General features: G+C 72.7%; 111 protein-coding genes and 1 riboswitch (1 of these 112 running past the window's edge). Of the genes, 62 read left to right on the top strand and 49 right to left on the bottom strand.

Features of this window, described 5'->3' with window-relative positions; genetic code table 11:
* Positions 1 to 188 precede the first annotated feature (188 nt).
* From ACFYZS_RS26210 to ACFYZS_RS26255, 10 genes are all read left to right on the top strand, one after another.
* The gene (locus ACFYZS_RS26210) at positions 189 to 779 is read left to right on the top strand and encodes a CDP-alcohol phosphatidyltransferase family protein (RefSeq protein ID WP_099893875.1); all 591 of its coding nucleotides are present in this window, start codon (positions 189 to 191) and stop codon (positions 777 to 779) included.
* A gap of 100 nt (positions 780 to 879) precedes the next feature.
* The gene (locus ACFYZS_RS26215) at positions 880 to 3,375 is read left to right on the top strand and encodes a mannose-1-phosphate guanyltransferase (protein ID WP_229342012.1); all 2,496 of its coding nucleotides are present in this window, start codon (positions 880 to 882) and stop codon (positions 3,373 to 3,375) included.
* Between the two features lie 108 nt (positions 3,376 to 3,483).
* On the top strand, positions 3,484 to 4,392 hold the full coding sequence (locus tag ACFYZS_RS26220; protein ID WP_389017281.1) for a DUF881 domain-containing protein: 909 nt from the start codon (positions 3,484 to 3,486) through the stop codon (positions 4,390 to 4,392).
* A complete protein-coding gene (locus ACFYZS_RS26225) occupies positions 4,389 to 4,721 on the top strand; it encodes a small basic family protein (RefSeq protein WP_030158423.1) in 333 nt (110 codons plus the stop codon). Before ACFYZS_RS26220 ends, ACFYZS_RS26225 begins: the two co-directional genes overlap by 4 nt.
* Before the next feature lie 38 nt (positions 4,722 to 4,759).
* Entirely contained in the window at positions 4,760 to 5,638 is an 879-nt protein-coding gene (locus tag ACFYZS_RS26230) for a DUF881 domain-containing protein (protein ID WP_389017284.1), read from the top strand.
* A 130-nt stretch (positions 5,639 to 5,768) separates the two neighbouring features.
* Positions 5,769 to 6,665 carry an FHA domain-containing protein gene (locus ACFYZS_RS26235; RefSeq protein WP_389017287.1) on the top strand — a complete coding sequence of 299 codons (897 nt, stop codon included), beginning with the start codon at positions 5,769 to 5,771 and terminating at the stop codon, positions 6,663 to 6,665.
* 101 nt (positions 6,666 to 6,766) lie between these two features.
* On the top strand, positions 6,767 to 7,540 hold the full coding sequence (locus tag ACFYZS_RS26240; RefSeq protein ID WP_389017290.1) for a MerR family transcriptional regulator: 774 nt from the start codon (positions 6,767 to 6,769) through the stop codon (positions 7,538 to 7,540).
* Positions 7,541 to 7,604: 64 nt separating this feature from the next.
* Positions 7,605 to 8,078 carry a bifunctional nuclease family protein gene (locus tag ACFYZS_RS26245; RefSeq protein ID WP_319732222.1) on the top strand — a complete coding sequence of 158 codons (474 nt, stop codon included), beginning with the start codon at positions 7,605 to 7,607 and terminating at the stop codon, positions 8,076 to 8,078.
* A gap of 191 nt (positions 8,079 to 8,269) precedes the next feature.
* Complete coding sequence (locus ACFYZS_RS26250) at positions 8,270 to 8,908, top strand: MerR family transcriptional regulator (protein WP_389017293.1); 639 nt, start codon at positions 8,270 to 8,272, stop codon at positions 8,906 to 8,908.
* 78 nt (positions 8,909 to 8,986) lie between these two features.
* Positions 8,987 to 10,408 carry a DNA polymerase IV gene (locus tag ACFYZS_RS26255; RefSeq protein WP_389017296.1) on the top strand — a complete coding sequence of 474 codons (1,422 nt, stop codon included), beginning with the start codon at positions 8,987 to 8,989 and terminating at the stop codon, positions 10,406 to 10,408.
* Here the strand turns inward: ACFYZS_RS26255 and ACFYZS_RS26260 are convergent.
* A complete protein-coding gene (locus tag ACFYZS_RS26260) occupies positions 10,405 to 10,782 on the bottom strand; it encodes a PRC-barrel domain-containing protein (protein WP_389017299.1) in 378 nt (125 codons plus the stop codon). The two genes, ACFYZS_RS26255 and ACFYZS_RS26260, sit on opposite strands and share 4 nt — an antisense overlap.
* 113 nt (positions 10,783 to 10,895) lie before the next feature.
* Positions 10,896 to 10,994, top strand: a riboswitch (glycine riboswitch).
* Between the two features lie 198 nt (positions 10,995 to 11,192).
* Between ACFYZS_RS26260 and gcvP the strand changes: the two genes are divergently transcribed.
* On the top strand, positions 11,193 to 14,078 hold the full coding sequence (gene gcvP / locus ACFYZS_RS26265) for an aminomethyl-transferring glycine dehydrogenase (protein WP_389017302.1): 2,886 nt from the start codon (positions 11,193 to 11,195) through the stop codon (positions 14,076 to 14,078).
* Positions 14,079 to 14,189: 111 nt separating this feature from the next.
* Here the strand turns inward: gcvP and ACFYZS_RS26270 are convergent, their stop codons facing one another.
* Together ACFYZS_RS26270 and ACFYZS_RS26275 are read right to left on the bottom strand one after the other, a co-directional pair.
* The gene (locus ACFYZS_RS26270) at positions 14,190 to 14,396 is read right to left on the bottom strand and encodes a DUF5999 family protein (protein WP_389017305.1); all 207 of its coding nucleotides are present in this window, start codon (positions 14,394 to 14,396) and stop codon (positions 14,190 to 14,192) included.
* Positions 14,397 to 14,707: 311 nt separating this feature from the next.
* The gene (locus tag ACFYZS_RS26275; RefSeq protein WP_389017308.1) at positions 14,708 to 15,328 is read right to left on the bottom strand and encodes a hypothetical protein; all 621 of its coding nucleotides are present in this window, start codon (positions 15,326 to 15,328) and stop codon (positions 14,708 to 14,710) included.
* Positions 15,329 to 15,823: 495 nt separating this feature from the next.
* Here ACFYZS_RS26275 and ACFYZS_RS26280 point away from each other — a divergent pair, with 495 nt between their 5' ends.
* On the top strand, positions 15,824 to 17,359 hold the full coding sequence (locus ACFYZS_RS26280; protein WP_389017310.1) for a glutamate-cysteine ligase family protein: 1,536 nt from the start codon (positions 15,824 to 15,826) through the stop codon (positions 17,357 to 17,359).
* 126 nt (positions 17,360 to 17,485) lie between these two features.
* A complete protein-coding gene (locus ACFYZS_RS26285; protein ID WP_389017313.1) occupies positions 17,486 to 18,286 on the top strand; it encodes a CPBP family intramembrane glutamic endopeptidase in 801 nt (266 codons plus the stop codon).
* A 170-nt stretch (positions 18,287 to 18,456) separates the two neighbouring features.
* Here ACFYZS_RS26285 and ACFYZS_RS26290 read toward each other — a convergent pair whose 3' ends face one another.
* A complete protein-coding gene (locus ACFYZS_RS26290) occupies positions 18,457 to 19,281 on the bottom strand; it encodes a PhzF family phenazine biosynthesis protein (protein WP_389017316.1) in 825 nt (274 codons plus the stop codon).
* A 180-nt stretch (positions 19,282 to 19,461) separates the two neighbouring features.
* Here ACFYZS_RS26290 and ACFYZS_RS26295 point away from each other — a divergent pair, with 180 nt between their 5' ends.
* Positions 19,462 to 20,070, top strand: coding sequence for a PadR family transcriptional regulator (locus ACFYZS_RS26295; RefSeq protein ID WP_386172892.1), 609 nt, complete (start codon positions 19,462 to 19,464; stop codon positions 20,068 to 20,070).
* An 85-nt stretch (positions 20,071 to 20,155) separates the two neighbouring features.
* On the opposite strand, the gene ACFYZS_RS26300 is transcribed toward ACFYZS_RS26295, so the two are convergent.
* On the bottom strand, positions 20,156 to 20,584 hold the full coding sequence (locus ACFYZS_RS26300; RefSeq protein WP_389017319.1) for an SRPBCC family protein: 429 nt from the start codon (positions 20,582 to 20,584) through the stop codon (positions 20,156 to 20,158).
* A 171-nt stretch (positions 20,585 to 20,755) separates the two neighbouring features.
* Here ACFYZS_RS26300 and ACFYZS_RS26305 point away from each other — a divergent pair, with 171 nt between their 5' ends.
* Together ACFYZS_RS26305 and ACFYZS_RS26310 are read left to right on the top strand one after the other, a co-directional pair.
* On the top strand, positions 20,756 to 21,727 hold the full coding sequence (locus ACFYZS_RS26305; protein ID WP_389017323.1) for a DMT family transporter: 972 nt from the start codon (positions 20,756 to 20,758) through the stop codon (positions 21,725 to 21,727).
* A gap of 163 nt (positions 21,728 to 21,890) precedes the next feature.
* Complete coding sequence (locus ACFYZS_RS26310) at positions 21,891 to 22,931, top strand: DMT family transporter (protein ID WP_389017326.1); 1,041 nt, start codon at positions 21,891 to 21,893, stop codon at positions 22,929 to 22,931.
* Here ACFYZS_RS26310 and ACFYZS_RS26315 read toward each other — a convergent pair.
* Positions 22,913 to 23,626: a pyridoxamine 5'-phosphate oxidase family protein gene (locus tag ACFYZS_RS26315; RefSeq protein ID WP_389017329.1), complete on the bottom strand. Its 714-nt coding sequence runs from the start codon at positions 23,624 to 23,626 to the stop codon at positions 22,913 to 22,915. The genes ACFYZS_RS26310 and ACFYZS_RS26315 overlap by 19 nt on opposite strands.
* Before the next feature lie 37 nt (positions 23,627 to 23,663).
* Between ACFYZS_RS26315 and ACFYZS_RS26320 the strand changes: the two genes are divergently transcribed.
* The 4 genes from ACFYZS_RS26320 (at position 23,664) to ACFYZS_RS26335 (ending at position 27,180) form a co-directional block, all read left to right on the top strand.
* Positions 23,664 to 24,995 (top strand): aminotransferase class I/II-fold pyridoxal phosphate-dependent enzyme, encoded by a 1,332-nt coding sequence (locus ACFYZS_RS26320; protein ID WP_389017332.1) that lies wholly within the window; start codon positions 23,664 to 23,666, stop codon positions 24,993 to 24,995.
* Positions 24,996 to 25,126: 131 nt separating this feature from the next.
* Positions 25,127 to 25,444, top strand: coding sequence for a type VII secretion target (locus tag ACFYZS_RS26325; RefSeq protein ID WP_389017871.1), 318 nt, complete (start codon positions 25,127 to 25,129; stop codon positions 25,442 to 25,444).
* Between the two features lie 3 nt (positions 25,445 to 25,447).
* Positions 25,448 to 26,743, top strand: a complete 1,296-nt coding sequence (locus tag ACFYZS_RS26330; protein ID WP_389017335.1) for an amidase domain-containing protein — start codon at positions 25,448 to 25,450, stop codon at positions 26,741 to 26,743.
* Entirely contained in the window at positions 26,743 to 27,180 is a 438-nt protein-coding gene (locus ACFYZS_RS26335; RefSeq protein WP_389017338.1) for a hypothetical protein, read from the top strand. The genes ACFYZS_RS26330 and ACFYZS_RS26335 overlap by 1 nt, the downstream gene beginning before the upstream one ends.
* A gap of 11 nt (positions 27,181 to 27,191) precedes the next feature.
* Here the strand turns inward: ACFYZS_RS26335 and ACFYZS_RS26340 are convergent, their stop codons facing one another.
* Positions 27,192 to 28,136: a DMT family transporter gene (locus tag ACFYZS_RS26340; RefSeq protein WP_389017341.1), complete on the bottom strand. Its 945-nt coding sequence runs from the start codon at positions 28,134 to 28,136 to the stop codon at positions 27,192 to 27,194.
* Between the two features lie 74 nt (positions 28,137 to 28,210).
* Between ACFYZS_RS26340 and ACFYZS_RS26345 the strand changes: the two genes are divergently transcribed.
* Positions 28,211 to 29,113 carry a LysR substrate-binding domain-containing protein gene (locus tag ACFYZS_RS26345; RefSeq protein WP_389017344.1) on the top strand — a complete coding sequence of 301 codons (903 nt, stop codon included), beginning with the start codon at positions 28,211 to 28,213 and terminating at the stop codon, positions 29,111 to 29,113.
* 12 nt (positions 29,114 to 29,125) lie between these two features.
* On the opposite strand, the gene ACFYZS_RS26350 is transcribed toward ACFYZS_RS26345, so the two are convergent.
* Positions 29,126 to 29,584, bottom strand: a complete 459-nt coding sequence (locus tag ACFYZS_RS26350) for a pyridoxamine 5'-phosphate oxidase family protein (RefSeq protein WP_389017347.1) — start codon at positions 29,582 to 29,584, stop codon at positions 29,126 to 29,128.
* Positions 29,585 to 29,660: 76 nt separating this feature from the next.
* Here ACFYZS_RS26350 and ACFYZS_RS26355 point away from each other — a divergent pair, with 76 nt between their 5' ends.
* From ACFYZS_RS26355 to ACFYZS_RS26390, 8 genes are all read left to right on the top strand, one after another.
* The gene (locus ACFYZS_RS26355) at positions 29,661 to 30,272 is read left to right on the top strand and encodes a cysteine hydrolase (RefSeq protein ID WP_389017349.1); all 612 of its coding nucleotides are present in this window, start codon (positions 29,661 to 29,663) and stop codon (positions 30,270 to 30,272) included.
* A 40-nt stretch (positions 30,273 to 30,312) separates the two neighbouring features.
* On the top strand, positions 30,313 to 31,152 hold the full coding sequence (locus ACFYZS_RS26360) for a HipA family kinase (RefSeq protein ID WP_389017351.1): 840 nt from the start codon (positions 30,313 to 30,315) through the stop codon (positions 31,150 to 31,152).
* A complete protein-coding gene (locus ACFYZS_RS26365) occupies positions 31,149 to 31,532 on the top strand; it encodes a DUF3037 domain-containing protein (protein ID WP_030158369.1) in 384 nt (127 codons plus the stop codon). The genes ACFYZS_RS26360 and ACFYZS_RS26365 overlap by 4 nt, the downstream gene beginning before the upstream one ends.
* Before the next feature lie 179 nt (positions 31,533 to 31,711).
* On the top strand, positions 31,712 to 32,473 hold the full coding sequence (gene fabG, locus ACFYZS_RS26370; RefSeq protein ID WP_389017354.1) for a 3-oxoacyl-ACP reductase FabG: 762 nt from the start codon (positions 31,712 to 31,714) through the stop codon (positions 32,471 to 32,473).
* A gap of 19 nt (positions 32,474 to 32,492) precedes the next feature.
* Positions 32,493 to 33,266 carry an SDR family oxidoreductase gene (locus ACFYZS_RS26375; protein ID WP_389017357.1) on the top strand — a complete coding sequence of 258 codons (774 nt, stop codon included), beginning with the start codon at positions 32,493 to 32,495 and terminating at the stop codon, positions 33,264 to 33,266.
* A gap of 152 nt (positions 33,267 to 33,418) precedes the next feature.
* Positions 33,419 to 35,002, top strand: a complete 1,584-nt coding sequence (locus ACFYZS_RS26380) for an ABC transporter substrate-binding protein (RefSeq protein ID WP_389017360.1) — start codon at positions 33,419 to 33,421, stop codon at positions 35,000 to 35,002.
* A 160-nt stretch (positions 35,003 to 35,162) separates the two neighbouring features.
* The gene (locus ACFYZS_RS26385) at positions 35,163 to 35,831 is read left to right on the top strand and encodes a uracil-DNA glycosylase (protein ID WP_389017874.1); all 669 of its coding nucleotides are present in this window, start codon (positions 35,163 to 35,165) and stop codon (positions 35,829 to 35,831) included.
* A 95-nt stretch (positions 35,832 to 35,926) separates the two neighbouring features.
* Positions 35,927 to 36,451 carry a hypothetical protein gene (locus ACFYZS_RS26390; RefSeq protein WP_389017878.1) on the top strand — a complete coding sequence of 175 codons (525 nt, stop codon included), beginning with the start codon at positions 35,927 to 35,929 and terminating at the stop codon, positions 36,449 to 36,451.
* 63 nt (positions 36,452 to 36,514) lie between these two features.
* Here ACFYZS_RS26390 and ACFYZS_RS26395 read toward each other — a convergent pair whose 3' ends face one another.
* Entirely contained in the window at positions 36,515 to 37,084 is a 570-nt protein-coding gene (locus tag ACFYZS_RS26395; protein ID WP_389017363.1) for a hypothetical protein, read from the bottom strand.
* Between the two features lie 170 nt (positions 37,085 to 37,254).
* The gene (locus ACFYZS_RS26400; RefSeq protein WP_389017366.1) at positions 37,255 to 37,779 is read right to left on the bottom strand and encodes a DinB family protein; all 525 of its coding nucleotides are present in this window, start codon (positions 37,777 to 37,779) and stop codon (positions 37,255 to 37,257) included.
* 82 nt (positions 37,780 to 37,861) lie between these two features.
* On the opposite strand from ACFYZS_RS26400, the gene ACFYZS_RS26405 reads away from it, so the two are divergent.
* Positions 37,862 to 38,767 carry a Gfo/Idh/MocA family protein gene (locus ACFYZS_RS26405; RefSeq protein ID WP_389017369.1) on the top strand — a complete coding sequence of 302 codons (906 nt, stop codon included), beginning with the start codon at positions 37,862 to 37,864 and terminating at the stop codon, positions 38,765 to 38,767.
* Here the strand turns inward: ACFYZS_RS26405 and lnt are convergent.
* The 5 genes from lnt to ACFYZS_RS26430 form a co-directional block, all read right to left on the bottom strand.
* Entirely contained in the window at positions 38,712 to 40,319 is a 1,608-nt protein-coding gene (gene lnt / locus ACFYZS_RS26410; RefSeq protein ID WP_389017372.1) for an apolipoprotein N-acyltransferase, read from the bottom strand. The genes ACFYZS_RS26405 and lnt overlap by 56 nt on opposite strands.
* A gap of 169 nt (positions 40,320 to 40,488) precedes the next feature.
* Positions 40,489 to 40,959: a nuclear transport factor 2 family protein gene (locus ACFYZS_RS26415; RefSeq protein ID WP_389017375.1), complete on the bottom strand. Its 471-nt coding sequence runs from the start codon at positions 40,957 to 40,959 to the stop codon at positions 40,489 to 40,491.
* 69 nt (positions 40,960 to 41,028) lie between these two features.
* Positions 41,029 to 41,205 carry a hypothetical protein gene (locus ACFYZS_RS26420; protein ID WP_099893904.1) on the bottom strand — a complete coding sequence of 59 codons (177 nt, stop codon included), beginning with the start codon at positions 41,203 to 41,205 and terminating at the stop codon, positions 41,029 to 41,031.
* 124 nt (positions 41,206 to 41,329) lie between these two features.
* Complete coding sequence (locus tag ACFYZS_RS26425) at positions 41,330 to 42,208, bottom strand: undecaprenyl-diphosphate phosphatase (RefSeq protein ID WP_389017378.1); 879 nt, start codon at positions 42,206 to 42,208, stop codon at positions 41,330 to 41,332.
* 48 nt (positions 42,209 to 42,256) lie between these two features.
* Entirely contained in the window at positions 42,257 to 42,982 is a 726-nt protein-coding gene (locus ACFYZS_RS26430) for a TVP38/TMEM64 family protein (protein ID WP_389017382.1), read from the bottom strand.
* 49 nt (positions 42,983 to 43,031) lie between these two features.
* Between ACFYZS_RS26430 and ACFYZS_RS26435 the strand changes: the two genes are divergently transcribed.
* The 5 genes from ACFYZS_RS26435 (at position 43,032) to ACFYZS_RS26455 (ending at position 47,085) form a co-directional block, all read left to right on the top strand.
* Complete coding sequence (locus tag ACFYZS_RS26435) at positions 43,032 to 43,748, top strand: DNA alkylation repair protein (protein WP_389017385.1); 717 nt, start codon at positions 43,032 to 43,034, stop codon at positions 43,746 to 43,748.
* 52 nt (positions 43,749 to 43,800) lie between these two features.
* A complete protein-coding gene (locus tag ACFYZS_RS26440; RefSeq protein WP_389017388.1) occupies positions 43,801 to 43,932 on the top strand; it encodes a hypothetical protein in 132 nt (43 codons plus the stop codon).
* Positions 43,933 to 44,025: 93 nt separating this feature from the next.
* Positions 44,026 to 45,207: an elongation factor Tu gene (tuf, locus tag ACFYZS_RS26445; protein WP_389017391.1), complete on the top strand. Its 1,182-nt coding sequence runs from the start codon at positions 44,026 to 44,028 to the stop codon at positions 45,205 to 45,207.
* A gap of 94 nt (positions 45,208 to 45,301) precedes the next feature.
* On the top strand, positions 45,302 to 46,147 hold the full coding sequence (locus ACFYZS_RS26450; protein WP_389017394.1) for a patatin-like phospholipase family protein: 846 nt from the start codon (positions 45,302 to 45,304) through the stop codon (positions 46,145 to 46,147).
* A gap of 146 nt (positions 46,148 to 46,293) precedes the next feature.
* A complete protein-coding gene (locus ACFYZS_RS26455) occupies positions 46,294 to 47,085 on the top strand; it encodes a spermidine synthase (protein ID WP_389017879.1) in 792 nt (263 codons plus the stop codon).
* On the opposite strand, the gene ACFYZS_RS26460 is transcribed toward ACFYZS_RS26455, so the two are convergent.
* Positions 47,072 to 48,397: an MFS transporter gene (locus tag ACFYZS_RS26460; protein ID WP_389017397.1), complete on the bottom strand. Its 1,326-nt coding sequence runs from the start codon at positions 48,395 to 48,397 to the stop codon at positions 47,072 to 47,074. The two genes, ACFYZS_RS26455 and ACFYZS_RS26460, sit on opposite strands and share 14 nt — an antisense overlap.
* Positions 48,398 to 48,491: 94 nt before the next feature.
* The gene (locus ACFYZS_RS26465) at positions 48,492 to 49,526 is read right to left on the bottom strand and encodes a hypothetical protein (protein WP_389017400.1); all 1,035 of its coding nucleotides are present in this window, start codon (positions 49,524 to 49,526) and stop codon (positions 48,492 to 48,494) included.
* Positions 49,527 to 49,622: 96 nt separating this feature from the next.
* On the opposite strand from ACFYZS_RS26465, the gene ACFYZS_RS26470 reads away from it, so the two are divergent.
* The 4 genes from ACFYZS_RS26470 to ACFYZS_RS26485 all read left to right on the top strand — a co-directional run bounded on the left by ACFYZS_RS26470 (position 49,623) and on the right by ACFYZS_RS26485 (position 53,763).
* On the top strand, positions 49,623 to 50,075 hold the full coding sequence (locus ACFYZS_RS26470) for a DUF4442 domain-containing protein (protein WP_181382609.1): 453 nt from the start codon (positions 49,623 to 49,625) through the stop codon (positions 50,073 to 50,075).
* A gap of 137 nt (positions 50,076 to 50,212) precedes the next feature.
* Positions 50,213 to 50,413: a DUF2191 domain-containing protein gene (locus ACFYZS_RS26475; protein WP_389017882.1), complete on the top strand. Its 201-nt coding sequence runs from the start codon at positions 50,213 to 50,215 to the stop codon at positions 50,411 to 50,413.
* 128 nt (positions 50,414 to 50,541) lie between these two features.
* Entirely contained in the window at positions 50,542 to 53,058 is a 2,517-nt protein-coding gene (locus ACFYZS_RS26480) for a beta-glucosidase (RefSeq protein WP_389017404.1), read from the top strand.
* 57 nt (positions 53,059 to 53,115) lie between these two features.
* A complete protein-coding gene (locus ACFYZS_RS26485) occupies positions 53,116 to 53,763 on the top strand; it encodes a DedA family protein (protein ID WP_389017407.1) in 648 nt (215 codons plus the stop codon).
* 67 nt (positions 53,764 to 53,830) lie between these two features.
* Here ACFYZS_RS26485 and ACFYZS_RS26490 read toward each other — a convergent pair whose 3' ends face one another.
* Positions 53,831 to 54,382 (bottom strand): gamma carbonic anhydrase family protein, encoded by a 552-nt coding sequence (locus tag ACFYZS_RS26490; RefSeq protein WP_030158329.1) that lies wholly within the window; start codon positions 54,380 to 54,382, stop codon positions 53,831 to 53,833.
* 137 nt (positions 54,383 to 54,519) lie between these two features.
* Between ACFYZS_RS26490 and ACFYZS_RS26495 the strand changes: the two genes are divergently transcribed.
* On the top strand, positions 54,520 to 55,290 hold the full coding sequence (locus tag ACFYZS_RS26495) for an acyltransferase (RefSeq protein WP_389017410.1): 771 nt from the start codon (positions 54,520 to 54,522) through the stop codon (positions 55,288 to 55,290).
* Positions 55,291 to 55,296: 6 nt separating this feature from the next.
* On the opposite strand, the gene ACFYZS_RS26500 is transcribed toward ACFYZS_RS26495, so the two are convergent.
* Entirely contained in the window at positions 55,297 to 56,163 is an 867-nt protein-coding gene (locus ACFYZS_RS26500) for an EamA family transporter (protein WP_389017413.1), read from the bottom strand.
* Between the two features lie 94 nt (positions 56,164 to 56,257).
* A complete protein-coding gene (locus ACFYZS_RS26505) occupies positions 56,258 to 56,662 on the bottom strand; it encodes a CoA-binding protein (RefSeq protein WP_389017885.1) in 405 nt (134 codons plus the stop codon).
* Positions 56,663 to 56,760: 98 nt separating this feature from the next.
* On the opposite strand from ACFYZS_RS26505, the gene ACFYZS_RS26510 reads away from it, so the two are divergent.
* From ACFYZS_RS26510 to ACFYZS_RS26520, 3 genes are all read left to right on the top strand, one after another.
* Entirely contained in the window at positions 56,761 to 57,387 is a 627-nt protein-coding gene (locus tag ACFYZS_RS26510; RefSeq protein WP_389017416.1) for a YigZ family protein, read from the top strand.
* A gap of 122 nt (positions 57,388 to 57,509) precedes the next feature.
* Positions 57,510 to 58,676, top strand: coding sequence for an exonuclease SbcCD subunit D (locus ACFYZS_RS26515; RefSeq protein WP_389017419.1), 1,167 nt, complete (start codon positions 57,510 to 57,512; stop codon positions 58,674 to 58,676).
* Positions 58,673 to 61,684, top strand: coding sequence for an AAA family ATPase (locus ACFYZS_RS26520; RefSeq protein WP_389017422.1), 3,012 nt, complete (start codon positions 58,673 to 58,675; stop codon positions 61,682 to 61,684). The genes ACFYZS_RS26515 and ACFYZS_RS26520 overlap by 4 nt, the downstream gene beginning before the upstream one ends.
* 19 nt (positions 61,685 to 61,703) lie before the next feature.
* On the opposite strand, the gene ACFYZS_RS26525 is transcribed toward ACFYZS_RS26520, so the two are convergent.
* Complete coding sequence (locus ACFYZS_RS26525) at positions 61,704 to 62,150, bottom strand: Lrp/AsnC family transcriptional regulator (RefSeq protein WP_389017425.1); 447 nt, start codon at positions 62,148 to 62,150, stop codon at positions 61,704 to 61,706.
* 94 nt (positions 62,151 to 62,244) lie between these two features.
* On the opposite strand from ACFYZS_RS26525, the gene ACFYZS_RS26530 reads away from it, so the two are divergent.
* Complete coding sequence (locus ACFYZS_RS26530; protein WP_389017427.1) at positions 62,245 to 62,772, top strand: rhodanese-like domain-containing protein; 528 nt, start codon at positions 62,245 to 62,247, stop codon at positions 62,770 to 62,772.
* A gap of 99 nt (positions 62,773 to 62,871) precedes the next feature.
* On the opposite strand, the gene ACFYZS_RS26535 is transcribed toward ACFYZS_RS26530, so the two are convergent.
* From ACFYZS_RS26535 to ACFYZS_RS26550, 4 genes are all read right to left on the bottom strand, one after another.
* The gene (locus ACFYZS_RS26535; protein ID WP_389017430.1) at positions 62,872 to 64,587 is read right to left on the bottom strand and encodes a DUF885 domain-containing protein; all 1,716 of its coding nucleotides are present in this window, start codon (positions 64,585 to 64,587) and stop codon (positions 62,872 to 62,874) included.
* Between the two features lie 161 nt (positions 64,588 to 64,748).
* Complete coding sequence (locus tag ACFYZS_RS26540; protein WP_389017433.1) at positions 64,749 to 66,197, bottom strand: GNAT family N-acetyltransferase; 1,449 nt, start codon at positions 66,195 to 66,197, stop codon at positions 64,749 to 64,751.
* Between the two features lie 221 nt (positions 66,198 to 66,418).
* Positions 66,419 to 68,014 (bottom strand): alkaline phosphatase D family protein, encoded by a 1,596-nt coding sequence (locus ACFYZS_RS26545; protein ID WP_389017436.1) that lies wholly within the window; start codon positions 68,012 to 68,014, stop codon positions 66,419 to 66,421.
* A 106-nt stretch (positions 68,015 to 68,120) separates the two neighbouring features.
* Positions 68,121 to 68,972, bottom strand: coding sequence for an alpha/beta fold hydrolase (locus ACFYZS_RS26550; RefSeq protein WP_389017439.1), 852 nt, complete (start codon positions 68,970 to 68,972; stop codon positions 68,121 to 68,123).
* A 351-nt stretch (positions 68,973 to 69,323) separates the two neighbouring features.
* Here ACFYZS_RS26550 and ACFYZS_RS26555 point away from each other — a divergent pair, with 351 nt between their 5' ends.
* Positions 69,324 to 70,097 carry a GntR family transcriptional regulator gene (locus ACFYZS_RS26555; RefSeq protein ID WP_389017442.1) on the top strand — a complete coding sequence of 258 codons (774 nt, stop codon included), beginning with the start codon at positions 69,324 to 69,326 and terminating at the stop codon, positions 70,095 to 70,097.
* 102 nt (positions 70,098 to 70,199) lie between these two features.
* On the opposite strand, the gene ACFYZS_RS26560 is transcribed toward ACFYZS_RS26555, so the two are convergent.
* The 3 genes from ACFYZS_RS26560 to ACFYZS_RS26570 all read right to left on the bottom strand — a co-directional run bounded on the left by ACFYZS_RS26560 (position 70,200) and on the right by ACFYZS_RS26570 (position 73,289).
* The gene (locus ACFYZS_RS26560) at positions 70,200 to 71,357 is read right to left on the bottom strand and encodes an ROK family transcriptional regulator (RefSeq protein ID WP_389017445.1); all 1,158 of its coding nucleotides are present in this window, start codon (positions 71,355 to 71,357) and stop codon (positions 70,200 to 70,202) included.
* 101 nt (positions 71,358 to 71,458) lie between these two features.
* On the bottom strand, positions 71,459 to 72,109 hold the full coding sequence (locus tag ACFYZS_RS26565; protein WP_389017448.1) for a response regulator: 651 nt from the start codon (positions 72,107 to 72,109) through the stop codon (positions 71,459 to 71,461).
* Positions 72,110 to 72,113: 4 nt separating this feature from the next.
* Positions 72,114 to 73,289 (bottom strand): sensor histidine kinase, encoded by a 1,176-nt coding sequence (locus ACFYZS_RS26570; protein ID WP_389017451.1) that lies wholly within the window; start codon positions 73,287 to 73,289, stop codon positions 72,114 to 72,116.
* A 108-nt stretch (positions 73,290 to 73,397) separates the two neighbouring features.
* Here ACFYZS_RS26570 and ACFYZS_RS26575 point away from each other — a divergent pair, with 108 nt between their 5' ends.
* The 3 genes from ACFYZS_RS26575 to ACFYZS_RS26585 are packed head-to-tail and all read left to right on the top strand — an operon-like array spanning position 73,398 to position 75,563.
* Positions 73,398 to 74,309, top strand: coding sequence for an ABC transporter ATP-binding protein (locus ACFYZS_RS26575; RefSeq protein WP_389017454.1), 912 nt, complete (start codon positions 73,398 to 73,400; stop codon positions 74,307 to 74,309).
* Positions 74,310 to 74,338: 29 nt separating this feature from the next.
* Positions 74,339 to 75,088 (top strand): ABC transporter permease, encoded by a 750-nt coding sequence (locus ACFYZS_RS26580; protein WP_389017457.1) that lies wholly within the window; start codon positions 74,339 to 74,341, stop codon positions 75,086 to 75,088.
* Positions 75,089 to 75,128: 40 nt separating this feature from the next.
* Positions 75,129 to 75,563 (top strand): hypothetical protein, encoded by a 435-nt coding sequence (locus ACFYZS_RS26585; RefSeq protein WP_389017460.1) that lies wholly within the window; start codon positions 75,129 to 75,131, stop codon positions 75,561 to 75,563.
* Positions 75,564 to 75,623: 60 nt separating this feature from the next.
* Here the strand turns inward: ACFYZS_RS26585 and mug are convergent, their stop codons facing one another.
* The 5 genes from mug to ACFYZS_RS26610 all read right to left on the bottom strand — a co-directional run bounded on the left by mug (position 75,624) and on the right by ACFYZS_RS26610 (position 80,933).
* Complete coding sequence (gene mug / locus ACFYZS_RS26590; RefSeq protein WP_389017888.1) at positions 75,624 to 76,199, bottom strand: G/U mismatch-specific DNA glycosylase; 576 nt, start codon at positions 76,197 to 76,199, stop codon at positions 75,624 to 75,626.
* Positions 76,196 to 77,629: an adenylosuccinate lyase gene (gene purB, locus ACFYZS_RS26595; RefSeq protein ID WP_389017463.1), complete on the bottom strand. Its 1,434-nt coding sequence runs from the start codon at positions 77,627 to 77,629 to the stop codon at positions 76,196 to 76,198. The genes mug and purB overlap by 4 nt, the downstream gene beginning before the upstream one ends.
* A 71-nt stretch (positions 77,630 to 77,700) precedes the next feature.
* A complete protein-coding gene (locus ACFYZS_RS26600; RefSeq protein WP_389017466.1) occupies positions 77,701 to 78,492 on the bottom strand; it encodes an SGNH/GDSL hydrolase family protein in 792 nt (263 codons plus the stop codon).
* A gap of 69 nt (positions 78,493 to 78,561) precedes the next feature.
* A complete protein-coding gene (locus tag ACFYZS_RS26605; RefSeq protein WP_389017469.1) occupies positions 78,562 to 79,587 on the bottom strand; it encodes a hemolysin family protein in 1,026 nt (341 codons plus the stop codon).
* The gene (locus ACFYZS_RS26610) at positions 79,584 to 80,933 is read right to left on the bottom strand and encodes a hemolysin family protein (RefSeq protein WP_389017472.1); all 1,350 of its coding nucleotides are present in this window, start codon (positions 80,931 to 80,933) and stop codon (positions 79,584 to 79,586) included. Before ACFYZS_RS26610 ends, ACFYZS_RS26605 begins: the two co-directional genes overlap by 4 nt.
* A gap of 207 nt (positions 80,934 to 81,140) precedes the next feature.
* On the opposite strand from ACFYZS_RS26610, the gene ACFYZS_RS26615 reads away from it, so the two are divergent.
* Complete coding sequence (locus ACFYZS_RS26615) at positions 81,141 to 81,563, top strand: GNAT family N-acetyltransferase (protein WP_389017475.1); 423 nt, start codon at positions 81,141 to 81,143, stop codon at positions 81,561 to 81,563.
* A gap of 4 nt (positions 81,564 to 81,567) precedes the next feature.
* On the opposite strand, the gene ACFYZS_RS26620 is transcribed toward ACFYZS_RS26615, so the two are convergent.
* The 4 genes from ACFYZS_RS26620 to bioB all read right to left on the bottom strand — a co-directional run bounded on the left by ACFYZS_RS26620 (position 81,568) and on the right by bioB (position 85,704).
* Positions 81,568 to 82,233 carry a class I SAM-dependent methyltransferase gene (locus ACFYZS_RS26620; RefSeq protein ID WP_389017478.1) on the bottom strand — a complete coding sequence of 222 codons (666 nt, stop codon included), beginning with the start codon at positions 82,231 to 82,233 and terminating at the stop codon, positions 81,568 to 81,570.
* Positions 82,234 to 82,426: 193 nt separating this feature from the next.
* Positions 82,427 to 83,146: a dethiobiotin synthase gene (bioD, locus tag ACFYZS_RS26625; protein WP_389017481.1), complete on the bottom strand. Its 720-nt coding sequence runs from the start codon at positions 83,144 to 83,146 to the stop codon at positions 82,427 to 82,429.
* Between the two features lies 1 nt (position 83,147).
* Entirely contained in the window at positions 83,148 to 84,461 is a 1,314-nt protein-coding gene (locus ACFYZS_RS26630) for an adenosylmethionine--8-amino-7-oxononanoate transaminase (RefSeq protein WP_389017484.1), read from the bottom strand.
* On the bottom strand, positions 84,454 to 85,704 hold the full coding sequence (gene bioB, locus ACFYZS_RS26635) for a biotin synthase BioB (RefSeq protein WP_389017487.1): 1,251 nt from the start codon (positions 85,702 to 85,704) through the stop codon (positions 84,454 to 84,456). Before bioB ends, ACFYZS_RS26630 begins: the two co-directional genes overlap by 8 nt.
* 156 nt (positions 85,705 to 85,860) lie before the next feature.
* Here bioB and ACFYZS_RS26640 point away from each other — a divergent pair, with 156 nt between their 5' ends.
* Complete coding sequence (locus ACFYZS_RS26640; RefSeq protein ID WP_389017490.1) at positions 85,861 to 87,033, top strand: 8-amino-7-oxononanoate synthase; 1,173 nt, start codon at positions 85,861 to 85,863, stop codon at positions 87,031 to 87,033.
* A 4-nt stretch (positions 87,034 to 87,037) separates the two neighbouring features.
* On the opposite strand, the gene ACFYZS_RS26645 is transcribed toward ACFYZS_RS26640, so the two are convergent.
* Both ACFYZS_RS26645 and ACFYZS_RS26650 read right to left on the bottom strand, forming a co-directional pair.
* Positions 87,038 to 87,268, bottom strand: a complete 231-nt coding sequence (locus tag ACFYZS_RS26645; protein WP_229342465.1) for a DUF397 domain-containing protein — start codon at positions 87,266 to 87,268, stop codon at positions 87,038 to 87,040.
* 12 nt (positions 87,269 to 87,280) lie between these two features.
* Entirely contained in the window at positions 87,281 to 88,168 is an 888-nt protein-coding gene (locus ACFYZS_RS26650; protein WP_389017493.1) for a helix-turn-helix domain-containing protein, read from the bottom strand.
* A 196-nt stretch (positions 88,169 to 88,364) separates the two neighbouring features.
* Here ACFYZS_RS26650 and ACFYZS_RS26655 point away from each other — a divergent pair, with 196 nt between their 5' ends.
* From ACFYZS_RS26655 to ACFYZS_RS26690, 8 genes are all read left to right on the top strand, one after another.
* Positions 88,365 to 88,814 (top strand): ATP-binding protein, encoded by a 450-nt coding sequence (locus tag ACFYZS_RS26655; RefSeq protein WP_132758724.1) that lies wholly within the window; start codon positions 88,365 to 88,367, stop codon positions 88,812 to 88,814.
* Between the two features lie 310 nt (positions 88,815 to 89,124).
* Positions 89,125 to 89,427: an urease subunit gamma gene (locus ACFYZS_RS26660; RefSeq protein ID WP_389017498.1), complete on the top strand. Its 303-nt coding sequence runs from the start codon at positions 89,125 to 89,127 to the stop codon at positions 89,425 to 89,427.
* A 14-nt stretch (positions 89,428 to 89,441) separates the two neighbouring features.
* Complete coding sequence (locus ACFYZS_RS26665) at positions 89,442 to 89,753, top strand: urease subunit beta (RefSeq protein ID WP_389017501.1); 312 nt, start codon at positions 89,442 to 89,444, stop codon at positions 89,751 to 89,753.
* Positions 89,746 to 91,467, top strand: coding sequence for an urease subunit alpha (locus tag ACFYZS_RS26670; protein ID WP_389017503.1), 1,722 nt, complete (start codon positions 89,746 to 89,748; stop codon positions 91,465 to 91,467). The genes ACFYZS_RS26665 and ACFYZS_RS26670 overlap by 8 nt, the downstream gene beginning before the upstream one ends.
* Before the next feature lie 30 nt (positions 91,468 to 91,497).
* A complete protein-coding gene (locus ACFYZS_RS26675; RefSeq protein ID WP_389017505.1) occupies positions 91,498 to 92,172 on the top strand; it encodes an urease accessory protein UreF in 675 nt (224 codons plus the stop codon).
* 34 nt (positions 92,173 to 92,206) lie between these two features.
* Entirely contained in the window at positions 92,207 to 92,893 is a 687-nt protein-coding gene (gene ureG, locus ACFYZS_RS26680) for an urease accessory protein UreG (protein ID WP_389017507.1), read from the top strand.
* Positions 92,894 to 93,057: 164 nt separating this feature from the next.
* Complete coding sequence (locus ACFYZS_RS26685) at positions 93,058 to 93,786, top strand: urease accessory protein UreD (protein ID WP_389017891.1); 729 nt, start codon at positions 93,058 to 93,060, stop codon at positions 93,784 to 93,786.
* A gap of 194 nt (positions 93,787 to 93,980) precedes the next feature.
* On the top strand, positions 93,981 to 95,645 hold the full coding sequence (locus tag ACFYZS_RS26690; RefSeq protein ID WP_389017509.1) for an alpha/beta hydrolase: 1,665 nt from the start codon (positions 93,981 to 93,983) through the stop codon (positions 95,643 to 95,645).
* Positions 95,646 to 95,694: 49 nt separating this feature from the next.
* Here the strand turns inward: ACFYZS_RS26690 and ACFYZS_RS26695 are convergent, their stop codons facing one another.
* The 6 genes from ACFYZS_RS26695 to ACFYZS_RS26720 all read right to left on the bottom strand — a co-directional run bounded on the left by ACFYZS_RS26695 (position 95,695) and on the right by ACFYZS_RS26720 (position 101,085).
* On the bottom strand, positions 95,695 to 96,405 hold the full coding sequence (locus ACFYZS_RS26695; RefSeq protein ID WP_389017512.1) for a lysophospholipid acyltransferase family protein: 711 nt from the start codon (positions 96,403 to 96,405) through the stop codon (positions 95,695 to 95,697).
* 179 nt (positions 96,406 to 96,584) lie between these two features.
* Positions 96,585 to 96,743, bottom strand: coding sequence for a hypothetical protein (locus tag ACFYZS_RS26700; RefSeq protein ID WP_165937333.1), 159 nt, complete (start codon positions 96,741 to 96,743; stop codon positions 96,585 to 96,587).
* Positions 96,744 to 96,775: 32 nt separating this feature from the next.
* Complete coding sequence (locus tag ACFYZS_RS26705; protein ID WP_389017515.1) at positions 96,776 to 97,738, bottom strand: cytochrome c oxidase assembly protein; 963 nt, start codon at positions 97,736 to 97,738, stop codon at positions 96,776 to 96,778.
* 108 nt (positions 97,739 to 97,846) lie between these two features.
* Entirely contained in the window at positions 97,847 to 98,872 is a 1,026-nt protein-coding gene (locus tag ACFYZS_RS26710) for a 6-phosphofructokinase (RefSeq protein WP_389017518.1), read from the bottom strand.
* A 214-nt stretch (positions 98,873 to 99,086) separates the two neighbouring features.
* Positions 99,087 to 99,815 carry a glutamine amidotransferase gene (locus tag ACFYZS_RS26715; RefSeq protein WP_327131155.1) on the bottom strand — a complete coding sequence of 243 codons (729 nt, stop codon included), beginning with the start codon at positions 99,813 to 99,815 and terminating at the stop codon, positions 99,087 to 99,089.
* A 31-nt stretch (positions 99,816 to 99,846) separates the two neighbouring features.
* The gene (locus ACFYZS_RS26720) at positions 99,847 to 101,085 is read right to left on the bottom strand and encodes a MurT ligase domain-containing protein (RefSeq protein ID WP_030158239.1); all 1,239 of its coding nucleotides are present in this window, start codon (positions 101,083 to 101,085) and stop codon (positions 99,847 to 99,849) included.
* Positions 101,086 to 101,208: 123 nt separating this feature from the next.
* On the opposite strand from ACFYZS_RS26720, the gene def reads away from it, so the two are divergent.
* Positions 101,209 to 101,772, top strand: coding sequence for a peptide deformylase (gene def / locus ACFYZS_RS26725; protein ID WP_389017522.1), 564 nt, complete (start codon positions 101,209 to 101,211; stop codon positions 101,770 to 101,772).
* A 227-nt stretch (positions 101,773 to 101,999) separates the two neighbouring features.
* On the opposite strand, the gene ACFYZS_RS26730 is transcribed toward def, so the two are convergent.
* Positions 102,000 to 102,644 (bottom strand): TetR family transcriptional regulator, encoded by a 645-nt coding sequence (locus ACFYZS_RS26730; RefSeq protein ID WP_389017525.1) that lies wholly within the window; start codon positions 102,642 to 102,644, stop codon positions 102,000 to 102,002.
* 193 nt (positions 102,645 to 102,837) lie between these two features.
* Here ACFYZS_RS26730 and ACFYZS_RS26735 point away from each other — a divergent pair, with 193 nt between their 5' ends.
* Positions 102,838 to 104,070 carry an acyl-CoA dehydrogenase family protein gene (locus tag ACFYZS_RS26735; protein WP_389017894.1) on the top strand — a complete coding sequence of 411 codons (1,233 nt, stop codon included), beginning with the start codon at positions 102,838 to 102,840 and terminating at the stop codon, positions 104,068 to 104,070.
* Between the two features lie 18 nt (positions 104,071 to 104,088).
* Here ACFYZS_RS26735 and ACFYZS_RS26740 read toward each other — a convergent pair whose 3' ends face one another.
* Entirely contained in the window at positions 104,089 to 104,841 is a 753-nt protein-coding gene (locus tag ACFYZS_RS26740; RefSeq protein ID WP_389017528.1) for a hypothetical protein, read from the bottom strand.
* A gap of 370 nt (positions 104,842 to 105,211) precedes the next feature.
* On the opposite strand from ACFYZS_RS26740, the gene ACFYZS_RS26745 reads away from it, so the two are divergent.
* The gene (locus ACFYZS_RS26745; protein WP_030158228.1) at positions 105,212 to 105,397 is read left to right on the top strand and encodes a DUF5999 family protein; all 186 of its coding nucleotides are present in this window, start codon (positions 105,212 to 105,214) and stop codon (positions 105,395 to 105,397) included.
* A 146-nt stretch (positions 105,398 to 105,543) separates the two neighbouring features.
* Here the strand turns inward: ACFYZS_RS26745 and ACFYZS_RS26750 are convergent, their stop codons facing one another.
* Entirely contained in the window at positions 105,544 to 107,646 is a 2,103-nt protein-coding gene (locus ACFYZS_RS26750) for an ATP-binding protein (protein WP_389017531.1), read from the bottom strand.
* Between the two features lie 84 nt (positions 107,647 to 107,730).
* Positions 107,731 to 108,687: a fibronectin type III domain-containing protein gene (locus ACFYZS_RS26755; RefSeq protein ID WP_389017534.1), complete on the bottom strand. Its 957-nt coding sequence runs from the start codon at positions 108,685 to 108,687 to the stop codon at positions 107,731 to 107,733.
* 217 nt (positions 108,688 to 108,904) lie between these two features.
* Between ACFYZS_RS26755 and ACFYZS_RS26760 the strand changes: the two genes are divergently transcribed.
* A protein-coding gene (locus tag ACFYZS_RS26760; RefSeq protein ID WP_389017537.1) for an ABC transporter substrate-binding protein crosses the window boundary here: on the top strand, positions 108,905 to 110,324 show its 5' portion. 176 nt of this gene lie beyond the right edge of the window; only the first 1,420 of its 1,596 coding nucleotides appear in the window; it begins with the start codon at positions 108,905 to 108,907; the stop codon falls past the right edge of the window.

The following is a 110,324-nucleotide window of genomic DNA, read 5'->3' on the forward strand; positions in this document are numbered from 1 at the left end:
GGAAGCTAAGCCTTTCAGCGCCGATGGTACTGCAGGGGGGACCCTGTGGGAGAGTAGGACGCCGCCGAACAATCATTGTGGGAAAGCCCCGCACCTTCTGGTGCGGGGCTTTTCTGCGTTCTGGGCCGCTGCGGGGTCCTGTAGGGTCATGAAGCATCGTTCGTACGTTCAACAGTGGAGGCCCCCGGGTGGAGGTCCAGGAGACTCGGGTTCAGACGGACCGAATTTTCACCATTCCGAACATCCTGAGCATGGCTCGCCTCGCCGGCGTGCCCCTGTTCCTCTGGCTGATTCTGGAGAAGCACGACGGCTGGGCACTGGCCGTGCTCATGCTCAGCGGGGTCAGTGACTACCTCGACGGCAAGCTGGCGCGGCGCTGGAATCAGATCAGCAACCTCGGCAGGCTGCTGGATCCGGCCGCGGACCGGCTGTACATCCTCTCCACGCTCTTCGGCCTGACTTATCGAGACATTCTGCCGCTGTGGCTCACCGGGGCCCTGGTGGCCCGTGAGCTGATGCTGCTGGTGATGGTCTGGATCCTGCGCCGACACGGCTATCCGCCGCCGCAGGTCAACTTCCTCGGCAAGGCCGCGACCTTCAACCTGATGTACGCCTTCCCCCTGCTGTTGCTCAGTGACGGTACGGGTTGGTTGGCCTGGATGGGGTCAGTTTTCGGATGGGCGTTCGCCGGATGGGGTACAACCCTCTATTGGTGGGCAGGAATCCTTTACGTGGTGCAGGTCCGCCGGCTTGTGAAGGCGGACGCCACGGCCGATTGAGCTCGCTCGGCGTGGGACTGACGCGGAGGAGTTGCGGAGTCACCGTCCGGGACGGGTGAGGTCGGCGAGAACGTCGTCTCTCAAGGAGGACTCTTCCGACATGAAGGCCGTCGTGATGGCCGGTGGCGAAGGCACTCGTCTTCGCCCCATGACCTCGAGCATGCCCAAGCCGCTCCTGCCGGTGGCCAACCGGCCGATCATGGAGCACGTGCTCAGGCTGCTCAAGCGGCATGGGCTCAGTGAGACCGTTGTTACCGTCCAGTTCTTGGCGTCGCTCGTCAAGAACTACTTCGGTGACGGCGAGGAGCTCGGTATGGAGCTCACCTATGCCAACGAGGAGAAGCCACTCGGCACTGCCGGCAGCGTGAAGAACGCCGAGGAGGCCTTGAAGGACGATGCTTTCCTCGTCATTTCCGGCGATGCGCTCACCGACTTCGACCTCACCGATCTCATCCGCTTCCACAAGCAGAAGGGGGCACTCGTCACCGTCTGCCTGACCCGGGTGCCGAATCCGCTGGAATTCGGCATCACCATCGTGGACGAGGAAGGCAAGGTCGAGCGCTTCCTCGAAAAGCCGACGTGGGGGCAGGTGTTCTCGGACACCGTCAACACCGGCATCTACGTGATGGAGCCCGAGGTCTTCAATTACGTGGACCCGGATGTTCCGGTCGACTGGTCCGGCGATGTCTTCCCGCAGCTGATGAAGGAAGGCCGGCCGATCTACGGCTACGTGGCCGAGGGCTACTGGGAGGACGTCGGCACGCACGAGAGCTACGTCAAGGCGCAGGCCGACGTGCTCGAAGGCAAGGTCCAGGTCGAGATGGACGGCTTCGAGATCTCGCCCGGCGTCTGGATCGCCGAAGGCGCCGAGGTCAGCCCGGACGCGGTGCTCCGCGGGCCGCTGTACATCGGGGACTACGCCAAGGTCGAGGCCGGCGTGGAGATCCGCGAGCACACGGTCGTCGGGTCGAACGTGGTCGTGAAGAGCGGTGCCTTCCTGCACAAGGCCGTCATCCACGACAACGTCTACATCGGGCCCCACAGCAATCTGCGCGGCTGCGTGATCGGCAAGAACACCGACATCATGCGGGCCGCCCGGATCGAGGACGGGGCGGTCATCGGTGACGAGTGCCTGGTCGGTGAGGAATCGATCATTCAGGGGAACGTGCGCGTCTACCCCTTCAAGACGATCGAGGCCGGCGCCTTCGTCAACACGTCGGTGATCTGGGAGTCGCGAGGTCAGGCGCATCTGTTCGGCGCCCGCGGCGTCACCGGCATTCTGAACGTGGAGATCACCCCCGAGCTGGTGGTCCGGCTCGCCGGCGCGTACGCGACGACCCTGAAGAAGGGCGCCACGGTCACCACGGCCCGCGACCACTCCCGTGGCGCGAGAGCGCTCAAGCGGGCGGTGATCTCGGCGCTGCAGTGCAGCGCGATCAACGTACGCGACCTGGAGAACGTACCGCTGCCGGTGGCACGGCAGCAGACCGCGCGGGGTACCGCGGGCGGGATCGTGGTGCGGACCTCGCCCGGTGTGCCGGACTCGGTCGACATCATGTTCCTGGACGAGCGCGGAGCGGACCTCTCGCTCCAGCAGCAGCGCAAGCTTGACCGGGTGTACGCGCGCCAGGAGTACCGGCGGGCGTTCCCGGGCGAGATCGGCGACCTCCAGTTCCCGGGCAGCGTCTTCGACGCCTATACGGGTTCCCTGCTCAGGCGGGTGGACACGACCGGTGTCGCGGATTCCGGGCTGAAGGTGGTCGTGGACGCCTCCAACGGCAGCGCCGGGCTGGTTCTGCCCAGCCTGCTGGGCCGGCTCGAAGTGGACGCGCTGACGATCAACCCGGGGCTCGACGAGTCCCGGCCGACGGAGACCGCGGAGTCGCGGCGGGCCGGGCTGGTGCGGCTCGGGGAGATCGTGGCCTCGGCGAGGGCCGCCTTCGGGGTCCGGTTCGACCCGGTGGGCGAGCGGATCTCCCTGGTGGACGAGCGCGGGCGGATCATCGAGGACGACCGTGCGCTGCTGGTGCTGCTCGACCTGGTGGCCGCCGAGAAGCGCAGCGGCAAGGTGGCGCTGCCGGTGACCACGACCCGGATCGCCGAACAGGTGGCGGCGTACCACGGCACGCAGGTGGAGTGGACGACGACCTCGCCCGACGACCTGACGCGCGTGGGCCGGGCGGAGAACACGATCTTCGGCGGTGACGGCCGGGGCGGCTACATCGTTCCGGAGTTCAGCAGCGTCTTCGACGGGTCGGCGGCGTTCGTCCAGCTGATCGGGCTGGTGGCGCGGACGCAGCTCACGCTGAGCCAGATCGATGCGCGCATACCGCGAGCCCATGTGCTCAAGCGGGACGTGCCGACCCCGTGGGCGGTGAAGGGGCTCGTCATGCGGCGGGTCGTGGAGGCGGCCGGGGACCGGCAGGTGGACACCACCGACGGTGTACGGGTCGTCGAGGCCGACGGGCGGTGGGCGCTGGTCCTGCCGGACCCGGCGGAGGCGGTCACGCACCTGTGGGCCGAGGGCCCCGACGACGCGTCCGCGCAGGCGCTGCTGGACGAGTGGGCGGGCGTGGTGGACGGCGCCGGGCACTGAGCACCGGCGGCTGAGGAAACGGAGTGGTCCGGTGGGCCGGGTGCGGCGGATGTCGCTCCCTGTCCACCGGACGGGCGCATTCGGTGCGGGCGGCGCCGACATGCGACGATGAGCGGCATGTCGCAGCCGCCCCACAACCGGAGTTCGGCGCCGGCGCCTCCCGCGCGTCCGGACGCATCCATGTCGCTGCTGACGCACGTGATGGACCACAGTCTCGACGAGGGCTACGCGGAAGCGTCGGCCCGGCGCGAGGCGGAGGGCACGGCAGGGCTGCCGCGGACCCTGAAGGCCAAGCTGGCGCTCGCCGCCGGGCTCGTGCTCGCCGCCATGGTCGTCACGCTCGGTGCCGCCCAGGCACGGATAGCGGCTCCGGTGCTGGCCAAGGAGCGGCAGGAGCTGATCGACCGGGTGCAGCGGGCCGACGAGCACGCGGACGGCCTTGAGCGGGACATCGAGCGGCTGCGGGAGAACGTGGCGAGCCGCCAGCGGGAGGCGCTCAAACAGCACGGCGGGGACCAGGGGCAGCTCGTGGCGCTGCTGTCCGGTGCGACGGAGGTCCAGGGGCCCGGTCTGAAGCTGGTCGTGGACGACGCGAAGGGCTCCTCTTCGGGCGGTGGCGGCAAGCCGCGCGAGAACGCCGGGTTCTCCGACACCGGCCGGCTGCGGGACCGGGACATGCAGAAGATCGTCAACGGGCTCTGGCAGTCCGGCGCCGAGGCCATCTCGATCAACGGGCAGCGGCTGACTGCGTTGTCGGCGATCAGGGCCGCGGGTGACGCGATACTGGTCGACAACAGGCCGCTGGTGCCGCCGTACGAGGTGCTGGCGGTGGGGGACAAGAAGCGGCTCGGCACCGCGTTCCAGGACTCCGCGGACGGTCAGTACCTGCACGCCCTGCAGGAGAACTACGGGATCCGCGCCACCTTGTCCCCGGCCGACCAGCTGAGGCTGCCGGCCGCGTCGAGCCTGACCGTACGTACAGCTACAGCAGAAGAGCCGAAGAAGGGTGCATCGTGATCGCGGTACTGGGCCTGGTGGCCGGAGTGGTGGTCGGACTTCTGGTCCGGCCCGAAGTGCCGGCCGTCGTCGAGCCTTATCTGCCGATCGCCGTGGTGGCGGCGCTGGACGCGGTGTTCGGGGGTCTGCGCGCGATGCTGGACGGCATCTTCGTCGACAAGGTCTTCGTGGTGTCGTTCCTGTCGAACGTGGTGGTCGCGGCGCTGATCGTCTTCCTCGGCGACAAGCTGGGCGTCGGCTCGCAGCTGTCCACCGGTGTGGTCGTGGTCCTCGGCATCCGCATCTTCTCCAACGCCGCGGCCATCCGCCGGCACGTGTTCCGGGCGTGAGGCCGATGAGTACGAACGACAACCCGCCCGAGGAGCCGATGGGCTCGGAGCTGCCGCCGCAGGACGAGCCGGCGCGGCCCGCCGGGCCCGGGCCCGCGGCGGCCGCCGAGGGCGCCGCGGCCGCTCAGGGCGATCAGGCCGCTCAAGACGATCAGTCCGCCCAGGACGCTCAGGCCGCGCAGCCCGCAGCGCCCGCGCGGAGCGGTCGGCAGCGGCTGGCGGAGGCGGTGTGGCCGCCGCGCGTGAGCCGGGCCCAACTGATCGTCGCGCTGCTCCTGTTCGTCCTGGGGCTCGGCCTGGCCATCCAGGTGCGCTCGAACAGCGATTCCAGCGCGCTGCGCGGGGCCCGCCAGGAGGACCTGGTGCGGATCCTCGACGAGCTCGACGGGCGGACCAAGCGCCTGGAGGACGAGAAGCAGCGGCTGGAGGACCAGCGCAAGGAGCTGGAGAGCAGCTCGAATCAGGCCGAGGAGGCCCGTCGGCAGACGGTCGAGAAGGAACGCCAACTCGGGATCCTGGCCGGTACGGTGGCGGCGCAGGGACCGGGCATCACGCTGAAGATCACCGATCCCAAGGGCCAGGTGCAGTCGGACCAGCTGCTGGACACCCTCCAGGAGCTGCGGGCGGCCGGGGCCGAGGCGATCCAGGTCAACGGTGTGCGCATCGGGGCGAGCTCGTTCTTCTCGGATGAGGGCGGCGGGATCGGGATCGACGGTAAGAAGATCACACAGCCCTATGAGTTCAAGGTGATCGGCAAGCCGCAGGATCTGGAGCCCGCCCTGAACATTCCCGGCGGTGTCGTGCAGACGCTGGAGAAGGAACAGGCCACCGTCGCCGTCACACGGTCGGCGAAGATCGTTGTGGATGCCTTGCGGGCTGCGAAGCAGCCTGACTACGCTCGGTCGTCATCGTCGTGACGCGGGACGGAGCGCGGACGGGCTCACGCGGGCTGATGCCTGCGGGGGGTCGGCGCACTGAAGTCGTGCCGCGTGGTGGAAACTGTCTGGTGGTTACGGACGTTGTGAGAATGTCCGGGTCGGCAGGTGTGTGCATTCGGAGTTCGTCCTGCCCCACGGGCGGGTCTGTTTCGTTCAAGGGGAATCGCCCGTGAAGTTGTTTGAGAAGTTGTTCGGCAAGAAGAACCGCGAGGAAAGCGGTGCGGCCAGGCACCGTGCGGGGCAGGGAGAGGTGGAAGGGCAGGGCGACCGGCCGCTCTTCCGTGACGAGGTCGCCGGCGCGGGGGATGTTTCGGGCGCGCCGGGCGCGTCGTCTGTTGACCCTGCCGGTTCCGGACGCATAGGTTTCGGTGAACCATCAACCTCAAGTTCGGGTGGAGGGTTTGCCCCCGACCCGTATGCCACCAATGCCTCCGCGGGGCAGCCGCGGCGCGAGGAGCCGTCCATGTCGGCCGAGCAGGTTTGCAGCAGGTGCGGACACCGCAGCGATGCGGCCAGCCGGTTCTGCTCCAACTGCGGCGCGCCGCTGCGGGCGGGTCTGACGCCGGAGCGTGCCTCGGAGACCACGTCCACCATCTCGATCTCGGGCCTCGAGGCCTACGAGGCCGAGGTGTCGGGACAACAGCACGTGTCGTCCTCGCTGTCCCCCGAGGCCCAGGCCGCGGTGGAAGCCCTGCCTCCGGGTTCCGCTCTGCTCATCGTGCGGCGCGGTCCCAACTCCGGCAGCCGCTTCCTCTTGGACGGTGAGCTGACCACGGCGGGCCGGCACCCGCAGAGCGACATCTTCCTGGACGACGTCACGGTCTCCCGGCGGCATGTCGAGTTCCGCAGGAGCCAGGACGGCGGCTTCACCGTCGCCGACGTGGGCAGCCTCAACGGCACGTACGTGAACCGTGAGCCGATCGACTCGGTCGCCCTGCACAACGGCGACGAGGTGCAGATCGGCAAGTACCGGCTGGTCTTCTACGCGAGCCTGCGGGGCGTCTGATCCTCCCCCTGGACTGCGTCCGGGGGGATCCCCGCCTGGGTTCCGCCTGGGGGACCCCACCCCCGGACCCGGTCCGGGGGAAACCCCAGAGGGAAGGTCCCATGCTGCGTATCCCCACCGGCGGTGCCCCGAAGAGCGGCACCGCCGGCAGCGTCGGCTCGGCCGGGCGGCTGGTGAGCATCGGCACGGTGCTCACGCTGCTGCGCGACGAGTTCCCCGAAGTCACGATCTCGAAGATCCGCTTCCTGGAGGCGGAGGGGCTCGTCGAGCCCCGGCGCACACCTTCCGGATACCGCAAGTTCAGCACGGAGGACGTCGAGCGGCTGGCCCGCATCCTGCGGCTGCAGCGGGACCACTACCTGCCGTTGAAGGTCATCCGCGAGCAGCTGGACGCGCTCGCCCGCGGCGAGCAGATCCGCATCCCCGGGCCCACGGCGCACGGGGAGGCCGTCGATCCCTCGAGCCCTGGCGCCGTCTACGGCGAGGTGGGCCGGGAGCGGGCCTCCTCCGCCCGGGTGGGGCGCGCCGAGCTGCTCGCCGCGGCCGAGGTGGAGGAAACGCAGCTCGCCGAGTGGGAGTCGTACGGGCTGATCGGCGAGGTCCCGGGCGGCGGATTCGACGCCGAGACGGTCACCGTGGCCCGGCTGGTGGCGGATCTGGGCCGGTTCGGGCTGGAGCCGAGGCACCTGCGGGCCATGAAGGCCGCCGCGGACCGCGAGGCAGGTCTGGTGGAGCAGGTCGTGGCACCGCTTCGGCGGCACCGCAACCCACAGACCAGGGCGCATGCCGAGGCCACCTTGAAGGAGCTCGCGGGGCTGTCCGTAAGGCTCCACGAGGCCTTGGTGCAGACCGCGCTCGGGGTCCGTCTGCACTGACCTCGGGGATCCCCGAGGGGGGCCCGACTACCCAAACCTGCCGGGCAGGTCCTAGGGTTGCTGTGTGAACGAGCTCGACGTTGTGGGTGTCCGGGTGGAAATGCCCTCCAACCAACCGATCGTGCTCCTGCGTGAAGTGGGAGGCGACCGGTACCTCCCCATCTGGATCGGACCAGGGGAGGCGACCGCCATTGCCTTCGCGCAGCAGGGCATGGCCCCTGCCCGGCCGCTGACGCACGACCTGTTCAAGGACGTGCTGGAGGCGATCGGCGAGGAGCTCACCCAGGTCCGGATCACGGATCTGCGGGAGGGCGTCTTCTACGCGGAGCTTGTCTTCGCCAGCGGGGTCGAGGTGAGCGCGCGGCCTTCCGACGCCATAGCGCTGGCCCTGCGTACCGGAACTCCGATCTACGGGAGCGACGGCGTGCTGGACGACGCCGGAATCGCCATTCCGGACGAGCAGGAGGACGAGGTGGAGAAGTTCCGCGAGTTCCTCGACCAGATCTCTCCGGAGGACTTCGGTACCGGGCCGCAGTGAGCCGCGGCCGCGCCGTCCACGCCGCGTGTCCACGGGGAGAATCAGCCCATTCGGTTAGCCTTTCCCCGGCATAGGACACGGGAAACCACTCTCAGGGTGATTATCACTCGGCGTGCCGAGTGTGGCGATCGTTGACGCACCCCTGGTGACTGCCTACCTTCGAGGGGGCAGGTCAAGGACGGAGGGTCGGCGTGAGAGTCACGGGCGACGGTACGACCGGGGGCATCCCCGTGCGGAGTGACGGTGGGCCGTACCCGCTCCACGGCAGTGCGGCGGGTTCCGCGCGCCGTCAGCCGGACAGCGCACCGGTCGCGCCGGTGGGCGCGGACGCGGCGCCCGAGCAGGTCGGCTACCGCGGACCGACCGCGTGCGCCGCGGCGGGCATCACGTACCGCCAGCTCGACTACTGGGCGCGCACCGGGCTGGTGGAGCCCACGGTGCGCCCCGCGTACGGCTCCGGGACGCAGCGGCTCTACAGCTTCCGGGACGTGGTCGTCCTCAAGATCGTCAAGCGCTTCCTGGACACCGGGGTGGCGTTGCAGAACATCCGGACCGCCGTCCAGCACCTGCGCGACCGCGGATTCTCGGACCTCGAGCGCATGACGCTGATGAGCGACGGCGCCACCGTGTACGAGTGCACCTCGCCGGACCAGGTCGTGAGCCTGCTCCAGGGCGGGCAGGGCATCTTCGGCATCGCCGTGGGCGTGGTCTGGCGCGACGTGGAGAACGCGCTGTCGCAGCTGCACGGCGAACGGGTGGACACCGGCGAGACGGTGGTCGGCCACAACCCGACGGACGAGCTGGCGGCCCGGCGCAACCGGGCCGGCTGAGCACGCGTTCCGGCGCGGACGCAGGGGGCCGGGCCCGGCCCCGGCCGAATGTCAGTGGCATGAGGCAGCATCGGGGCTGTGAGAGCCGCGCCGACCATCCTGCATCTGGACATGGACGCCTTCTACGCCTCCGTGGAGCAGGCGTCGAAGCCGAGCCTGCGCGGGAAGGCCGTGATCGTCGGCGGGCTCGGACCGCGCGGGGTGGTCGCCACCGCTTCGTACGAGGCCCGGCGCTTCGGGGTGCACTCGGCGATGCCGACGGCCCAGGCGCGCCGGCTCTGCCCGAACGGCGCATACCTGATCCCCCGCTTCCGGCTGTACCAGGCGGTCAGCGAGGTGGTCATGGGGCTGCTGCGGGAGCTCTCCCCGCTGGTGGAGCCCCTCAGCCTGGACGAGGCCTTCGTGGACCTGGAGGCGGGCGGCACCGCCTTCGACGCGAAGAGCGCCCGGGAGACGGGGGAGCGGCTGCGGGCGGACATCCGCGCCGCGACGGGCCTCAGCGGCTCCGTGGGGCTGGCGGGATCCAAGATGCTGGCCAAGGTGGCGTCCGAGGAGGCCAAGCCGGCCGGGCTGCTGCTGATCGAGCCGGGTACCGAGCGGGAGCTGCTGGCCCCGATGTCGGTGCGGACCCTGCCCGGGGTGGGGCCCGTCACGGGGGAGCACCTGCGGCGCGCCGGGATCACCACCGTCGGGGAGCTGGCCGAGGCCGGCGAGGACGAGCTGGTCCGGATGGTCGGGCGCTCGCACGGGGTCGGGCTGTACCGGATGGCGCTGGGGCTGGACGACCGGCCGGTGGTCGCCGAGCGCGATGCGAAGTCCGTGTCGGTGGAGGACACCTTCGACGTGGACCTGCACGACCGGGTGCGGATCCGGACCGAGGTGCAGCGCCTCGCCGACCGGTGCGTGCAGCGGCTGCGGGGCTCGGGGCACTCGGGGCGCACGATCGTGCTGAAGGTGCGGCGCTACGACTTCTCGACCCTGACCCGCTCCGAGACGCTGCGGGGGCCCACCGACGACCCCGCGGTGGTGCGGGAGGCCGCGGCGCGGCTGCTGGAGGCGGTGGACACCACGGGCGGGGTCCGGCTGCTGGGGGTGGGCGTGACGGGCCTGGCGGACTACACCCAGGAGGACCTGTTCGCGCAGTCGATGGCGGCGGAGGCGGAGGCCGTCGCGGAGGGCGCGGCCGCCGAGCCCGGTGGTGTCCCGGAGAAAGGCGAGCCTGGAGGGCCTGGAGGGCCCGCCGAGGCCGCGGAGCCCGGGGGCCCGACCGGAGAGCCCGAGCCGGCCCCGGAGCGCCGCTGGGCGGCCGGGAGCGACGTACTGCACGCCGTGTACGGACCCGGGTGGGTACAGGGCAGCGGGGTCGGGAGGGTGACCGTGCGGTTCGAGCAGCCCGGATCTCCACCGGGCCGGGTGCGCACCTTCCGGGTGGACGACCCCGAGCTGGAGCCCTCCGATCCGCTGCCCCTCGTGGGGCAGGCCGGGGCGGACACCCCCTAGGGGGTGGGGTTGTCGTCCCCGTTCGCCAGGCGGCCGAAGTCCCGCTGGATGTCCGACGGCAGGGAGACGTCCAGCCCGTAGTGGTGGTAGAGCTGCAGCTCCTGCTCGGGGGAGAGGTGGCGGCCGACGCCGAAGTCCGGGGCGTCCTTGATGAGGGAGCGCTCGAAGGGGACCCGCAGGGTGTCGCCGACGACCTCGCTCGGCTCCAGCGGGACGAAGGCGTCCCGGCTGAACAGGCCCGTCCGGACGGCGGCCCATTCGGGCGCGCCCGTGGCATCGTCGAGGTAGACCTCGTCGACGGTGCCGATCTTGGTTCCGTTGCGGTCGAACGCCTTGCGGCCGATCAGGCTGCGCGGATCGATGTCGGTCTGCACGGTCCCTCCATATGGTCGCAACTCCTCCGTAATGACTACAGAAGGGCATTTCCGGAGTGCGGGCCACTCGAGGCAGGTGTCGGAACCTCGCTGGTAGGCTGGGTGACGGCTGTTGACCCTGTGCGGGAGAGTCCTCCGAGTGAGTACGACGGAGGCGCCGAAGGAGCAAATCCTCCCCGGAATCTCTCAGGCATACGTACCGCACGTGGTGAGGCCACTCTGGAAAGCAGGGGCGGGTACCGGGCGCGCAGTGCCGGTTCCCCTCCTCACCGACGGTGAAAGCCGGAATCCGCGGGCCATCCCCGCGACTCCGGTGAAGCTCTCAGGTTGAGATGACAGAGGGGGAGGCCGTCCGGGTGCCCGCGCCGTGGTGCCCCTCGCAGGTCGTACGACCCAGGAGGCCTCCGTACATGACCGCCAACCGTATTCCGCTCTCCCAGCTGGAGCGAGGCATCCCCTTCGAGCAGCGCCACATCGGCCCGGATGCCGAGGCGCAGGCGAAGATGCTCGCCCACGTGGGCTACGGCTCGCTGGACGAACTGACCGCCGCCGCGGTACCGGATGTGATCAAGAGCGCCGAGGCGCTGAACCTGCCCGAGGCGCGGACCGAGGCCGAGGTGCTGGCCGAGCTGCGTTCGCTCGCCGACCGCAACCAGGTCCTGACCTCGATGATCGGTCTCGGCTACTACGGGACCTTCACCCCGCCGGTGATCCTGCGCAACGTCATGGAGAACCCGGCCTGGTACACGGCGTACACCCCGTACCAGCCCGAGATCTCGCAGGGCCGCCTCGAGGCGCTCCTCAACTTCCAGACCGTCGTCGCCGACCTCACCGGCCTGCCGACCTCCGGCGCCTCCCTGCTCGACGAGGGCACCGCGGCCGCCGAGGCCATGACGCTGGCCCGCCGCGTCGGCAAGTCGAAGGGCAACATCTTCCTCGTCGACGCCGACGCGCTGCCGCAGACGATCGCCGTGATCGAGACCCGCGCCGAGCCGATCGGCATCGAGGTCGTCGTCGCCGACCTGTCCGAGGGCATCCCGGCCGAGGTCGCCGAGCGCGGCGTCTACGGTGTGCTCGTCCAGTACCCGGGCGCCTCCGGTGCCGTACGCGACATCAAGCCGCTCATCGACCAGGCGCACGGCCTCGGCGCGATCGTCGCCGTCTCCGCCGACCTGCTCGCGCTGACCCTGCTGACCTCCCCGGGCGCGCTCGGCGCGGACATCGCCGTCGGCACCACCCAGCGCTTCGGCGTCCCGATGGGCTTCGGCGGCCCGCACGCCGGCTACATGGCCGTCCAGGACAAGCACGCCCGCTCGCTGCCCGGCCGCCTCGTCGGCGTCTCCGTGGACGCGGACGGCAACAAGGCGTACCGCCTGGCGCTGCAGACCCGTGAGCAGCACATCCGCCGCGAGAAGGCCACCAGCAACATCTGCACCGCGCAGGTGCTGCTCGCCGTCATGGCCGGCATGTACGCCGTCTACCACGGCCCCGACGGCCTGCGGACGATCGCCCGCCGTACGCACCGCTACGCGGCCCTGCTCGCGGCCGGTCTGAAGGCCGGCGGGGTCGAGATCGTGCACGGCTCGTACTTCGACACCGTCACCGCCCGGGTGCCCGGCAAGGCCGCCGAGGTCGTCGCCGCCGCCCGCAAGGGCGGGGTCAACCTGTTCCAGGTCGACGCCGACCGCGTCTCCGTCTCCTGTGACGAGACCACGCTGCGCGCCGGCGTCGAGGCCGTCTGGGTCGCCTTCGGCGTCAGCGCCGACATCGAGGCGCTCGACGAGACCACCGAGGACGCGCTGCCCGAGGGCCTGCTGCGCTCGGACGACTACCTGGCGCACCCGGTCTTCCACCAGCACCGCAGCGAGACCGCGATGCTGCGCTACCTGCGCAAGCTGGCGGACAAGGACTACGCGCTGGACCGCGGCATGATCCCGCTGGGCTCCTGCACCATGAAGCTCAACGCGACCACCGAGATGGAGCCGGTCACCTGGCCCGAATTCGGCCAGCTGCACCCGTTCGCCCCGGTCGAGCAGGCCGAGGGGTACCTCACGCTCATCACCGAGCTGGAGGAACGTCTCTGCGAGGTCACCGGCTACGACAAGGTCTCCATCCAGCCGAACGCCGGATCCCAGGGTGAGCTCGCCGGCCTGCTGGCCGTCCGCGCCTACCACCGGGCGAACGGCGACGAGCAGCGCACCGTCTGCCTCATCCCGTCCTCCGCGCACGGCACCAACGCCGCCAGCGCCGTGATGGCCGGCATGAAGGTCGTCGTCGTCAAGACCGCCGACGACGGCGAGGTGGACGCGGCCGACCTGCGCGCCAAGATCGAGCAGTACCGCGACGAGCTCGCCGTGCTGATGATCACGTACCCCTCGACGCACGGTGTGTTCGAGGAGCACGTCGCCGACATCTGTGCCCAGGTGCACGAGGCCGGCGGCCAGGTCTACGTGGACGGCGCCAACCTCAACGCCCTGGTGGGCCTGGCCAAGCCGGGTCACTTCGGCGGCGACGTCTCGCACCTGAACCTGCACAAGACCTTCTGCATCCCGCACGGCGGCGGCGGCCCGGGCGTCGGCCCGGTCGGTGTCCGGGCGCACCTGGCCCCGTACCTGCCGAACCACCCGCTCCAGCCGACCGCGGGCCCGGAGACGGGCGTCGGCCCGATCTCGGCGGCGCCGTGGGGCTCCGCCGGCATCCTGCCGATCTCGTGGTCGTACGTGCGCCTCATGGGCGGCGAGGGCCTCAAGCGCGCCACCCAGGTGGCGGTGCTGGGCGCGAACTACATCGCCAAGCGCCTGGAGCCGCACTACCCGGTGCTCTACACCGGCCCGGGCAACCTGGTCGCGCACGAGTGCATCATCGACCTGCGTCCGCTGTCGAAGGCGACGGGCGTCAGCGTCGACGACATCGCCAAGCGCCTGATCGACTACGGCTTCCACGCCCCGACGATGTCCTTCCCGGTGGCCGGCACGCTGATGATCGAGCCGACGGAGTCCGAGGACCTCGCCGAGATCGACCGTTTCTGCGACGCCATGATCGCCATCCGCGGCGAGATCGACCGGGTCGTGGGCGGCGAGTGGCCGGTGGACGACAACCCGCTGGCCAACTCCCCGCACACGGCGGCGGCCCTCGGCGGCGAGTGGAACCACCCGTACAGCCGTGACGAGGCGGTCTTCCCCGGCGGGGTCACCGCGGCGGAGAAGTACTGGCCGCCGGTGCGCCGCATCGACGGTGCCTTCGGCGACCGCAACCTGGTCTGCTCCTGCCCGCCGCTGGACGAGTACGACAACTGACACATTCGTATGACGTGACGGTGTGACGAAGGGGCCGGTCCGGGAGAATCATTCCCGGGCCGGCCCCTCGTCGTTCTCTTCTGCTCCGTTCCCGTTCAGTGCTGTCGCCTACTAGGCCGCCTTCATCACCTGCACCGCCGCGAGCGGGCGGTGCGGGGCGATGATCTGGCCGTCCGGCAGCAGCTCACCGGTGTCCTCGAAGAGCAGGACGCCGTTGCACAGCAGGCTCCAGCCCTGTTCCGGGTGGTTGGCCAACGGCTTGGCGGCCTCCCGGTCGGCGGAGTCGGCTGACGGGCACGCTGGCTGGTGCTGGCACATGGATGCGTTCTTTCGCTGCGGTGTGGTCTGTGTGCTGCGGCTCGATGCTTTGTTCATGGCCGCCCCCCGTATCAACGTCTTGGTTTGGTCAGGGTCCCAGTGTTGCCCTCCGGAGTTGCGTCCGCAGGGATTTCCCGGCAGCTGTCCTCATAGATTGATGACGCATCACTCGTGCGGGCGGTTCAGGTCAACTCCCCTGTCATTTCGGGTGGTTCGCGGGTGGCCCGGCTGGGCTAGGCCGAATGGGCAGTACGGACCAGTGGCGTGGAACGCGCCTGCTCAGACGCCTCGCACGGCGGGCCGGACCCCGCTCAGGCGGCCGGCGCGGCCAGGGACGGCGGGACCGGCGGGCTCGGCGGAGTGAGCCGGTGCGTCATCACGGGCAGCAGTTCGGACACCGGGTGCGGCCGGTACGGGGCGATCCCGGGCGGGGCAGGAGCCAGCGGCACCAGCAGATCCGCGGCGGCGGGCAGCCCGGCGGAGGCGTCGGCGCCGACCGCCCCGTGCAGCCACAGCGTCAGCATGTACAGCTCCGGCACGGAGAGCAGCCGCGGCTGGTAGCTCTTGCCGAGCGATTCCGCCTGGCGCAGTGCGCGTTCGGTGGCCGCGACGTAGGGACCCTCGAAGAAATGGGAGAAGACCCAGCCGTCCGGCGTCAGCCGGGTGTCCGCGGCGGCGACGTACCGGTCGCCGCTGCGGATCAGGAACCGCCAGGCGGTCAGCCGGGTGCGGGGCGGGCGGCCCCCCGCTGCCAGCTGGGAGATGTTCAGCCGGTCCAGGACGTGGACGGGCAGTGGCAGTTCGGCGGTCAGCGGGCCCTGCAGCGCGCGCAGGGCCGGAGTGTGCGCCTCGTGGACGGCGGTGGGGGAACCGAGTGCCGCGAGGACGCTGCGCAGGGCGGGCGCGGGAGCCGGAGGGACATGCAGCGGCATGGTGGGTCGCCTCTCACTTGGGAGACCTGTGGAACGGGGCAGGTGCGGACGGCGCTGTCGCATTCTGGGGCCAGAGGGGGGCTGAGGGGCAATGGCCGCGCGCCAACTCTCTGCCTCGTTTGCGGAGTTTATACGACATGTGTTCACGCAGTGTTTCGGCTAGCTGTCCCGCCTATTGCCGACAAGGCGCTTACCGGTCCCGCTGACATGGCTTTCATGCCGGTTGCGCGCGAACATGTCGCGCTGACCTCGGAGGTTACCGGACAAGGGCTCGGCTGGAAAGCGTCCATTATCCGGAACCGGCAAAACCCATGCGGAATTTGCATACGACGTCTTGCCAGGTGAATGTGCCATAGCGCCCTTCGGCCAAACCGGCGCGCGCTCCCCGCCACGCACGCCCCCCAAGGCGTTATCGATCTCGCCTCCGGGGCATCATCGACCGTACACGCGCGCCTGGGTGGCATGGGCCGGGCGCAATCGAGGAGGGACGCTCCGATGGGGGAGAAGGTCGTGGCGGGCGGATTCGACCTGTCCGATCGGCAGAAGTATCGGAGGAAGCTCCACGAGTGCCTGGAGGGGCTGGAGCGGCTTCTGGCGGAGAAGAGGTTCGATCGTCCCAAGAACATGATGGGGCTGGAGATCGAGCTGAATCTGGCGGGTTCCGACGGGTTGCCGAGAATGGTGAATGCGCAGGTTCTGGAGCGGATAGCGAGCCAGGATTTCCAGACCGAACTCGGAATGTTCAACCTGGAGGTGAACGTACTTCCGCACCGGCTCGGCGGGCGGGTATTCGACCAGCTCGCCGAGGAACTGAGTGCGGGGCTCGGTTATGCCCACCGGCAGGCCGCGGAGATCGACGCCGGGGTGGTGATGATCGGCATCCTGCCGACGATCACCCGCTCCGACCTGGTCACGGCCAACCTTTCGGCGGTGGACCGCTACTCGCTGCTGAACGAGCAGATCCTCATGATGCGCGGCGAGGACTTCCTGCTCGACATCGACGGGGTCGAGCGGCTCACCTGGAGCACCGGGTCGATCGTCCCGGAGGCCGCCTGTACTTCCGTACAACTGCACCTGCAGGTGACGCCGGCCCGGTTCGCCGACGTGTGGAACGCGGCGCAGGCGGTGACCGCCGTACAGATAGCCGTCGGCGCCAACTCGCCGTTCCTGTTCGGGCGAGAGCTGTGGCGGGAGTCGCGGCCGCCTCTCTTCACCCAGGCCACCGACACCCGGCCGCCCGAGCTGCAGGCCCAGGGGGTGCGGCCGCGGACCTGGTTCGGGGAGCGCTGGGTGGAGTCGGCGTACGAGCTCTTCGCGGAGAACGTCCGGTACTTCCCGGCGCTGCTGCCGATCTGTGACGAGGAGGAGCCGCTGCGGGTGCTCGCCGAGGGCGGGGTGCCGAGCCTGCAGGAGCTGGTCCTGCACAACGGCACGGTCTACCGGTGGAACCGGCCCGTGTACGGGGTCGCCGACGGGATGCCGCACCTGCGGGTGGAGAACCGGGTGCTGCCGGCCGGGCCGACGGTCGCCGACGTGGTGGCGAACGCCGCCTTCTACTACGGGCTCGTCCGCACGCTCGCCGACGAGCAGCGGCCGGTGTGGACCCGGCTGCCGTTCGCCGAGGCGGAGGCCAACTTCGACGCCGCGTGCCGCTACGGCATCGACGCGCGGCTGCGCTGGCCGCGCCGGGGCCGGGGCGGCGGGCTGGCCAGCGTGTCGGCCGTGCGCCTGGTCCTGGACGAGCTGCTGCCGATGGCGGCGGCCGGGCTGGACGCGTGGGGCATCGAGCCCGCCGACCGCGACCACTACCTCGGCATCATCGAGGAGCGCTGCCAGCGCAGGGTCAACGGGGCGACCTGGCAGGTGGACACCTACCACCGGGCGCTCGCGTCCGGGCTGGGCCGGGAGGAGGCACTGGCCGCCATCACCCGGCGCTACAGCGAGCTGATGCACAAGGGAGATCCGGTCCACACGTGGCCGGTGGGACTGGCGGACGAGGAGGTGAGCGCGGCCGTTCCGATACGGCGCTGAACCCGGGACGGCTCCCGGCCCGCCGAGCCCTCGGCTCCGCCCGCGTTCCGGGTCCGGTGATCCGCTTCCCCGGCCGAAGGGGCAGTATGGGGTGGACGAAGCGGAACGGCGGGACGGGAGTCGGACGTGCGGGCGGATCCGGAGCCGGTGGTCAAGGCGTTGCACGAGGACGGGCGGCGGGGAGTCCTGCGCACCGAGACGCTGCTCGTGCTGGCGCTCTCGCTGGGGGCGAGCGCCGTCTCCTCCCTGATCAGCTTCATCGGCTCGCTGACCAAGCCGGGCGGCCTCAAGGACCAGGCCGCCACCCTCAACGGCTCGTACGCCCCCGGCCGGCCCTGGCTGGACCTGGCCTGGCAGCTGTTCGGCATCGGCACCGCGCTGGTGCCGGTGCTGCTGGTCGCCCACCTGCTGACCCGGGAGGGCGTGCCGGGGCTGCGGGTGCTGGGCTTCGACCGCACCCGGCCCGGCTGGGACCTGGGGCGCGGAGCCCTGGTCGCGGCCGGGATCGGGAGCGCGGGGCTGGCCTTCTACCTGGCGGCGCGGGCGAGCGGCTTCAACCTCACGGTGGTGCCGGAGGCGCTTCCCGACGTGTGGTGGAAGTTCCCCGTGCTGATCCTCTCCGCCCTGCAGAACGCGGTGGTCGAGGAGGTCATCGTGCTGGCCTATCTGCTGCGTCGGCTGGACCAGCTGGGCTGGTCGCCGACGGCCGCGCTGCTGGCCAGCTCGGTGCTGCGCGGCTCGTACCACCTCTACCAGGGCATCGGCGGCTTCCTCGGCAACATGGTGATGGGCGTCGTCTTCGCGCTGGCCTACCGCCGCTGGGGCCGGGTCATGCCGCTCGTCGTCGCGCACGCGCTGCTCGACATCGTGGCCTTCGGCGGGTACGCGCTGCTGGCGGGCAAGGTGGGCTGGCTGCCGACGCCGTAGGACACCTCCTAGGGGGTGTCTTGTCGATCAGGGCGGATCAGGGAGCGGGGTCTGGTGCCGTGGATCGCAAGGCGGACGAGGGAGGCGACACGGAGTGTCGGCGACCGAGGACAACGCGGCGAGGCGCGGCACCAGACCCCGCGAGCCCGGCCTGATCGGCAAGACGCCCCCTAGGCCTCGGGGTGTGCGAGGAGTTCCCCGTCGATCACGGTGACGGCGTTGCCGGTCAGGAGCGTGCGGTCGCTGGCCAGCCGGACCGCGACGCGGCCGGTGCGGGCCCCGCCCTGGAGGCCGACGAGTGAGGTACGGCCCAGCCGGGCGGCCCAGAACGGGGCGAGCGCGGTGTGGGCGCTGCCGGTGACCGGGTCCTCGTCGATCCCGAAGGCGGGAAAGAAGCCGCGGGAGACGAAGTCGTACCCGCGGGAGGGGTCCTCGGCGGCCGCGGTGACGATGACCCCGCGGTGGGCGTGGCCGCGCAGAGCGGCGATGTCGGGGGTGAGCTCCCGTACGGCCCGCTCGTCCGCCAGCTCGACGAGCAGGTCGCCGATGTGCTCGGACGTGTCGTGGACGGACCGGATCTCCGCTCCGAGGGCGCTGCGTACGGCGGGGTCCGCCTCCACCGGGGTCAGCGAGGACGTCGGGAAGTCCATCGTGATCGTGCCGTCCTGCGCGGTCGCGGCGGTGAGGACGCCGCACCGGGCGGAGAACCGGATCAGCCCCGTGGCCAGGCCGCTCGTCGCGATCACGTGCGCCGTGGCGAGCGTGGCGTGGCCGCACATGTCGACCTCGGCGGTCGGGGTGAACCAGCGAAGGGCCCAGTCGGCGTCCCCGCCGGGCGGCAGCGGGTGGGCGAAGGCGGTCTCGGAGAGGTTGACCTCGGCGGCGACCTGCCGGAGCCAGGCGTCCGGGGGGAACCCGCCGTCGAGGAGGAGGACTCCGGCGGGGTTGCCGCGGAAGGGGCGGTCGGTGAAGGCGTCGACGATTCGGAGGCGCATGGACCGACGGTAGGGCCGTTTCTTGATCGTCGACAAAGGCCAATCGCGGATGACTGGCCTGGTCGCGGACGTGTTCGGTACGAGTTTCCGATATATCGTTGACGCATCGCGATGGGTCAACGATAGTTGAGGCATCGCAACAGCGATGACAGGAAACCGAAAGACGAAAGGAGCGCAGTCATGCGTTCACACGGACAGCACGAACACGAGCACGGACGGGGCCACGGCCACTGCGGGCCCGATCGTCGGGAGGAGTTCAAGGGGCGGCGCGCTGCCTTCGGCCCGTTCGGACCGCCCTTCGGCGGCGGCCCCTGGGGCGGGCGCGGCGGGCGCGGCGGACCGCGCGGCCGGGCCCGGCGCGGAGATGTGCGCGCCTCGATCCTGGCGCTGCTCAAGGACCGGCCGATGCACGGCTACGAGATGATCCAGGAGATCGGCGAGCGCAGCGGCGGGGCCTGGAAGCCCAGCCCGGGATCGGTCTACCCGACCCTCCAGCTGCTCGAGGACGAGGGGCTCATCTCCAGCGAGAGCGAGGGCGGCAAGAAGCTGTTCACGCTCACCGACGCCGGCCGCACCGAGGCCGAGTCCGGCTCGGAGGCCCCCTGGGCCGACGCCGGGCGCGGGTTCGACTTCGAGGCGATGCACGAGGTCCGGACGGCCGGGATCGGCCTGTTCGAGGCCTTCGGCCAGGTCTTCAAGACCGGCTCGCCCGAGCAGCGCGAAAAGGCCCTCGCGGTGATCAACGACGCCCGCAAGAAGCTCTACCTGATCCTGGCCGACGAGCACTGAGCCGGCCGGCCGCACGGAAACGGCGCGCCCCGCGAGTCCGCTCGCGGGGCGCGCCGCCGTATCCGGGCACCCGTCGGGGGAGGGGTCAGGCGACCAGGCCGGCGAGCTTGCGGAGCGACTCGTTGAGGGCGGCCGTGGCCGAGTCCTTGAGCTTGCCCGCCATGAGGGAGACGGCGGCCCCGTTGAACTCCCCGTCGATGCGGACCGTGGTGGCCGCGCCGTCGGGTACGAGGGTGTACCGGGTGAGGATGGCCACGCCCATCGGGCCCTTGCCCGTGACGGCGAAGAGGCGCTCCTCCTCCAGCTCCGAGACGGTCCAGGCGACCTCGGCCGGGAAGCCCATCATCTTCATGTTCTCCACGAAGGTCGCCCCGACCGCGAGGGTCTCGGGTCCGCCCTTGGGGAAATTGGTGTGGGTCATGCTCCACTCGCCGTACGCCGCCCAGTCCGTCAGCTGGGCCCAGACCTTCGCGGCGGACGCCTCGATGCGTGATTCCGCGGTCACTTCGGCCATGCGGCCACCCCTTCTCGTCGGGTACGTGCGGCGGAAGGTAGCCCCGGCGGGCGGAACATTCAATACTGACGACCTGTCAGAAACCATCGGTCCGGTCACGCCCGGTCTCGGATCCGTCTCAACAGGCGTCATGGCTGTGACGGTCCTGACCGGCCCTGCCATGATGGCCCGATGCAAGCGTCAGGGAGAAACGCCGGACTGGGCCTCGCGCTCGTCTCGGCCGTTGCGTTCGGTGGTTCCGGTGTGGCGGCGAAGCCGCTGATCGAGGCGGGTCTGGACCCGCTCCACATGGTCTGGCTCAGGGTGGCCGGGGCGGCTTTGGTGCTGTCCCCGCTGGCCTGGCGCCACCGTTACCTCCTGGTGCGCAAACCCCTGCTGCTCGCCGGCTTCGGCATCGTCGCCGTCGCGGGCGTGCAGGCCTTCTACTTCGCCTCCCTGTCGCGGATCCCGGTCGGCGTGGCCCTGCTGCTGGAGTACCTCGGCCCGGCGCTGCTGCTCGGCTGGATCCGCTTCGTGCAGCGCAAGCCCGTGACCCGGGCCGCCGCGGCCGGTGCCGCCGTCGCCGTCGTGGGGCTGGCCTGCGTGGTGGAGATCTGGTCCGGGCTCAGCCTGGACCCCCTCGGCGTGCTGCTCGGCCTCGCCGCGGCCTGCTGCCAGGCCTTCTACTTCGTCTTCGCGGACCACGGCGCCGACGGCGGAGCCGAGGACGACGTGCCCGACCCGATCGGTGTGATCGCGTACGGCATGCTCATCGGCGCGCTGGTGATGACGGTGATCGCCCGGCCGTGGCAGATCGACTGGCAGGTGCTGGGAGGGTTCGCCGCGATGGGGGACCTGAGGGTGCCCGCGTGGGCCCTGCTCGGCTGGGTGGTGCTGATCGCGACGGTCTTCGCGTACCTGACCGGCGTGGTCTCGGTGCGCAAGCTCTCGCCGCAGGTGGCCGGTGTCGTGGCCTGCCTGGAGGCGGTCGTGGCCACCGTGTTCGCCTGGATCCTGCTGGGCGAGCACCTCTCGACGCCGCAGATCGTCGGTGGTGCGCTCGTGCTGGGCGGAGCCTTCATCGCGCAGTCGGCGCGCCCCACCCCGCCGGGTGCGGCGGATCCGGAGTCCGCCGTTCTGGACCGCGAGACGTTGAAAGCCTAGGGTGGTGCTCGTGCATTCGACCGTGCTTCCGCCTCCCGCCGCGTAGCCGCGGGCAGCCGCCCCTGTGACGAGGACCCCGCCCGGGGAGTTCCCGGGCCGGTCCGCGCTGCCCGCGAAGCGATGACCTTCCCTTTCATCCTTCACGCACGCGCGGAGCACACTCGTGTCGAATCATTCGCCCGCTTCAGGGCGCAGTCTGCTGTACCTCGTCGTCGCCGGAGCCGCCTGGGGCACCGCCGGGGCGGCCGCCTCCCTCCTCTTCCTGGCCAGTGACCTCGGCCCGCTCGCCCTGTCGTTCTGGCGGTGCGCCGGCGGGCTGCTGGTGCTGCTCGGGGTCCTCGCCGTACGCCGGCCCCGGGGCGCGGCGGCCGCCGCGCGGGCCTCGGCACGGCCGTCGGTGGCCTCGCTCGTCGGGACCGGCCTGATGTTCACGCTCTTCCAGTCCGCGTACTTCGGCGCCGTGCGCGAGACCGGCCTGGCGGTCGGCACGGTGGTCACCCTCGGCGCCGGTCCCGTGCTGATCGCGGTCGGGGCCCGGTACTGGATGGGGGAGCGGCTCGGCCGGGGCGGCGCGGCCGCCGTCGTCGGGGCGCTCGCCGGGCTCGGCGTGCTCGTCCTGGGCGGCGGGGGAGGCGAGGTGCGGCCGCTCGGCGTCGGCTGGGCCCTGCTGTCGGCGGCCGGGTACGCCGGGATGACCTTGCGGGCCCGCTGGCTTGGGCGGCGCGGGGCGGGCGGGGACCCGCTGGTCACCACCGCCTGGTCGGTCGCGGTGGGCACGGTGTGCCTGCTGCCGCTCGCCGCAGCGGAGGGGCTGGTGCCGCACACCGCCGAGCTCGGGCGGGTGCTGTGGCTGCTGGTGTACGTGGCCACGGTGCCGACGGCGCTGGCGTACGCGCTGTACTTCACCGGAGCCGCCGCGGTGCGGGCCGCGACGGTGTCCGTGATCATGCTGATCGAGCCGGTCAGCGCGGCAGTGATCGCCGTGCTGGTGCTCGGGGAGCGGCTGACCGGCGCCGTGGTGCTGGGCACCGTACTGCTGCTGACGGCGGTGGGCGCGCTGATCGCGGCGGAGGCGGGCAGGGGCCGGGGCGGCCCCGCGGGCGGGCCGGAGGTCCGGCCCGCCCGTGAGCCGCGCAGGCCGCGAGGGGCGGATGAGTCCCGCGAGCCCGGTGAGCCCTGTGGGGCTCAGAGCGCGGCGAGGTAGTCCGGGGTGGCGATCCCGGGGGCCAGGTCGTCGGCCGGGATCGGGGTGCCGTGCACCGGCGTGACCGGCACCACGCCCGACCAGTAGGGCAGGCCCATGTCCTCGGGCTCGTCGTTGGGGCCGCCCGTACGGAGCTTCGCCGACACCTCGTTCAGGTCCAGGCGGATCACCGCGGTGGCGGCGAGCTCCTTGGCGTTGGCGGGCCGGGAGTCGGCCGAGCGGCCCGGGACCACGTGGTCGACGAGGGCGTCGAGGGCCATCCGGCGTTCGGCCTCGTCGGTCACCTGGTAGGCGGTGCCGTGCACGATCACCGAGCGGTAGTTGATCGAGTGGTGGAAGGCGGACCGCGCCAGCACCAGGCCGTCCACGTGCGTCACGGTCAGGCAGACCGGCAGGCCCGGGTCCGTCTGGCCGGCGGCGAGCAGCGGACGCGAGCCCGTCGAGCCGTGGACGTAGAGGGTCTCGCCCACCCGCCCGTACAGGGTCGGCAGGACGACGGGGGCGCCGTCGCGGACGAAGCCGAGGTGGCAGACGTAGGCCTGGTCGAGTATCGAGTGCACCGTCTCGCGGTCGTAGCGCGCCCGCTCGCGGGAGCGGCTCGGGACGGTGCGGTCGGTGGGCTCGTAGCCGCCGCCGGTCGTCCCGGTCGCTCCGTTCGTCTCGGGCATCTCTTGCGTGTCGGTCGTGGCGGTCATGGTGCAATCTCCGTTGTACTAGTGCATAATCGGCTTTGTGCTAGGAGAGTATCGGATCACAGGGCGTCGCGCATCGGATATCGCGGCGAGTGTCGAGGCGGGCGTCGGATCGGGCGCGCTGCCGCCCGGAGCGCTGCTGCCGCCGATGCGGGAGCTCGCGGGCGTGCTCGGGGTGAACCCGAACACCGTGGCCGCCGCCTACCGGACGCTGCGCGAGCGCGGGGTCATCGAGACCGACGGGCGGCGCGGCAGCCGGGTCCGGGGCCGCCCCGCGAGCGCCCCGCGCGACGAGCTGCGGGTGGCGGTGCCGCCCGGGGCGCGGGACGTGGCCTCCGGGAATCCGGACGTACGGCTGCTGCCCGCGCTGGACGCGGCCCTGGCCGGGGCCGCGCGGCGCTACGCGCAGGCGCCGACGCTGTACGGGGACGACCCGGTGGTGCCGGAGCTGGAGCGGCTGGCCAGGGCCGACCTGGACGCCGACGGTGTTCCCGCCGGGCCGGTGGGGGTGACCTCGGGGGCACTGGACGGGATCGAGCGGGTGCTGGCCGCGCACCTGCGGCCGGGGGACGCCGTGGCGATCGAGGACCCGGGCTGGGGATCCGTACTGGACCTGGCGGCGGCGCTGGGGCTGCGGGTGGTCCCGGTGGCGGTGGACGACGACGGGCCGGTCGTCTCCGCGGTGGAGCGGGTGCTGGCGCAGGGGGCGCGGGCGCTGCTGGTGACGGCGCGGGCGCAGAACCCGACCGGGGCGGCCGTCGGCGCCGAGCGTGCGGCGCAGCTGCGCGGCCTGCTGGCGCGGTACCCGGAGGTGTTGGTGGTCGACGACGACCACGGGCACGCCATCGTGGACCTGCCGCTGCACTCGCTCGGCGGGGTGACCCGGCACTGGGCCCTGGTCCGCTCCACGGCGAAGGCCTACGGCCCGGACCTGCGGCTGGCGGTGCTGACCGGCGACGCCGTGACCCTGGACCGGGTGCGGGGGCGGCAGCGGCTGGGCCCGGGGTGGGTGAGCCGGCTGCTCCAGTACGCCGTGGTCGAGCTGTGGAGCTCGGGGGCGGTGGACCGGGCGGCCGTCGCGCGCTCCTACGCGCAGCGGCGGGACGCGCTGGTCGAGGCGCTGCGGGAGCGGGGCGTGCCGGCGCACGGGCGCAGCGGGATGAACGTGTGGGTGCCGGTCGCGGACGAGACGGGCGCGGTGACGCGGCTGCTCGCGGCGGGCTGGGCGGTGGCCCCGGGCAGCCGGTTCCGGGTGGAGTCGGGGCCGGGCGTACGGATCACGGTGTCGGGCGTGCAGCCCGCCGAAGTGCCGGGGCTCGCGGCGGCCGTGGCCGCGTCGGTCCGCCGCACGACGGGCGGCCGCCTCGACTGAACCGCCCACCCGGAACCCGCCCCCAGGGCCTGTCTTCCCCCGCACCCGAAGCCTCGCCGTGTCGCTGGCGAAAACGCACGTATGAGCGAAGTTAGGCTGTTCGGGTACAACTCAGGGGGGACTGCGTGGACATGGACATCAAGACGTACTACGTGCGGCAAGGCGCGGGAGGTGCGGACGCGGCCGCCGAGAAGGCGTTGGAGAACCTCCGCAAGTCCCTCGATTCGAGCGACACGGCAGCCGCCGGCCACCACGGCTGGTCCTCCGCGGGGGCGTTGAAGCGGTGCGCGACCGCGTGGGAGGACCACATGGTCGACCTGGGGAAGCAGATGAACACCATGGCCGACAACCTCCACACCACGGCCAACGCCTACGACACCACCGACGCCCAGGCGCACGACGCCTTCGGCAGGCTCCGGCACGGCCTCGCCGACTTCGGGAGGAACTGACCGGTGGTCGCCTATCACGACCTGTACGACTGCCGGGTGGACCAGTGGCAGAAGGCGGCGGACGACTGGGTCGACCTCGCCCGCCGTTCTTCTTCCGCCTGCGAGGACATCCGCGCGCAGGGCAAGAGGCCACTCGACGACCACTGGGCGGACGCCACCGGCAAGCAGGCCGGCAAGCGCCTGGAGGACCTCGCCAACCGACTGGAGTCCGGCGGCGACATCATGAAGGGCGTGGCCATGGTCCTCGACGCCCTGGCCCATTCGATGGGATTCGCCCAGCGCACGCTCTTCCACGCGGCCGAGCTGGCGCGCGAGCGCGGGCTGAGCATCGAGGACGGCCGCGCCGTGGGCGCGTACACGGGGGCCGCACCCGTCGGCCCGAACGTGCCGCAGAACGTGCGCGACGCCTACACCAAGGAACTGGGCCAGATATCCGAGATCAACGGGCTGATCGACGAAGCCCTGCGCGAGGCTGACCAGGCGGACGCGAAGGCCTCCGCCGAACTGGACAAGCTCGCGACGACCATCAACGTCTCCGACACCTCGCAGGCGCACAACGAGATCCTCGTCGAGGCGTCCCACATCGAATTCGAGATGCTCCGCGCGGACATCCCGGTCGGGAAGGACCCGAACCTCCAGCGCGCCTGGTGGGACGGCCTGACCCCGCAGCAGCAGAAGGACCTCATGCGGGCCGACCCCGTGACCCTCGCCGACCTCAAGGGCCTGCCGCCCGAGGTCGGGCGCGAACTGCGCGGACCCGACGGGAAGATCGACCGGGTCGAGATGGTGCGGTACGCGCTCGACCACTGGGACAAGAAGGACGACCTGAAGTTCGAGAACAACTGCGCGAATTTCACGTCGTCGGCCCTTGAGGCCGGAGGGATGCAGAAGAAGTTCGACTTTTGGCTCGGTCCCCGGGGCGAGAACACCTGGGGTCGGGAGAGCGGCCTGGGGTGGGACTTCGTCGATCAACGGGCCTACCACTCCCGTTCATGGGCGCAAGCCAAGGGCTTGCACGGGTTCCTCCTGCACAACGGTGGTGAGGAGGTCGCGCGATCGGAAGCGCGCCCGGGCGACGTGATCTTCTACGAGCAGGTCGCCGCCGACCCCGCCGAGCCGCAGGGCGAGATCTATCACGCCGCCGTGGTCACTTCGGTAACCCCTGACGGCGACATCAAGCTGACCCAGCACACCAGCTCGTTCCAGAACGTGAGTCTGGAGAGCCGCGAACACGTTGCCACCAGGAACCACGGTGAGCAGCGCATCCACATCGTCCGACCGCATCCGAATTGGTACTGATGGAAACCTCCCCCTCCGCCGCCGCGTTCCACGACGCCGAGCGGAAGAACCCGGTCTCACCCGGCACGGTGATCGTGGCGTTGCTCGTCCCGGTCCTGGCTGCTCTCGGAGTGGTCAGTTCCTACAAGGTGCAGGCCATCCACGGGGACTGGGTCGACCGGCAGCAGGCGGCCTGCCGGCACATGCCCGTCCCTGCGATGGAACACGTCGCCGCGTGGGCGGGGCCGGTCCTCGGGCTGTCGGCCATGGTCGTCTGCATGCTGCTCGCCCGGTGGATCCGGCGTCGTCGTGGGGTCCGGCTCTGGGACACCTGGCCAGGGCTCCTGGCCTTCGTCTTCGCCCTGCTCAACGTCCTGGCGATCCTGCTGGAGCTGTTCACCCTGTGGGCGACTTACACGCCCGACGGTTCGGGGTCGATCCTCGGCGACTGCTGGTAGGCCCCCGCCCCCTAGCGGCGCCGCGTCTGGGTCAGGGCCGCGCCCGCCAGGACGATCGCCGCGCCCACCGGGGTGTTCCAGTGGAGCTGCTCGCCGAGGAGCAGGACGCCCGCCGTGGTGGCGATGACCGGGATGAAGTAGGTGACCATCTGGGCCGTGGTCGGGCCTACCTCCGACACCAGTCCGTACTGCATCTGCAGGGCCATCCCCGTGCCCAGTGCGCCCAGCGCGATCACCGACAGGGTCGGCCAGAGCGGGAACGCGGTGGGGGCCGAGGTGAACGCGGCGCTGAACGCCAGCAGTTGGACCGTGGACAGCATCAGCTGCGCACCGGTCAGCGCCACCGGCGAGCCCGGGACCGAGGCCAGCGTGCGCCGGACGTAGATCCAGCCGATCGGGTAGCAGAGCGAGGCGAGCAGGGCGAGCGCGGTGCCCTTGGCGTCGATCCCCGAGAAGCCCTGCCAGGCGCCGAGGACCGTCAGGACGCCGAGGAAGCCCAGGCCGAGGCCGGCGAAGCGGCGGCGCGTGGGGCGGTCCTCGGACAGGGCCACCAGCGACAGCGCCATGCCCCACAGCGGCGAGGTGGCGTTGCAGATACCGGCCAGGCTCGACGGGATGCTCAGCTCGGCGTACGAGAACAGCGAGAAGGGGAGGGTGTTGAGCAGCAGCGCCGCCACGAACAGGTGGCCCCAGGTGCGGCGGCCCCGGGGGAGCGGCTCGCGGCGCACCAGGAGCACGGCCAGCAGTGCGAGCGCCCCGGACAGCACCCGGCCGAGGGCGACCTGGAACGGCGCGTAGGCCTCCGTGCCCACCTTGATCAGCAGGAAGCTGAAGCCCCAGACCACCGAGAGGACCGCGAAGCGGATCCGCCAGTCCACCCGGGCGGTGCGGGGGGCGGTGACCGGCGGGGAGAGGGTGGGGCCGGGGATGGGGCGAGGGGTGGCGGGTGCGCTCATGAGGAGAACTCTGCTCCGCTCAACTACGTAGGACAAGCGAGATTTCTTCGCAGTCACGGCGTAGCATTGCTTACATGTTGAACCTGGAGCGCCTGCGCACCCTCGATGCCCTCGCCCGCCACGGCTCGGTCAGCGGAGCGGCCGACGGGCTCCACGTCACCACGTCCGCCGTCTCCCAGCAGATGGCCAAGCTGGAGCGGGAGGTCGGCCAGCCGCTGCTGGCCAAGAACGGGCGCGGGGTCCGGCTCACGGACGCCGGACGGCTGCTCGCCGATCACGCGGCCCGGATCATCTCCCAGGTGGAGCTCGCCCAGGCCGACGTGGAGGCCCAGCGGGGCTGCGCGGTCGGCGAGCTGCGGATCGGCGCCTTCCCGACGGCCATGCGCGGGCTGCTGCCCCAGGCGCTGACCGTCCTGCGCGCCGACCACCCCGAACTGCGGACCCGGGTGCGGGAGCAGGAGCCGGAGGACGGCATGGCGGCGGTCGTCCGCGGGGACCTCGACCTGGCGCTGGCCATCGACTGGCACAACAAGCGGATGCCGGTCCCCGCCGAGCTCACCCGGGCGCACCTGCTCGACGACTCCTGCGACATCGCCGTGCCGGCCGGCCACCGGCTGGCCGACCGCGACCGGATCTCGCTCGCCGAGTTCGCCGACGAGGACTGGATCTCCTGGAACGAGGGCCAGTTCTGCCACGAATGGCTCGTGTACACGCTGCGCGGAACCGGCATCGAACCGCGCATCGCGCACATCGCCGAGGAGCACCACACCCAGCTGGCTTTCGTGGAGGCGGGGCTCGGCGTGTGCGTGGCGCCCCGGCTCGGGCGCGGCCCGGTGCCGCCCGGGGTCCGGCTGCTGCCCGTGAGCGATGCCGTCCGGCGCCACGTGTACGTCGTCTGGCGGGCGGACGCGGACCGGCGGCCCTCGATCCGGGCCGCCGTGGCGGCACTCGGGCAGGCCGCCGCCGCGGTGGTGTAGCCGCCGGCCCGGTCAGAGCTTGCGGAAGTCCCAGGAGACGATCGACTCCGGGGTGAGGCGGATCCAGGCGTGGCGGCCGTCGTGCGGCATCTCCTCGATGCCGAAGTTCTTGGCCGGAAAGAGCCGTTCCGCCTCCGCCAGCTCCGGGCAGGGCTCGCCCGTGCGCGGGGCCTCGCCCACGAAGACGGCACTGCCGCAGAGTTCGACCCCGCGCAGCTCGTCGTACGCCTCGCCCGCGTCCACGACCACCGAGATCCGCGGGTCCTTCCGCAGGTCCGACCAGCGGCGGCTGCGGGTGATCGAGTACAGCCACAGCGAGGTGCCGTCCCAGGCGAACCACAGGGCGCCCACGTGCGGACGGCCGTCCGCCGAGACGGTCGCCACCCGGCAGGTGCGCTGCTCGCGCAGGAAGGCGTCCACTTCCGCGTCGGTCATCATGATGCGGCGGCCCCGCCGCTGTGATCCGTCCATCCGTCCCGCACCCCTTCACATCTGACTGAGTGTCAGGAATCATGCGGGATCGACCGCCGTCACGCCAGGGGGAGCCATGCCGGAACTCGATCCCGCCACCACCGCGCTGCTCACCGTCGAGTGCCAGAACGGCGTCGTCGGCGAGGAGAGCGCCCTGCCCGAGCTCGCCAAGGAGGCCCGGGACTCGGGGATGCTGGGGCGGGTGGCCGCGCTGGTGGACGCCGCGCACGCGGCCGGCGTACAGGTCCTGCACGCGATCGCCGAGCGGCGGCCGGACGGGCTGGCGGCCAACGACAACGCCCGGCTGTTCCGGGCCGCCGGGAAACTGCCCGTCAAGCAGCTGTCCGGGAGCCCGGCGGTGGAGGTGGCGGCGCCCATCGAGGTGGCCGAGAACGACCTGGTGGTCCGCCGGCTGCACGGGCTCTCGCCGATCGCCGGCACCGACGTGGACGCCCTCCTGCGCAACCTCGGCATCCGCACCCTCGTCGTCGCCGGGGTCTCCTCGAACATCGCGATCCCGAACACCGTCTTCGACGCGGTCAACCTCGGCTACCGGGTCGTCGTGCCCTGCGACGCCATCGCGGGCGTGCCCGCCGCGTACACCGCCGAGGTGATCCGCAACTCGCTGGCGCTCGTCGCGACGATCACCACCGCCGACGCCCTGCTGGAGCGGTGGGCCCCCGCCTGAGGGGTGGGCTCCCGCGCGCCGGCCCCCGTAACCTGGGCGGATGCTGTCCGAAGTGATCGCGACCCGTTACGTCACGCCCTTGCGTGAGGGCGGCTCGCTCCCGGGGATCGTCGAGGCCGACGATCTCGGGACCTACGTCATGAAATTCACCGGAGCCGGCCAGGGGCGCAAGACCCTGGTCGCCGAGGTCATCTGCGGGCGCCTGGCCCAGCGGCTGGGCCTGCGGGTGCCGCGGCTGGTGCAGATGCAGCTCGACCCCGTGATCGGGCTCGGCGAGCCGGACCAGGAGGTCCAGGAGCTGCTCAAGGCCAGCGGCGGGCTCAACCTCGGCATGGACTACCTGCCCGGCTCGATCGGCTTCGACCCGCTCGCGTACCAGGTGGACCCGGCCGAGGCCGGGCGCGTGGTCTGGTTCGACGCGCTGATCAACAACGTCGACCGGTCCTGGCGCAACCCGAACATGCTGGTCTGGCACGGGGACCTGTGGCTGATCGACCACGGCGCCACCATGATCTGGCACCACAACTGGCCCACCGCCCAGAGCGCCGCGGCCAAGCCGTACAACGCCTCCGACCACGTCCTGGCCCCCTTCGGCCCGGACGTCGCGGCGGCGGCCGCCGCCCTCGCGCCGCTGGTCACGAGGGAACTGCTCGAAGAGGTCGTCGCCGACGTGCCCGACGAGTGGCTGGTCGACGAGCCCGGCTTCGACTCCACCGACGCGCTGCGCCGCGCTTACGTGGACGTGCTGCTGCCGCGCGCGGCCACGATCCACGAGAGGATCTCGACGGAGGCCGAGGTGAAGCCCCGGTCGGGTCCCCCCGGCTGGCTCGCCGACCGCCTCGACCCCCGCCCCCGGAAGAACAAGAGCGACAACGAGTGACCAAGCGGGACGTGTTCGAGTACGCGCTGGTGCGCGTGGTGCCCCGGATGGAGCGCGGCGAGTGCTTCAACGCCGGCGTGATCGTCTACTGCCGGGCCCGCTCGTACGTGGCCGCGCGCACCCATCTGGACGAGGCCAAGCTCCTCGCCCTGGACCCGAAGGCCGACGTGGCGGGCGTACGGGCGGCCCTGCGTGCCGTGGAGGGCGTGTGCAGCGGCGGCGAGCGGGCCGGCCAGGCCGCGGGTGACGACGCGGGACGCCGGTTCCGCTGGCTGATCGCCCCGCGCAGCACGGTGGTGCAGCCCGGGCCCGTGCACACCGGCCTGACGGCCGACCCGGAGGCCGAGGTGGAACGGCTGCTCGACCTGTTGGTCCGCTGATCGTACGGCCATCCGCGCGCTGATCCGCACGGTGGCCGCCACGCCCTGTGGAGCCCTGGCGGCGGCGGCCGTTGACACCGGGTGCCAGGGCTCCTAGCGTCTCCTCAGCTGAAGCTACTAAGCGGTTGCTCACCCATGGGGAGCCGCTGATGAGGATTCCGAGGGCGAGGAGATCCACCATGTCCACCACCGAGCAGCGCGTCGCGATCGTGACCGGGGCGGCCCGGGGCATCGGCGCGGCCACCGCCGTGCGCCTGGCCGCCGAGGGCCGGGCGGTCGCCGTACTCGATCTCGACGAGGCGGCCTGCAAGGACACCGTCGAGGCGATCACGGCGGCCGGCGGGAAGGCCCTGGCGGTCGGCTGCGACGTCAGCGACGCGGCGCAGGTGGAGGCGGCCGTCGAGCGCGTCGCGAGCACCCTGGGCGCGCCGACCGTCCTGGTCAACAACGCGGGCGTGCTGCGCGACAACCTGCTCTTCAAGATGAGCGAGAACGACTGGGACACCGTCATGAACGTGCACCTGCGCGGTGCGTTCCTGATGTCGAAGGCCTGTCAGAAGTACATGGTGGAGGCCAAGTTCGGCCGCATCGTGAACCTCTCCAGCAGCTCGGCGCTGGGCAACCGCGGCCAGGTCAACTACTCCGCGGCCAAGGCCGGCCTGCAGGGCTTCACCAAGACCCTGGCCATCGAGCTCGGCAAGTTCGGCGTCACCGCGAACGCCGTCGCCCCCGGCTTCATCGTCACGGAGATGACCGCGCAGACGGCCGCGCGCGTGGGCATGGGCTTCGAGGACTTCCAGGCCGCCGCGGCCACCCAGATCCCCGTCCAGCGCGTCGGCCGCCCGGAGGACATCGCCAACGCGATCGCCTTCTTCACGGGCGAGGCCGCCGGCTTCGTCTCCGGCCAGGTCATGTACGTGGCCGGCGGCCCGCTCAACTGACGAGAGGCAGGCGCAGGTCATGACGGACAACAGCACGCAGGCGGCGGCGGACAGCGGCAAGGTCGCGCTGATCACCGGAGGGAGCCGGGGCATCGGCTACGGCATCGCCGAGGCGCTCGTCGCCCGCGGCGACCGGGTGTGCATCACGGGTCGCAACGAGGACGCCCTCAAGGAGGCCGTCGAGGCGCTGGGCGCGGACCGGGTGATCGGGGTGGCCGGCAAGGCCCACGACGAGGCCCACCAGGGCGTCGCGGTCGAGCGGACGATGGAGGCCTTCGGGCGCGTCGACTTCCTGATCAACAACGCGGGCACCAACCCGGTCTTCGGCCCGATCGCGGACCTCGACCTCGGCGTCGCGCGCAAGGTCTTCGAGACCAACGTGATCTCGGCCCTCGGGTTCGCCCAGCGGACCTGGCACGCCTGGCAGAAGGACAACGGCGGCGCGATCGTGAACATCGCGTCCATCGCCGGCGTCTCCGCCTCGCCGTTCATCGGCGCGTACGGGATGAGCAAGGCCGCCATGGTCAACCTCACCCTCCAGCTCGCCCACGAGATGGCGCCCCGGGTCCGGGTCAACGCGATCGCCCCCGCGGTGGTCAAGACGAAGTTCGCGCAGGCGCTCTACGAGGGCCGGGAGCAGGAGGCCGCGGCGGCCTATCCGCTCGGCCGGCTGGGACTGCCGGAGGACATCGGCGGAGCGGCCGCTTTTCTTACATCTGCACAAGCGGAATGGATCACCGGCCAAACTCTGGTCGTTGACGGGGGAATGTTCCTCAATGCCGGAGTGCACTGATCGATAATCGGACGCATTTGCCTCCCAGGGGGAGGCAAATGCGTACCTAACGTGCACGAAATCGGTCAAGTGTCACATGAAACCTGCCCATTGGATTTGTGAGGCACTGCGGTAGGGTCTGCCGCACCCCTGGCTGATCGAGGAGCGTGCACGTGTTCATCCGGACCAGATGCCTGCAGATCACTGCAGCCCTTGCGTCCATATCCCTGCTCGCCGGATGCGGTCTGCTTTCGGACGACAGCAGCGACGCCGCGAAGAGAATCGTCGTCGGCACGACGAGCGCCCCGAGCACCCTCGATCCCGCCGCCGCCTGGGACGGTTCCTGGGAGCTGTACCGGAACGTCTACCAGACCCTGCTGGCATTCCCGACGGGCTCCACCAAGCCCCAGCCGGACGCGGCCCAGACCTGCGAGTTCACGGATTCCGCGAACGAGTCGTACCGCTGCACCCTGAAAAAGGGCCTGAAGTTCTCCGACGGCGAGCCGCTCGACGCCAAGGCGGTCAAGCACTCCCTCGACCGGATCCGGACGATCAACTCCCAGACCGGCCCGAAGGACCTCTTCGGCAGCCTGGACAAGATCGAGACCCCGGACGCCCTGACGGTCGTCTTCCACCTGAAGACCCCCGACGCCACGTTCCCCTTCGTGCTCGGCTCGCCGGCCGCCTCCCTGGTCGCGCCCAACGAGTACCCGGCCGACAAGGTCCGCGAGGACGGCAAGATCACCGGCTCCGGCCCGTTCGTGCTCGACTCGTACAAGGAGGGCAGCGAGGCCGTCCTCGGCAAGAACGGGTCCTACAACGGCTTCGCGAACCGGCGCAACGACGGCGTGACCATCCGCTACTTCGCGGACTCCACCAAGATGGTCGCCGCGCTCAAGGCCAAGGAGATCGACGCCACCTACCGCGGTCTGTCGGCCCCCGAGATCAAGGACCTGCAGACCCCCGCCTCGCACAACCAGGGCGTCCAGGTCGTCGAGAACGTCGGCGCGGAGATCCGCTACCTGGTCTTCAACCCGAAGGACCCGCAGGTCGCGAAGCTGCCCGTGCGCCAGGCCATCGCGCAGATCGTCGACCGCGGCGCGATCGTCTCCAAGGTCTACCAGGGCACCGCCGAACCGCTGTACTCCATGGTCCCCAAGGGGGTCGTGGGCCACAAGACGCCCTTCTACGACAAGTACGGCCAGGCGGACGTCAAGAAGGCCCAGAAGCTGCTCAAGGACGCCGGGATCCCCACGCCGGTGGACCTGACCTTCTGGTACACCACCGACCGCTACGGCGCCTCCACGGCCGACGAGTTCACCGAGCTCAAGCGCCAGCTGGACGAGAGCGGCCTCTTCAAGGTCACCCTGCGCGGCCAGCCCTGGAAGGTGTTCCAGGTCGGCTACAAGAACGGCGAGTACCCGGTCTTCGGCCGCGGCTGGTTCCCCGACTTCCCGGACCCGGACAACTTCATCGCGCCGTTCGTCGGCAAGGAGAACGCGGTCGGCACCCCGTACGAGCCGGGCCAGATCCTCACCGACCTGCTGCCCAAGTCCCGCCGCGAGAGCGACCGCTCGGCCGGCGTCCACGAGTTCGAGCAGGCCCAGCAGATCTTCGCCGAGGACGTCCGGCTGCTGCCGCTGTGGCAGGGCAAGCTCTACGTCGCCGCCCGCGAGGACATCGCCGGCGCCGAGCGGGCCCTCGACCCGCAGACCGCCATGCAGATGTGGGAGCTGTACCGCAAGACCAGCTGGTAGCCGGTGCGCCTGCGCGCGCCCGCCGCCCCGACGCCGCGTCCGCGGGTGCCCCAGGGTGCCCGCGGATGCGGCGTTGTCAGTGGCCCCCGGTAGGTTCTGGAGGTGTCGCGCCGCACAGGCACGCGCGAAACTTGTACCGGAGGTTGTAGACGTGACCGAGATGCTGCCCGAGTCCTGGCTCCCCGTCCTCGGCGACGAGCTGGAGAAGCCCTACTTCCGCGAGCTCACCGAGTTCGTCGAGAAGGAGCGGGCGAACGGGCCGGTCTACCCGCCCCACGAGCAGGTCTTCGCCGCCCTGGATGCCACCCCGTTCGACCGGGTGAAGGTCCTGGTCCTCGGCCAGGACCCCTACCACGGCGCCGGCCAGGGTCACGGCCTGTGCTTCTCCGTGCGTCCCGGGGTCAAGACCCCGCCCTCCCTGCGCAACATCTACAAGGAGATGCACGCGGAGCTGGGCACCCCGATCCCGGACAACGGGTACCTGATGCCGTGGGCCGAGCAGGGCGTCCTGCTGCTCAACGCGGTCCTCACCGTCCGCGAGGCCGAGCCCAACTCGCACAAGGGCAAGGGCTGGGAGAAGTTCACCGACGCGGTCATCCGCGCCGTGGCCGACCGCCCCGACCCGGCCGTCTTCGTCCTGTGGGGCGCCTACGCGCAGAAGAAGCTCCCGCTGATCGACGAGGAGCGGCACGCGGTCGTCAAGGGCGCCCACCCCTCCCCGCTGTCGGCCAAGAAGTTCTTCGGCTCCCGGCCCTTCACGCAGATCAACGAGGCCGTCGCGGCCCAGGGGCATGAGCCGATCGACTGGACGATCCCGGACCTGGGCTGACGCCCCACCGCGCCTCGGTGCCAGAACCGGCGCCTCCGGTTAGCGTCGTGACGATCAGACCGGAGCAGGTCTGGCAGAGCAGGCCGGAGGCCGCCGTGACGGAGCAGCAGGAGGCGTCGGAGGACGCCGTCATGACCAGGATCGGCCAGGCCGTCATCCTGCTGCACGCCGGTGACCGCGAGGAGGCCCGCAACCGCCTCGGCGAGATCTGGACCGAGATCGGCGAGGACGGCGACTCCCTCCACCGCTGCACGCTCGCGCACTACCTGGCCGACGCCCAGGACGATCCCGCCGACGAACTGGCCTGGGACCTGCGGGCCCTGACCGCCGCCGACGGGCCGGCGCCGGGGCTGCGGGACGGGCTGCCCGCGCAGCACGAGCCCCATCCGGCCGTGCGCGCGTTCTACCCGTCGCTGCACCTCAACCTGGCCGCCGACTACGTGAAACTCCAGCGGCCCGAGGCGGCGCGGCTGCACCTGGCCCGGGCCCGGGCCGCCACCGGGGTCCTGTCCGACGACGGGTACGGGAACGGCGTACGGGCGGCCATCGCCCGGCTGGAGCGGCGCCTGGCCGCGGAACCGGGCAGGGGGCCCCGTCCGTTCCCCGAGCAGAACCCGTAGCGGATCGGCGGATCGGCAGATCAGCGGCCCGACAGATCGGCGACTCGGCGGATCGGCGGCCGCTCAGCCGTCGTGGACGCCCGCGCAGATCCGGGCCTCCGGGCTGTCCGGGTGCCAGCGCCCGTGCCGGCGGCCCAGCGCGCACACGTCCGCGGGCCGCACCGGCAGCTCCCTCATCAGCTCGCGCGGGACCTCGGCGTCGGGCCCCGGCCGGTCCGCGCGGCCCCCCTTGCCCCCCGCGCCGTGCCGGGAGGGCCGGTGCGGCTCCGGGATGTCCGGCACCGGGGGGACGGCCCGTGAGGCCTCTCCGGCGCCCGCGCCCGTCCCCGGCATGCCCGCCGCTCCCGCCGGAGCCGCCGCCCCGCGCGGCGCGGACGCCCCGCCCCCGGCGGGGGCCGCCGGCTGCGCGGACTGCTCCGGTACCGCCTTCAGGGCCTCCAGGGCCGGTGCCTGTACCTCCACCGGCACGGCCCCCGGTCCGCCGCGCGGCTCGTGCCGTGGCGGGGCCGCCGCCGTCCCGGGGGCGGCCGCCGGCTGCATCGGGGCGGGTGTCACATTCACGCAGCCGGAGACGGCCGAGACGGCACAGGCGACTCCGAGCAGCAGCTTTGTCGTGGTTCGCGTTGGATGCACTCGCGCAACTCTGCTGTGCGAGGACCCCGTTGCGAAATCCGGAGCCGAAATTGACCCCGCACGGGTGACGGACATCCCCCGGACACCCGCCCGTCACCTCCCGCGGCGATGGGCGTGCGGTCGCCGTGCCGCCGGGGTGCGGCCGGCGTGCCGTCGGCCCGTGCCCCGCGTCAGTCGCCCGTGGCACCGTCGATCTGCTCGCGCAGCAGGTCCGCGTGCCCGTTGTGACGCGCGTACTCCTCGATCATGTGCGTGTAGACCCAGCGCAGGCTGAACGTCTCGCCGCGGTGGTGGCTCTCCGCATCCGACAACAGGTCCAGCGAACGGCCCGCCGCGGCCTGCCGCGCCAGCTCGACCTCCGTCTGCCAGGTCTGCTCGGCCTCGGTCCAGGTGGCCCCGGGGCCGAAGTGGAAGTCCCCGTCCGGGTCCTCCTGCGTGCAGTACAGCTCGGGGAGGTCCTCGCCCAGCATGATCTCCCGGAACCAGTACCGCTCCACCTCCGCCATGTGCCGTACGAGGCCCAGCAGGCTCAGCTCGGACGGCGGGAGCGGGGCACGGCCCAGCTGCTCCTCCCCGAGGCCCTCGCACTTCCAGGCGAGGGTGGCGCGGTGGTAGTCGAGCCAGCCGTCCAGCATCTCCCGCTCGTTCGCGGTGGTGGAGGGCTCGGTGCGGTGGGATCCGGTGGTGGTGGTCATGCCGCCATCCTCGGCGAACGCGGGCCCCGCCACCAGGGATTAAGCTGCGGAAGTCCCACAAGGATCTACCTGGAGGTTCCTGGTGAAGGTCGGCGTCATCGGACTCGGCGACATCGCCCAGAAGGCGTACCTGCCCGTCCTCACCTCCCGCCCGGGCGTGGAACTGCACCTGCAGACCCGGACCCCGGCCACGCTGGAGCGGATCGGGGAGATCCACCACGTGCCGGCGGCCCGCCGCCACACCACCCTCGACGCCCTCCTGGCCGAGGGCCTCGACGCGGCATTCGTCCACGCCCCGACGGCCGTTCACCCCGAGATCGCGGCGCGACTGCTCGAAGCGGGCGTGCCGACGTACGTGGACAAGCCGCTCGCCTACGAGCTCGAGGACTCACGACGGCTCGTGGAACTCGCCGAGGAGCGCGGGGTCTCGCTCGCCGTCGGCTTCAACCGCCGCCACGCACCCGGCTACGCGCAGTGCGCCGAGCACCCGCGCGACCTGATCGTCATGCAGAAGAACCGGGTCGGACTGGCCGAGGGCCCGCGGACCTTCGTCCTCGACGACTTCATCCACGTCGTCGACACCCTGCGCTTCCTGCTCCCCGGCGAAGCCGACCACATCGACGTCCGGGCCCAGGTCCGTGAAGGCCTGATGCACCAGGTCGTCCTCCAGATGTCGGGCCCGGGCTTCACCGCGCTCGGGATCATGAACCGGCTGTCCGGCTCCACCGAGGAGATCCTCGAAGTATCGGGGCAGGACACCAAGCGGCAGGTCGTCAACCTCGCCGAGATCATCGACCACCGCGGCCAGCCGACCGTGCGGCGCCGCGGGGACTGGGTCCCGGTCGCCCGCCAGCGCGGCATCGAGCAGGTCGTGGACGCCTTCCTGGAGTCCGTCGCGGCGGGCAGGACGCTGAGCGCGCGCGACGCGCTGCTCACCCACGAGCTGTGCGAGCGGGTGGTGTCGTCGGCTCTGGAGCAGGCTTCCTGAGCCTGAGCGTCCTGAGCCCCTCGACCGCGCAGTACGCCGCCAGCAGCGCGATGCAGGCGCCCACGGGCCAGTCCCCGAAGCGGACGTAGTACGTCGAACCGCCGGCGAGCGGGACCTCGTACACCTGTGCCGCGCGCGCCGAGGTGGACAGGGCCGGGCCGATCCGCTCGCCGGACGGGCCGTACACCGCGCTGATGCCGGTGAGGGTGGCGTGCACCATCGGGCGGCCGTCCTCGGCGGCGCGCAGGGCGGCGAGCGAGGCGTGCTGCGCGGGGGCCCAGCTGTGCTGGAAGCTGGAGGTGGCCGACTGTGCGATCAGCAGGGCCGCCCCGTCGCGGGTGAGGCGCCGGCTCATGTCGGGGAAGGCCGACTCGAAGCAGACCAGCGGGCCGATCCGGACACCGGGCCGCCCCGGCAGGTTCATCAGGACCGGCTCCGCGCCGTGCCTGCGGTCCTCGCCGGCGGCCTTGCCGACCGAGGTGGCCCAGCCGAGCAGCGACCGGGCCGGTATGTACTCGCCGAAGGGGACCAGGCGCATCTTGTCGTACCGGTCGCCGGTCGGCCCGCCGGGGCCGACGAGGACGGAGCTCTTGTAGATGCCGCCCCCGGGGGCCGTCGTGGCCGCCGCGGCGACCGGTGTCGTCACCGGGCCTTCCGCCGGGCCCGCGGGCCGCCGGGCATCGACGTTGACCAGCAGCGGAGCCCCGACCTCGGTGGAGAGCGCGGCCAGCCGTCGGGCCAGGTCCGGACGCTCGGCCAGGTCCGCCCCGACGCTGCTCTCGCCCCACACCACCAGGTCCACGCGCTGCCCGGCCAGCGTCCGCGTCAGCCCTTCCCCGGCGGCGAACCGCTGCTCGGCGCTGTCCGGGCCGTCCGCCACCAGGCCCGGCTGTACGACGGCCACGCGCAGGGTGCCCGACACCTCGGGCCGCGGCACCCACAGCCACACTGCCCCCGTCAGCACCACGCACCCCGTCACTCCCGCCACCGCCGGAACCCGGGCCGCCGGCACGCAGATCAGCAGCACCAGCGCGCAGTTCACCGCCACCACCAGCAGGCTCACCAGCCACACCCCGCCCACCGAGGCCAGCCGCAGCGCGGGGGGCACCTGCCACTGGCTGGCCCCCAGCAGCCCCCACGGCCCGCCCAGCCCCTGCCAGGACCGGGCCAGCTCGGACAGCAGCCAGCCCGCCGGTACGAGGAGCAGCGCGGCCGCCGCCCGCCCCGGATCCGGGACCCCGCCGAGGAACTCCCGCACCAGCAGCGCCCAAGGGATCCAGAGCAGCCCCACCAGGGCCGCCACGGGCAGCAGGAACACGTGCAGGCTGGGCAGCAGCCAGTGGTGGACCGCGATGATGAACCCGGCGCCGCCCAGCCAGCCCTCCAGGGCCGCGCGCCGCCCGGTCGGCGCCGACCTCAGCAGCAGCATCCAGGGCACGAGGGCCACGTACGCGAACCACCAGAGCGCGGGGGCGGGGAAGGCGAGGCACGGCAGCGCTCCGGCGGCGACCGCGGCCGCCGCCCGCCGGTACCGGATCCGCTTCGCGACCATGGAGCGCCTCCGCTTCCAGTGTGGAACAGGGCCTTCCGGACGGCCTTCCGGGCGGCCTTCCGGGCGGCCTTCCGGACGGCCTTCCGGGCGGCCTTCCGGGCGGCCTTCCGGGCGGGCAGGGTGGATCCGCCGGGGCGGAGGCGGATCCGCCTTGGCCGTGTCTTGTGGATCAGGCCGTCATGTGCCGCCATTTCTCGTGGACGGTGACGCCCGTGAGCAGCCAGCCGCCGTCGGGCGTGCGGGCGAGGCCGAAGGTGTAGCGGCCGGCGGCCACGAAGTTCGGCGCGGTCACCGTCCCGTCGAACTCCGGCCCGGCGAGCCGCATCGGATTGAGGAAATCGGCCCGTACCTCGGCCCGGTCGCCGGGCCAGCCGCCCCGGTCCTCCAGCCGGATCAGCCGGTTGACGATGAGGTGCTGGCGCACCGGGAAGAGCGCCATGGTCTGCGCGAGCCAGTCCGCGACCTCGGCGGCCGGGCCCTCGATCCCGCCCGCGGAGCTGTAGTCGGCCCGTCCCGCGGGTGTGAACAGCGCGCGGTACGCCGCCCAGTCGCCGTCGTCCACGGCCACCGCGTACCCCGTGACCACCTCGTCGATCGCCATCCGGTCCATCACCGTGGCGAGGTCCACACGCTGAGTCATCGGGTCAGTGTGGGGGCGCGGGGCGGCGAGGCCAAGGGGCGTGCGCGGTCCGGATCCGCGCGCGGTGGATCAATGACCGGAATGCGCCTCCCGCTGCCGGACCACGACGAGGAACGCGTCGGTGGCCAGGTCCATCACCACCTCGGCGGGCACGCCCTCGCGCATCCGCTCCGCCGCGTACTCCTCGGCGGGCCAGCTTCCCCTCGGACTTCCGGCCGGAAACCGCTCCAGCACCACTCGACCCATGGGACACCCCCTGCTGTTTGCCTTCCGGTCTCTTCAGGTCTCTCCAGGCACAACGACGCGGAGGCCGCCCGGGAACGTTCCCGAGCGGCCTCCGGTTCACGCGAAGCGGTGAGCGGCGGTGGTGTCAGCCCGCCGACTCGGCGGCGAAGGGACTGAGCACGCCCATGCCGATCAGCACGAACAGCGCGATGCCCAGGGCGATCCGGTAGACCACGAAGGGCATGAAGCTCTTGCTGGAGATGAACTTCATGAACCACGCGATGACGGCGTAGCCCACGAAGAACGCGATGACCGTGGCGAAGATCGTCGGCCCCCAGGTGATGTGCCCCGGGCTCTCGATCACGTCCTTGATCTCGAACGCGCCCGATGCCAGCACGGCGGGGATGGCGAGCAGGAACGAGTAGCGGGCGGCCGCCTCGCGCGTGAAGCCCAGCAGCAGACCGCCGGAGATCGTCGCACCGGAGCGGGAGACGCCCGGGATCAGGGCCATCGCCTGGCACAGACCGAAGATCAGGCCGTCCTTGACGCCCAGTTCCTTCAGCGTCTTGCGCTCGCGGATGGCGCGGTGCCGGCCCCCCTCCTCGTCGCGGGCGGCCAGCCGGTCCGCGATGCCGAGGACGACGCCCATCACGATCAGGGTGGTCGCGGTCAGCCGGAGGTCACGGGCCGGGCCCGTGATCTGGTCCTTGAACGCGACGCCGAGGACACCGATCGGGATCGATCCGACGATCACCAGCCAGCCCATCTTGGCGTCCTGCTCCGAACGCAGCGAGGCGTTGAACAGCGAGCGGAACCACATGGAGACGATCCGTGCGATGTCCTTGCGGAAGTAGATCAGCACGGCGGCCTCGGTGCCGATCTGCGTGATCGCGGTGAAGGCCGCGCCCGGGTCCTGCCAGCCGGCGAATGCCGCGGTCAGCCGGAGGTGGGCGCTGGAGGAAATCGGGAGGAACTCCGTAAGCCCCTGGACGAGACCGAGGATTAGGGATTCGAACCAGCTCATGTCGGGGTGCGCTCGTCCTTGTGATCGTCGGGCAGTTCGGGTCCGATGCTAGGGCCCGTGGGGAGCGGCGCTGACCACAGGGGGGTGCACGGGCGCCGGATCGCGCGTTTCGCACGCCGGTTCGGACGTCAGCCGGTGCCGCCCCCGCCATCCGACGACCGCGGCCCCGACCGCGGAGAGGGCGATGAAACCGAAGGAGGCGAGGAAGGCGGGGGAGTCCGGGGAGGACGCGCTCGCGCCCGCGACCACGTACGCGGCGGTGTTCGGGACGACGCCGATCGCCGTCGCGAGGAGGAAGGGCAGCCAGCCGCAGCGGGACACCGCCGCGCAGTAGTTGGCGACCGCGAAGGGCAGGCCGGGGAAGATCCGGACCGCCAGCATCGAGCGGAAGCCGTGCCGGGCCAGCTGGTCGTCGGCCGCCCGGAGCCAGCGGCCGCGCAGCAGCGGCCGTACGGCGTCGCGGCCCATCATCCGGCCCAGCCCGAAGGAGATCCCGGCGCCGAGGACCGAGCCGGCGACCGCCGCGGCCAGGCCGAAGGGGATCCCGAACACGGCGCCCGCCGCGAGGTTGAGCAGCGGGCGCGGCACCAGCGCCGCCGTCGCCACCCCGTACGCGGCCGCGAAGAGCAGGACCGCCGCGCCGACCGGCAGGCCCGGGGGCCAGCCCTCCGAGAGGATGCGCTGGGGCTCGTACAGCACGACGCACACGCCGGCCGCCGCCAGCAGCACGACGAGCAGCGACAGCCGGGTCCACGGCGCGAGGAGGAGGGACATCCGGGGAGACTAGCCGACGAATGCGGCGCCCCGCCGTAATCTGGGCCTCATGCGGCCGAACGACCAGCGACCCCCGAAGGTCCCGCGCAGCGCCCTCGCGGACACCCTCGTGGAGCGCCTGACCGCGGCGTACGCGGCGGCCGCCGACCCGGAGCAGGCCAGGTCGATGGCCGCGTACATGAAGGACGTCGCGCCCTTCCTCGGCATCCGCACCCCGCTGCGGCGCGAGCTGTCGAGAGCGGTGACCGAGCGGACCGCCAAGCCGGCGGAGGCGGACGTCGAGGCGCTCGTGCTGCGATGCTGGGAGCTCCCCGAGCGCGAGTACCACTACTTCGCGGTGGACTACCTGCGCCGCCACGTCCGGGTCTGCTCCTCCGGATTCCTGCCGGTGGTGCGCCGGCTGATCGTCACCGTCCCGTGGTGGGACACCGTCGACCTCCTCGCGGCGCACGCGGTCGGCCCGCTCGTGGCCGCCGATCCGCGGCTCAAGGCCGTGATGGACGCGTGGATCGGGGACGAGGACCTCTGGCTCGCCCGCACCGCCCTCCTCCACCAGCTGCGCCACAAGTCCGCGACGGACACCGGACGCCTCTTCGCCTACTGCCGCAGCCAGAGCGGCCACCCGGACTTCTTCATCCGCAAAGCCATCGGCTGGGCGCTGCGCGAGTACGCGAAGACGGACCCGGACGCGGTCCGCGCCTTCGTCGAGGCGGAACGGGACTCCCTCTCCCCGCTCTCGGTGCGCGAGGCACTCAAGAACCTCTGACGGCGCGGTAATTCGTTCGACGCGGCGGGGGCGGTCCGGCAGGATCGGGGGCATGTCCCGGTACGCCTTCCTCGCCGCACCGTCCGCAGTCGCGGACGCGCCGAAGGCTGCCGCTTTCCTCTTCGAGGCATTCGAGGCATTCGAGGCAACCGCCTTCGCCGCATTCGACGGCGCACGAAGCTGACCCTTCCCGGATCGTCCGGCGGACCCCGCAGGGGGAGGGTCGGTCCGCCTCAGGGGTCCCCTTCGAAGCTTCGGAAGCACTCGGGAAGACATCATGGCCAAGACGGCCTTCGTGCGCACCAAGCCGCACCTCAACATCGGCACCATGGGTCACGTCGACCACGGCAAGACCACCCTCACCGCCGCCATCACCAAGGTCCTCGCCGAGCGCGGCGGCGCCTCCTTCGTGCCGTTCGACCGCATCGACCGGGCCCCCGAGGAGGCCCGGCGCGGCATCACCATCAACCTCACGCACGTCGAGTACGAGACCGACACCCGGCACTACGCCCACGTGGACATGCCCGGGCACGCCGACTACGTCAAGAACATGGTCACCGGCGCCGCCCAGCTCGACGGGGCGATCCTCGTCGTCTCCGCGCTCGACGGGGTCATGCCGCAAACCGCCGAGCACGTGCTCCTCGCCCGGCAGGTCGGCGTCGACCACATCGTCGTCGCGCTCAACAAGGCCGACGCCGGGGACCCCGAGCTCATCGACCTCGTCGAGCTGGAGGTCCGCGAGCTGCTCACCGCCAACGGCTACGGCGGCGACGGCGCTCCCGTCGTACGGGTCTCCGGACTCGGCGCGCTGGAGGGCGACCCGCGCTGGACCGGGGCGATCGAGGCGCTGCTCGACGCCGTGGACACGTACGTGCCGATGCCGGTGCGCTACACGGACGCGCCGTTCCTGCTGCCGGTGGAGAACGTGCTGACCATCACCGGCCGCGGCACGGTGGTGACCGGCGCCGTCGAGCGCGGCGGCGTCCGCACGGGCGACCGCGTCAGCGTCCTCGGCGGCGACGGCGAGCCCGTCGAGACCGTGGTGACCGGCCTGGAGACCTTCGGCAAGCCGATGGAGTCCGCCGAGGCCGGGGACAACGTCGCGCTGCTGCTGCGCGGGGTGCCGCGGGACGGCGTACGCCGCGGGCAGGTGGTCGCCGCGCCCGGCAGCGTCGTGCCGAAGCGCCGCTTCACCGCGCGGGTGTACGTACTCGCCGCGCGGGAGGGCGGCCGGACGACTCCGGTGGCCTCCGGCTACCGGCCGCAGTTCTACATCCGCACCGCCGACGTGGTGGGGGACGTGGACCTCGGCGCGGCCGGGGTGGCCCGGCCGGGGGAGACGGTCGAGATGACCGTCGAGCTCGGACGGGACGTACCGCTGGAGCCGGGGCTCGGGTTCGCGATCCGCGAGGGCGGGCGGACCGTGGGCGCGGGGACGGTCACGGCCGTGCTCGACTGAGGCACTGCCCGCGGTGCGGCCCCCACCGTGGTGGCGGCGGCCCGGTTGCGCCAGACTGCCGTCACCACGGGCGTACGGAGAGGGGCGGACCGGGATGAGCGGCGATACGGCACTGGTGCTGGGCGGCGGGGGACTCACCGGCATCGGCTGGGAGGCGGGGATCCTGTACGGGCTCGCGCAGGCGGGCGCGGACCTGACCGCCGCCGACCTCGTCGTCGGCACCTCCGCCGGCTCGGTGGTGGGCGCCCAGCTCACCTCCGGGCTGCTCACCCCGCGGGAGCTGTACGAGCGCCAGCTCGGCGATCCCGTGGGCGAGGCCGTCGCCCGGCTCGGGAAGGGACTCATCGCCCGGTACGCCGTGGCGATGGTGCGCTCGCGGGACGCGGAGAGCTACCGCAGGAGGGTCGGCTCCCTCGCGCTCGCCGCCGACACCGGCGAGGAGGCGGACCGGCGCAAGGTGCTGGAGGCCCGGCTCGTCTCGCACGCCTGGCCCGAGCGCAGGCTCGTCGTCACCGCCGTCGACGCGCTGACCGGCGAGCTCGCGGCCTTCGACCGGGAGAGCGGGGCCGCCCTGGTCGACGCGGTATCGGCGAGCTGTGCGGTGCCCGGGGTGTGGCCGCCGGTCACGGTCGGCGGGCGCCGGTTCATCGACGGCGGGATCCGGTCGGCGACCAACGCCGACCTCGCCTCGGGCTACCGGCGGGTGGTGATCCTCGCGCCGATGGCGCTCGGATCCGGACTCGTCCCCTCCCCGGCCGCCCAGGCGGCCCGGCTGCGCGAGGCGGGGGCGCGGGTGCTGCTGATCACCCCGTCCGCGCAGGCCCGCAAGGCCTTCGGGCGCAACGTCCTGGACCCGGCGCGGCGGGACCCGGCGGCGCGGGCCGGGCTCGCGCAGGCCGCCGAGCACGCCGCGGAGGCGGCCGAGGTCTGGGCGGACTGACCCGCCGTCTGCCGCCCGCCGCCCGCCGTCTGCCGCCCGCCGTCTGCCGTCTGCCGTCTGCCGTCTGCCGTCTGCCGGACAATGGTGCGGTGAGCGACGAACAGATCCCGGTCGTCCGGGACGTGGGCCAGGGCACCGCCAGACTGATGCCGGACGTGGACCGGGAGCGGGCCTGGCTGCTGACCGTCGACGGTGCGCCTCAGTCGTACGTGGACCTCGACGATCCCGGGCACCTGGAGTTCGAGTACGTACGCCGGCTCGGGCACGTCCTCGACAGCGTGGCCGAGCCCGGGGCCGCGCTGGACCTGCTGCACCTCGGCGGCGGGGGGCTGACGCTGCCCCGCTACGCGGCGGCCACGCGGCCGGGATCCCGGCAGGCGGTCGTGGAGTTCGACGCCGCACTCGTGGAGCTGATCGCGGAGCACCTGCCGCTGCCGGCCGGCTCGGGTGTCACCGTGCACGCCGCCGACGCGCGGGCCTGGCTGGAGGACGCGGCCGCGGACAGCGCGGACGTGCTCGTCGCCGACGTCTTCGGCGGCTCGCGGGTGCCGGCGCAGCTGACCTCCGTGGAGTACGCGCGTCAGGCGGCGCGGGTGCTGCGGCCGGACGGGGTGTACGCGGCGAACCTGGCCGACGGGGCGCCGTTCGGCTTCCTGCGGGCCCAGCTCGCCAACTTCGGCGCGGTGTTCGGGGAGCTAGCACTCGTCGCGGAGCCGGGGGTGCTGCGCGGTCGGCGGTTCGGGAACGCCGTACTGCTCGCCTCGGACGCGGAGCTGCCGGTGGCCGCGCTGTCGCGCCGGTGCGCGGCGGACGCGTTCGCGGCCCGGGTCGAGGCGGGGGCAGCCCTGGCCCGGTTCATGAAGGGGGCCGTGCCGGTGGCCGACGCGGACGCCCAGGCCTCGCCGGAGCCGCCGGAGGGCGCCTTCAGCCTGGGCTGACGCCGGTGGACTCGGCCGCCGGTCCGGGAGCGGCGGCGGTCGGGACCGAGGCGGCCTTCGGGGGCGCGGGCTTGCGGGTCATCCGGCGTACGTCCGGGACGAAGAGGACCGCCGCGGTGCCCAGCACGACCAGCGCGGCGCAGCCCCACAGGGCCGAGGTGCGGCCGAAGGCGGACTCGACGGGACCGGCCACGGCGGTCGCCAGCGGGAGCATCGACACCGAGCCGAACCAGTCGTAGGCGGAGACCCGGGAGAACTTCTCCTCCGGGATCTCCTGGTGCATGGTCGTCATCCAGTTCACGCCGAACACCTCGATGGCCGTCCCGCTGACGAACATCACCGCGCACAGGCCCCACACCGGCAGCGGGACCGCCAGACCTGCCGACGGCAGCGCCAGCGGGAACACGCACAGCGTGCCGACCAGCAGCAGGCGCCGCGGTTTCCACACCATCATCAGGACGGCGCCGGCGATGGTGCCGATGCCGAAGAAGCCCAGTGCCAGGCCCCAGGGGGCCGGTCCGCCCAGCTGGTCCCGGGCGACCAGGGGTCCGTACACCGCCTCCGCGGCGCCGACGACGGCGACGACCACGGAGAACTGGAGCACGATGCTCCACAGCCAGGGCCGGGTCCGGAACTCCACCCAGCCCTCGCGCAGGTCCGCCAGGAGACCGCCGCCGGGAGCCCGGTCGGCGACATGGCCGACGTCGAGGAAGGCGCGCATCGCCCCGGCGACGGCGAAGGCGGCGGCGTCCACGGCGAGGACCCAGCCGGGGCCGATCGCGGCGATCATGGCGCCGCCGAGGGCCGCGCCGCCGATGCCGGCCCCGTTCATGGCCATGCGGAACAGGGCGAAGGCGCGGTTGGCGTGCTCCGCGGAGACGCTGGAGAGCAGCATGCCCTCGGCGGCCGGGTTGAAGAAGGCCTGGCCCGTGCCGCAGAGCGCGGTGAGCAGCATCATCTGCCACAGCTGCGGGTGCCCGGTCAGGACGAGGACGGCGAAGGCGGCCTGCGAGACGCAGTTGAGGGCGTTGGCCGCGACCATCACGCGGTGGCGCGGCAGCCGGTCGGCGAGCGCCCCGCCTATGAGCAGGAAGAGGACGAGCGGGAGCGTACGGGCCGCCGCCACCAGGCCCACGTCGCCACCGGACCCGCCCGCCTCCAGGACGGCGAAGGCCGAGGCGATGAGCGCTCCGTGGCTGCCGAGGTTCGTCACGACCGCGGCGCCCGTGAGCAGGGTGTAATTGCGGCCCGCCCAGGCGGGCCGGCGGCGGTGTGCGGTCGTGCGGGACGGTGCGGTGGGGGGAGAGCTCACCCCCGGACTATCCACGCCCCGGGCCGAGAATCCAAACGGATTACGGTCCGGGGCGCGGAGTGGGGCGAATGGTGCCGAAGGGGTCGGCGGTCGATCAGCCGTTGCTGGCGGTCCCGTTGAGGCGCACCGAGCTGAGGATCTTGTCCATCGTCTCCTGGGGGACCTCGCCCGGAACTCCGGTGACGCTGTAGAGGATCCAGCTGGAGAAGTCGCCGTTGGCGGTCTTGAAGCTGAAGGCGATGGACTTGCCGTCGGTGGTGCACTTGTCCTGCTTGGGCACGCCGGTCGCCGTCGCGGTCGCCATGTGGCCCTTGAGGCCCGAGGAGGTGGTGTACTCCTTCGGCTCCGAGACCTTCACGGTGCCCTTGGGCGCCTTCTGCGCGTACGCGGCGAACGCCCAGTTGCCGGCCTCGTTCTTCACCGCCTCGGCGGTGTCCTTGGCGCCCTGGCCGCCCTTGGTGCCGGTTCCGGCGAGTCCGGTCGACTCCTCACGGCCGTCCTTGTTGGAGTCGACCTTGCACCAGTCCTCCTTGAGGAAGGCCGGCGCGGAGAAGGTGGTGAGCGGCATGCCGTCGTTCTTGCTCGCGTCCTCGAAGCCCGAGATGACGCCGGCGCTCGCTACGTTCCACTCCGGGGGGACGTCGAAGGCGGTGCCGTACTTGGGGTTGAGGACGACCTTCCAGCCCGGGACCACGGGCTTGACCTCGCCGCCGGCGCGCGGGTTGGCGCCGGGGGAGGCCGGGGCCTGGGGCGTGGCCGCGGCCGAGGAGGACGCGGCGGGCTTGTTGTCGGCCACGTCGTTCTTCTTGTCGTCCCGGGTCAGGACGAACGCACCGGTGCCGGCCGCCGCCACGATGACCGCGGACGCGGCGACGATGGCCACGGTCTTCGTCGAGAAGGGGCTCCCGCCGCTCTTCGGCGCCGGCACGGGCTGCTGGGGCTGGCCCCAGGGCTGGGTGGGCGGCTGGGGCTGGTAGCCGGCCTGCGGGTATCCGTAGCCGGGCTGCTGCTGGTAGGGGTTCGGCTGCTGTCCCGGCTGCGCCGGCTGCCCCTGCTGCTGGTACGGGTTCTGATGCGCGTCCTGAGGGTTCTGCTGTCCCCCGGGCGGCTGCTGCTGTCCTGGCCACATGGCCGGTAACGATAGTGGGAGTCGGTGTCGGGAGGCACGTCCGCCCCATGTGAAGGTCTGGCCAAGGGTGTCTACTCGCGGGTAACATCGGATCCCATGAGCGCAGATCAGATGAACGTGGGCGAACTGCTCGCCGCGACGGTGCCGATGGCCCGGACCCTGAACCTCCAGTTCCTGGAGACCACCCCCGAGCGCGCGGTCGTCCGGCTGCCGGACCAGCCCGACTACCACAACCACGTGGGCGGCCCGCACGCCGGAGCCATGTTCACCCTCGCCGAGTCCGCGAGCGGCGCGATCGTCCTGGCCGCCTTCGGCGACCAGCTCTCGCGCGCCGTGCCCCTCGCCGTCAAGGCCGAGATCGGCTACAAGAAGCTCGCCAAGGGCGTCGTGACCGCCACCGCCACCCTCGGTCGCCCGGCCGCCGAGGTCATCGCCGAACTCGACGCGGGCGGCCGCCCCGAGTTCCCCGTCACCATCGCCATCCAGCGCGAGGACGAGGCCGTGACGGGCGAGATGACCGTCGTGTGGACCCTGCGCCCGAACGCGTAGCCGCGCACAGGCCGGCGCGCCCGCCGGCCGGGAACCCGCCCCGGGGACGAACATCCAGGTCCGGGGCGGGTTCCGTGTTTTCGCGGGCGGGGGCGCGGGCAGGGCTGGAGTCCGCGCGCGACGAACCGGAGGTGGCCGTGGCCAAGGTCGACATCAAGCTCGACGCAGAGCTGGTGGTGGAGGTGATGGTCCTCGCCGGGATCGGTTCGCCCCAGGACGCCGTGGAGGCCGTCGTACGGGACTACATCGCGCGCGGGCACCGCACCGAGGCGCGCGTACAGGCGCAGGACGGGCCCCGCCGCGAGGCCGACGTCCGGGAGCAGCCGCCGCAGGGCTGAACCTGCCCCCGGCGGTGGCGCGTCCGGCCGGTCCCGGGCGGGGCGGCGGCGCACAGTGGACGGCGGGAGCGGTCCGGCGCGGGCCGCTCCCGCCGACCCGACCCGAGCCGCAGCCGCAGGGAGCGCCCATGAGCGAGGCCGTGTCCAGACGCCGCGCGATCGGGCTGCTCGGGGCGGTGGGAGCCGCCCTGGGAGCGGGCGGCTGCGTGGCCGCGGTGCCTCCCGGCGGAGCGGTCCCGCGCAAGGCCTCGGCATCGGCCGCCGCGACCGGGGCCGCCGCCGCCCGGCCCGGCAGCGCAGCCCGGATCGACGCCCTGCTGGAGCGGCTCACCCTCGAGGAGAAGACGGCCCTGCTGCACGGCGCCCCGGACCCCGCTCCGCTCGGCCAGGCCGGGTACGTCCCCGGAGTACCGCGCCTGGGCATCCCGGCGCTGCGGCTCGCCGACGGGCCCGCCGGGGTGCGGGTCGCGAGGCCCGCCACCGCACTGCCCGCCCCCGTCATGCTCGCCTCCGCCTTCGACCCGGCGCTGGCCCGCGAGTACGGCAGGGTCATCGGCCGCGAGGGCCGGGCGCTCGGCCAGGACGTGCTCCTCTCGCCGATGGCCAACCTGATCCGCACTCCCTACGCCGGGCGGAACTTCGAGACCTTCTCCGAGGACCCCCGGCTGACCGCGGACCTCGTCGCGGAGGTGGTCCGCGGCATCCAGGACGAGGGCCTCATCGCCACCGTCAAGCACTTCGCCCTGGGCAACCAGGAGCAGGGCCGCGACACCGTCGACGCCGTCGCCGCCGAACAGACCCTGCACGAGACGGAGCTGCGCGGTTTCGAGGCCGCCGTCGCGGCCGGGGCCGGCGCCGTGATGGGCGCGTACAACAAGGTCAACGGCACGTACGCCTGCGAGAACAAGCCCCTGCTCGACGAACTGCTGCGCGGGCGCTGGGGGTTCGGCGGCTGGGTGATGTCCGACCGGGACGCGGCCCACAGCACCGTCGCGGCCATCGGCGCCGGCCTGGACATGGAGATGCCCGGCGGCACCCACTTCGGCGCCCCGCTCCAGCAGGCGGTGCGCGCGGGGACCGTCCACGAGGACGCCGTGGACCTGGCGGTACGCCGGATCCTGGTCACCATGGACCGGTTCGGCCTGCTCGCGGGGCGCCCGCCGGCCCGGCCCGCCCGCGACGCCGCCGCCGGGGCCCGGGTCGCGCGCAAGGTCGCCGCCGCGGGCGCCGTACTGCTGCGCAACGAACGCGCGACCCTGCCGCTGACCGGAGCAGCCGCCCGCTCGATCGCGGTGATCGGACCCACCGGGCAGGTGCCCTTCGTCGGTGGCGGCGGCAGCGCGCACGTGGTCCCCGAGCGGGCTCCCGGCCCGCTCGACGCGATCAGGCGGCGCGCCGGCGACGGCAGTACGGTGCGCTACGCGCTCGGCGAGGACCTGTACGGCCGCCCGCTCCCGGCGCGGCTGCTCAACCCGGCCGCCGACCTGGCCGACCGGCGCGTGGAGGCCGGGCGGAGCTGGAGCCACCAGGGCGAGTTCACGCTCGCCGCGGACGAGGAGTGGACGCTGCTCGTCCACTACACCGGGAAGCGGCCCGGCGTGCGCCTCGACGGAGAGGAGCTCTTCCCCGTCCGGCCGGGCGCGGCCGAGCAGTTCGCCGGCGGACTCCTCGGTGCGGCGCCCGACGGGCTCGCCGTCCGCCGCCGCACCCTCACCCTCACCGCGGGCACGCACCGGCTGGCCGTCTTCGCCGAGGGCGGGGCCAAGGGCCAGCGGTTCCGGCTGCGGCACACCACGAACGCGACCCGGGCCGCCGATCTCGCCGAGGCCGTGAAGGCCGCCGAGCAGGCACACAGCGTCGTGCTGTTCGCCTACGAGGACGCCACCGAGGGAACCGACCGGACCTCCCTGGGGCTGCCGGGCGGCCAAGCGCGGCTGATCGAGGCGGTCGCCGCCGTGAACCCCCGCACCACGGTCGTGCTGAACACCTCCTCCAGTACCACCATGCCGTGGCTCTCCCGTACCGGAGCGGTCCTCCAGATGTACTACCCGGGCCAGGAGGGCGCCGCGGCCACCGCCGACCTCCTCTTCGGGGACGTGGACCCGGGCGGCCGGCTCACCCAGACCTTCCCGGCCGACGAGCAGGCGACCCCGGTCGGCGGTGACCCGCTGCGCTACCCGGGGGTGGGCGGGCGGCAGGAGTACGCCGAGGGCGTGCACGTCGGGCACCGCTGGTACGACGCGCAGCGGGTGGCCCCGCTGTTCCCGTTCGGGCACGGGCTCTCGTACACGACGTGGGAGTACGAGAACCTGAGCGTGCGGCCGGCGCGCGGCGGGCTGCGCGTGGAGTTCACGGTCCGCAACAGCGGGAGCCGCAAGGGCACCGAGGTCGCCCAGGTGTACGTGGGCCCGTCCGCGGAGCTGAAACTCGACCAGCCGGTGCGCGCGCTGGCCGGCTACCGGCGGCTCACCCTGGCCGCCGGCGAGGCGCAGCGCGTGGTCCTGGACATCGACGCCCGCGCGCTGTCCTCCTGGGACCCCGAAGCGCACGCCTGGGTGCCGGGTCCGGGCCGTCGTGAAGTGTTCGCGGGCCGTTCCTCGCGCGAACTCCACCTGACGGCCAAGGCTGTGGTCACCAGCAGATAGGCTGCCCGTTCGGCGTGTCACAGCGGATGCGCCGCCGCGACTCGGGAGGACGTACCGGTGCACATCCAGGAATGGCTGGAGACGATTCCGGCGGTCAGCATCTATCTCCTGGTGGGTCTGGTCATCGGGCTGGAAAGCCTCGGCATCCCGCTGCCGGGAGAGATCGTCCTGGTCAGCTCGGCGCTGCTGGCCTCGCAGCACGGCGAGATCGACCCCGTGGTCCTGGGGATCTGCGCGTCGACCGGCGCGATCGTCGGCGACTCGATCGGCTATGCGATCGGGCGCAGGGGCGGCAAGCCGCTGCTGGAGCGGCTCGGGCGGCGCTTCCCCAAGCACTTCGGGCCGCAGCACGTGGCCCAGGCGGAGCGCGCGTTCGAGAAGTGGGGCATGTGGGCCGTCTTCTTCGGGCGGTTCGTGGCCCTGCTGCGGATCTTCGCGGGTCCGCTGGCCGGTGTCCTGCACATGCCGTACTGGCGGTTCCTCGTCGCGAACATCCTCGGCGGGATCCTGTGGGCCGGCGGCACCACGGCCGTCATCTACTCGATCGGCATCGTCGCGGAGCCGTGGCTCAAGGGCTTCTCGTGGGTCGCGCTGGTGCTGGCGCTGGTGATCGGCCTCACGGTGACGCTGGTGCTGCGCAGCCGCATGAAGAAGGCGGCCGCCTCCGCGGACGCGACGGAGACGGCGGCCGCCGCGGCGGAGTAGCCGGCCGCCGACCCGGGGCCGGACGTCCTCCGGCCGCGGGGCGCCGGGCGCGGGTGCCCGCGTACGGCTACTGCGGGGGCTGGACGGCGGCGCGGTGCTGCTTGGCCAGGTCCGCGTACATCAGCGCGTTGACCTTGATGCCCTCGCGCTCCTCGTCGGTCAGCTCGCGCCGCACCTTGGCCGGCACGCCCGCGACCAGCGAGCCGGGCGGGACCACCATGCCCTGCGGGACCAGCGCCTGCGCGGCCACCAGCGAGCCGGCCCCGATCACCGCGCCGTTGAGGACGGTGGCGCCCATGCCGATGAGGCAGTCGTCCTCGACGGTGCAGCCGTGCACCACGGCGTTGTGGCCGATGGACACGCGCTCGCCGATCGAGACCGGGAACCCGGGGTCGACGTGCAGTGTGCAGTTGTCCTGCACGTTGCTGTCCGCGCCGAGCGAGATCGGGCCGCAGTCGGCGCGCAGCACCGCCGAGTACCAGATGCTCGAGTTCGGGGCCATCGTGACGTCGCCGACCACGACCGAGGTCGGTGCGGCGAAGGCCGTGGGGTCGATCTGCGGGCTCTTGCCGCCCACGCCCGCGACGAGTGCCTGGCCCCGGTCCGCGTGATACGTCATGTTCTCTTCCTCAGTCCTGTGTGCTGGAGTGCCCTGTGTGTCGCGCCAGGGGCACGGTAGGGCACGGGCCCGGTCCGATCGGCGATGGGGTGAAGATCACGGCGCGCTCCGGGCCCCCGGGGCGTTACGGTGACCCGGTGCCGAAGAACCAGAACACGTTCTCATCGCTGACGGCCCTGCGCCGCAGGCTCGCCAACCGAGTGGTCCACGCCGGCTGGCGCTGGATGCAGCAGGCCGGCGCGGTCACCGCGCAGACGCCCGGCAGGCTCCGCTTCGGCGCGATCGGGCACGGCACCCGCCTCGCCTTCCCCCAGGGAACGGTCTTCGGCGAGCCGTGGATCCGCCTCGGCGACCACTGCATCATCGGCGAGCAGGTCACGCTCACGGCCGGGATGATGCCCGGCCTGGACCTCGGCACCGAGCCGGTGCTGGTCCTCGGCAACGGGGTCGTGCTCGGCCGGGACACCCACGTCATAGCCGACACCCGGATCACGATCGGCGACGACACCTTCTGCGGGCCCGGGGTGTACATCACCTCGACGAACCACAGCTATGACGATCCGCACGAGCCCGTCGGCAAGCAGTGGCCGCGCAGCGCCCCGGTGGAGATCGGCTCCGGCTGCTGGCTCGGCACGGGCGCGGTGATCCTGCCGGGGGCGCGGCTCGGGCGCAACGTGGTGGTGGCCGCGGGGGCCGTCGTACGGGGCGAGGTGCCGGACCACGCGGTGGTGGCCGGGGCGCCCGCGCGGATCGTCCGCCGGTGGCAGCCGGAGACGGGCTGGCAGCCGCCGCTGCGGACCCCGGCGCCGGTGCCGATCCCGGAAGGGGTGACGCCGGAGCAGCTGCGTGCGGTGGCGCTGCTGACGGAGGCCGAGGAGCGCTCGGCGGACACGCACTGGACCGCCTAGGGGTGTCTAGCCCGCGGCGAGCAGAACCGTTCCGGCGAGCGCCAGTCCGGCGCCGGCCGCCTGGACGGTCCGCAGCCGCTCCTTGAGGACGACGAAGGCGGCGAACGCCGTGATCACCGGGTAGAGCGAGGACAGCACGGCGGCCACGGTCACCGGCCCGTTCTGGGCGGCCACGGAGTACGTGCCGTTCGCCGCGACGTCGGCCAGGCCGACGAAGGCCAGCGCGGGCAGCAGCCCCCACAGGATCCGCGGGCCCGTCCCCGCCGGCAGGGCCGGGGTGCCGCGCCGGGTCCGTACCCACAGGGCGGCGCCGCCCGCGGCCACGTTGGTGACCCGCTGGACGAACAGCGCGAGGAACAGCCCGGTGACGCTGCTCGACGCCTGCGCGATCAGGGCCATCACCGCACCGAAGCCGAAGGCCGCGGTCAGGGTGAGCACCACCGCCCGGCGCTGTACCGGCGCACCGCGCAGCTCCGGGCCGCCCGCGAGGACGATCCCCGCGACGGCCACCGCGATCCCGGCGAACTGCCCGGGCCCCGGCCGCTCGCCCAGCGCCAGCCCGGCCGCGACGGGCACGACCACCCCGAGCGAGCCGAGCGGCGAGACCACGCCCATCGGGCCGAGCGCCAGCGCCTTGTAGAAGCTGAGCATGGCGACCGGGCCGACCAGGCCCGCCCCGACCGCGAACCACAGCTGTGGCCCGGCCTCCCGCCAGGCCCCCGTACCCAGGACGACCGCGCCGAGCGCGACCACGGCGAGGACCTGGGAGGCCACGACCACCGTGAGCGCCGGCAGCCGGCGGGTCAGCAGCCCGCCGCCGAAGTCGGCGAGACCCCACAGCAGGGCTGTGGCCAGGGCGAAGAGGGCGGTCATGGCAGGGGCCTCGCAGTACGGGAAGTGCAGCCGGAACACCCTGCACGGTAGTTCAGGCGCACCCCGCCGCCGCGGACGGGTCGGGGGAGGCCCCTCAGAGCGCCGGGATCTCGATGGCGGGGCAGACGTCCATCACCATGTCCAGACCGGCCTCGCGGGTGCGGGCGCAGGCGGCCTCGTCGATCACGCCGAGCTGGAACCAGACGGCGTCCGCCCCGGCGGCCACGGCCTCGTCGGCGACGGCCCCGGCCAGGTGGCTGTTCACGAAGACGTCCACCACGTCCACCTTGAACGGGATCTCCGCGAGCGAGGCGTAGCCCTGTTCGCCGTGGACCGTCTCCGCCTTCGGATGCACGGGCACCACCCGCTTCCCGAACCGCTGGAGCGTGCGGGCCACCCCGTAGGCCGCCCGGTCCCGGTTGTTGGACAGCCCCACCACGGCCCAGGTGTCGCCGAGCTCGGTGAGGATCCTGCGGATGGTTGCCGGGTCGCCGTACACGGTGCCGCCTCCTGTTGCCTTCACGGTGCGGCCGGTCCTCCGGCCCGCACCGTGACCAACCGAAAGGACGCATGTCCGATTCCCCGTAGGGTGGAGCGGTGAAGGCAGACCAGTACGTGACGGTGGCCCGGGAGGGCCTGCACGAGGCGGAGATCAACCGCTCGCGCTTCCTGTGCTCGCTCGCGCCCGCCGCGACGGAGCAGGAGGCGCAGGAGTTCATCGCGCGCGTCCGCAAGGAGCACCCCACCGCCACGCACAACTGCTTCGCGTACGTCATCGGGGCCGACGCCGCCGTCCAGAAGGCCAGCGACGACGGGGAGCCCGGCGGCACCGCCGGGGTGCCCATGCTGCAGATGCTGATGCGCCGGGACGTGCGGTACGCCGTCGCCGTCGTCACCCGCTACTACGGCGGCGTGAAGCTCGGCGCCGGCGGGCTCATCCGGGCCTACGGGGGCGTCGTCGGCGAAGCCCTCGACGAGCTCGGCACCGTCACCCGGCGGCGCTACCGGCTGGCCACCGTCACCGTGGACCACCAGCGGGCCGGCAAGACCCAGAACGACCTGCGCTCCACCGGCCGCACCGTGGTGGACCTGCGCTACGGGGCCGCGGTCGAGATCGAGGTCGCCCTGCCGGAGGCCGACCTGCCCGCCTTCGAGGCCTGGCTCGCCGACAGCACGGCCGGGAGCGCCACGCTCACCCTCGGCGGGGAGACGTACGCGTCCTGAGGACGGGGCTCGCGGGCCCCGGTGACGCGTTAGCGTAGAGGGGCTCAGCGAGCGGGAGACGATCGGGACGACCAGGGGGACGGAAGAAACATGTGCGGCGAGACGTCCGGCGGGGCCGGCGAGTGAGGCTCCTGCACACCTCCGACTGGCACCTCGGCCGGTCCTTCCACCGCGTGAACCTGCTCGGGGCCCAGGCCGCCTTCGTCGACCACCTGGTCGAGACCGTCCGGGAGCACGAGGTCGACGCCGTCCTCGTCGCCGGCGACGTCTACGACCGGGCCGTGCCCCCGCTGCCCGCCGTCGAGCTGTACGACCAGGCCCTGCACCGGCTGGCCGACCTCGGCGTGCCCACCGTGATGATCTCCGGGAACCACGACTCCGCCCGCCGGCTCGGCGTCGGTGCCGGGCTGATCGGCCGGGCCGGGATCCACCTGCGGACCGACCCCGGGGGCTGCGCCGACCCCGTGGTGCTGGCCGACGTACACGGGGAGGTGGCCCTGTACGGACTGCCGTACCTGGAGCCCGCCCTGGTGAAGGACCGCTTCGGCGCGCAGAAGGTGAGCCACGAGGCGGTGCTGGGCGCGGCCATGGACCTGGTCCGCGCGGACCTCGCCGCGCGCGCCCCCGGCACCCGCTCCGTCGTCCTCGCACACGCCTTCGTCACGGGCGGACAGGCCAGCGACAGCGAGCGCGACATCGCCGTCGGCGGGGTCGAGGCCGTGCCCGCCTCCGTCTTCGACGGGGTGGACTACGCGGCCCTCGGACACCTCCACGGCTGCCAGACGATCAACGAACGGGTCCGCTACTCCGGTTCCCCGCTCGCCTACTCCTTCTCCGAGGCCGACCACCGCAAGACCATGTGGCTGATCGACCTCGGCCCGGCAGGGGAGATCACCGCCGAGCGCGTCGACACCCCCGTGCCCCGGCCGCTCGCCCGGCTCCGGGGGCGGCTCGACACGTTGCTGGAGGAGGCCGCGTACGCCGCGTACGAGGACTCCTGGATCGAGGCCACCCTCACCGACCCGGTCCGGCCCGAGGACCCGATGGCCCGGCTCGCCGCCCGTTTCCCGCACACCCTCAGCCTCGCCTTCGACCCCGAGGGCCGCGAGGAGTCCGGCGGGGCCTCGTACGCCCAGCGCCTCAAGGGCCGCAGCGATCAGGAGATCGCCGAGGACTTCGTCGCCCACGTGCGGGGCGGCGGGGTCGCCGACGAGGCCGAACGGGCCGTGCTCCACGGCGCCTTCGAGGACGTACGGGCGGACGACGGCCGGCAGGAGACCCGCCGATGAGGCTGCACCGGCTCAGGATCACCGCCTTCGGGCCCTTCGCCGAACCCCAGGAGATCGACTTCGACGCGCTGTCCGGCGCCGGCATCTTCCTGCTCCACGGCCCCACCGGCGCGGGCAAGACCTCCGTCCTCGACGCCGTCTGCTACGCCCTGTACGGATCGGTGCCCGGCCCCCGCCAGGCGCCCGGCACGAGCCTGCGCAGCGACCACGCCGACGCCGGGACCCCGACCGAGGTCACCCTCGAACTCACCGCGGGCGGGCGGCGCCTGGAGATCACCCGGCGCCCCGAACAGGACCGGCCGAAGAAGCGCGGCACCGGCACCACCAAGGACAAGGCGCAGAGCTGGCTGCGCGAGTACGACGGGGAGCACTGGCAGGGGCTCAGCCGCTCCCATCAGGAGATCGGCGAGGAGATCGAGCAGCTGCTCGGCATGAGCCGCGAGCAGTTCTGCCAGGTCGTCCTGTTGCCGCAGGGCGAGTTCGCCAGGTTCCTGCGGGCCGACGAGGCGGCGCGGGGCCGGCTCCTGGGCCGGCTCTTCGACACCCGCCGCTTCGCCGCCGTCGAGGCGCTGCTCGCCGAGCGCCGCCGGGCCGCCGAGGCCAAGGTCCGGGCCGGCGACGAAAAGGTGCTCGGCACCGCCCAGCGGCTCGCCCAGGCCGCCGGGGACAGCGCCGACCTGCGCGCCTGGCCGCTGCCCGGGCACCAGCCGGGCGATCCCGGGCTGGCCGGGGCGATCCGGGCCTGGGCCGCCGTCGCCCGCTGCTCCGCCCGCGAGCGGCTCACCGTCGCCGAGTACGCGCTCGCCGCCGTCGAGAGCCGGCACGCCGCCGCCCGGCGGGCCGCCGAGGAGGCGCGCGAGCTCGACCGGCTCCAGCGCCGGCACGCGGAGACGGCCCGCCGCACCGCGCTGCTCGCCGGGGCGGAGCCCGAGCGGGAGCGGGTCCGCGCCCTGCTGGACCGGGCCCGGCGGGGCGCCCTGGTGGCCCCCGCCCTGGAACTGCGCGGAGCCGCGTCGGCCGCCCACCTGTCCGCCGCCCACGCCGAGGCGGCCGCCCGGGCGGAACTCCCCCCGGCCCTCGCCGAGGCGGGCACCGAGCAGCTGTCCGCCGTCGAGCAGCGGCTGCGCGAGGACCTCGGCGCGCTCGGCGCCGCCCAGCGGTCCGAGCAGCGCAGTGCCGAGATCGGCCGCGAGCGGGCCACCCTGGAGCGGGAGGCCCGCGACACCGAGGAGCAGCTGCGGGACTCCGCCGACTGGCTCGCCCGCTGGGAGACCACCCGGACCGCGCTCGCCGAGCGGGTGGACGCCGCCCAGCAGGCCGCGACGCTGGCCGAGCAGCTCGCGGGGCGGCTGGAGCCGGCCCGTCTGCACCTGGCCGCCGCCCGGCGCCGCGACGAGCTGGACGCCGCAGCGGAGCGCGCCGAGGGCGAACTGCTCTCCGTGCGCGAGGAGTCGACGGCCGCCCGGGAGCGCTGGCTGGAACTCAAGGAGGCCCGGCTGCGCGGGATCGCCGCCGAGCTCGCCGAGGCGCTGGTGGCGGGGGAGGCGTGCACGGTCTGCGGATCGGCGGAGCACCCCGCTCCGGCGCGCCCGGCCCCCGGGCACGTGGACCGGGCCGCCGAGGACGCCGCCCACGCCCGCTACGAGCGGGCCGAGGAGAGCCGGGCCGCCGTCGAGCGCAAACTCGCCGCCGTCCAGGAGGCCCGCGCCGAGGCGGCGGCGGCCGCCGGGGAGGCCACCACCGCGGAACTCCTCGCGCTGACCTCGGACCTCAGCTCCCGGCACGCCGCCGCCCACGCGGCGGCCGCCGGGCTGCACTCCGCCCGGGAGCGGCTGGCCGGCGCCGAGCGCGAGCACGCCGTACGCAGCTCGGACCGGCTCGACGCCGAGCGCAGGGCCGCCGGCCGGGCCTCCCGGCGCGAGGCCCTGGACCAGGAGCAGGCCGCGCTGGAGGCCGAGCTCGCCCTCGTACGGGGGGACGCGCCCACGGTCGCCGCCCGCGCCCGGACCCTGGAGGACCGGGTCCGGATGGTCACCGGGGCGGCCGCCGCGCTGCGCCGGGCCGAGGACACCGCGGGCCGGCTCAAGGAGGCCGACGCCCAGCTCGCCGACGCCGCCTTCAAGGCCGGCTTCGACACCGTCGAGGCCGCCGCCGACGCGGTCCTGCCGGACTACGAACGCAGCGCGCTCCAGCGGAGGCTGGACGCCTGGCAGGCGGAGGAGGCCATGCTGGCGGACCGCCTCGGCGAGAGCGACACCGCCGCGGCCGCGGAGCTGCCCCCGGCCGAGCCGGACGCCGCCGGGGCGTACGAGGCCCGGGCCGCGGCGAAGCTTCGTACGGCAGGGTCCGCCGTGGACGCGGCCCGGGTGCGCTGCGCCGAGCTGGACCGGCTCTCCCGCCAGGCCGAGCAGGAGCTGCGCGCGCTCGGCCCGCTGCGCGAGGCGTACGACCGCGTGGCCCGGCTGGCCGGGCTGACGGCGGGCACCTCCGCCGACAACGAGCGCAAGATGCGGCTGGAGGCGTACGTGCTGGCCGCCCGCCTGGAGCAGGTCGCGGCCGCGGCGACGGTACGGCTGCTGCGGATGTCCGGCGGCCGCTACACCCTCGTCCACTCCGACGCCAAGGCGAGCGGACGCGGGCGCTCCGGCCTCGGCCTGCACGTGGTGGACGCCTGGACCGGCAGCGAGCGGGACACGGCCACGCTGTCGGGCGGGGAGACCTTCTTCGCCTCGCTCGCCCTGGCCCTCGGCCTGGCCGACGTGGTCACCGACGAGGCGGGCGGCATGCGCCTGGACACGCTCTTCATCGACGAGGGCTTCGGCAGCCTCGACGACCAGGCGCTCGACGAGGTGCTCGACGTACTGGACTCGCTGCGCGAACGGGACCGCAGCGTCGGCATCGTGAGCCACGTCGCCGACCTGCGGACCCGGGTCCAGGCCCAGTTGGAGATCGTCAAGCAGCGTGGCGGCTCGGTGGTCCGCCACCGCACCGCGTCCCTCGCCGACTGAGCGCCGGTCTCACGGGCGGTCATGGGCCGAGCGGGCGCCGGGACAGCGGCGAGGAGTACACGATGCTGGTGGTCACGGAACCGAGGCCCGAGATCCGGCCCGCGACCTCCTCCAGATGCCCCATCGAACGGGTGGCGACCTTCAGCACGAAGCAGTCGTCCCCCGTGACGTGGTGGGCCTCCAGGATCTCCGGGGTGGCCTCCAGCAGGTCGTGGAACGGCTTGTAGTTGCCGTGCGGATAGCGCAGCCGGACCAGCGCGAGGATGGACTTGCCCAGCTTCTCCGGGTCCACCACGGCCGTGTACCCGGTGATCACGCCGGCTTCCTCCAGGCGGCGCACCCGCTCGGTGACCGCGCTCGCGGACATCGAGACCGCGCGGGCGAGATCGGCGAAGCTGGCCCGGCCGTCCTCTTGGAGGGCCGTCAGAATGCGCCAGTCGGTGGCGTCAGGGGAATAGTCGGTCATGGGCCAGATGTAGCAGGGGAATCCCCGGCCGAACAAGGGGAAGGCCGTGGATAGACACTTCCCGGGATGATCAGCGGCTCGTAGATTCGGAGCCATGACGACGACACAGAACAGCGCCGCCCCGGCCACCGCCCCCGCTCCCGCCGCCAACCCGGTGCTCCGGGTTCCCCCGGCCGCCCCGGCCGCGGCCGCCGCCTACTTCGCCGCGAGCCTCGCCTTCCACGCGGACGTGTCCGACGTCGCCGCCGCCTTCAAGGCCCATCGCGAACAGGGTGCCGAGCTCGGCTTCCAGCTCGTCGACTCCCGCTCCACCCCGGCCTGGGACCAGGCCCACGTACCCGGCGCGGTCCACCTGCCGACCGCCCTCATTCCCGAGCAGGCCGGGCAGCTCCTCGACAAGAACCTTCCCGTGGTCACCTACTGCTGGGGCCCCGGGTGCAACGGAGCCACGCGCTCCGCGCTCGCCCTGGCCCAGCTCGGCTTCCAGGTCAAGGAGATGCTCGGCGGCATCGAGTACTGGATCCGCGAGGGCTTCGAGGTCGAGACCTGGCAGGGCAGCGAGCAGCGCGCCGAGGCGGACCCGCTGACCGCGCCGACCGACTCCGACGACTGCGGCTGCTGAGGTCCGACCTCGCACCCGGGTGCCGCGGACGGCGTACGCGCACGGGCCGCCCGCTCCCTCATGGGAGAGCGGGCGGCCCGTACGCGTGAGTGCGGTCGGTCAGAGCTTCGACAGCTCGTCCACCAGGTCGTCCAGGCCCAGGGAGCCCTGCGACAGCGCCGCCATGTGCCACTTCTTCAGGTCGAAGGAGTCCCCGTGCGCGGCGCGGGCGTTGTCCCGCCCGAGCAGCCAGGCCCGCTCGCCCAGCTTGTAGCCGATCGCCTGTCCCGGCATCGACAGGTAGCGGGTGACCTCGCTCTCGATGAAGTCCGCGGGCCGGCCGCTGTGCAGGCCGAAGAACTCCTGGGCCAGGTCCACCGTCCAGCGCTCGCCCGGGTGGAACGGCGAATCCGCCGGGATCTCCAGGCCCAGGTGCATGCCGATGTCCACGATGACCCGCGCGGCGCGCATCATCTGGCAGTCCAGGTAGCCCAGGCGCTGCTCGGCGTCCTTGAGGTAGCCCAGCTCGTCCATCAGGCGCTCCGCGTACAGCGCCCAGCCCTCGACGTTGGCGCTGACGAGGCCGACGCTGGCCTGGTAGCGGGAGAGCTGGTCCGCGACGTGCGCCCACTGGGCGAGCTGGAGGTGGTGGCCCGGAACGCCCTCGTGGTACCAGGTGGAGACCAGGTCGTACACCGGGAAGCGGGTCTGGCCCATCGTCGGCAGCCAGGTGCGCCCCGGGCGGGAGAAGTCCTCCGAGGGGTTCGTGTAGTACGGGGCCGCCGCGCCGCCCGGCGGGGCGATCATGGACTCCACGCGCTTCACGCGCTCGGCGAGCTCGAAGTGGGTGCCGTCGAGGTTCTCGATGGCCTCGTCCATGATGCCCTGGAGCCAGGCCCGCACCTCGTCGACGCCCTCGATGTGGGTGCCGTGCTCGTCGAGGTGGGCCAGGGCCTCCCAAGGACCCGCGCCCGGCAGGATCTTGGCCGCCTCGGCGTTCATCTCGGCGAGCAGCCGGTGGTATTCGGACCAGCCGTAGGCGTACGCCTCGTCCAGGTCCAGATCCGTGCCGTTGAAGTACCGCGACCAGCGGGCGTAGCGCTCGCGGCCCACCTGGTCCGGCGAGTCGGCCACGGCGGGCGCGTACACGTCGCGCATCCAGTCGCGGAGTTCGGCGACGGCCGCGGTGGCTCCGGCGGCCGCCTCCTCCAGCCCGGCACGCAGCGCCTCCGGGCCGCGGGACGCGAGTTCGCCGAAGAAGGCCTCTCCGCCGTCCGCGCCGTCGCCGTCCTCGCCCGCCCAGGTGGTGAGCTGGTCGATGAAGGTGGCGGTGGCGCGCGGGCCCCCGTACAGGCCGCGGTCCAGGCCGAGTCCGAGGCTCTCGCGGTAGCCGGCGAGGGCGCCGGGGACCGCGCGCAGCCGCTCGGCGATCGCGGCCCAGTCCTCGTCCGTGTCGGCCGGGGTCAGGGTGAAGACGTCACGGACGGCATGCGCGGGCGAGTGGATGTTGCTGACGGTCCGCAGGTCCTCGTCCGCCTCGTACACCGCCAGTTCGGCGGTGAGGCGCTCGCGCAGCAGGCGGCCGCAGCGTCGCTCGGCGTCGCTGTCCGCGCCGGGCAGCCGCTCGGCGGCGTCGAGGCGGGCGAGGGTGGAACGGGACAGGTCGGCGGCGGCCGCACGGCCGGCGGGCGAGAAGTCCGGGAGCCGGCTGGAGCACGCGGCGACACCGAGATAGGTGCCCGCGATCGGATCGATGGCAATGAGGTCGTCGACGTATGCGTCGGCGACCTGGCGGGGCAGCCGGGAGGCGCTGTCGCTGCGAAGGGTCTCTGACATGCGGCCATCTTCGTACGAGGGACGGCTCCGCGTCATCACCGTTCGCTGTCAGCCTCCTGACGTGCACGGGAGCGGCGGAGCCTGCTTCCGCTCCCGTGCGGTCGACGGCCTCTCCTCGGGGGCGAGTTCGCGCCATGTGGCGGGACCTCGGTGCACCCGGCTCAGCGCGGGTGCTGCCCGCCGTACGGCTGCTGCGCGCGCGGCAGCTCGTACGCGGCCCGGGAGACGACCGGCGTCGCGTCCAGTCGGGCCGTGATCACCAGGGTGCCCTCCTCGATCTGGTAGTCGAGGGGGAGGCCGAGGCCGCGCATGGCCGCGACCATGCCGGTGTTGGAGGCCTGGGTGACGGCGTACACGCTGTCGCAGCCGGCCTCCACGGCCATCGCGATCAGGCGGCCCAGCAGTTCGGAGCCGATTCCGCGGCGCTGCCAGTCGTCCTCGATCAGCAGCGCGACCTCGGTCTCGTCCCCGTCCCACAGGAGGTGGCCGAGGGCGACGAGCTTGCCGGACGCGGTGGTGGCGGCGAGCGTACGGCCGAACCGGGGGCTCAGCAGATGGGCGAGGTAGCGGTCGGCGTCGGCGACGGGCCCGTGGTAGCGCAGGCCCAGGGTGCGCTCGGAGCAGCGGTCGTGCATCGCGCGGGCGGCGGCGAGGTCGGAGCCGTCGGCGCGGCGGACGGTGATCTCGTTCCCCTCGGGGAGGGTCAGCACGTCCTGGCTGCGCGGGACGCGCGGGCCGAGCCGGGCGTCGAGCTCGACGAGGGCGCGGGCCCGGGCGAACTCGGTCGGGGTGAAGGGCAGGTAGGGGCGCTCCACGGTGATCGCGCCGCCCGAGGGGTCGCGCAACCGCATCACGGTGGCCTCCAGGACGCCCTCGACCGGGGCGTCGGCGCCCGCGTTGGGGCGGCCGGAGAGGGTGGTGGCCGGGATCGAGTGGATCGTGCAGCGGCCGAGCAGCTGGCGCAGGGCGAGGGGCAGTTCGGCGGCGTCCAGGGCGGTGCGGGTGGCCAGGCCCAGGACCCGGGTCGGGGTGTCGACGAGGTCGTGCGCGTCGGCGCGTTCGATCCAGGTGCTGCGGCCGCCGGCTCCGGCGATCGCGCGCGAGAGGTCGGCGGAGGCCAGCTGCTGCGGGGAGCGCAGCAGGAACTCGTCGACGGTGCCGCCCTCGGGGAGCGGGTGGGTCTGCAGGGTCAGGATGTCCACTTCGTGGCGGGCGAGGGCGCTGCAGATCGCGGCCAGGCTGCCGGGCTCGTCCCGTACGGTCGTCCGCATCCGCCACAGGGAGGTGGTGGCGGTGGCGCTCTCCGAGGCGGACTCCGAAGCGGATGCGGCCGGGGCGGCGCCCGGGGACGGATCGGAGGGTGCTGTGCTCACCGGCGGCGGTGCATGGCTGTTGTGGCGCCGTGCCCACCAGGTGTGGAAGGCCGTCGTGACGAGGAGTGCGACGGCCGAGGCGATGAGCAGGACCGGGCCGTGGGGGCCGTGCGCGACGAGATTGGCGATGCCGTCGGCGACGGCGACGGCGCAGAAGAGCGCGGCCAGTTCGACGAGGTCTCGGCGCCAGTGGTGGCGGTGGTGGCGGTGGGCGGGGGCGTGGTTGCGTTCAGTCATGCATGCCACTGTGACGCAGGGGTGTTGCGTGATCACGAACGATCTGTGTCCGACTGGTTAAGTGTCCGTCTGGCCGATTTCGCCCGGTTTTTCGAGCGGGGTGCGGGCATCCGGAATCCGCGGCGGCGGACCGGGGGCCGGGCCCGGGGCCCGGGAGCCATGGGCCCCGGAGGCCGGCCCCGGGGCCCGGCAGGTCCCGGGGAGCCCGGGACCTGCGGAGGTCACTGGCCCACGCGTCCGGGCTGGAGCGAGGTGGAGAAGAGTACGCCGCCACCCTGGCGCCGCAACCGGACGGTGAGCTCCCCGCACTCCCCGTCGATCTCGACCTCCCCGTAGTGCGGGGGGTTCTCGGACGGTGACATGTTGGCGACCGGAGCCGACTGGACGTAGGCGGTCTCGGGGCCGAAGGTGGCGTCGAGCTTCCCGGCGGGGAAGCCGCCTGCACCGATGGGACCGGAGACGAACTCCCAGAACGGCGCGAAGTCGGTGAAGGCGGCCCGCTCGGGGGCGTAGTGGTTCGCGGCCGTGTAGTGGACGTCGGCGGTGAGCCAGAGGGTGCCCGTGATGCGCTGGTGCTTGATGTGGCGCAGGAGTTCGGCGATCTGGAGCTCGCGGCCGAGCGGGGCGCCCGGGTCGCCCTGGGCGACGGCCTCGAAGTTCGCGGCGCCGTCGGGTACGACGATGCCCAGCGGCATGTCGGAGGCGATGACCTTCCAGGTGGCGCGGGAGCGCGACAGCTCGCGCTTGAGCCAGGCCAGCTGCTCCTGGCCGAGGATCCCGATGGGGTCCACGGTCTGGCGGCCGGGGGAGTTGGCGTCGCGGTAGGTGCGCATGTCGAGGACGAACACGTCGAGCAGCGGCCCGTACCGCATCACGCGGTACATCCGGCCCTCGGCGCGGCCGCCGCGCAGGTCGGTGACCGGGAAGTACTCGCCGAAGGCCTGGCGGGCGCGGCCCGCGAGGGTGTCGACGTCCCGCACGGTGTAGCGGGGGTCTTCGATGAGCTGCCCGGGGTACCAGTTGTTGCGCACTTCGTGGTCGTCCCACTGGGCGAGGACCGGGACCTGGGCGTTGAAGTCGCGCAGGTTGCGGTCGAGCAGGTTGTAGCGGAAGTTCCCGCGGAACTCGTCGAGGGTCTCCGCGACCTTCGCCTTCTCCTCGGTGGTGATGTTGCGCCAGATGCTGCCGTCGCGCAGGGGGACGGAGGCCGCGATCGGGCCGTCGGCGTAGATGGTGTCCCCGCTGAACAGGAAGAAGTCGGGGTCGCGCTGGCGCATCTCGTCGAAGACGCGGTAGCCGCCGAGGTCCGGGTTGATGCCCCAGCCCTGGCCCGCGAGGTCTCCCGACCACAGGAAGCGCACGTTGTGGCGGCGGGAGACGGGGGTGGTCCGGAAGGTGCCGCGGACCGGCTCGCTCGTGCGGCGGGGGTCGTCCGGGTCGGCCAGGACCACCCGGTAATGGATCTGCTGCCCGGGCGGGAGGTCGCGCAGGGTGGTGGTGCCGGTGAAGTCGGTGGCGGGGCCGAGGAACGGGCCGCCGTGCCGTCGGACGCCGTAGCGGAACGACTCGCTCGGGGAGGTCTCGACGTACATCCGCGCCGGCCGGTCGGACCGTGTCCAGACGGTGGCCGAGTGCGCGGTGATCTCACCGGACTGGGTGCCCCACGGCGCGCTCGGGCGCCCGGAGCGGGTGAACGCCGCGGCGGCTGTGGATGCGGCGAACGCGGGCGCGGCGAGCGCGCCGGACAGGGCAAGGCCCACCGGAACGGCGAGTGAACCGCCGAGCAGGGACCGTCGGGTGTGCGGAATCGGTGCCATCGGAGCGTCTCCAGGGGCCGGCGGGGACGGGTCGGCCCAGTGTGCCGTCGCACACCGGCCCGCCCGCGTCGCCCAACCGAACCGTGGATGAACAGCCGTCAGCCGCTCAGGCCGATTGGCCGGTTGTGGCGCGCACCGTGTCCAGAACCACGCGGGAGACCAGCGCCGGGTCGTCGTTCATCGGTACGTGGCCGCAGCCGCGGAGCCGGATCAGCCGGGCGTCCGGCACCGTGTGCTTGGCGCGGACGCCCTGGCGGGGCAGGAGCAGCCGGTCGCGGGAGCCCCAGGCGATGGTGACCGGCAGGCCGGGCACGTCGGAGGTGAACCGTACGGAGCGGCCGGCGGCGAGCGTCTCCTCGAAGCCGGTGGCCTCGCGCAGGGCGAGGGTCTCGGCGACCACGGCCGCGGGGGAACGGCGGGCCGGGTGGGCGTAGATGGTGCCGGTGAGCGCGGCGCGGCCGGCGGCGCTGCGCGAGAGCCGCTCCAGCGTGGAGTGCGGCAGCGTGAGCGCGCCGACGCGCATCGCGCGCAGGGTGGCGAAGGCGTACTTGCGCTCGGCTTCGGTCCAGAACCCGGCGGGGGAGAGCGCGGTGACCGAGCGGACCAGGTTGCTCCGGCCCATCTCGAGCGCGAGGAGACCGCCGAGGGAGTTGCCCACGACGTGCGGGCGCTCGAGGCCGAGGGCCGTGCAGAGCGCGCCGAGCGCGGGGACGAAGGTGCCCAGGTCGTACGGGACGCCCTCGGGCAGCGGCTCCGAGGCGCCGAATCCGGGCAGGTCGACGGCGATGACGTCGTGCTCGGCGGCCAGGATGTCGGTCACCGGGTGCCAGGCCTGGAGGTGGTGGCCGATGCCGTGCAGCAGGAGAAGCGGTGCGCCGGCGCCCTTGCGCTCGTAGGCGACGGTGGCGGTGCGGGGGCCCTGCGGCGATTCGATCGGGAAGGAGACCGTGGCGGTCATGCTGCTCCTCGTCGGGTGGGCGCGATCAGGTGGACGCGATCGGGCGGGCCTGATCGTGCGGACGTGATCGTGCGGACGCGTGTGAGACAGGTTGTCAGTAATGACTACGCCATGATTACCGCCCGGTAGCCCGACAGGAAAGACTCCGGTGCGTGTCGCGCTGAGCGAGAACATCGCGTGAACGGCTTGATACGTATGCCCGATGTGCCCGGTAAAGGGGTGAGGATTGGTCTTGACCAAGGGGGTGCGCCGTCCTATCGTCGCAGGGGATAGTGCAGGAACCTTTAATAAACAAGGGCGCGGAACTGCCGCTGGAACACGGCGATTGCAGCGATGGCAGGAGGAGTCAGGGTGGGGACCACGCAGCTCGAAACGGTGCCGGAGCCTAAGTACTGGCACCTCAAGACCGTCCTCAGCGAGGCGCTCGACCAGGACTTCGCGGTGGGCGAGGTCCTGCCGAACGAGCGTGAGCTCGCCGCCCGCTTCGGAGTCGCCCGCGCGACCCTGCGCCAGGCCCTGGAGCAGCTCGAGCTCGAAGGACGGCTGCAGCGCCGCCGCGGGGTCGGCACCACGGTGGCCCCGCCGCGGGTCGGCGTGGCCGTCGGCAGCACGGGGCAGAGCTGGCCCGGCGAGAGCGCCGACGGCTGGGAGGTCGTGGACGCGGACGTGGCCGACGCCGTCCTGCCGTCCGCCGCCGTCCTGAAGCTCCTCGGTGGCGCCGGCGCCACCGACCAGCCCGTGCACACCGTGCGCCGGACCCGGGTCTCGCACGGTCAGGCCGTCGCCGCCGAGCTGCTGTACGTACCGGCCGCCTCCGTGCCCGGCCTCTCCGCCATCGACGCTCCCGCCGGACCGGCCCGCGCCCGGGCCGTGCTGCGCGAGCTCCAGCGACTCGAGCTCGACGGGCAGGACCGCTCGGTCGAACTCGGCTCGGCGCGTGCCGACGACGCCAAGGAGCTGGACCGGCTGCCGGGTGCGCCGGTGCTCGTGGTGACCACCCGCTACTTCACCGCCGCGGGAACGGCCGCCGTCTCGGTCGCCACCTACCGCGCGGACACCTGCCGCCTGACCTTCGGCGACTCGGGCGACGTGGAGATAACGCACGAAGCCCGCGTCGCTTCCTGACCCCGCCCCCGCCCCGCCCGAAACGGCCCGCCCCGGCTCCCGCCGGGACGGGCCGTTCGCGTTCGCGGCGTGCGGCGGGAGCGGCCGGAGTCCGCCCGGCGGTCAGCGGCGCCGGGTCGTGACGGTCTTCTCCACCGCGAAGAGCTCTTCCTCCACGTGGTCCAGCGCCAGGCGCAGGGCTCCGGTGGCCACCGCGGCCTCACCCAGCAGGGACTGCGCCACCCGCGGAGGACGCAGGCAGTAGCGCTCCAGCTCGCGGCGCAGGGGGTCCAGCACGCCGGACAGGCCGGCCGCCCAGCCGCCGACCACGACGAGCTCCGGATCCATCGCCAGGACCAGCGCCGCCACGTCGTGCACCAGCCGCTGGATGAAGCGCTCCACCGCGGCCACGGCCCGCTCGTCGCCCCGGCGGGCCATCGCGAACACCTCGGCCACGGCCTGCTCGTCCAGCGGGTGCAGCGGTTCCCCGGTCGTGGACAGCAGCTTCTCGGGCGTGACGTCGCGGCCCAGCAGGTGCAGGGCGCCGATCTCGCCCGCCGCGCCGCCGAACCCGCGGTGCAGCCGGCCTCCGATCAGCGAACCCGCGCCCGGGCTGAGCCCCGCCATCACGAACACCATGTCGTCGGTGTCCTGCGCGGCGCCCTTCCAGTGCTCGGCCACCGCGGCCGCATTGGCGTCGTTCTCCACCTGCACCGGGCAGCGGAACGAGCGCCTCAGCCGCTCACCGAGGGGCAGTCCGGTCCAGCCCGGCAGGGCGGTGCCCAGGCGTACGGTGCCGTCCGCCTCCACGATCCCGGGGCTGCCGACGCCTACGGCCCGCAGGGAGTCCCGCGGCACGCCGGCCCGGCGCAGCAGATCCGCCACCGCCGCCCGGACCCGCTCCAGCCGCTCGTCGGCGGACGCGGTCTCGGCGACCTCCTTCGTGCCGGCGCCGATCACCCGCCCGTCCAGCCCCGACAGCAGGACCGCGATCCGGTGCGAGCCGATCTCGATGCCGAGCAGATGGCCCGCCTCGGACCGGAACCGGTAGCGCCGGGCCGGCCGCCCCTGGCGCCGCGCACCCTCCTCCGCGCCGGCCTCGACGACGAGCCCGGTCCCGATCAGCCCCTCGACCACCCCTTCGACGGTGGGCCGGGACAGCCCGGTCACCCGGGTGAGGTCGGTGAGGGTCGGCGATTCGGCCGCCCGCAGTGCGCGCAGCACCACGGCCGAATTGATCCGCCGGAGCAGAGAGGGATCCCCGCCGGTCAGCTGCCCCAACGTGTGTCCTCCCAGCTAGCGAGCTTGTCTGCCGGATCGTACTGTGCGCCCGGGGCCGCTGCGAGACGCAGCCCCCCATCGGCCGGAACCAGCCCCTCCCCTCACGCCGGGGCTACGAATCCGGACTCGTAGGCGGTGATCACCGCCTGGGTCCGGTCCCGCGCCCCCAGCTTCCCCAGAATCGCGCTCACATGGGACTTCACCGTCTCCGTGCCGACGATCAGCTCCTTGGCGATCTCGACGTTCGTCAGCCCGCGCGCCATCGCCCGCAGCACCGCCTCCTCGCGCTCGGTCAGCGCGGCCCGCTCGAGCACCGCCCGTGCCTGCCGGTTCCCGTACTCCGCGGCCAGCGCCCGCACGGCGGCCGGGAACAGCAGCGTCTCGCCCTCGGCCACCAGCCGCACCGCGTGCACGATCTCGGAAGGCCGGGCCCGCTTCAGCAGGAACCCGTCCGCCCCCGCCCTCAGCGCCTGGTACACGTACTCGTCGTTCTCGAACGTGGTCACCACGAGGATCTTCGGCGGGGAATCCACGCTCCGCAGCACGGCTCGCGTCGCCTCGATCCCGTCGAGCAGCGGCATCCGTACGTCCATGGCCACCACGTCCGGCCTCAGCTGCCGGACCAGCGGGACCACGGAGGCCCCGTCGGCCGCCTCACCCACCACTTCGATGTCGGGCTGGGCATCCAGGACGGCACGCAGACCCGCGCGCACCAGGGGTTCGTCATCGACGAGCAGAACGGTAACCGGCATCCGGTCAGCGTATTCGCTCCAGCGGAAGCCGGGCGCGCACCCTCCAACTGCCCTCGAACGGCCCGGTCTCGGCCTCCCCGCCGAGCAGCGCGGCCCGCTCCCGCATCCCGCGCAGCCCGCTCCCGCTGCCGGGTATGAAGGCGGGCCCCTCCGGCAGCGGGTTCGTGACTTCCATGTCCAGCCTGCCGACTGCCATCTCCACCCGGACCCGGACCGGTACCGGGCCGCAGTGCCGCAGCACGTTCGTGAGCGCCTCCTGCAGGATCCGGTAGCCCTCCCGGGTGACCGGGCCCGGCAACTGCTCCAGCGGCCCCGTCAGTTGAGCGTCGACCTCGGACCCCGAGGCGCGGGCCGACTCCAGCAGCCGGTCGGCCTCCGCGAGCGTCGGCCGCTGGGAGACGGGCTGCGCCGACTCCCGCAGGACCAGCAGGACCCGTTCCAGGTCTTCCAGCGCGGCCCGGCCCGTCTCCTCGATCGCGCCCAGCGCCCGGTCGGTGAACTCGGGATTGCCGGCGGCCCGCGCCGCCCCCGCCTGCACCACGGCCACCGTCAGGGCGTGCCCGATCGAGTCGTGCAGCTCCCGCGCGATGCGCGTGCGCTCCAACAGCTGCTCGGTGCGGGCCTCCAGGGCGGTGAGCCGCTCGGCGGCCGAAGGACCCAGCAGCAGCCGCGCGACCGCGGTGACCAGCTCGCCCAGCAGCACCACGATGGCGATGAGCAGGACCAGGGGAACCGGAACGAGCAGTGCGGCGGCCCAACGCGGCGGAATGAAGGGGATCATGAGGTCCGAGTTGAGCGGATGCCCGAGGGCCGCCGCGACCAGTTCGACCGTCACCACCGGGAGCCATACGGTCGCGGCCATGGCGGCGAGCGCGATGACGAGCCGGGCCTCGAGCCACACCAGTGTCCGCCAGCGGTCGCCCCACCGGGCCGACGGCGCGGCGCTGATGCCGCTGTCGGGGGTGCCGTGGTCGTGCGGAGTGAGCAGGAACTGGGCCTGCAGCCCTTCCGCCAGCCGCACCCACGGCACGAGGCCGAACGGTATGACGATGACCAACGGCATCCACGGCCACGCCGGCTCTATGAACATCCACAGGGCCAGCAGCAGCACGGGCACGCACAGATGCAACCAGCGTGAGTAGGTCACCGGTTGGAGCGGGGCACGGAGCAGTCGGTACATGCCCCCATCGTGGCAGTGACCGGCCCGGACGCGTCTCCCCCACGTGGGGGAGACGGCACCCTCGCACGGGGGAGGAAGGGGGGTGGGGCGGGCGGCGAGCCTTGAGTCATGAACAGCATCGAGATCCGAGAACTGACCAAGGAGTACGGCCGCACCCGGGCCGTGGACCGCCTCACCTTCGATGTCCTGCCCGGACGGGTCACCGGATTCCTCGGCCCCAACGGCGCCGGCAAGTCCACCACGATGCGCCTGCTGCTGGGCCTGGACCGGGTCACCTCCGGGACGGCCACGATCGGCGGGGCCCGCTTCACCGACTTCCCCGACCCGCTCCACCGGGTCGGCGCCCTCCTGGACGCCCAGGCGGCCCACGGCGGGCGCACGGCCCGGGACCACCTCCGCTTCCTCGCCGCTGCCAACCGCATCCCGGTGCGCCGGGTCGAAGAGGTGCTGGAGCAGGCGGGAATCGCCTCGGCGGCGAAGCGGCGGATCAAGACCTTCTCGCTCGGCATGCGCCAGCGCCTCGGCATAGCGGCCGCGCTGCTGGGAGACCCGGCGGTCCTGCTGCTGGACGAGCCCACCAACGGGCTCGACCCGGAGGGCATCATCTGGATCCGCGAGCTGATGCGGGGCCTCGCCGCCGAGGGCCGCACGGTGCTCGTCTCCAGCCATCTGATGACCGAGACGGCGGCGCTCGCCGACCACCTGGTCGTGCTCGGGCAGGGCAGGCTGCTCGCCGACTCCTCGATGGAGGACTTCATCGAAGCCCGCAGCACCCCGAAGGTGCGTCTGCGCACCTCGGATCCGGTCCGGCTCCGTGCGGCCCTGGCCCGGGACGGCTTCGAGATGGCGGCCGCCGACGACGGGCGCTGGACGGTGGAGGGCATACGGGCCGAGCAGCTGGGCGGGATGGCCGCCCGCGAGGGCGTCCCCGTACTGGAACTCTCCGACGAACGGGCCTCGCTGGAGCAGGCCTACCTCGACCTCACCGCCGACCACGCCCAGTTCGCCGCCACCCACTGACTCTCCCCACGCTTCAAGGAGGCTTCGCCATGCGCGCCGCTCTGCCCACCGTCCCCGTCCTGCACTCGGAATGGATCAAGATACGGTCCCTTCGCGGCACCTTCAGGGCGCTGATCGCCATACTCGTGGCCACCGCCGGGATACAGGCACTCGCGGCCGCGGCCGTCGGCCAGTCCGAGGCCGGCAGCATGGGGGAGGACCCGCTCCTCGGAGCCTTCTACGGCATCAACTTCGGCCAGATAGCGGCGTTCGCCTTCGGGGCGAGCGCGCTGGCCGCCGAGTTCCACAACGGCGCCCTGCGTACGACGCTGACCGCGGTGCCGAACCGCACGCGCTTCTACCTGTCGAAGATCGCCCTGGTGGGCGGGCTCGCCTTCCTGGCGGGCCAGGTCACCGGAGTGCTCACCTTCGTCCTGGGCCAGGCCTTCATGGGCCGGTACGCGCTGTCGCTGGGGGACCCGGGCACCCTCCGCGCGGTCTTCGGCAGCGGTGTGTACCTCATGCTCATGGCCCTGTTCGCGGCCGGTCTGACGGCGGTGCTGCGCAGTGCGGCGGTCGTGCTGAGCGTGCTCATACCCTTCGTCGTCATGGTCCCGTTCATCGTCGGTCAGGCCGCGGGCGGTGTCGCCGAGTTCCTGCCCGACCAGGCGGGGCAGCTCGTCCTGCACCTGGAGTCGACCGGCCGGCTCGGCCCCTGGAGCGGTCTCGGGGTGCTGGCGCTGTGGGCGGTGGCGGCGGTGGCCGGCGGCTGGCTGGCGGTGCGCCGGCGGGACGCGTGACGCCGGGCCAGTTGTCAGACCTCGACGCGATACTGACGGCATGACCACGGCAGAGCATCTCGACACGATCGACCGGCTCCGGACGCGTGCTTTCCCCGACGTCCGGGGCAGGTCCGAAGTGGGCACCAGCGGGCCCGGCTACCACCTCGCCGAGCTGGGCGGCAGCCGGTGGTACGGGGACGAGGACGCGGCCGATCGCCTGGAGCACGAGGACCAGGTGTCCGCCGAGTTCGACGCCCTGGCGCAGCGGCTGGAGGAGCGCTGGGGCAAGCCCGACCGGTTCACGCTCGACAGCCTGCGGCTGCGGTCGGAGGGCGGGGAGGTGGCGCAGCCGTGGCAGGAGATCGGCGACACCAGCGCCCACCTCCACCTGTGGCGGGTCGGGGACCGCTGGGTCGCCGTCTACGAGGCGCGGTGGGGGGCCGACCACTCACCGCAGCTGATGGCCGCGGTCACCGTGATCGACCCGCCCTAGGGGGTGTCAGCACAGTCCGGCCCGGTCCGCGGGCGCTCGCCGGGACCATGCGGACACCGGCTAGGCGCCAGGGGCCCGCTGCTCGGGGGATCGCTCGGCCGTCGGCTCGGCGGCCGAGCGGAGGCGGGCGTACTCCTGGGCCATGGACTCCGCGGTCCAGTGGGCGTTGAGGCCGCTGGGGTTGGGAAGGGCCCAGATGCGGGTGGAGCCGATGGTCCGGTCCTGGGGCCCGATCTGTGCCTTGCGTTCACCGAAGGCCGTGCGGTAGGCGGTGACTCCGACGACCGCCAGCCACTGCGGACGCAGCAGTTCCACCTTGGCGGTCAGGATGCGGCCGCCCTCGCGGAACTCCTCGGCACTGAGCTCGTCGGCCCGGGCCGTGGCGCGGGCGACGACGTTGGTGATGCCGAGCCGGTAGGTCAGCAGCTCCTCCTGCTCCGCGGGATCCAGGCGGCGCGGGGTGAAGCCGGACAGGTGCAGGACCGGCCAGAAGCGATTGCCGGGGCGGGCGAAGTGATGGCCCGTCGCGGCGGAGAGGAGACCCGGATTGATCCCGCAGAACAGCACACGCAGACCGCCCGCGACCACGTCCGGGAGGACGCGGTCACGGGCGGCGCTCAGCTCCTCGGGGGTCAGAGGATCGACCCCGGCGCGTACCCGGCGGCTTCCGGGTGCTGCTTGGCGATCGCCTCGATACGGGAGACCACCGCGGCCACCTGGTCACCGGCCGCGCCCGTGAAGGACAGCTTGTCGGCCATCAGGGCGTCGAGCTGGGCCCGGTCCAGCGGCATCCGCTCGTCGGCGGCCAGCTTGTCCAGCAGCTCGTTGCGCTCGGCGCCCTGCTCGCGCATGGCGAGCGCGGAGGCCACCGCATGCTCCTTGATGACCTCGTGGGCGGCCTCGCGGCCGACACCCGCCCGCACCGCGCCCATCAGGACCTTGGTGGTCGCGAGGAAGGGCAGGTAGCGGTCCAGCTCGCGGGCCACGACGGCCGGGAAGGCGCCGAACTCGTCGAGGACCGTCAGGAAGGTCTCCAGCAGGCCGTCGAAGGCGAAGAAGGCGTCGGGCAGGGCCACCCGGCGGACCACGGAGCAGGACACGTCGCCCTCGTTCCACTGGTCGCCGGCCAGCTCGCCGGTCATCGAGGCGTAGCCGCGCAGGATGACCATCAGGCCGTTGACGCGCTCGCAGGAGCGGGTGTTCATCTTGTGCGGCATCGCGGAGGAGCCGACCTGGCCGGGCTTGAAGCCCTCGGTGACCAGCTCGTGGCCGGCCATCAGGCGGATCGTCTTCGCGATCGACGAGGGGGCGGCGGCCAGCTGCACCAGGGCGGTGACCACGTCGTAGTCGAGCGAGCGCGGGTAGACCTGGCCGACGGAGGTGAAGGCCTGGGCGAAGCCGAGGTGGGCGGCGATCCGCTGCTCCAGGTCGGCCAGCTTCGCGGCGTCGCCGCCGAGCAGGTCGAGCATGTCCTGGGCGGTGCCGACCGGGCCCTTGATCCCGCGCAGCGGGTAGCGGCCGAGCAGGTCCTCGAGCCGCTCGTAGGCGACCAGCAGCTCGTCGGCCGCCGTCGCGAAGCGCTTGCCCAGGGTCGTCGCCTGCGCGGCGACGTTGTGGGAGCGGCCGGCCATGACCAGCTCGGCGTGCTCGCCGGCCAGCTTGCCGAGACGGGCCAGGACGGCGACCGTACGGTCGCGGGCCAGCTCCAGCGAGAGCCGGATCTGCAGCTGCTCGACGTTCTCGGTGAGGTCGCGGGAGGTCATGCCCTTGTGGACGTGCTCGTGGCCGGCGAGGGCGTTGAACTCCTCGATGCGGGCCTTCACGTCGTGCCGGGTGACCTTCTCGCGCTCGGCGATGGAGGCGAGGTCGACCGTCTCCAGGACGCGCTCGTAGTCGGCGAGGGCGGCGTCGGGGACCTCGATGCCGAGGTCCTTCTGGGCGCGGAGCACGGCGAGCCACAGCCGCCGCTCCAGCGTCACCTTGTACTCGGGGGACCACAGGACGGCGAGCTCCGCGGAGGCGTAGCGGCCGGCCAGGACATTGGGGATGCGGGGCTTGGCTGTCACGTGTAGGGATTCTACTTGGGCCGCGGCTGTGCGTTTACGCAGGTAGGGACCCCGCCTCGGATTGTGCCTTGCTACGAGAGCCGCTCGCGCGCGGCGGCCTCGAACGGCAGCAGCTCCGGGCGCTTGGCCGGGCGGCCGTCCCCGGAGGAGCGGCCCGTCAGCCGCCGGCCTATCCACGGCAGCAGGTGCTGCCGGGCGAAGCTCAGGTCCTGGGAGCGGCGCACGGCCCAGCCCGGGGGAACCGCCGCCGGCAGCTCGGTGCGCCAGTCCTGCTCGGCCGGGAGGCCCAGCGTCTGCCAGACCGCCTCGGCCACCCGGCGGTGGCCTTCGGCCGTCAGGTGCAGTCGGTCCACGTCCCACATCCGGGGGTCGGCGAGCACGCCCGCCCCGTACAGGTCCACGACCAGGGCCCCGTGCCGGGCGGCAAGCTCCTCGATGATGCCGAAGAGCTCCTCCATGCGCGGGCGGAACCGGTCCATCACCGGTCCGTTGCGCCCCGGTGAGCGCATCAGCACCAGGGTCTTGCACGTGGGGGCCAGCAGCCCCACGGCTTCCTCCAGGTGCCCGCGCACCCGGCCCATGTCGACCTTCGGGCGCAGCGCGTCGTTCAGACCGCCGACCAGCGTCACCACGTCCGCGCCCATCCCCGCCGCGACCGGGGCCTGCTCCTCGGCGATCTGGCCGATCAGCTTCCCGCGGACCGCGAGGTTCGCGTAGCGGAAGCCGGGCTCGCGCGCCGCGAGGCGGGCGGCCAGCAGATCGGCCCAACCGCGGTAGGAGCCGTCGGGCAGCAGGTCGGACATGCCCTCGGTGAAGGAGTCGCCGACCGCGACGAAACTGGTGTAAGAGGCATTCATCTCCATGGCGCAGCGATGCTACCGCGCGGTACCCCGGCCGCGCAGGGCCGGGGCACCGCCGCGGCGGCCGCCGCGTCAGGCGGAGGCGGGCCTGCCGAACAGCTGGCGCAGCACGTCCTCCATCGTGACCAGGCCCGTCATCGCCCCGCCCGAGCCCATGACCGCCGCCAGGTGCGTCCGGCTGCGCCGCATCGCGGTCAGCACGTCGTCCAGCGGGGTCTCCGCCCGCACCTGGGCGATCGGCCGCAGCGCGGACACCGGGAACGGCTGGTCCCGCTCCGGCCCGTCCGCGTCGAGGGCGTCCTTGACGTGCAGGTACCCGAGGATCCCGGCCTGTGCGTCGATCACCGGGAAGCGGGAGTACCCGGACTCGGCCGACAGGCGCTGTAGGGCCGTCGGGGTGACGCCCTCCCGGGCCACGACGACCCGGTCCAGCGGCAGCACCACATCGGTGACGGGCCTGCGGCCCAGCTCCAGGGCGTCGTGCAGCCGCTCGCTCGCCCGGTCGTCGATCAGCCCCGCGTCACTGGAGTCCTTCACGATCCTGGCCAGCTCGTCGTCCGAGAACGTCGCCGCGACCTCGTCCTTCACGTCCACCCGCAGCAGCCGCAGCAGGAGGTTGGCGAAGGCGTTGATCGCGAAGATCACCGGCCGCAGCGCCCGGGTCAGGGTCACCAGCGGCGGACCGAGCAGCAGCGCGGTGCGCACCGGCTCGGACAGGGCCACGTTCTTCGGCAGCATCTCGCCGAAGAGCATGTGCAGGTACGTGGCCAGCGCCAGCGCCACGACGAACGAGATCGCGTGGGTCAGCCCCGAGGGCACCCCGACCAGGTCGAACAGCGGGGTCAGCAGGTGCGCGATGGCCGGCTCGGCCACCACGCCCAGCACCAGGGTGCACAGCGTGATGCCGAGCTGTGCCGCCGCCATCAGCGCCGACACGTGCTCCAGCGCCCACAGCACGGCGCGGGCCCGCCGGTCGCCCTGCTCGGCGTACGGCTCGATCTGGCTGCGCCGCACCGAGATCAAGGCGAACTCGGCGCCGACGAAGAAGGCGTTGACGACCAGGGTCGCCAGGCCGATCAACAGCTGGATGACCGTCATCGCGTTCCCTCCCCACCCTGGTCCGAAGACTCCTGCGCGGGCCCGACGGGCGCGTGCAGCAGCACCCGCGCGGCCCGCCGGCCGCTGGCGTCCTCCACGTCGAGCCGCCAGCCGGCCAGTTCCATGCTGTCGCCGACGGCCGGGATCCGGCCCAGCTCGGTCGCTATCAGACCGGCGAGGGTCTCGTACGGGCCGTCCGGCACGCGCAGCCCGATCCGCTCCAGCTGGTCGGTGCGCACGGCGCCGTCGGCGGAGTAGAGGCGGCGCCCGGAGGCGTCCGTACCGGCCGGGGCCAGGTCCGAGGTCTCGTGCGGGTCGTGCTCGTCGCGCACCTCGCCGACGACCTCCTCGACGATGTCCTCCAAGGTGACCACCCCGGCCGTGCCGCCGTACTCGTCGATCACCACGGCCATCGTCTGGCGGCCGGACAGCAGGTCGAGCAGCCGGTCCACGGTCAGCGACTCCGGTACCAGCAGCGGGTCGCGCAGCAGCCGGGAGACGGGGCGGCGGTGCCGCTCCTCGGCGGGCAGCGCGAGCACGTCCTTGATGTGGACGGTGCCGACGACGGTGTCGAGGCTGCCGCGGTAGACCGGGAAGCGCGACAGGCCGGTCGCGAGCGTCGCGTTCGCCACGTCCTCGGCGGTGGTCTGCACGTCCAGGGCCGTGACCTGGACCCTCGGGGTCATGACGTTCTCCGCGGTCAGGTCGGCCAGGTTCAGGGTCCGCACGAACAGCTCGGCGGTGTCCTTCTCCAGCGCGCCCGCCTTCGCGGAGTGCCGGGCCAGCGCCACGAGCTCCTGCGGGGTGCGCGCCGAGGCGAGCTCCTCGGCCGGCTCCATGCCGAGCCTGCGGACCATGTGGTTCGCCGTGGTGTTCAGATGGCTGATGAACGGCCGGAAGGCGCGGCTGAAGACCCGCTGCGTGGTGGCCACGCGCTTGGCGATGGCCAGCGGGGAGGAGATCGCCCAGTTCTTGGGCACCAGCTCGCCGACGACCATCAGGACGACGGTCGACAGCACGGTGCCCAGGATGAGGGCGGTGGTGGAGGCGGCGCCGGCCGACAGCCCCATGGCCTCGAACGGGCCCTGCAGCAGGGCGGCGATCGAAGGCTTGGAGATCATGCCGATGACCAGGCCGGTCACGGTGATGCCGAGCTGGGCGCCGGAGAGCTGGAACGTCAGGCTCCGGACGGCCGCGAGGGCGCTCTCGGCCCCGCGCTCGCCGCGCTCGGCGGCCTGTTCGAGCTCACTGCGCTCGACGGTGGTCAGCGAGAACTCGGCCGCGACGAAGGCCCCGCAGGCAAGGCAGAGCAGCAGCGCCACGAGGAGCAGGAGCACTTCGGTCATCGGTCGGTCACCTCCGTCCCATGATCAGTCAGGAGGAGGGCCGTCGCGCGATGTCGGGTACTGGGGGGCTCGCCCATGGGCGGACGCTCACACCTTTCGTTCGAGTCGGTCGGCGGGTCGTTCGACCGCTGGTCACCATAGTAAAGGAAAGGCAAAGAGGGCGGATCATTCTTTTGGCGGAGCGCAACCGGATGATGGGATCCGGCCATGAGTGATCTTCATATCGGTCCCGCGTCCGCCGCTGATCTCACCGCCGTGCTCGGCTTCTGGAAGACCGCCGCCGAGGGAACGAGTATCAGTGACGACCTCGCCGGGGTCGAGCGCCTCCACGCCCGCGATCCGCAGGCCCTGCTGCTGGCCCGGCGCGAGGGCGAACTGGTCGGCACGTTGATCGCGGGCTTCGACGGCTGGCGCTGCCACCTCTACCGGCTCGCGGTGCACCCGGACCACCGCCGCCGGGGCATCGGCTCGGCGCTGTTGGCCGCCGCGGAGGACCGGTTCCGCGAGCTCGGCGGACGCCGCGCCGACGCGATGGTGCTGGACCGCAACGAGCGGGCGCACGGCGCGTGGGCCGCGGGCGGGTACCACCCCGAGGACCACTGGACGCGCTGGGTCAAGCCGCTGGTCTGAGGCTTCAGGCCGGACCGCGGCGGGCCGTACCGAGCACGCAGTACGAGGACGGGAGCGCCGGTCCGCGCTCCGGCAGCCGGAAGGTGCGGTACGAGGTGACCCGGAAGCCGGCGGCCTCGATCGCGGCGGCCGGATCCCTGGAGGTGTGGCACCCGCCGAAGAGCCGGGGCCAGACGGTCCGGTCCAGCGTGCGCTGGACGGCGGCCATCGTGGCGGTGGGCGCGCGGCCGTGCTCGAAGAAGCGGAGCTCGGCGTCGGGGCGGAGCACCCGGTGGAGCTCCGCGAGCGCGCGCGGCAGGTCCCGTACGGTGCACAGCACGAGGGAGGCCACGGCGGCGTCGAAGGCCTCGCTCTTCACGGGGAGGGCCTCCGCGACGCCCGGAACGACATCGACCGGGACCTCGGCGCGCAGCGCCGCATCGGCCGCGAGCCGCCGCAGGCTCCGCTCCGGTTCGACGGCGACGACCTCGGAGACGGCCCGCGGGTAGTGCGCGAAGTTCAGGCCGTTGCCGGCGCCGATCTCGATGACCCGGCCGGACACTCCGTGCAGGAGCTCGCGGCGCAGCTCGCGGACGCCGCCGCGGGTGTCGGCGGTGGTGCTGAGCCGCGCGTAGAACCGGGCGAAGAGCGGGTGCTCGACGCCATCCGGGTCATGGTGGGGCGAGGGCATGGCGGACCTCCGGGCGGGGGTGGCTACGGGTGCGGTTGCCCTGCCGGGCTGTTCCCCATGCGCGCTGCGGGCAAAACCGGCGGCGGCCGCGGACGGCTGCGCGTGCGGCTCCGCGGACGGCTCCGCGTACGGAACGGCCCGGCGGGCCGGAGGGCGCCGCCGGGCCTGATCGGTCCGGGTGTCGTAGGCCGGGTCAGGGCTGCCAGGCCGTCAGGAAGGACTCCGGGGACCAGGTGCCCGAGAGGCCGGCGCCGAGCCACGTGGGGGCCGCCGCACGGAAGGCCTCCGGGGCCAGGGAGCCCGAGGACTCCGGTACGACGCCCAGCAGCGGGAGCCCCGAGGACGACGGCAGGTCCGCCAGGTTGCAGCGGCACGCCAGGTCCGGCTCCGCCGGCCAGCTGCCGATGACCACGCCCGGCGACTGCAGCCCCCGGGCCCGCAGGGCCTCCGCCGTCAGGGTCGTGGAGTTGAGGGTGCCGAGGGCCGGCGGCGTGACCACCAGGACCGGCGCGTCGAGGAGGCGGGCCGCGTCGGCCAGGGTGTGTCCGGCCTCGTCGAAGCGGACCAGCAGCCCGCCCGCCCCCTCCACCAGGACCAGGTCGTGGGAGCGGGACAGGTCCCGCGCCGCGTCCGCGATCTGGGCGGGTGAGAGCGTCGGCAGGCCCGCGCGGCGGGCCGCCGTGTCCGGGGCCAACGGCTCCGGATAGCGGGCCAGTTCCAGCGCCGTGACCGCCGGCCCGGCCAGGCGGACCACCTCGGCCGCGTCGCCCGGAGCGCCGGGCTCCATGCCCGTCTGGGCCGGCTTCAGGACCGCCACCGAGCGGCCCGCCGCCACCGCGGCGGCCGCGACGGCCGCGGTGACCACCGTCTTGCCGATCTCCGTGCCCGTGCCCGAGACCATCAGTACGGCCATGTCAGCCCTCCTGCGCGGCCGCGCACACCGCACGGCAGATCCGGGCCACGTCGCCGTCGCCCGTGACGAACGGCGGCATGACGTAGATCAGGTCCCGGAAGGGGCGCACCCACACGCCTTCGCGGACTGCGGCCCGGGTCGCCGCGGCCACGTCGACCTCGTGCGTCAGCTGGACCACGCCGATGGCGCCCAGGACCCGTACGTCCCGGACACCGGGCAGCTCCCGCGCCGGGGCCAGACCCTCCGTCAGGCCCGCCTCGATCCGCTTGACCTCGCGCTGCCAGTCCTGCCCGAGCAGGAGATCGATCGAGGCGAGCGCCACGGCCGTGGCGAGCGGGTTGCCCATGAACGTCGGCCCGTGGGCGAGGACGGGGACGGCGCCCTGCGAGATCCCGTTCGCCACCCGCTCCGTGCACAAGGTGGCCGCCAGCGTGAGGTAGCCGCCGGTCAGGGACTTGCCCAGGCACATCACGTCCGGGGTGATCCCGGCGTGGTCCGCCGCGAACAGGGCGCCGGTGCGGCCGAAGCCCGTAGCGATCTCGTCCAGGACGAGCAGGACGTCGTACTCGTCGCACAGTTCGCGCAGCACCCGCAGGTATCCGGGGTTGTGGAAGCGCATGCCGCCGGCGCCCTGCACCACCGGCTCCACGATCACCGCGGCCAGCTCGTCCGCGTGCGCGGAGATCAGGGAGCGCAAGTGGTCGGCGTACGCCGGGTCCACGGGCGCGTCGAAACCGCTCGGCGGGACGTCGGCGAAGAGCTGCTGCGGGAGGATCCCCGACCAGAGCTCGTGCATGCCCCCCTCGGGGTCGCAGACGCCCATCGGCGTCCAGGTGTCCCCGTGGTAGCCGCCGCGCCAGGTCAGCAGCCGGGTCTTGCCGGACCGGCCGATGGAGCGCCAGTACTGGAGGCACATCTTCACCGCGACCTCGACCGAGACCGACCCCGAGTCGGCGAGGAAGACGTGCTCCAGGCCGGGCGGGGTGATCTCGACCAGCCGGGCGGCGAGGCGGACGGCGGGCTCGTGGGTGAGCCCGCCGAACATCACGTGCGACATCCGGCCGAGTTGGTCGGTCACGGCCTCGTTCAGCGCCGGGTGGTTGTACCCGTGGATCGCCGACCACCAGGAGGACATGCCGTCGACCAGCTCGTCCTGCCCCTGCGAGGGCTCGGCCAGCCGCAGCCGGACGCCCGAGGCGGAGGAGACGACCAGGGGCTCCTGCCGACCGGGCATCGGACCGTACGGGTGCCAGACGTGCTGCCGGTCCAGCGCGAGCAGTTCCGCGGCCGGCAGCGAGTGGTGCTGGTCAGGCATTGGGGGCGAGGTCCGTTCCCGCGCCCCGGCGGCGGACCGCCACCAGGTCCGAGCGGACCTCCCCGGCCGGAGCCTGGGCCGGAGCCCCGGCGGGCACGGGAGCCGGCGCCGCGGCCGCCTGCGCCGGGACGGCCTCGTGGCCCGAGCAGCCGCCGCACGCCGAACCGCAGCCCGCCTCGGCCGCCGAGGAGCCGCACGGTCCCTGGGCCGCCGCGGCCCGGGCCGCGGCCAAGGCGTCCGCACGGTGGGCCGGCAGGGTCGTCGTACCGGCGCCCTCCACCTCGAACCCGGCGTCCGCGATCATGTCGAGGTCGGCCTGGCCGGCCTGGCCCTCGCTGGTGAGGTAGTCGCCGAGGAAGATCGAGTTGGCGATGTTCAGCGCGAGCGGCTGCATCGAGCGCAGGTGCACCTCGCGGCCGCCGGCGATCCGGACCTCCACGTCGGGGCAGACGAACCGGACCATCGCCAGGATCCGCAGGCAGCGCTGCGGGGTGAGGTTCCACTCCTTGGCCAGCGGGGTGCCCTCGAAGGGGATCAGGAAGTTGACCGGCACCGAGTCCGAGTCCAGCTCGCGCAGCGAGTAGACGACGTCGACCAGGTCCTCGTCGCTCTCGCCCATGCCCGCGATGAGGCCGGAGCAGGCGGACAGGCCCGCCGCGTGCGCCTTCTGCACCGTGTCGACCCGGTCCGCGTAGGTGTGGGTCTTGGTGATCTGGCCGTACGTGGCCTCGGAGGTGTTCAGGTTGTGGTTGTAGGCATCGGCGCCCGCGTCCTTCAGGCGCTCGGCCTGGCCCTCCGCGAGGAGGCCGAGGCACGCGCACACCTCGATGCCCTCGTTCTGCTCCTTGATCGCCTCGATCGTCTTGCCGACCCGCTCGACGTCGCGGTCCGTCGGGCCGCGCCCGCTCGCCACCAGGCACACGCGCTTCGCGCCGCCCGCGACACCGGCCGCGGCGGCCTGCGAGGCCTCTTCCGGCTTGAGCCACGTGTACTTGAGGATCTCCGCCTTCGATCCCAGGCGCTGGGAGCAGTAGGAGCAGTCCTCGGGGCAGAGCCCCGACTTCAGGTTGACCAGGTAGTTCAGCTTGACCCGACGCCCGAACCACTGGCGGCGCACCTTGCCGGCCGCGGCCACCACGTCGAGCAGTTCGTCGTCAGAGGTCGCCAGTACGGCAAGCGCCTCTTCGCGGGTCGGCAGCTCGCGCCGCAGCCCCTTGTCCACCAGGGTGTTCAGCAGGTCCATGAGGCCGATCCTGGACTACACGAGCGCTCCCGGCCAAGGAGAGATCGCACAACATGGCCGGAACGGAGTGTGTGGATCGCCACACCTGGCACTCAAGTGGCGGCCGTTAGGGTCAGGCAGGTCTGTGGACTGCCGACAAAAAACGAGGACCCGCCGATGAGCCAGCACAGCCCCGAGCCCGATGACGTGTTCGCCTGGATCGACGACGCGGAGCGGGCCCGTGAGCAGGCGGGACTCGTCCGGACGCTGCGCCCCCGTCCGGCCTCCTCGCCGCTGCTGGACCTCGCGAGCAACGACTACCTCGGCCTGTCCCGGCACCCGGAGACCGTGCGCGGTGCCTGCGAGGCGGCCGAGCGCTGGGGGGCCGGGGCCACTGGATCACGCCTGGTGACCGGTACGACCGAGCTTCATGCGGAGCTCGAGCGGGAGCTCGCGGCGTTCTGCGGGTTCGAGGCCGCGCTCGTGCTGTCCTCCGGGTACGCCGCCAACCTGGCGGCCGTCACGGCGCTCAGCGACCGCGGCACCCTCGTCGTGTCCGACGCGGGCAACCACGCCTCCATCGTCGACGGCTGCCGGCTCTCGCGCGCCGGGATCGAGGTGGTCCCGCACTCCGATCCGGAGGCCGTGCGCAAGACGCTCGCCACCCATGAGGGCCGCTCGCTGCTGGTCAGCGACTCGGTGTTCTCCGTGGACGGGGACGCCGCCCCGCTCGCCGCCTACGCGGCCGCCTGCCGGGAAGCCGGCGCGGCCCTGGTCGTGGACGACGCGCACGGGCTGGGCGTGCTGGGGGAGGGCGGCCGGGGGGCCCTGCACGCCGCCGGACTGGCGGGCGCGCCCGGGGTGGTCGCCACCCTCACGCTCTCGAAGTCCCTGGGCAGCCAGGGCGGGGCCGTGCTCGGTCCGGCCAAGGTGATCCGGCACCTGGTCAACACGGCCCGGACGTTCATCTTCGACACCGGGCTGGCGCCGGCCGCCGCGGGTGCGGCGCTGGCGAGCCTGCGCCTGCTGCGGCGGGAGCCGGAGCGCGCCGGCCGGGCCCGCGAGGTGGCCGACCGGCTGTACGGGCGGCTCACCGCGTCCGGCCTGACCGCGGCCCGGCCGGACGCGGCCGTGGTGTCGGTACGGGCCCCGTCGGCCGCGGCGGCACTGCGCTGGGCCGCCGACTGCCGCGAGGCAGGTCTGTCCGTGGGGTGCTTCCGCCCGCCGTCGGTGCCGGACGGCATCTCCCGGCTGCGGCTGACCGCTCGGGCCGATCTCACGGGGGACGAGATCGACCGGGCCGTCGAGACGATCCTGAAGACCGCCCCGGCCGGAGCCACGGACTGCTAGGGCCTCACGCGAGTACGTCCGCGTCTGCCCGTACGGCTGCGAGGAAGCCGTCCCAGGCCGGCCCGGTGAAGAGCACGGCCGGGCCGTCCGTCCGCTTCGAGTCGCGGACGGCCAGCAGGCCGCCGCCACCGAGGACGGCGGTTTCCACGCAGTTGTTCATTCCGGTGCTGCGGCTGCTCCGCCGCCACCGCGCGCTGATCAGAAGTCCGCTGGTGGAGAGGGGGGTTGCGGACACGGGGGTGCCTCCTTACGCGTCGTCAGCGAGTGAGCTGATGAGATCCGACGAGTCCTGGGGCGGTAGGGCGTGCGCCTGGATGGTGCGGAATGCGGCGCTGTACGCCTCGAGGTCTTCCTTCCGCTCCAGGTAGAGGCTACTCGTCAAATGGTCGAGGACCACCACATCCAGATCGGCGATGTTCGGAAATGAGAAAATTACGAACGGTCCTGTCAGGCCGAGATGGCCCCCCACGCTGAACGGCAGTACCTGCAGCCTCACTTGGGGCAGTCGGGCGACCTGCGCCAGATGCCGCAATTGCGCCGCCATCACTCCGGGCCCGCCGATCTGCCGCCGCAGCACCGCCTCGTCCAGCACGGCGCTCAGCTCCAGCGGCGGATCCGCCCGCAGCACCGACTGCCGGGCCAACCGTACGTCGACCAGCGCGTCCACCTTGGGCTCGGGCAGCCCGCCCAGCGCGGCCCGGGTCACCGCCCGCGCGTACTCCGGGGTCTGCAGCAGGCCGGGCACCACGGAGAGTTCGACCGTGCGGGCCGATCGGGCGCTCGCCTCCAGGCTGATGAAGTCCCGGTACTCCTGGGGCAGCAGGCCCCGGTAGTCGTGCCACCACTGACGGCCGCGCCCGGCCTCGCCGCTTCCGGCTCCGGGCCCCGCGGCGGAAGCCGACAGGGCCTCCAGCAGCGCCCGCTGCTCGGGGCTGACGACCTCTCCGTACACATCGAGGAGGAGGCGGATGTCCTCCGGTTTCACGCCACTGCGCCCTGTCTCGATGCGGCTGATTTTCGACTGGTGCCACCCCGCGATCCGGGCGGCCTCACCACTGGTGAGTCCGGTCCGGTCGCGCAGCGCGCGCAGTTCCTCGCCGAGCTTGCGCCGACGCACCGCGGGACCGTGCTGCATACCCGCCTCCTTCCACCGGCACAGCTCGCACCAGTCTGCCGCCCAAATACGCTCTTCCGTAGCAGAGTTCACCGCATTGAGCGACAGATATATGCATATCTTGGGGGAACGGCAGCACCGGCGGGACGATGGGTGGCACTCTGGCGTCCAGCACAGATCCGGGGCGGTTCGCCCCGGTGGGAAAGGGACCGTCGCCATGGCAGACCACCAGGAAGCATCCGTCACTCTGCCGAGCGATCCCGCCTCGGTCGCCACCGCCCGCCGCTACGTCGCGGAGGTGCTCGGTGAATGGGGACTGCCCGACGAGGCCGACACCGCGGACAGCGTCCGGCTGATCGTCTCGGAGCTCGCCACCAACGCCGTCCAGCACACCTTCGGCCAGTCGCCCACCTTCACCGTCGACGTCCGCCTCGAGCGCGGGGAGTGGCTGCGCGTCGGGGTGACCGACAGTCACCCGCGCTGGCCCAGGCGCCTGCCCGCCGCCGTCCAGCAGGACAACGGCCGGGGGATGGTCATCATCCGCTGGCTCACCGCCGAAGCGGGCGGCCGACTCTCGGTCAGCCCCACCGAGGACGGCGGCAAGACCGTCTGGATCGCCCTGCCGTGGCCCGTCGGGGCCCCCGCCAAGAGCGTCTCCGGCTGTTGAGCCGCGCTCGGCTCCTGCCGGGCGTCCGTATACGGAACCGGGCCGGTACGGGCCGGGAGTTGAACCGGGTGCCTTCCCGAAACGTGGGTTAACGCGGCGGAAAAACACGGCGCCTAGCGTGGCGGGCACGGCGTTTCCGTCAATGATCACCCATCCTTCGGCAAAGCGCCGGTGCTCGGGACGGAAAGCCTTTCTCTGCGTTGGGCAAGAGAGGCTTAGCTCGGATATGCGCAGGTCAACAGAGTGTTGAAGGCCGTTAGGGTCGGCCCGGCGCGACGCTGATCTGGTCCCCGGAAACTTGGTGATACGAGTGCAACTGACACCGCACGAGCAGGAACGACTGCTCATCCACGTGGCCGCGGACGTGGCCGAGAAGCGCAAGGCGCGCGGCGTTCTCCTCAACCACCCCGAGGCGGTCGCCCTGATCACCTCGCACATCCTCGAAGGGGCCCGCGACGGGCGGACCGTGGCCGAGCTCATGGCCTCCGGCCGCACCGTGCTCAGCCGTGCCCAGGTGATGGAGGGGATCCCCGAGATGATCCACGACGTCCAGGTGGAGGCGACCTTCCCGGACGGCACCAAGCTCGTCACCGTCCACGACCCGATCGTCTGAAGGGGAGAACCCGCATGATCCCCGGCGAAATCGTCCACGGGGACGGCCCGGTGCGCCTCAACGAGGGCCGGCCCGTCACCCGCCTCACCGTGCTCAACGCCGCCGACCGCCCCGTCCAGGTCGGCTCCCACTACCACTTCGCCGAGGCCAACCCCGGCCTCGACTTCGACCGCCCCGCCGCCCGCGGGCTGCGGCTCAACATCGCCGCCGGCACCGCCGTGCGCTTCGAGCCGGGCATCCCCGTCGCCGTGGAACTCGTACCGCTGGGAGGGCTGCGCTCCGTGCCCGGCCTGCGCGGGGAGACCGGGGGGCCGCTCGATGGCTGAGCTCGACCGCCGCGCGTACGCCGACCTCTTCGGGCCGACCGCGGGCGACCGCATCCGGCTCGCCGACACCGACCTCTTCGTCGAGATCGAACGGGACCTCAGTGGAGGGCCCGGACGCTCCGGCGACGAGGCCGTGTTCGGCGGCGGCAAGGTGATCCGCGAGTCCATGGGGCAGGCCCGCACCACGCGCGCCGAGGGCGCCCCCGACACCGTGATCACGGGAGTCGTCGTCCTCGACCACTGGGGCATCGTCAAGGCCGACATCGGCATCCGCGACGGCCGCATCTGCGGCATCGGCAAGGCCGGCAACCCCGACACCATGGACGGGGTGGACCCCGCCCTCGTGATCGGCCCCGAGACCGAGATCATCGCGGGCAACGGGAAGATCGTCACGGCGGGCGCCATCGACGCCCACGTGCACTTCATCTCGCCGACCATCGTCGACGAGGCCCTCGCCTCCGGCATCACCACCCTCGTCGGCGGCGGCACCGGCCCCGCCGAGGGCACCAAGGCCACCACCGTCACGCCCGGGCCCTGGCACCTCGCCCGGATGTTCGCGGCCCTGGAGTCCCACCCCGTCAACATCGGCCTGCTGGGCAAGGGCAACACCATGTCCCGCGAGGCCATGCACTCCCAGCTGCGCGGCGGCGCCCTCGGGTTCAAGATCCACGAGGACTGGGGGGCCACCCCCGCCGTCATCGACGCCTGCCTGAGCGTCTGCGAGGAGACCGGCGCCCAGGTCGCCGTCCACACCGACACCCTCAACGAAGCCGGATTCGTCGGCGACACCCTCGCCGCCATCGCCGGGCGGACGATCCACTCGTACCACACCGAGGGCGCGGGCGGCGGGCACGCACCCGACATCATCACCGTGGTCTCCGAGCCGAACATCCTGCCCAGCTCCACCAACCCGACCCGGCCGCACACCGTCAACACCATCGAGGAACACCTCGACATGCTGATGGTCTGCCACCACCTCAACCCGGCCGTCCCCGAGGACCTGGCCTTCGCCGAGTCCCGGATCAGGCCCTCGACCATCGCCGCCGAGGACGTCCTGCACGACCTCGGCGCCATCTCGATCATCTCCTCCGACGCCCAGGCCATGGGCCGCGTCGGCGAGGTCGTGATGCGCACCTGGCAGACCGCCCACGTCATGAAGAAGCGGCGCGGCTTCCTGCCCGGCGACGGACCGGCCGACAACCACCGCGCCCGCCGCTACGTCGCCAAGTACACGATCAACCCCGCCGTCGCCCAGGGCCTCGCGCGGGAGATCGGCTCGGTGGAGACCGGCAAGCTCGCCGACCTCGTGCTGTGGACGCCCGCCTTCTTCGGGGTCAAGCCCGAAGTGGTCATCAAGGGCGGTCAGATCGCCTACGCGCAGATGGGCGACGCCAACGCCTCCATCCCGACCCCGCAGCCGGTGCTGCCCCGCCCGATGTTCGGCGGCCACGGCCGGGCCCCGGGGCTGAACTCGGTCAACTTCACCGCGCAGGCCGCGCTCGACGACGAGCTGCCCGAACGGCTCGGACTCGGCAAGCGGTTCGTGGCCATCGAGAGCACCCGCAAGGTGGGGAAGGCGGACATGCGCAACAACGACGCGATGCCGAGGGTCGAGGTGGACGCGGACACCTTCACCGTCACCATCGACGGCGAGGTGGTGGAGCCCGCGCCCGCCGCGGAACTGCCCATGGCACAGCGATACTTCCTCTTCTGAGATGGCGCCCCTGCCGATGGCGGCGGCCCCATGAGCCTCGCCGCCCTGCTCGTCCTCGCCGACGGACGCTTCCCCGCCGGCGGCCACGCCCACTCCGGCGGGGCCGAGGCGGCCTGCAAGGCCGGCCGGATCCACGACGCCGCCACCCTGGAGGAGTTCTGCCGCGGCCGGCTCCACACGGCCGGACTCACCGCCGCCGGACTCGCCGCGGCCGCGGCCCTCGGGCTCGACCCGGCGGTCCTCGACGCCGTGGCCGACGCCCGTACGCCCTCGCCCGCGCTGCGCACCGCGGCCCGGCGGCTGGGCCGGCAGCTGCTGCGGGCCGCCCGGGCCACCTGGCCCGCCGCCGAACTCGACGCGCTCGCCGCGGCCTTCCCGCGCGGGGCGCACCAGCCGGTGGTGCTCGGGCTCACCGCCCGGGCGGCCGGGCTCGGGCCGCCGGAGGCCGCGCACGTGGCGGCGTACGAGAGCGTGAGCGGACCGGCGACCGCGACGGTACGGCTGCTCGGCCTGGACCCCTTCGAGGCGAGCGGGGTCCTCGCCCGCCTCGCCCCCGAGCTCGACGCGGTATCCGGCCGGGCCGCACGGGCCGCGCACCGGGCCCGGCGGGAGGGGCCCGACGCCCTGCCCGCGGCCTCCTCGCCGCTGCTGGACATCGCGGCGCAGGTCCATGCCGACTGGCCGGTCCGGCTGTTCGCCTCCTGACGTCCCCCTGACACCTCCACGACCGGAGATCCCCATGCACCTCGACCACGGCACGACCTACCCCCGGCGCCACACCCACAGTGCCGAGCCCGTACGGGCGGACGGCTCGCGCCGCGCCCTGCGCATCGGACTCGGCGGACCCGTCGGCTCCGGGAAGACCGCCACCGTCGCCGCGCTCTGCCGCGTCCTGCGCGCCGAACTGTCCATGGCCGTCGTCACCAATGACATCTACACCCGGGAGGACGCCGAGTTCCTGCTCCGCGAGGCCGTCCTGCCGCCCGAGCGGATCACCGCGGTCGAGACCGGTGCCTGTCCGCACACCGCCATCCGCGATGACATCTCCGCCAACCTGGAGGCGGTGGAGGAGCTGGAGGAGACGGTCGGCCCGCTCGACCTGATCCTCGTCGAGTCCGGCGGCGACAACCTCACGGCCACCTTCTCCCGCGGCCTCGTCGACGCCCAGATCTTCGTCATCGACGTGGCGGGCGGCGACGACATCCCGCGCAAGGGCGGCCCCGGCGTCACCACCGCCGACCTGCTCGTCGTCAACAAGACCGACCTCGCCCCCTACGTGGGCTCCGACCTGGACCGGATGGCCCGCGACGCCGCCGAGCAGCGCGGGGACCTGCCCGTCGCCTTCCAGTCGCTGCGCGGCGCGGAGGGCGTGGCTCCGGTGGCCGGGTGGGTGCGCGAGCGGATCGCCGCCTGGGCCGCACGGTGAGTCCCACGGTGGTCGGCGCACCCCCTGCCGCACCCCCTGTCGCACCGCCCGCCGCGCCGCCTCCCGCCCCGCCGGCCCAGGCCCCGCCCGGCCCGGCCGCCTCGGAGCCGGCCGTCCGGAGCCGGCCCGCCCCGGCCCGGACCGGCGTACGCGCCACCGCCCGGATCTCCGCCGTCGCCGACGGCCGCGGCGGAACCGCCCTGCCCCTGCTCGCCGGGGAAGGGCCGCTCGCGCTGCGCCGCACCCGCGGCACGCCCGCCGAGGCCGGCGTGATGCTGGTCGGCGCGATGAGCGCCCCGCTCGGCGGGGACCACCTCACGGTGGAGGCCGCCACCGGCCCGGGGGCCCGGCTCGCCCTGGCCTCGGCGGCCGCCACCCTGGCGCTGCCCGGCCGCGATGGTGCGCCCGCGCGGTACGACGTACGGCTGACCCTGGCCGAGGACTCGGCGCTGCGGTGGCTGCCGGAGCCGCTCGTCTCCGTACGCGGCAGCGACCTGCGGGTGCGCACCCGCGCCGAACTCGCCCCCACGGCCCGGCTGCTGCTGCGCGAGGAGCAGGTACTGGGCCGTACGGGGGAGGCGCCGGGCCTGCTGCGCAGCAGGCTCACCGTGACCCGGGGCGGACGCCCGCTGCTGGACCAGGAACTGGCCTGCGGACCGGGGGCGCCCGGCGGCTGGGACGGTCCGGCGGGGCTCGCCGGCCACCGGGCCCTCGGCCAGCTCCTGGTCGTGGACCCGGAGTTCGCCACATCGGCGCCGGGCGCCGCGGTGCTCGGGGAGTTCGCGGCCGTCACCCCGCTGGCCGGTCCGGCCGTGCTCGTGACGGCCCTGGCTCCGGACGCGCTGCGGCTGCGCGAGGTACTCGACGCGGCGTGTCGCAGGTACGGCTGGTAACTGCTGAGCGAACCTGGGACGAATGGGGCACCGCTCAGCGGTACACGCCTTTCCGGTTATCGGGTTGGCAAAGAACGCGACCCCGCTCTGTTGTCAGGTGTAGGTCAGGCGAAAGGATCCCTGTGTTCGACCGACCGACCGACCCGACCAACCCGGCCTTCTCCGGCCGGGTCTGACGCAGGGGGAACAACCACGTGATACGCACTGCAGCGCTGGGGAGCGCTGCCACTCTGATCACCGGAGCGCTGGCCGCGGGTCTGCTGCTGGCCCCGCCGGCCGCGGCGGCTTCGTCCAGCCAGAACAGCGGGTTCCCGGAGGCGCTGGGCGTCCAGCTCGCCGCCGCCCGTGCCGCCGCCACCGGGGTCGAGTGGAAAGACTGCCCCGCCGACTGGGGCTTCGAGGCACCGATCCAGTGCGGCTGGGTCAAGGTCCCGCTGGACTACTCCAAGCCGTTCGGCAAGACCATCGACCTCGCGGTCGACCGGATCGGCAGCACCGGTACCAAGGAGGAGCGCCAGGGCGCGCTCGTCTACAACCCCGGCGGTCCCGGCGGCTCCGGCATGCGCTTCCCGCGCCGGGTCACCACCAAGAGCCCGCTGTGGGTCAACACCTCCAAGGCCTACGACTTCGTGGGCTTCGACCCCCGCGGCGTCGGCCACTCCGCCCCGATCTCCTGCATCGACCCGCAGGAGTTCGTCAAGGCTCCGAAGGCCGACCCGGTCCCGTCCAACGAGGCGGACAAGCGCGCCCAGCGCAAGCTCGCCGCCGAGTACGCGGACGGCTGCAAGGAGCGCAGCGGCGAGATGCTGCCGCACATGACCACGCCGAACACCGCGCGCGACCTGGACGTCATCCGGGCCGCCCTCGGTGAGAAGAAGCTGAACTACCTCGGCGTCTCCTACGGCACCTACCTGGGCGGCGTCTACGCGACGCTGTTCCCGACCCACGTGCGCCGCATGATCGTCGACAGCGTGGTCAACCCGGACACGGACAACATCTGGTACCAGGCCAACCTGGACCAGGACGTCGCCTTCCAGACGCGCTGGAACGACTGGCAGGACTGGGTCGCCAAGTACGACTCCGTCTTCCACCTCGGCGACAGCCGCGCCAAGGTCGAGGCCAAGTACCAGCAGCTGCGCGCCCAGGCCAAGGCCAACCCGCTGGGCGGCGTCGTCGGCCCGAACGAGCTCATCGGCTTCTTCCAGGGCGCCCCGTACTACGACTCCTCGTGGGTCCCGGTCGCGCAGGCGTTCAGCGCCTGGGCCGCCGGTGACGAGAAGCCGCTGATCGAGGCCATCGCCCCGGACATGTCGGACACCAAGGGCAACGCCGCGTCCGAGAACAGCAACGCGGTCTACACCGCGGTCGAGTGCGCCGACGCCAAGTGGCCGACCAGCTGGGCCAAGTGGGACCGGGACAACACCAAGCTGAACGAGAAGTACCCGTTCCTGACCTGGTCCAACGCGTGGATGAACCTGCCCTGCGCGACCTGGAAGTCCAAGCAGAGCAACCCGATCGAGGTCGGTGCCAAGCGCGGTCTGCCGCCGGTCCTGATCGTCCAGTCCGAGCGCGACGCCGCGACCCCGTACGAGGGTGGCGTCGAGCTGCACCGCCGCCTGGCCGGTTCGCGTCTGATCACCGAGCAGAACGCCGGCTCGCACGGTGTCACCAGCCTGGTGAACCCCTGCATCAACACCCGCGTGGACGCCTACCTGCTGACCGGCAAGGTGGACGCCAAGGACGTGAAGTGCGGCCCGCACGCCACGCCGGTCCCCCCGGCCCCGGCCGCCGCGAAGTCGCTGGTCAAGGCTCCGGCCTCGGCGCTCCCGGCGCTGGAGGAGCTGCCCGCCGTCCGCTAAGGCCGGCAGAGCCCGGCGGGGCTCGGTAGGGCACGGCACGGGAGAAGGCTCAGCGCGTCTTGCGCCGGGCCTTCTTCCGCGCCTCCTCCTCTTCCGCCTTGACCTCGGCGGCGTACCGGTCGACGTACTCCTGGCCGGACAGGTTGAGGACCGCGTACATGATCTCGTCGGTGACGGCCCGCAGAACGGCCCGCTCGCCCTCCATCCCGTCGTACCGGGAGAATTCCAGCGGCTTGCCGAAGCGGATCGTCACCCGCCGGATGTTCGGGATCTTCTGCCCGGGCGGCTGGATCTCGAAGGTGCCGACCATCGCGCACGGTACGACGGGCACCCCGGCCCCGAGCGCCATCGCGGCCACGCCCACCTTGCCCTTGTAGAGCCGGCCGTCGTGCGAGCGGGTGCCCTCCGGGTAGATGCCCAGCAGCTCGCCCTTGGCCAGTACCCCGAGCCCCTCGCGCAGCGCTGCCTGCCCGGCGTCCTTGCCGGAGCGGTCCACCGGGATCTGCCCGGCGCTGCGGAAGAAGAAGGCGGTCAGCCGCCCCTTCACGCCGGGACCGGTGAAGTACTCGGCCTTCGCGAGGAAGGTGATGCGGCGTTTGAGGATGGCCGGCATCAGGAAGTGGTCGGAGAACGACAGGTGGTTGCCCGCGATGATCGCGGCCCCTTCCGCCGGGATGTTCTCCAGTCCCTCGATGCGCGGCCGGAACAGCAGCCGGAGCAGCGGACCGAGCAGCACGTGCTTGAGCAAGTGGTAGAACACCGGGGCATTTTCCCTTCACCTGGGGTCAGGTCAGTGTGCCGGACACGGTGCCAGATGGGCATGGCGAACCAGAATCCCGCCAGCCGGGAGGATCTCGGGGCAGGCCTCGCAGGCGGCCCCGGGAGCGGACGGCGCCGCCGGGGGAGCGGGGAGCGGGGGCTGGGCGCGCGGGCGCCGCTTCAGGTCTTGCGGGACGCGGCCATGCCGGCGGTCAGCAGGCCGAGGACCACCCAGCCGAACCACAGCCAGCCGTTGCTGCCGAGGGCCACGGAGTACGTGGCGACGGCCACCAGAGCGGCGAAGGTCATGACGGCCATCGCCTTAACGGATCCGGTCATGCCCCATGGTCGCGCGCGAAGGTACCGCCGCGCTACTGGCCACGCGCTTGGAGCGAGGCGAGATAGGAGTTGTACGCCTCCAGCTCCTGGTCGCCGTCGCGGTCCGCGGCCCGGTCGGAGCGCTTCGCCGCCCGCTGCTCGGAGTGGTACCACTGGTAGACCAGCGCGATCAGCACCAGCACCGAGGGGATCTCGCTGAAGGCCCAGGCGATGCCGCCGCCCCACTGCTGGTCGAGCAGCGGGTCGATGCCGAGGGAGGCCGGCGGGTCGGAGTACGTCTTGATCATCGGCTCGCTCGCCATCATCAGCGCGATGCCGAAGAAGGCGTGGAACGGCATGCCCGCGAAGAGCTCCAGCATCCGCATCACGTAGCCGGGGCGGTGCGGGCCCGGGTCCACGCCCATGATCGGCCAGAAGAAGACCAGGCCGACGGCGAGGAAGTGCACCATCATGCCGATGTGCCCGGCCTTGCTCTCCATCAGGAAGTCGAAGAGCGGGGTGAAGTAGAGGGCGTAGAGGCTGGCGATGAACAGGGGGATCGTGAAGACCGGGTGGGTGATCACCTTCATGTAGCGGCTGTGCAGCAGCATCAGCAGCAGCTCGCGCGGTCCCTTGGTGCCCCGGGCGGCGGGCGGCAGCGCGCGCAGGGCCAGCGTCACGGGAGCGCCCAGCAGCAGCAGGATCGGGGAGAGCATGCTGATGACCATGTGCTGGACCATGTGCACGCTGAACATGACCATGCCGTAGTCGTTCAGCTTGGTGCACATCACCAGGGCGACGGTCAGCACGCCCGTGGTGAAGGCGATGGTCCGGCCCAGCGGCCAGGCGTCCCCGCGACGGCGCAGCCGCAGCACGCCCCACAGGTACAGGCCGAGGCCCACCAGCGAGCCGATCAGGAAGAACGCGTCGAAGGAGAACTCCAGCCCGCGCCCGAGAGTGAACGGCGGCAGGTCCATGTCCATGTGCATGTCCATGCCGTGACCGCTGTGATCCATCTGTTCACTCCCTTGACCCGTGGTGCCCCACCACAGTAGTGCCGCCCCCGGACGCGATCGCGTCCGGGGGCGGCCATTACGGGGTTATGGCGCAGAAGGGGGGAAACATCACAGAACGTTCTGTGCCTCGTCGTACCGCTGCGCCGGGACCGTCTTGAGGGTCTGCACGGCGTCGGCCAGCGGGACCATCTCGATCTCGGTGCCGCGCAGCGCGGTCAGCATCCCGAACTCGCCGCGGTGCGCTGCCTCGACCGCGTGCCAGCCGAAGCGGGTGGCCAGCACCCGGTCGTACGCGGTCGGCGTACCGCCGCGCTGGACGTGGCCCAGGATGACCGGACGGGCCTCCTTGCCCAGCCGCCGTTCCAGCTCGACCGCGAGCAGGTTGCCGATGCCGGCGAAGCGCTCGTGCCCGTACTGGTCGGTGCCGCCCTCCTGGAAGTCCATGGAGCCGGAGCGAGGCTTGGCGCCCTCGGCGACCACGACGATCGCGAACCGCTTGCCCGCGGAGAAGCGCTCGCCGACGATCGCCGTCAGCTCGTCGATGTCGAAGGGGCGCTCGGGGACGACGATGGCGTGCGCGCCGGCCGCCATGCCCGAGTGCAGGGCGATCCAGCCGGTGTGGCGGCCCATGACCTCCACGACCATCACGCGCTGGTGGGATTCGGCGGTGGTCTTCAGCCGGTCCAGGGCCTCGGTGGCGACGCCGACGGCGGTGTCGAAGCCGAAGGTGACGTCCGTGGAGGCGATGTCGTTGTCGATGGTCTTCGGCACGCCCACGATCGGCAGGCCGGCCTGCGAGAGCAGGTTCGCGGCCTTCAGGGTGCCCTCGCCGCCGATCGGGATGATGGCGTCCAGGCCCAGGTCGGCCACGTGCCCGCGGGCCCGCTCCACGCCGTCGCGCAGGTGCGCGGGCTGGACGCGGGAGGAGCCGAGGATGGTGCCGCCGCGGGCCAGGATGCCGCTCACGGCGTCGAGGTCCAGCTTGCGGTAGTCGCACTCCAGCAGGCCGCGCCAGCCGTCGTGGAAGCCGATGACCTCGTCGCCGTGGTCGACGACGGAGCGGTGCACGACGGAGCGGATGACGGCATTGAGGCCGGGGCAGTCGCCTCCGGAAGTGAGCACACCAATGCGCATGGCAGGGGGAACCTTTGCAACGTGGGCCGACGACCGGACCACGTCGTCCGGTTGGAACTACGGCCACCCTACAAGCGGTGGAGCGGTGGACTGAACCATCCTCCACATGCTGGTCATGCTCGTCGTGCGAAACCACGTCGGCCCGGTTCCCCCTAGGGAAAACCGGGCCGAACACATGATTGCGGGGCCGCCCCGATGAGCGGTCCGCGCGGTGTTACGCGGGCTGCGTGGCCGCCGCGATGCGCTCGGCGCGCAGCGCCTCGTACCACCGGTCGTCGATGGGCGGCAGCGCGTTCACGTCGAGGGCCAGCTTCAGCAGCAGGTCCGCGATCTGCGGGTTGCGGGCCATCACGGGGCCGTGCATGTAGGTGCCGAAGACCGTGTCGTTGTACGCGCCCTCGGTGCCGTCGCCGGTGCCGTTGCCGCGGCCCATCGAGACCCGGGCGAACGGGCGGGCCGTCGGACCGAGGTGCGTGACGCCCTGGTGGTTCTCGAAGCCCGTCAGCTGGGGCAGGTTCAGGCGCGGGTCGATGTCCGCGAGCACGTCGCCGACGCACCGCTCGCCCTCGCCGCGCACGGTGACCACGTCCAGCAGGCCGAGGCCCTCCTGGCGCTCGCCCATGTCGTTGACGAACTCGTTGCCCAGGATCTGGTAGCCGGCGCAGACGGAGAAGACGATCGCCCCGTTCGAGACGGCCCGCTCCAGACCGCCGTCGCGCAGCAGGCGCTCCGCGGCGAGCCGCTGCGGGCGGTCCTCACCGCCGCCGATCAGGTAGATGTCGCCCGAGGTGGGGATGGGCTGGTCGCTGCGCACGTCCACGCGCTGCACGTCCAGGCCGCGCTGGCGCGCCCGGCGCTCCACCACGAGGGCGTTGCCCTGGTCTCCGTACGTGCTCAGCAGGTCCGGGTAGACCCACACCAGACGCAGGCTGTTGTCGCTCATGCTCTTGTCCTCTGCGGTTCAGGTGGGAGTTCTAGTTGCCGACGCGGCGGCGCACGTCCTGGAAGGCGGTGTAGTTGGCGATCAGCTCGATCTGTCCGGGCGGCGCCAGCTGCACGGCCTCGTCGAGGGTCTCGCACACGCGGAAGTCCAGGCCCGCGACCTCCAGGCGGACCGCCAGGTCCAGCTTGCGGTCGCCGATCACGAAGATCGGGTGGCCGGCCAGGCGCGGGTAGTCCACGTCCCACAGCCAGGAGGTGTCCGTGCCGTCGGCGCCGCGCGCATTCACCGAGAGGATCACCGGGGTCGGCGGCGGGTCGATCAGCGAAAACGTTTCGAGCCAGCCCGCCGGGTTCTTCGCGAGCAGCAGCCGCAGCTCACGGCCCTGGAAGTTCACCACGTCGTAGCGGCCGGCGACGGCCTGCACCTGGTACATCCGCTCCAGCGCCACCTGCGGCGGGACGCCGAAGACGGCGGCCACGGCGGCCGAGGTGGCGGCGTTCGCCTTGTTGGCGCGGCCGGGCAGCTGGAGGTGGATCGGCCAGGCCGAGCCGTGCGGGTCCAGTACGTGGTCCCCGGACAGCACCCAGCTCGGGGCCGGGCGCCGGAAACCGCACTCGCCGCAGAACCAGTCGTCGCCGGGGCGCTGCATGACGCCACCGCAGGAGGGGCACGACCAGGCGTCGTCCTTCCACTCCTGGCCGGCGGCGACCCACACCACGTTCTGCGAGGACGAGGCCGACCACACGATGAGCGGGTCGTCGCAGTTGGCGACGATGACGGCCTTGGAGCCCTGGAGGCCCTCGCGCCACTTCTCCGCGAGCATGCGGGTCTCGGCGGCGCGGTCCAGCTGGTCGCGGGAGAGGTTCAGCAGGGCGATCACCTTGGGGGTGACGTCCCGGGCCACTCCGGCGAGGTACTTCTCGTCCACCTCGATGACGCCGTACTTGGCGTCGGAGCCGCCCGCGAGGGCGGAGGTGATCCCGGCCGGCATGTTCGCGCCGAGGGCGTTGGAGACGACCGGTCCGCTGGCCCGCAGGGCCTCGGCGATCAGCCGGGTCGTCGTGGTCTTGCCGTTCGTCGCGGAGACGAGGACGACGTCGAGATGCTGCGCGAGCGCTCCGAGGAGATCGGGGTCGAGTTTGAGTGCGACCTTGCCACCGATCACCGATCCGCTTCCGCGTCCCGCGGCCCGCGACACCGCCGCCGCGGCCTTGCCCGCCGTCACGGCCAGCTTGGCCCGCGGCGAAAGCGGCTCTGTGTTGCCTGCCATCGTCCCTTGTCCTCCTTGCGTCGGTCGGCCCCAGCCTATCCAGTACCGGCCGGAGCCTTGACCGCGGCGCCCCAGGGGCGCCGCGGATCTCCTCATATATTCGCCCGTCGTACGCTTACGGCCATGCGACAGCGCCCCATCCCCGGCACCACCGGCCTCGTCCGCACCATGAGCCTGCTGGGCGATCCGGTGCTCCACTCGGCGTGCGAAGAGGTCACCGCCTTCGGCCCGGCCCTCGACCGGCTCATCGAAGACATGTTCGCGACGATGTACGCCGCCGAGGGCGTCGGCCTCGCCGCGAACCAGATCGGCGTCGGGCAGCGGGTGTTCGTGTACGACTGCCCCGACGACGAGGACGTGCGCCACGTCGGGCACATCGTCAACCCGCGTCTGGTGGCGGCCGACGGGGACGAGTTCCTCGGCCCCGAGGGCTGCCTGTCGCTGCCCGGTCTGGAGGCCGGCACGGCCCGCTTCGACCGCGCGGTCGTCGAGGGGGTCACCTCCGACGGTGCGCCCGTACGGATCGAGGGCACCGGGTTCTTCGCGCGCTGCCTCCAGCACGAGTGCGACCACCTCGACGGCACGGTCTACGCGGACAGGGTCACCGGGCTGCGCGCCAGGCGGCTGCGGCGGGCGATCCGCAAGACGCCGTGGGGTGCGCGGGCCGCGGCGGCCGAGCAGGACTGAAGCGGGGTCCCCCGGCCGGACACCCCCTGGGGGTGTATCGCCGATCAGGTCCTAGGGGGTGTCCGCAAAGTAGCGCCGTGCGCCCGAAGGGCGCTCCCGCGGCGTCCGGTGCGTGCTCTCGGTGTGCCGGGCGGAAGCCGGTGTACTGGACGTACTCGGGATTTCGCCCGGTGCGCCGAGAGCGCGTGCCGGGCGCCGCGGGGCAGGCGGGACTTTGCGGACACCCCCTAGAACCCGGGGCCGTCCACGCGGTTGCCGGCCGTGGCCAGCCGGCCCCACAGCAGGTCGGTGAGGCCCGCGACCAACTCGGCGCGTTCGCAGGGGCGTTCTCCCAGCCACCAGTCGCCCGCGGCGTGCATCATGCCCACGATGCCGTGGCCCCAGATCCGGGCCATGCGTTCGCCGCCGGGGCCGAGGTCCACGCGCTCGCCGATGACGTCGGCGAGCTCCTCGCCGAGCCGGCGCAGCAGCGGGGCCGAGTGCACGCCCACGTCGAAGCCCTTCTCGGCGGCCTGGGAGTCCTCGGCCGGGTGCATGAGGAACCGATACACCTGCGGCCGGGCCTCGATGGCCGCGAGGTAGGTGTCGAGGGTGGACTCCACCCGGCTGCGGCGCTCGGCCGGTGCGTCGAGCGCGGCCCGCAGCGAGTCGAGCAGGGCGTCGGTGTGCCGGACGGCGAGGGCCTGGTAGAGCCCGGCCTTGTCGCCGAAGTGCCGGTAGAGGATCGGCTTGGTGATGCCGGCCTCCGCCGCGATGGCGTTCATGGACGCCTTGGGTCCGTCCCGGAGGACGACCCGGTCGGCCGCTTCGAGCAGCTCCCGCCTGCGGCGCTCGGCCGCTCCCGGTTCGCCGGCCTGCTGAGTGGTCTCCATGACGTGTTTCTCTCCCCGCCCTTGCGATGGTGCGTGACGCCCACGCAACGTAACACCCCGCACACCCTCGCGATCGAATCGGCTGTGCTGGGGACAGCTCTGCTTGACAGTCCCTACTCGCCGGTAACAGACTGTGGTCACCGTATGGGTTACCGCTAGTAACGCACTGGTGGACGCACAGCTGGAGGGGAACATGGCGGAGTTCACCATGGAGCTCAATGACGACCAGAAGCAGGTACGCGACTGGATCCACGGCTTCGCGGCCGAGGTGATCCGGCCCGCCGCCGCGGAATGGGACGAGCGCGAAGAGACTCCGTGGCCCGTCATCCAGGAGGCCGCGAAGGTCGGGATCTACTCGCTCGACTTCTACGCCCAGCAGTTCTTCGACCCTACCGGCCTCGGCATCCCGATGGCCATGGAGGAGCTGTTCTGGGGCGACGCGGGCATCGCCCTGTCGATCGTGGGCACCGGGCTCGCCGCCATCGGCGTCGTCGCCAACGGCACCGAGGAGCAGATCGGGACCTGGATCCCGCAGATGTACGGCACCCCCGACGACGTGAAGGTCGCCGCCTTCTGCTCCTCCGAGCCGGACGCCGGTTCCGACGTCGGCTCGATGCGCACCCGCGCCGTCTACGACCAGGCCAAGGACGAGTGGGTGCTCAACGGCACCAAGACCTGGGCGACCAACGGCGGCATCGCCAACGTCCACATCGTCGTCGCCGTCGTCGACCCCGAGCTCGGCACCAAGGGCCACGCCTCCTTCATCGTGCCGCCGAACACCCCGGGCCTCTCCCAGGGCCAGAAGTTCAAGAAGCACGGCATCCGCGCCTCGCACACCGCCGAGGTGGTCCTGGAGGACGTCCGCGTCCCCGGCAACTGCCTGCTCGGCGGCAAGGAGAAGCTGGACGAGCGGCTCGCGCGGGCCCACGAGCGGGCCAAGGCCGGCGGCGCCGGCGAACGCGTGAAGAACGCCGCCATGGCCACCTTCGAGGCCTCCCGCCCGGCGGTCGGCGCCATGGCCGTCGGCACCGCGCGCGCGGCGTACGAGGTCGCCCTCGACTACGCCAAGACCCGTACGCAGTTCGGCCGCCCGATCATCGACAACCAGGGCGTGGCCTTCCAGCTCGCCGACATGCGGACCTCCATCGACGCGGCCCGGCTGCTCGTGTGGCGGGCCTCCTGGATGGCGGTCGCGGGCAAGCCCTTCACCTCGGCGGAGGGCTCCATGTCGAAGCTGTTCGCGAGCGAGGTGGCCAAGAAGGTCACCGCCCAGGCCATCCAGATCCTCGGCGGCAACGGGTTCACCCGCGAGTACCCGGTGGAGCGCATGCACCGCGACAGCGCGATCTACACGATCTTCGAGGGCACCAGCGAGATCCAGCGGCTGGTGATCGCCCGCACGATCTCGCAGATGCCGATCCGCTAGGCCTCGCGCGTGAGCCCGTCAGTGCACGGGCGTGAGGCACAGCGAGTGGGCGCCCTCGACCCACTTCTCGGGGACGCTGATCAGGTCGCCGTCGGCGCAGTCCGCGCCGCCGGTGCCCCGCTGTTTGGTGACCAGGTACTTGGCCAGGGGGGAACCGCAGGGCTCCGGAATCAGCTTCTCGTTGCGCAGGTGGTCCGCGTCGCGCACGCACGTCCCGATGGCCGGGCCGTTCGGCAGCTCGTCGTCCCCGGCCGTCAGGCCCAGCAGGACGAGGACGGGGGGCGCGAAGGCGAGGAGCACGATCGGCACCAGGAAGAGCAGGGCCGACGGCCGGCGCCACAGCGGCTTGCCCGGGTCCAGCGAGGGCACGATGGCGCCCGCCGGGGGAGGGAGCCTGAGGAAGCGCGCCCGCGCGCCGAGGTTCATCAGCAGGGTGACCGGCGTGATGAACACCGACAGGGGTCCCCACCAGCCCTGCCACAGGGTGTCCGCGGACATCCTGCGGTAGGTGGCGAGCCCGCAGTCGCGGCACAGCGGCCCCTCCTGGCGCAGGAACCGCATGAGGACGACCATGCCCTGGTGCCCGCGCACGGTGGCCTGCACGGCCGGCTGGGCCCCGCACACACGGCAGCCGTACGGGGCCTGCGGCACCGGCTGGTGGCCGTACGGGACCGCCTGCGGCGGCACGCCGTACGGGTGGGGTCCGGGGCCCTGCTGCGGGGCGTACGGGTGGTACGGGCCGGCGCCGTGCTGCGGTGGCGGAGTGGCCACGGATCTCTCCTCGGGTTTTCGCGGGGTCTCGCGGTGATCACCGGGCGGCCGGTGATCACCGGCACCCTAGCCCGCGCCGGCGCGGCGGCAGCCGGGCGAGGGCACCGCGCCGAACGTGATCCCGGCCACGCCCGCGCGCCGCGCGAACACCCCTGCGGGGCGCGGCGGCGGCGCCCGCCAAGGGGTGTCGGGTGAACGAACCGGATACCGGGCATGAGCGCATGGTGAGCGGGCATACACACCCTGAACTGGACCGCCAATATGGGTTCCGTCCGGGGGCGGCGATCAGCAATACTCACCGCCACCGTGGATCGCGGATTCGACCGGGTGACCACCGGCCCTCCCGCCCCACACTGCGAGGAGGTGCGCCATGTGCTCCCACCAGCCCCCCTGCCCGTCCGCCGACAGCGCCGATCACGACGCCGCCCGCACCGTGGCCTTCCGCCCCGAACAGGGCTGGAGCCTGCTCTGCAACGGCCTGGTGGTCTTCGACGACACCGGTGAGCTGCTCCCCGACGGCCGCGCGGTGGAACCCCGCCGCCCGGCCCTGGTCTGAGCTAGGAGGCCGCATGCGCCAGCAGCTGATCCGCAAGCCCGTCCCCAAGCCCGCACCACGAGACCTGGACCTGCGCACACCGTCGGGCAGACCCCTCCCGTACTGACGGGAGCCCCGACGTCATATGCGGCCCCACCGGCTGGAGTTCAGCCGGTGGACGCCGCCGTGCCGCCCAGGAACGCGGCCTCGTAGGCCTCGTCCCCGATGGCCGCGCGGGCCTGGCGCTCGCCCCGGTCGCGCAGGGCCGTCAGCGAGGGTGAGCCCATCTGCGGCCGGCCGACGGTGCGCCACCAGGCGTGCCCGGTGCCCAGCAGCCGCGCCGCGAGTTCCCCGTCGCCCAGCGCCGCCACCGCCGCCGCGAGCACGTCGAGGCCGAGCGCGATGCCGAACCGGTCGCCGAGCAGCCGCTTCCCGGAGAGCATCGCCCGTACGTGGCGGGCCGCCTCCCCGTGCTGGCCGAGCCCGAGCGCGGCGACCGCGAGCACGTAGTCCGCGTACGCCCGAAGCCAGCGCTCGCCCAGCTCCGCGCAGGCCTCGCGCAGCCCCCGGGCCTCCGCGGCGGCCTCCTCGAAGCGCTGCAGGTCGCACAGGGCGTAGCCGGTGGCGAGCCGGCACAGCAGCCAGCCCGGGCCGCTGGTCCGCCCGCCGTGGCCGGCCCGCGCCCGGGGCCCGGCCAGCTCCAGCGCCCGTACGGGGTCCCCGGGCATCAGCACCGAGGCGCCGTGCAGGTACGCGGCGCGCAGCTCCGGCTCGGGGTCCGCCAGCCGGGCCGCCGCGCGGGTGCACTCCGCGCCCAACTCCCGGGCCGCGTCCATGTCCCCCTGCAGCAGGGCGGTCAGTCCGAGGGCCCACAGGGCCTGGGTGTGGGCGGCGCCCGTCCCCGGGGCGTTGCGCAGGGCCCGTTCCAGGAAGCCCCGGCCCTCGTGGACGTGCCCGCACGAGAACCAGAAGAACCACAGGGCCCCGGCCATCTCCACCGCGGCCGCCGGGTCCGCGCCGAGCAAGTGCTCCAGCGCCGTGCGCAGTTGGGCGTGCTCGGCGGTCATCCTGCGGTACCAGTCCACCTGCTCCGGGCTCATCCAGCCCCGGTCGGCGGCCTGGCTGAGCGCCGCGTACCAGTGGGCGTGCCGGTCGGCGACGGTCTGCACCTCGCCGAGCTCGGTCAGCCAGTCGTGGCCGTACTCGCGGATGGTGTCCAGCATCCGGTAGCGGGCGCCCGCCCCCCGCTCCAGGGTGCGCCGTACGACGGATTTCGCGACCAGTCCCGCGAGCACCCGCTCCACCCGGGAGGCGGGCAGCGGGCCGCCCGAGCACACCGCCCGGGCGGCGGCGACGTCGAAGTCCCCGGTGAAGACGGACAGTCGGGCCCACAACAGCCGTTCCACCGGCTCGCACAGCTCGTGGCTCCAGCCGATCGCGGTCCGCATCGTCCGGTGCCGGGGCTGCAGGCCGGGCCCGCTGTCGGAGAGCACGGCGAAGCGGGTGCCCAGGCGCCGGGCCATCTGCTCCAGGGTCCACAGCCGCAGTCGGGCGCCGGCGAGTTCCAGGGCCAGCGGGATCCCGTCGAGGCGGCGGCACACCTCGGCCGCGAGCCGGGCCCGTTCGGGGTCGTCGAAGGCGGCGGCGGCCTCGGGGGTCGCGGCCACGGCCCGGGCCCGGAACAGGGCGAGGGCGTCGCTGTCGGGGCCCTCGCAGGGCAGCGGGCAGACCTCGACGACCTTCTCGCAGGGGCTGTCGAGGGGCTCCCGGGAGGTGACCAGCACCGTCAGTCCGGGGGCGGACTGCAGGAGTTCACCCACGAGGTGGCGGCATTCGGCCACCATGTGCTCGCAGGTGTCGAGGACGAGGAGCAGCTCCTTGTCGGCCATCCACGCGCACAGCTCCTCGTCGAGGGGGCGGGCGGAGTGGTCGGCGAGGCCGACGGCGTGGGCGACGGTCATGGTGAGCAGGCCGGGGTCGCGCAGCGGGGAGAGCTCCACCCACCAGACCCCGTCGGGCCGGGCCTGTACGGGATCGCTGACGGCCCGCAGGGCGAGGCGCGACTTGCCGACGCCGCCCACCCCGGTGAGGGTGGTCAGCCTGCGGGAGCGCAACAGGACGTGCAGCTCGGCGAGTTCGCTCTCCCGCCCGATGAAACCCGCCGGATCGGACGGCAGGTTTCCCGGCGGGGCGCCGGGAGCCGGCTCGGGATCGCCGTCGGCCTCCGCGGAATCCGGCCGTTTTCTGTTGAACGCGTACTCACCGAACACGGGTGTATTGTGCGCGATCTTCTCGTCCGGCCGTGGCGTTCCGTTCGGATTGCCGTCACCTTGCGTGGAGATGGGCCGTGCCCCTCATGCCACGAGTACGATGCTCCGCTCCGCGGAGAAGGCCCCCCAGTTGCCGTCGGGCAGCCGGGCGCGCAGCTTGAGCGTCCACCGCGTGCCCGCCGGCTCGGTCACGGTGAGCCGGTGCTCCACCTCGGCGGCTCCCGGGGCGGGCACGGCGCCGGTACCGAATTGGATGACGGTGACGGGCCTTCCGTTGACGTGGAGTTCGTACTCGGCGGTCGGACGGCCGGTGTCGGGGGCGGTCCAGGTGAGCGTGACGGCGCCGGGGGAGGCGGTCGCCGTGAACCGGGCGGGTGCGGTGCCCGGGCCCTGTCCGGCGGAGGGCGGGGTGGTCACGTCCACCGCGGGGCCGTCGGGGGAGGAGTTGTCCGCGCCGTCGCGGGCCCGGACGGTGAAGGTGTAGACGGTGTCCGGCTGCAGGCCGGTCAGGGTGGTGCCGGTCTCGCCGGGGCCGGCGGTGTGGATCCGGATGCCGCCCTGGTAGACGTCGTACGCGGTCACGCCGGTGTCGTCGCTCGCCGCGGCCCAGGACAGCGTGGCGGACCGGGGGCCGTCGGCCCGGCCCGTGGTGCGGCCGGGGGCGCTGGGAGCCCGGCGGTCCTCGGCCTTGGCGGCCGGGGTGGTGGCCTCGGCGGAGGCGCTCGGGGCGGAGGTGTTGCCGGCGGCGTCGCGGGCCCGGACCGTGAAGGCGTAGCCGGTCTGGGGGGTGAGGCCGGTGATGTCCACCATCGTCTTGTCGGCCGGGAGTTCGCGCACCAGCCGGCCCGCCTGGAAGACCTGGTAGTTGGTCACCGCGTCGGCCGGCGCCGCCGCCTGCCACATGACGTGCACGGAGGTGGCGCTGCCGGCCTGGGCGGTGATCCCGGCGGGGGCCGCGGGGGGCGTGGTGTCGGCGGCGGTGCAGGCGGCGAGCCCGGTGGCGGCCAGACAGAGGGCGAGCAGGGGGGCGGTGCGTCGCACGGGGGGCCTTCCTCGGCTTCCGCTTCCTCGTAAAGGTCTAGACATATATGGCACGGCTGCGGGCGGCGCGGCAAGACCCGTGCGCTGCGGGCTCGCGCCGCCGGACGATGTGACCGGGTTCGTGTTCTTCTGATCCTTTCTGGCATTATTGCGATCTCTTTGCAATAGCGGCTGATCATGAGCTGCTCGAAAACGGCAATACAGGGATGTGCGCAGCATGACGGCCCGGACAGCACGGGGAGCGGCCAGGACGACGCTGGCCGCCGCACTCATCACGGGCGTGGCGGCCTGTTCCGGCCCCGGCCCCGGCACGGCGGGAGCGGACGCAGAGGCGGCCGTGGTCGGCATCGCGAACGAGCCGGAGACCCTCAGCCCCCTGCTGGGCTACGGCAAGGACGGCAACTCCAAGATCTTCGACGGGCTCCTCACGCACGACGCGGACATGAAGCTGAAGCCCGCGCTGGCCGAAGCCCTGCCCGAGGTCTCCGCCGACGGGCTGACGTACACGTACAAGCTGCGCCAGGGCGTGAAGTTCAGCGACGGCGCGCCCTTCACGGCCAAGGACGTCGTCTTCACCTACCGCACGGTCCTCGACCCGAAGACGAACAACGCCTCGAAGACCGAGCTCGACGCGATCGCCAAGGTCGAGGAACAGGGCGCCGACGCGGTCGTCTTCACGCTGAAGTACCCGTACGCGCCCTTCGCCGAGCGGACCGTGCTGCCGATCGCCCCCGAGCACATCGCCGGCCGGCAGGACGTCAACAGCGGCGAGTTCACCGCCAGGCCCGTCGGCACCGGGCCCTACGTGCTCACCGCCTGGTCCAAGGGCGAGAAGCTCGGCTTCAAGGCCAACCCGGCGTACTGGGGCGGCGAGCCCGCGGTGAAGAAGTTCACCATGGCCGTCATCAAGGACGACGACGTACGCGCCACCCGGCTGCGCTCCGGCGAGCTCGACGCGGCGATCCTGCCCCCCGACCTCGCCAAGGGCTTCAAGGGCGACAAGGCGCGCACGACGTACGCGGCCAAGTCCTTCGACTACCGCAACGTGACCCTGCCGACCCACCACCCGGTCACCGGCGACCCGGCCGTCCGCCAGGCGCTGGACATCGCCGTGGACCGCGCCGCCATGGTCGACAAGCTGCTGGCGGGCGCGGGCAAGCCGGCCTACGGGCCCGTCCCGACCGGCAGCCCCTGGTTCACCGCCGGCACCGAGCGCCCGTACGACCTCGACAAGGCGAAGAGGATCCTCGACGAGGCCGGCTGGAAGCCGGGCGGGGACGGCATCCGCGCCAAGGACGGGGTCCGGGCCTCCTTCCCGCTCTGGTACACCTCCGGGGACAAGATCCGCCAGGACCACGCGCTCGCCTTCGCCTCCGACGCCAAGAAGGCCGGCATCGAGGTCAGGACGGAGTCCGGCACCTGGGAGGTCATCGAGCCCCGGATGAAGACCGACGCCGTCCTCGCGGGCGGCGGCTCCCCGGCCGACCCCGACTTCGACCAGTACCTGCTGCTCACGTCCTCCCTCGGCGGCGACGGCTTCAACAACATGGCCCGGTACGACAACCCGAGCGTCGACCGCGCCCTGGAGGACGCCCGCAGGAGCGGGGACCCGGCCGTCCGCAAGGCCGCGTACGACA

The organism is Streptomyces sp. NPDC001903 (assembly GCF_042891345.1).
In the GTDB taxonomy this organism is placed as follows: Bacteria; Actinomycetota; Actinomycetes; order Streptomycetales; family Streptomycetaceae; genus Streptomyces.

Excerpts from the sequence above, each read along its gene's own strand:
- ACFYZS_RS26215 (WP_229342012.1), top strand. The coding sequence starts at position 880 with ATGAAGGCCGTCGTGATGGCCGGTGGCGAAGGCACTCGTCTTCGCCCC.
- ACFYZS_RS26220 (WP_389017281.1), top strand. The coding sequence starts at position 3,484 with ATGAGCGGCATGTCGCAGCCGCCCCACAACCGGAGTTCGGCGCCGGCG.
- ACFYZS_RS26230 (WP_389017284.1), top strand. The coding sequence starts at position 4,760 with ATGGGCTCGGAGCTGCCGCCGCAGGACGAGCCGGCGCGGCCCGCCGGG.
- ACFYZS_RS26240 (WP_389017290.1), top strand. The coding sequence starts at position 6,767 with ATGCTGCGTATCCCCACCGGCGGTGCCCCGAAGAGCGGCACCGCCGGC.
- gcvP (WP_389017302.1), top strand. The coding sequence starts at position 11,193 with ATGACCGCCAACCGTATTCCGCTCTCCCAGCTGGAGCGAGGCATCCCC.
- ACFYZS_RS26270 (WP_389017305.1), bottom strand. The coding sequence starts at position 14,396 with ATGTGCCAGCACCAGCCAGCGTGCCCGTCAGCCGACTCCGCCGACCGG.
- ACFYZS_RS26275 (WP_389017308.1), bottom strand. The coding sequence starts at position 15,328 with ATGCCGCTGCATGTCCCTCCGGCTCCCGCGCCCGCCCTGCGCAGCGTC.
- ACFYZS_RS26280 (WP_389017310.1), top strand. The coding sequence starts at position 15,824 with ATGGGGGAGAAGGTCGTGGCGGGCGGATTCGACCTGTCCGATCGGCAG.
- ACFYZS_RS26290 (WP_389017316.1), bottom strand. The coding sequence starts at position 19,281 with ATGCGCCTCCGAATCGTCGACGCCTTCACCGACCGCCCCTTCCGCGGC.
- ACFYZS_RS26295 (WP_386172892.1), top strand. The coding sequence starts at position 19,462 with ATGCGTTCACACGGACAGCACGAACACGAGCACGGACGGGGCCACGGC.
- ACFYZS_RS26300 (WP_389017319.1), bottom strand. The coding sequence starts at position 20,584 with ATGGCCGAAGTGACCGCGGAATCACGCATCGAGGCGTCCGCCGCGAAG.
- ACFYZS_RS26305 (WP_389017323.1), top strand. The coding sequence starts at position 20,756 with ATGCAAGCGTCAGGGAGAAACGCCGGACTGGGCCTCGCGCTCGTCTCG.
- ACFYZS_RS26315 (WP_389017329.1), bottom strand. The coding sequence starts at position 23,626 with ATGACCGCCACGACCGACACGCAAGAGATGCCCGAGACGAACGGAGCG.
- ACFYZS_RS26325 (WP_389017871.1), top strand. The coding sequence starts at position 25,127 with ATGGACATCAAGACGTACTACGTGCGGCAAGGCGCGGGAGGTGCGGAC.
- ACFYZS_RS26335 (WP_389017338.1), top strand. The coding sequence starts at position 26,743 with ATGGAAACCTCCCCCTCCGCCGCCGCGTTCCACGACGCCGAGCGGAAG.
- ACFYZS_RS26340 (WP_389017341.1), bottom strand. The coding sequence starts at position 28,136 with ATGAGCGCACCCGCCACCCCTCGCCCCATCCCCGGCCCCACCCTCTCC.
- ACFYZS_RS26345 (WP_389017344.1), top strand. The coding sequence starts at position 28,211 with ATGTTGAACCTGGAGCGCCTGCGCACCCTCGATGCCCTCGCCCGCCAC.
- ACFYZS_RS26350 (WP_389017347.1), bottom strand. The coding sequence starts at position 29,584 with ATGGACGGATCACAGCGGCGGGGCCGCCGCATCATGATGACCGACGCG.
- ACFYZS_RS26355 (WP_389017349.1), top strand. The coding sequence starts at position 29,661 with ATGCCGGAACTCGATCCCGCCACCACCGCGCTGCTCACCGTCGAGTGC.
- ACFYZS_RS26360 (WP_389017351.1), top strand. The coding sequence starts at position 30,313 with ATGCTGTCCGAAGTGATCGCGACCCGTTACGTCACGCCCTTGCGTGAG.
- fabG (WP_389017354.1), top strand. The coding sequence starts at position 31,712 with ATGTCCACCACCGAGCAGCGCGTCGCGATCGTGACCGGGGCGGCCCGG.
- ACFYZS_RS26375 (WP_389017357.1), top strand. The coding sequence starts at position 32,493 with ATGACGGACAACAGCACGCAGGCGGCGGCGGACAGCGGCAAGGTCGCG.
- ACFYZS_RS26385 (WP_389017874.1), top strand. The coding sequence starts at position 35,163 with ATGCTGCCCGAGTCCTGGCTCCCCGTCCTCGGCGACGAGCTGGAGAAG.
- ACFYZS_RS26400 (WP_389017366.1), bottom strand. The coding sequence starts at position 37,779 with ATGACCACCACCACCGGATCCCACCGCACCGAGCCCTCCACCACCGCG.
- lnt (WP_389017372.1), bottom strand. The coding sequence starts at position 40,319 with ATGGTCGCGAAGCGGATCCGGTACCGGCGGGCGGCGGCCGCGGTCGCC.
- ACFYZS_RS26415 (WP_389017375.1), bottom strand. The coding sequence starts at position 40,959 with ATGACTCAGCGTGTGGACCTCGCCACGGTGATGGACCGGATGGCGATC.
- ACFYZS_RS26420 (WP_099893904.1), bottom strand. The coding sequence starts at position 41,205 with ATGGGTCGAGTGGTGCTGGAGCGGTTTCCGGCCGGAAGTCCGAGGGGA.
- ACFYZS_RS26425 (WP_389017378.1), bottom strand. The coding sequence starts at position 42,208 with ATGAGCTGGTTCGAATCCCTAATCCTCGGTCTCGTCCAGGGGCTTACG.
- ACFYZS_RS26430 (WP_389017382.1), bottom strand. The coding sequence starts at position 42,982 with ATGTCCCTCCTCCTCGCGCCGTGGACCCGGCTGTCGCTGCTCGTCGTG.
- ACFYZS_RS26435 (WP_389017385.1), top strand. The coding sequence starts at position 43,032 with ATGCGGCCGAACGACCAGCGACCCCCGAAGGTCCCGCGCAGCGCCCTC.
- ACFYZS_RS26440 (WP_389017388.1), top strand. The coding sequence starts at position 43,801 with ATGTCCCGGTACGCCTTCCTCGCCGCACCGTCCGCAGTCGCGGACGCG.
- tuf (WP_389017391.1), top strand. The coding sequence starts at position 44,026 with ATGGCCAAGACGGCCTTCGTGCGCACCAAGCCGCACCTCAACATCGGC.
- ACFYZS_RS26450 (WP_389017394.1), top strand. The coding sequence starts at position 45,302 with ATGAGCGGCGATACGGCACTGGTGCTGGGCGGCGGGGGACTCACCGGC.
- ACFYZS_RS26455 (WP_389017879.1), top strand. The coding sequence starts at position 46,294 with ATGCCGGACGTGGACCGGGAGCGGGCCTGGCTGCTGACCGTCGACGGT.
- ACFYZS_RS26465 (WP_389017400.1), bottom strand. The coding sequence starts at position 49,526 with ATGTGGCCAGGACAGCAGCAGCCGCCCGGGGGACAGCAGAACCCTCAG.
- ACFYZS_RS26470 (WP_181382609.1), top strand. The coding sequence starts at position 49,623 with ATGAGCGCAGATCAGATGAACGTGGGCGAACTGCTCGCCGCGACGGTG.
- ACFYZS_RS26480 (WP_389017404.1), top strand. The coding sequence starts at position 50,542 with ATGAGCGAGGCCGTGTCCAGACGCCGCGCGATCGGGCTGCTCGGGGCG.
- ACFYZS_RS26490 (WP_030158329.1), bottom strand. The coding sequence starts at position 54,382 with ATGACGTATCACGCGGACCGGGGCCAGGCACTCGTCGCGGGCGTGGGC.
- ACFYZS_RS26500 (WP_389017413.1), bottom strand. The coding sequence starts at position 56,163 with ATGACCGCCCTCTTCGCCCTGGCCACAGCCCTGCTGTGGGGTCTCGCC.
- ACFYZS_RS26520 (WP_389017422.1), top strand. The coding sequence starts at position 58,673 with ATGAGGCTGCACCGGCTCAGGATCACCGCCTTCGGGCCCTTCGCCGAA.
- ACFYZS_RS26525 (WP_389017425.1), bottom strand. The coding sequence starts at position 62,150 with ATGACCGACTATTCCCCTGACGCCACCGACTGGCGCATTCTGACGGCC.
- ACFYZS_RS26530 (WP_389017427.1), top strand. The coding sequence starts at position 62,245 with ATGACGACGACACAGAACAGCGCCGCCCCGGCCACCGCCCCCGCTCCC.
- ACFYZS_RS26535 (WP_389017430.1), bottom strand. The coding sequence starts at position 64,587 with ATGTCAGAGACCCTTCGCAGCGACAGCGCCTCCCGGCTGCCCCGCCAG.
- ACFYZS_RS26540 (WP_389017433.1), bottom strand. The coding sequence starts at position 66,197 with ATGACTGAACGCAACCACGCCCCCGCCCACCGCCACCACCGCCACCAC.
- ACFYZS_RS26545 (WP_389017436.1), bottom strand. The coding sequence starts at position 68,014 with ATGGCACCGATTCCGCACACCCGACGGTCCCTGCTCGGCGGTTCACTC.
- ACFYZS_RS26550 (WP_389017439.1), bottom strand. The coding sequence starts at position 68,972 with ATGACCGCCACGGTCTCCTTCCCGATCGAATCGCCGCAGGGCCCCCGC.
- ACFYZS_RS26565 (WP_389017448.1), bottom strand. The coding sequence starts at position 72,109 with ATGCCGGTTACCGTTCTGCTCGTCGATGACGAACCCCTGGTGCGCGCG.
- ACFYZS_RS26570 (WP_389017451.1), bottom strand. The coding sequence starts at position 73,289 with ATGTACCGACTGCTCCGTGCCCCGCTCCAACCGGTGACCTACTCACGC.
- ACFYZS_RS26575 (WP_389017454.1), top strand. The coding sequence starts at position 73,398 with ATGAACAGCATCGAGATCCGAGAACTGACCAAGGAGTACGGCCGCACC.
- ACFYZS_RS26580 (WP_389017457.1), top strand. The coding sequence starts at position 74,339 with ATGCGCGCCGCTCTGCCCACCGTCCCCGTCCTGCACTCGGAATGGATC.
- ACFYZS_RS26585 (WP_389017460.1), top strand. The coding sequence starts at position 75,129 with ATGACCACGGCAGAGCATCTCGACACGATCGACCGGCTCCGGACGCGT.
- ACFYZS_RS26600 (WP_389017466.1), bottom strand. The coding sequence starts at position 78,492 with ATGGAGATGAATGCCTCTTACACCAGTTTCGTCGCGGTCGGCGACTCC.
- ACFYZS_RS26605 (WP_389017469.1), bottom strand. The coding sequence starts at position 79,587 with ATGACGGTCATCCAGCTGTTGATCGGCCTGGCGACCCTGGTCGTCAAC.
- ACFYZS_RS26610 (WP_389017472.1), bottom strand. The coding sequence starts at position 80,933 with ATGACCGAAGTGCTCCTGCTCCTCGTGGCGCTGCTGCTCTGCCTTGCC.
- ACFYZS_RS26615 (WP_389017475.1), top strand. The coding sequence starts at position 81,141 with ATGAGTGATCTTCATATCGGTCCCGCGTCCGCCGCTGATCTCACCGCC.
- ACFYZS_RS26620 (WP_389017478.1), bottom strand. The coding sequence starts at position 82,233 with ATGCCCTCGCCCCACCATGACCCGGATGGCGTCGAGCACCCGCTCTTC.
- bioD (WP_389017481.1), bottom strand. The coding sequence starts at position 83,146 with ATGGCCGTACTGATGGTCTCGGGCACGGGCACGGAGATCGGCAAGACG.
- ACFYZS_RS26630 (WP_389017484.1), bottom strand. The coding sequence starts at position 84,461 with ATGCCTGACCAGCACCACTCGCTGCCGGCCGCGGAACTGCTCGCGCTG.
- bioB (WP_389017487.1), bottom strand. The coding sequence starts at position 85,704 with ATGGACCTGCTGAACACCCTGGTGGACAAGGGGCTGCGGCGCGAGCTG.
- ACFYZS_RS26640 (WP_389017490.1), top strand. The coding sequence starts at position 85,861 with ATGAGCCAGCACAGCCCCGAGCCCGATGACGTGTTCGCCTGGATCGAC.
- ACFYZS_RS26650 (WP_389017493.1), bottom strand. The coding sequence starts at position 88,168 with ATGCAGCACGGTCCCGCGGTGCGTCGGCGCAAGCTCGGCGAGGAACTG.
- ACFYZS_RS26655 (WP_132758724.1), top strand. The coding sequence starts at position 88,365 with ATGGCAGACCACCAGGAAGCATCCGTCACTCTGCCGAGCGATCCCGCC.
- ACFYZS_RS26665 (WP_389017501.1), top strand. The coding sequence starts at position 89,442 with ATGATCCCCGGCGAAATCGTCCACGGGGACGGCCCGGTGCGCCTCAAC.
- ACFYZS_RS26670 (WP_389017503.1), top strand. The coding sequence starts at position 89,746 with ATGGCTGAGCTCGACCGCCGCGCGTACGCCGACCTCTTCGGGCCGACC.
- ACFYZS_RS26675 (WP_389017505.1), top strand. The coding sequence starts at position 91,498 with ATGAGCCTCGCCGCCCTGCTCGTCCTCGCCGACGGACGCTTCCCCGCC.
- ureG (WP_389017507.1), top strand. The coding sequence starts at position 92,207 with ATGCACCTCGACCACGGCACGACCTACCCCCGGCGCCACACCCACAGT.
- ACFYZS_RS26700 (WP_165937333.1), bottom strand. The coding sequence starts at position 96,743 with ATGACCGGATCCGTTAAGGCGATGGCCGTCATGACCTTCGCCGCTCTG.
- ACFYZS_RS26705 (WP_389017515.1), bottom strand. The coding sequence starts at position 97,738 with ATGGATCACAGCGGTCACGGCATGGACATGCACATGGACATGGACCTG.
- ACFYZS_RS26710 (WP_389017518.1), bottom strand. The coding sequence starts at position 98,872 with ATGCGCATTGGTGTGCTCACTTCCGGAGGCGACTGCCCCGGCCTCAAT.
- ACFYZS_RS26715 (WP_327131155.1), bottom strand. The coding sequence starts at position 99,815 with ATGAGCGACAACAGCCTGCGTCTGGTGTGGGTCTACCCGGACCTGCTG.
- ACFYZS_RS26720 (WP_030158239.1), bottom strand. The coding sequence starts at position 101,085 with ATGGCAGGCAACACAGAGCCGCTTTCGCCGCGGGCCAAGCTGGCCGTG.
- def (WP_389017522.1), top strand. The coding sequence starts at position 101,209 with ATGCGACAGCGCCCCATCCCCGGCACCACCGGCCTCGTCCGCACCATG.
- ACFYZS_RS26730 (WP_389017525.1), bottom strand. The coding sequence starts at position 102,644 with ATGGAGACCACTCAGCAGGCCGGCGAACCGGGAGCGGCCGAGCGCCGC.
- ACFYZS_RS26735 (WP_389017894.1), top strand. The coding sequence starts at position 102,838 with ATGGCGGAGTTCACCATGGAGCTCAATGACGACCAGAAGCAGGTACGC.
- ACFYZS_RS26745 (WP_030158228.1), top strand. The coding sequence starts at position 105,212 with ATGTGCTCCCACCAGCCCCCCTGCCCGTCCGCCGACAGCGCCGATCAC.